Annotated in this window: 100 protein-coding genes, 7 pseudogenes and 1 riboswitch (2 of these 108 cut by a window edge); of the genes and pseudogenes, 36 read left to right on the plus strand and 71 right to left on the minus strand. The window is 69.5% G+C overall.

Translation table 11 applies throughout. The annotated features are described in order from the left end of the window. Positions 1 to 198, minus strand: partial view of an MFS transporter gene (locus ACQPZW_RS31300; RefSeq protein ID WP_433789637.1) — the start only. It extends 1191 nt beyond the left edge of the window; 198 of the gene's 1389 nt are visible here — the first part of the coding sequence; it begins with the start codon at positions 196 to 198; its stop codon lies off the left edge, out of view. Between the two features lie 88 nt (positions 199 to 286). Here ACQPZW_RS31300 and ACQPZW_RS31305 point away from each other — a divergent pair, with 88 nt between their 5' ends. Next, a complete protein-coding gene (locus ACQPZW_RS31305; RefSeq protein ID WP_106330501.1) occupies positions 287 to 883 on the plus strand; it encodes a TetR/AcrR family transcriptional regulator in 597 nt (198 codons plus the stop codon). A gap of 80 nt (positions 884 to 963) precedes the next feature. On the opposite strand, the gene ACQPZW_RS31310 is transcribed toward ACQPZW_RS31305, so the two are convergent. Continuing rightward, a complete protein-coding gene (locus ACQPZW_RS31310; RefSeq protein ID WP_433789638.1) occupies positions 964 to 1656 on the minus strand; it encodes a hypothetical protein in 693 nt (230 codons plus the stop codon). A 105-nt stretch (positions 1657 to 1761) separates the two neighbouring features. After that, positions 1762 to 3189, minus strand: a complete 1428-nt coding sequence (locus ACQPZW_RS31315; protein ID WP_106330499.1) for an MFS transporter — start codon at positions 3187 to 3189, stop codon at positions 1762 to 1764. Between the two features lie 177 nt (positions 3190 to 3366). Here ACQPZW_RS31315 and ACQPZW_RS31320 point away from each other — a divergent pair, with 177 nt between their 5' ends. Both ACQPZW_RS31320 and ACQPZW_RS31325 read left to right on the plus strand, forming a co-directional pair. After that, a complete protein-coding gene (locus ACQPZW_RS31320) occupies positions 3367 to 3651 on the plus strand; it encodes a metal-sensitive transcriptional regulator (RefSeq protein ID WP_106330498.1) in 285 nt (94 codons plus the stop codon). Between the two features lie 48 nt (positions 3652 to 3699). Next, a complete protein-coding gene (locus ACQPZW_RS31325; protein WP_106330497.1) occupies positions 3700 to 3978 on the plus strand; it encodes a heavy-metal-associated domain-containing protein in 279 nt (92 codons plus the stop codon). A 133-nt stretch (positions 3979 to 4111) separates the two neighbouring features. Here ACQPZW_RS31325 and ACQPZW_RS31330 read toward each other — a convergent pair whose 3' ends face one another. After that, the gene (locus ACQPZW_RS31330; protein ID WP_433789639.1) at positions 4112 to 4828 is read right to left on the minus strand and encodes an alpha/beta fold hydrolase; all 717 of its coding nucleotides are present in this window, start codon (positions 4826 to 4828) and stop codon (positions 4112 to 4114) included. A 768-nt stretch (positions 4829 to 5596) separates the two neighbouring features. On the opposite strand from ACQPZW_RS31330, the gene ACQPZW_RS31335 reads away from it, so the two are divergent. After that, positions 5597 to 5896 carry a metal-sensitive transcriptional regulator gene (locus ACQPZW_RS31335; RefSeq protein ID WP_106330541.1) on the plus strand — a complete coding sequence of 100 codons (300 nt, stop codon included), beginning with the start codon at positions 5597 to 5599 and terminating at the stop codon, positions 5894 to 5896. A gap of 15 nt (positions 5897 to 5911) precedes the next feature. Here ACQPZW_RS31335 and ACQPZW_RS31340 read toward each other — a convergent pair whose 3' ends face one another. Then, positions 5912 to 7111, minus strand: coding sequence for a flagellar M-ring protein FliF C-terminal domain-containing protein (locus tag ACQPZW_RS31340; RefSeq protein ID WP_433789640.1), 1200 nt, complete (start codon positions 7109 to 7111; stop codon positions 5912 to 5914). Between the two features lie 454 nt (positions 7112 to 7565). Beyond that, positions 7566 to 7692: riboswitch (cyclic di-AMP (ydaO/yuaA leader) on the plus strand. Positions 7693 to 7698: 6 nt separating this feature from the next. On the opposite strand from ACQPZW_RS31340, the gene ACQPZW_RS31345 reads away from it, so the two are divergent. Then, on the plus strand, positions 7699 to 8271 hold the full coding sequence (locus ACQPZW_RS31345) for a C40 family peptidase (RefSeq protein ID WP_433789641.1): 573 nt from the start codon (positions 7699 to 7701) through the stop codon (positions 8269 to 8271). Between the two features lie 88 nt (positions 8272 to 8359). On the opposite strand, the pseudogene ACQPZW_RS31350 reads toward ACQPZW_RS31345, so the two are convergent. From ACQPZW_RS31350 to ACQPZW_RS31365, 4 genes and pseudogenes are all read right to left on the minus strand, one after another. Continuing rightward, a pseudogene (locus ACQPZW_RS31350) lies at positions 8360 to 10621 on the minus strand (heavy metal translocating P-type ATPase); the annotation flags it as partial. 12 nt (positions 10622 to 10633) lie between these two features. After that, entirely contained in the window at positions 10634 to 11599 is a 966-nt protein-coding gene (locus tag ACQPZW_RS31355; RefSeq protein ID WP_433789642.1) for a hypothetical protein, read from the minus strand. Positions 11600 to 11601: 2 nt separating this feature from the next. Further along, positions 11602 to 11808, minus strand: coding sequence for a heavy-metal-associated domain-containing protein (locus tag ACQPZW_RS31360; protein ID WP_433797667.1), 207 nt, complete (start codon positions 11806 to 11808; stop codon positions 11602 to 11604). A gap of 475 nt (positions 11809 to 12283) precedes the next feature. Continuing rightward, positions 12284 to 12889, minus strand: coding sequence for a TetR/AcrR family transcriptional regulator (locus ACQPZW_RS31365; RefSeq protein ID WP_433789643.1), 606 nt, complete (start codon positions 12887 to 12889; stop codon positions 12284 to 12286). A 71-nt stretch (positions 12890 to 12960) separates the two neighbouring features. On the opposite strand from ACQPZW_RS31365, the gene ACQPZW_RS31370 reads away from it, so the two are divergent. Then, on the plus strand, positions 12961 to 13329 hold the full coding sequence (locus ACQPZW_RS31370) for a nuclear transport factor 2 family protein (RefSeq protein WP_433789644.1): 369 nt from the start codon (positions 12961 to 12963) through the stop codon (positions 13327 to 13329). Beyond that, positions 13326 to 13814: an anthrone oxygenase family protein gene (locus ACQPZW_RS31375; RefSeq protein WP_433789645.1), complete on the plus strand. Its 489-nt coding sequence runs from the start codon at positions 13326 to 13328 to the stop codon at positions 13812 to 13814. The genes ACQPZW_RS31370 and ACQPZW_RS31375 overlap by 4 nt, the downstream gene beginning before the upstream one ends. Positions 13815 to 14351: 537 nt before the next feature. On the opposite strand, the gene ACQPZW_RS31380 is transcribed toward ACQPZW_RS31375, so the two are convergent. The 4 genes from ACQPZW_RS31380 to ACQPZW_RS31395 form a co-directional block, all read right to left on the minus strand. Continuing rightward, a complete protein-coding gene (locus tag ACQPZW_RS31380) occupies positions 14352 to 14972 on the minus strand; it encodes a CueP family metal-binding protein (protein WP_433789646.1) in 621 nt (206 codons plus the stop codon). 156 nt (positions 14973 to 15128) lie between these two features. Continuing rightward, positions 15129 to 15827 (minus strand): DUF1775 domain-containing protein, encoded by a 699-nt coding sequence (locus tag ACQPZW_RS31385; RefSeq protein WP_239166911.1) that lies wholly within the window; start codon positions 15825 to 15827, stop codon positions 15129 to 15131. Positions 15828 to 16008: 181 nt separating this feature from the next. Then, positions 16009 to 17298 carry an MDR family MFS transporter gene (locus ACQPZW_RS31390; RefSeq protein WP_106330487.1) on the minus strand — a complete coding sequence of 430 codons (1290 nt, stop codon included), beginning with the start codon at positions 17296 to 17298 and terminating at the stop codon, positions 16009 to 16011. Beyond that, on the minus strand, positions 17295 to 18407 hold the full coding sequence (locus tag ACQPZW_RS31395; RefSeq protein ID WP_433789647.1) for a PLP-dependent cysteine synthase family protein: 1113 nt from the start codon (positions 18405 to 18407) through the stop codon (positions 17295 to 17297). The genes ACQPZW_RS31390 and ACQPZW_RS31395 overlap by 4 nt, the downstream gene beginning before the upstream one ends. A gap of 194 nt (positions 18408 to 18601) precedes the next feature. Here ACQPZW_RS31395 and ACQPZW_RS31400 point away from each other — a divergent pair, with 194 nt between their 5' ends. Then, positions 18602 to 18865 (plus strand): hypothetical protein, encoded by a 264-nt coding sequence (locus ACQPZW_RS31400; RefSeq protein WP_433789648.1) that lies wholly within the window; start codon positions 18602 to 18604, stop codon positions 18863 to 18865. A 253-nt stretch (positions 18866 to 19118) separates the two neighbouring features. On the opposite strand, the gene ACQPZW_RS31405 is transcribed toward ACQPZW_RS31400, so the two are convergent. The 4 genes from ACQPZW_RS31405 to ACQPZW_RS31420 form a co-directional block, all read right to left on the minus strand. Next, positions 19119 to 19769, minus strand: a complete 651-nt coding sequence (locus ACQPZW_RS31405) for a DUF305 domain-containing protein (protein ID WP_106330484.1) — start codon at positions 19767 to 19769, stop codon at positions 19119 to 19121. A 247-nt stretch (positions 19770 to 20016) separates the two neighbouring features. Continuing rightward, on the minus strand, positions 20017 to 20289 hold the full coding sequence (locus ACQPZW_RS31410) for a hypothetical protein (protein ID WP_433789649.1): 273 nt from the start codon (positions 20287 to 20289) through the stop codon (positions 20017 to 20019). A gap of 58 nt (positions 20290 to 20347) precedes the next feature. Then, positions 20348 to 20863, minus strand: coding sequence for a DUF2269 domain-containing protein (locus tag ACQPZW_RS31415; protein WP_433789650.1), 516 nt, complete (start codon positions 20861 to 20863; stop codon positions 20348 to 20350). Continuing rightward, complete coding sequence (locus tag ACQPZW_RS31420; protein ID WP_433789651.1) at positions 20860 to 21036, minus strand: hypothetical protein; 177 nt, start codon at positions 21034 to 21036, stop codon at positions 20860 to 20862. The genes ACQPZW_RS31415 and ACQPZW_RS31420 overlap by 4 nt, the downstream gene beginning before the upstream one ends. A gap of 83 nt (positions 21037 to 21119) precedes the next feature. Here ACQPZW_RS31420 and ACQPZW_RS31425 point away from each other — a divergent pair, with 83 nt between their 5' ends. Then, on the plus strand, positions 21120 to 21719 hold the full coding sequence (locus ACQPZW_RS31425) for a TetR/AcrR family transcriptional regulator (protein WP_433789652.1): 600 nt from the start codon (positions 21120 to 21122) through the stop codon (positions 21717 to 21719). Between the two features lie 36 nt (positions 21720 to 21755). Here the strand turns inward: ACQPZW_RS31425 and ACQPZW_RS31430 are convergent, their stop codons facing one another. The 13 genes and pseudogenes from ACQPZW_RS31430 to ACQPZW_RS31490 form a co-directional block, all read right to left on the minus strand. Beyond that, positions 21756 to 22379 carry a L,D-transpeptidase family protein gene (locus ACQPZW_RS31430; protein ID WP_433789653.1) on the minus strand — a complete coding sequence of 208 codons (624 nt, stop codon included), beginning with the start codon at positions 22377 to 22379 and terminating at the stop codon, positions 21756 to 21758. 434 nt (positions 22380 to 22813) lie between these two features. Continuing rightward, on the minus strand, positions 22814 to 24997 hold the full coding sequence (locus ACQPZW_RS31435) for a heavy metal translocating P-type ATPase (RefSeq protein ID WP_433789654.1): 2184 nt from the start codon (positions 24995 to 24997) through the stop codon (positions 22814 to 22816). A gap of 535 nt (positions 24998 to 25532) precedes the next feature. Further along, positions 25533 to 25868 carry a YnfA family protein gene (locus ACQPZW_RS31440; RefSeq protein ID WP_106330479.1) on the minus strand — a complete coding sequence of 112 codons (336 nt, stop codon included), beginning with the start codon at positions 25866 to 25868 and terminating at the stop codon, positions 25533 to 25535. Positions 25869 to 25914: 46 nt separating this feature from the next. Beyond that, positions 25915 to 26181, minus strand: coding sequence for a hypothetical protein (locus tag ACQPZW_RS31445; protein ID WP_106330478.1), 267 nt, complete (start codon positions 26179 to 26181; stop codon positions 25915 to 25917). Further along, on the minus strand, positions 26165 to 26605 hold the full coding sequence (locus tag ACQPZW_RS31450) for a MerR family transcriptional regulator (protein WP_106330477.1): 441 nt from the start codon (positions 26603 to 26605) through the stop codon (positions 26165 to 26167). Before ACQPZW_RS31450 ends, ACQPZW_RS31445 begins: the two co-directional genes overlap by 17 nt. Then, positions 26602 to 26937, minus strand: a complete 336-nt coding sequence (locus tag ACQPZW_RS31455; protein WP_106330476.1) for a hypothetical protein — start codon at positions 26935 to 26937, stop codon at positions 26602 to 26604. The genes ACQPZW_RS31450 and ACQPZW_RS31455 overlap by 4 nt, the downstream gene beginning before the upstream one ends. A 252-nt stretch (positions 26938 to 27189) precedes the next feature. Further along, positions 27190 to 27585: a hypothetical protein gene (locus ACQPZW_RS31460; protein WP_203737810.1), complete on the minus strand. Its 396-nt coding sequence runs from the start codon at positions 27583 to 27585 to the stop codon at positions 27190 to 27192. 121 nt (positions 27586 to 27706) lie between these two features. Beyond that, entirely contained in the window at positions 27707 to 28153 is a 447-nt protein-coding gene (locus tag ACQPZW_RS31465) for a hypothetical protein (RefSeq protein WP_433789655.1), read from the minus strand. A 10-nt stretch (positions 28154 to 28163) separates the two neighbouring features. Further along, positions 28164 to 28643 carry a MarR family winged helix-turn-helix transcriptional regulator gene (locus tag ACQPZW_RS31470; protein WP_433789656.1) on the minus strand — a complete coding sequence of 160 codons (480 nt, stop codon included), beginning with the start codon at positions 28641 to 28643 and terminating at the stop codon, positions 28164 to 28166. A gap of 334 nt (positions 28644 to 28977) precedes the next feature. Then, complete coding sequence (locus tag ACQPZW_RS31475) at positions 28978 to 29250, minus strand: hypothetical protein (RefSeq protein WP_433789657.1); 273 nt, start codon at positions 29248 to 29250, stop codon at positions 28978 to 28980. Then, positions 29247 to 29390: a hypothetical protein gene (locus tag ACQPZW_RS31480; protein ID WP_433789658.1), complete on the minus strand. Its 144-nt coding sequence runs from the start codon at positions 29388 to 29390 to the stop codon at positions 29247 to 29249. Before ACQPZW_RS31480 ends, ACQPZW_RS31475 begins: the two co-directional genes overlap by 4 nt. Positions 29391 to 29430: 40 nt before the next feature. Next, complete coding sequence (locus ACQPZW_RS31485) at positions 29431 to 30429, minus strand: IS481 family transposase (RefSeq protein WP_433789659.1); 999 nt, start codon at positions 30427 to 30429, stop codon at positions 29431 to 29433. A 104-nt stretch (positions 30430 to 30533) separates the two neighbouring features. Then, a pseudogene (locus tag ACQPZW_RS31490) lies at positions 30534 to 30653 on the minus strand (IS701 family transposase); the annotation flags it as partial. Positions 30654 to 30815: 162 nt separating this feature from the next. Between ACQPZW_RS31490 and ACQPZW_RS31495 the strand changes: the two are divergent. Beyond that, positions 30816 to 31092: pseudogene (locus tag ACQPZW_RS31495) on the plus strand (winged helix-turn-helix domain-containing protein); the annotation flags it as partial. Positions 31093 to 31095: 3 nt separating this feature from the next. Here ACQPZW_RS31495 and ACQPZW_RS31500 read toward each other — a convergent pair. Then, positions 31096 to 31401: a hypothetical protein gene (locus tag ACQPZW_RS31500; RefSeq protein ID WP_433789660.1), complete on the minus strand. Its 306-nt coding sequence runs from the start codon at positions 31399 to 31401 to the stop codon at positions 31096 to 31098. 314 nt (positions 31402 to 31715) lie between these two features. Continuing rightward, a complete protein-coding gene (locus ACQPZW_RS31505; RefSeq protein ID WP_433789661.1) occupies positions 31716 to 33734 on the minus strand; it encodes an amino acid transporter in 2019 nt (672 codons plus the stop codon). 240 nt (positions 33735 to 33974) lie between these two features. Between ACQPZW_RS31505 and ACQPZW_RS31510 the strand changes: the two genes are divergently transcribed. Continuing rightward, a complete protein-coding gene (locus tag ACQPZW_RS31510; RefSeq protein ID WP_433789662.1) occupies positions 33975 to 34907 on the plus strand; it encodes a DUF389 domain-containing protein in 933 nt (310 codons plus the stop codon). Between the two features lie 76 nt (positions 34908 to 34983). Here the strand turns inward: ACQPZW_RS31510 and ACQPZW_RS31515 are convergent, their stop codons facing one another. Then, positions 34984 to 35652 (minus strand): potassium channel family protein, encoded by a 669-nt coding sequence (locus ACQPZW_RS31515; RefSeq protein WP_433789663.1) that lies wholly within the window; start codon positions 35650 to 35652, stop codon positions 34984 to 34986. After that, the gene (locus ACQPZW_RS31520) at positions 35645 to 37213 is read right to left on the minus strand and encodes a TrkH family potassium uptake protein (RefSeq protein ID WP_433789664.1); all 1569 of its coding nucleotides are present in this window, start codon (positions 37211 to 37213) and stop codon (positions 35645 to 35647) included. The genes ACQPZW_RS31515 and ACQPZW_RS31520 overlap by 8 nt, the downstream gene beginning before the upstream one ends. A gap of 92 nt (positions 37214 to 37305) precedes the next feature. Here ACQPZW_RS31520 and ACQPZW_RS31525 point away from each other — a divergent pair, with 92 nt between their 5' ends. Continuing rightward, entirely contained in the window at positions 37306 to 38364 is a 1059-nt protein-coding gene (locus ACQPZW_RS31525) for a magnesium transporter CorA family protein (RefSeq protein WP_433789665.1), read from the plus strand. Between the two features lie 28 nt (positions 38365 to 38392). Here ACQPZW_RS31525 and ACQPZW_RS31530 read toward each other — a convergent pair whose 3' ends face one another. From ACQPZW_RS31530 to ACQPZW_RS31540, 3 genes are all read right to left on the minus strand, one after another. After that, positions 38393 to 38935, minus strand: coding sequence for an EXLDI protein (locus ACQPZW_RS31530; RefSeq protein WP_433789666.1), 543 nt, complete (start codon positions 38933 to 38935; stop codon positions 38393 to 38395). 394 nt (positions 38936 to 39329) lie between these two features. Then, positions 39330 to 39548, minus strand: coding sequence for a hypothetical protein (locus ACQPZW_RS31535; RefSeq protein WP_433789667.1), 219 nt, complete (start codon positions 39546 to 39548; stop codon positions 39330 to 39332). An 11-nt stretch (positions 39549 to 39559) separates the two neighbouring features. Then, positions 39560 to 39739, minus strand: a complete 180-nt coding sequence (locus ACQPZW_RS31540) for a hypothetical protein (protein WP_433789668.1) — start codon at positions 39737 to 39739, stop codon at positions 39560 to 39562. Here ACQPZW_RS31540 and ACQPZW_RS31545 point away from each other — a divergent pair. The 4 genes from ACQPZW_RS31545 to ACQPZW_RS31560 all read left to right on the plus strand — a co-directional run bounded on the left by ACQPZW_RS31545 (position 39711) and on the right by ACQPZW_RS31560 (position 41113). Then, positions 39711 to 39935, plus strand: a complete 225-nt coding sequence (locus ACQPZW_RS31545) for a hypothetical protein (protein ID WP_433789669.1) — start codon at positions 39711 to 39713, stop codon at positions 39933 to 39935. The genes ACQPZW_RS31540 and ACQPZW_RS31545 overlap by 29 nt on opposite strands. Continuing rightward, complete coding sequence (locus ACQPZW_RS31550; protein WP_433789670.1) at positions 39901 to 40146, plus strand: hypothetical protein; 246 nt, start codon at positions 39901 to 39903, stop codon at positions 40144 to 40146. The genes ACQPZW_RS31545 and ACQPZW_RS31550 overlap by 35 nt, the downstream gene beginning before the upstream one ends. A 128-nt stretch (positions 40147 to 40274) precedes the next feature. Further along, on the plus strand, positions 40275 to 40691 hold the full coding sequence (locus ACQPZW_RS31555) for a molybdopterin-dependent oxidoreductase (RefSeq protein WP_433789671.1): 417 nt from the start codon (positions 40275 to 40277) through the stop codon (positions 40689 to 40691). 53 nt (positions 40692 to 40744) lie between these two features. Further along, on the plus strand, positions 40745 to 41113 hold the full coding sequence (locus ACQPZW_RS31560; protein ID WP_433789672.1) for a cupin domain-containing protein: 369 nt from the start codon (positions 40745 to 40747) through the stop codon (positions 41111 to 41113). Between the two features lie 351 nt (positions 41114 to 41464). Here ACQPZW_RS31560 and ACQPZW_RS31565 read toward each other — a convergent pair. From ACQPZW_RS31565 to ACQPZW_RS31605, 9 genes and pseudogenes are all read right to left on the minus strand, one after another. Further along, positions 41465 to 41761 (minus strand): annotated as a pseudogene (locus ACQPZW_RS31565) (Rieske 2Fe-2S domain-containing protein). Between the two features lie 221 nt (positions 41762 to 41982). Beyond that, complete coding sequence (locus tag ACQPZW_RS31570; RefSeq protein WP_433789673.1) at positions 41983 to 42342, minus strand: VIT1/CCC1 transporter family protein; 360 nt, start codon at positions 42340 to 42342, stop codon at positions 41983 to 41985. 370 nt (positions 42343 to 42712) lie between these two features. After that, a complete protein-coding gene (locus ACQPZW_RS31575) occupies positions 42713 to 42991 on the minus strand; it encodes a hypothetical protein (RefSeq protein ID WP_433789674.1) in 279 nt (92 codons plus the stop codon). Then, complete coding sequence (locus tag ACQPZW_RS31580) at positions 42981 to 43802, minus strand: SPFH domain-containing protein (protein ID WP_433789675.1); 822 nt, start codon at positions 43800 to 43802, stop codon at positions 42981 to 42983. Before ACQPZW_RS31580 ends, ACQPZW_RS31575 begins: the two co-directional genes overlap by 11 nt. Next, positions 43799 to 44461 (minus strand): hypothetical protein, encoded by a 663-nt coding sequence (locus ACQPZW_RS31585; RefSeq protein ID WP_433789676.1) that lies wholly within the window; start codon positions 44459 to 44461, stop codon positions 43799 to 43801. Before ACQPZW_RS31585 ends, ACQPZW_RS31580 begins: the two co-directional genes overlap by 4 nt. Continuing rightward, complete coding sequence (locus ACQPZW_RS31590) at positions 44458 to 46863, minus strand: nitric-oxide reductase large subunit (protein WP_433797668.1); 2406 nt, start codon at positions 46861 to 46863, stop codon at positions 44458 to 44460. Before ACQPZW_RS31590 ends, ACQPZW_RS31585 begins: the two co-directional genes overlap by 4 nt. 180 nt (positions 46864 to 47043) lie before the next feature. Further along, the gene (locus ACQPZW_RS31595) at positions 47044 to 47514 is read right to left on the minus strand and encodes a hemerythrin domain-containing protein (protein ID WP_433789677.1); all 471 of its coding nucleotides are present in this window, start codon (positions 47512 to 47514) and stop codon (positions 47044 to 47046) included. Positions 47515 to 47642: 128 nt separating this feature from the next. Further along, the gene (locus ACQPZW_RS31600) at positions 47643 to 47930 is read right to left on the minus strand and encodes a three-helix bundle dimerization domain-containing protein (RefSeq protein WP_433789678.1); all 288 of its coding nucleotides are present in this window, start codon (positions 47928 to 47930) and stop codon (positions 47643 to 47645) included. Between the two features lie 125 nt (positions 47931 to 48055). Next, positions 48056 to 48943, minus strand: a complete 888-nt coding sequence (locus tag ACQPZW_RS31605; protein WP_433789679.1) for an NmrA family NAD(P)-binding protein — start codon at positions 48941 to 48943, stop codon at positions 48056 to 48058. Between the two features lie 33 nt (positions 48944 to 48976). Here ACQPZW_RS31605 and ACQPZW_RS31610 point away from each other — a divergent pair, with 33 nt between their 5' ends. From ACQPZW_RS31610 to ACQPZW_RS31625, 4 genes are all read left to right on the plus strand, one after another. Continuing rightward, positions 48977 to 49465 (plus strand): MarR family winged helix-turn-helix transcriptional regulator, encoded by a 489-nt coding sequence (locus ACQPZW_RS31610; RefSeq protein WP_433789680.1) that lies wholly within the window; start codon positions 48977 to 48979, stop codon positions 49463 to 49465. A gap of 232 nt (positions 49466 to 49697) precedes the next feature. After that, positions 49698 to 50735 (plus strand): magnesium transporter CorA family protein, encoded by a 1038-nt coding sequence (locus ACQPZW_RS31615; RefSeq protein WP_433789681.1) that lies wholly within the window; start codon positions 49698 to 49700, stop codon positions 50733 to 50735. Between the two features lie 227 nt (positions 50736 to 50962). Continuing rightward, positions 50963 to 51160 (plus strand): hypothetical protein, encoded by a 198-nt coding sequence (locus tag ACQPZW_RS31620; protein WP_433797669.1) that lies wholly within the window; start codon positions 50963 to 50965, stop codon positions 51158 to 51160. After that, on the plus strand, positions 51157 to 52158 hold the full coding sequence (locus tag ACQPZW_RS31625; RefSeq protein WP_433789682.1) for an Acg family FMN-binding oxidoreductase: 1002 nt from the start codon (positions 51157 to 51159) through the stop codon (positions 52156 to 52158). Before ACQPZW_RS31620 ends, ACQPZW_RS31625 begins: the two co-directional genes overlap by 4 nt. Positions 52159 to 52320: 162 nt before the next feature. On the opposite strand, the gene ACQPZW_RS31630 is transcribed toward ACQPZW_RS31625, so the two are convergent. Then, complete coding sequence (locus tag ACQPZW_RS31630; protein WP_433789683.1) at positions 52321 to 52617, minus strand: hypothetical protein; 297 nt, start codon at positions 52615 to 52617, stop codon at positions 52321 to 52323. 818 nt (positions 52618 to 53435) lie between these two features. On the opposite strand from ACQPZW_RS31630, the gene ACQPZW_RS31635 reads away from it, so the two are divergent. The 5 genes from ACQPZW_RS31635 to ACQPZW_RS31655 all read left to right on the plus strand — a co-directional run bounded on the left by ACQPZW_RS31635 (position 53436) and on the right by ACQPZW_RS31655 (position 56804). Beyond that, positions 53436 to 53879 (plus strand): GAF domain-containing protein, encoded by a 444-nt coding sequence (locus tag ACQPZW_RS31635; protein ID WP_433789684.1) that lies wholly within the window; start codon positions 53436 to 53438, stop codon positions 53877 to 53879. Beyond that, positions 53879 to 54148 (plus strand): ANTAR domain-containing protein, encoded by a 270-nt coding sequence (locus ACQPZW_RS31640; RefSeq protein ID WP_433789685.1) that lies wholly within the window; start codon positions 53879 to 53881, stop codon positions 54146 to 54148. The genes ACQPZW_RS31635 and ACQPZW_RS31640 overlap by 1 nt, the downstream gene beginning before the upstream one ends. A 105-nt stretch (positions 54149 to 54253) precedes the next feature. Next, positions 54254 to 55000: a GAF and ANTAR domain-containing protein gene (locus ACQPZW_RS31645; RefSeq protein ID WP_433789686.1), complete on the plus strand. Its 747-nt coding sequence runs from the start codon at positions 54254 to 54256 to the stop codon at positions 54998 to 55000. Between the two features lie 275 nt (positions 55001 to 55275). Continuing rightward, the gene (locus ACQPZW_RS31650; protein WP_433789687.1) at positions 55276 to 55440 is read left to right on the plus strand and encodes a hypothetical protein; all 165 of its coding nucleotides are present in this window, start codon (positions 55276 to 55278) and stop codon (positions 55438 to 55440) included. 2 nt (positions 55441 to 55442) lie between these two features. Further along, the gene (locus ACQPZW_RS31655) at positions 55443 to 56804 is read left to right on the plus strand and encodes an RAD55 family ATPase (RefSeq protein ID WP_433789688.1); all 1362 of its coding nucleotides are present in this window, start codon (positions 55443 to 55445) and stop codon (positions 56802 to 56804) included. 140 nt (positions 56805 to 56944) lie between these two features. Here ACQPZW_RS31655 and ACQPZW_RS31660 read toward each other — a convergent pair whose 3' ends face one another. Then, positions 56945 to 58033 (minus strand): zinc-binding dehydrogenase, encoded by a 1089-nt coding sequence (locus tag ACQPZW_RS31660; protein WP_433789689.1) that lies wholly within the window; start codon positions 58031 to 58033, stop codon positions 56945 to 56947. A 97-nt stretch (positions 58034 to 58130) separates the two neighbouring features. Between ACQPZW_RS31660 and ACQPZW_RS31665 the strand changes: the two genes are divergently transcribed. Both ACQPZW_RS31665 and ACQPZW_RS31670 read left to right on the plus strand, forming a co-directional pair. Beyond that, on the plus strand, positions 58131 to 58400 hold the full coding sequence (locus ACQPZW_RS31665) for a hypothetical protein (protein ID WP_433789690.1): 270 nt from the start codon (positions 58131 to 58133) through the stop codon (positions 58398 to 58400). Continuing rightward, positions 58397 to 58909, plus strand: a complete 513-nt coding sequence (locus ACQPZW_RS31670; RefSeq protein ID WP_433789691.1) for a flavodoxin family protein — start codon at positions 58397 to 58399, stop codon at positions 58907 to 58909. The genes ACQPZW_RS31665 and ACQPZW_RS31670 overlap by 4 nt, the downstream gene beginning before the upstream one ends. Positions 58910 to 59025: 116 nt before the next feature. Here the strand turns inward: ACQPZW_RS31670 and ACQPZW_RS31675 are convergent, their stop codons facing one another. The 4 genes from ACQPZW_RS31675 to ACQPZW_RS31690 form a co-directional block, all read right to left on the minus strand. Continuing rightward, complete coding sequence (locus ACQPZW_RS31675) at positions 59026 to 59976, minus strand: DUF389 domain-containing protein (protein ID WP_433789692.1); 951 nt, start codon at positions 59974 to 59976, stop codon at positions 59026 to 59028. 19 nt (positions 59977 to 59995) lie between these two features. Continuing rightward, entirely contained in the window at positions 59996 to 60571 is a 576-nt protein-coding gene (locus tag ACQPZW_RS31680) for a hypothetical protein (protein WP_433789693.1), read from the minus strand. Positions 60572 to 60651: 80 nt separating this feature from the next. After that, positions 60652 to 61371: a GAF and ANTAR domain-containing protein gene (locus ACQPZW_RS31685; RefSeq protein ID WP_433789694.1), complete on the minus strand. Its 720-nt coding sequence runs from the start codon at positions 61369 to 61371 to the stop codon at positions 60652 to 60654. Between the two features lie 41 nt (positions 61372 to 61412). Then, positions 61413 to 61640 (minus strand): ANTAR domain-containing protein, encoded by a 228-nt coding sequence (locus ACQPZW_RS31690; protein ID WP_433789695.1) that lies wholly within the window; start codon positions 61638 to 61640, stop codon positions 61413 to 61415. A 117-nt stretch (positions 61641 to 61757) separates the two neighbouring features. On the opposite strand from ACQPZW_RS31690, the gene ACQPZW_RS31695 reads away from it, so the two are divergent. After that, positions 61758 to 63980 (plus strand): ATP-binding protein, encoded by a 2223-nt coding sequence (locus ACQPZW_RS31695; RefSeq protein ID WP_433789696.1) that lies wholly within the window; start codon positions 61758 to 61760, stop codon positions 63978 to 63980. 338 nt (positions 63981 to 64318) lie between these two features. Next, complete coding sequence (locus ACQPZW_RS31700) at positions 64319 to 65416, plus strand: YihY/virulence factor BrkB family protein (protein WP_433789697.1); 1098 nt, start codon at positions 64319 to 64321, stop codon at positions 65414 to 65416. A gap of 386 nt (positions 65417 to 65802) precedes the next feature. On the opposite strand, the gene ACQPZW_RS31705 is transcribed toward ACQPZW_RS31700, so the two are convergent. Then, complete coding sequence (locus tag ACQPZW_RS31705; protein ID WP_433789470.1) at positions 65803 to 67029, minus strand: IS701 family transposase; 1227 nt, start codon at positions 67027 to 67029, stop codon at positions 65803 to 65805. 118 nt (positions 67030 to 67147) lie between these two features. Next, positions 67148 to 68233, minus strand: coding sequence for an IS630 family transposase (locus ACQPZW_RS31710; protein WP_433789698.1), 1086 nt, complete (start codon positions 68231 to 68233; stop codon positions 67148 to 67150). A 165-nt stretch (positions 68234 to 68398) separates the two neighbouring features. On the opposite strand from ACQPZW_RS31710, the gene ACQPZW_RS31715 reads away from it, so the two are divergent. Beyond that, positions 68399 to 69796, plus strand: a complete 1398-nt coding sequence (locus ACQPZW_RS31715) for an IS701 family transposase (protein ID WP_433789699.1) — start codon at positions 68399 to 68401, stop codon at positions 69794 to 69796. A gap of 146 nt (positions 69797 to 69942) precedes the next feature. Here ACQPZW_RS31715 and ACQPZW_RS31720 read toward each other — a convergent pair whose 3' ends face one another. Beyond that, entirely contained in the window at positions 69943 to 71199 is a 1257-nt protein-coding gene (locus tag ACQPZW_RS31720) for an IS701 family transposase (RefSeq protein WP_433788504.1), read from the minus strand. 873 nt (positions 71200 to 72072) lie between these two features. On the opposite strand from ACQPZW_RS31720, the pseudogene ACQPZW_RS31725 reads away from it, so the two are divergent. The 6 genes and pseudogenes from ACQPZW_RS31725 to ACQPZW_RS31750 form a co-directional block, all read left to right on the plus strand. Then, positions 72073 to 73703 (plus strand): annotated as a pseudogene (locus tag ACQPZW_RS31725) (ATP-binding protein). A 279-nt stretch (positions 73704 to 73982) separates the two neighbouring features. Then, positions 73983 to 74327: a response regulator gene (locus tag ACQPZW_RS31730; RefSeq protein WP_433789700.1), complete on the plus strand. Its 345-nt coding sequence runs from the start codon at positions 73983 to 73985 to the stop codon at positions 74325 to 74327. After that, entirely contained in the window at positions 74324 to 75787 is a 1464-nt protein-coding gene (locus ACQPZW_RS31735; RefSeq protein ID WP_433789701.1) for an RAD55 family ATPase, read from the plus strand. Before ACQPZW_RS31730 ends, ACQPZW_RS31735 begins: the two co-directional genes overlap by 4 nt. 498 nt (positions 75788 to 76285) lie before the next feature. Beyond that, complete coding sequence (locus ACQPZW_RS31740) at positions 76286 to 76630, plus strand: response regulator (protein ID WP_433797670.1); 345 nt, start codon at positions 76286 to 76288, stop codon at positions 76628 to 76630. Between the two features lie 17 nt (positions 76631 to 76647). Beyond that, complete coding sequence (locus ACQPZW_RS31745; RefSeq protein ID WP_433789702.1) at positions 76648 to 78126, plus strand: RAD55 family ATPase; 1479 nt, start codon at positions 76648 to 76650, stop codon at positions 78124 to 78126. Between the two features lie 177 nt (positions 78127 to 78303). Further along, positions 78304 to 78668, plus strand: a pseudogene (locus ACQPZW_RS31750) (NAD(P)/FAD-dependent oxidoreductase); the annotation flags it as partial. Positions 78669 to 78815: 147 nt separating this feature from the next. Here the strand turns inward: ACQPZW_RS31750 and ACQPZW_RS31755 are convergent. From ACQPZW_RS31755 to ACQPZW_RS31830, 16 genes and pseudogenes are all read right to left on the minus strand, one after another. Continuing rightward, positions 78816 to 78980 (minus strand): hypothetical protein, encoded by a 165-nt coding sequence (locus ACQPZW_RS31755; protein ID WP_433789703.1) that lies wholly within the window; start codon positions 78978 to 78980, stop codon positions 78816 to 78818. A 26-nt stretch (positions 78981 to 79006) separates the two neighbouring features. Further along, entirely contained in the window at positions 79007 to 79600 is a 594-nt protein-coding gene (locus ACQPZW_RS31760; RefSeq protein WP_433789704.1) for an IS630 family transposase, read from the minus strand. Beyond that, entirely contained in the window at positions 79542 to 79907 is a 366-nt protein-coding gene (locus tag ACQPZW_RS31765; protein ID WP_433789705.1) for a helix-turn-helix domain-containing protein, read from the minus strand. The genes ACQPZW_RS31760 and ACQPZW_RS31765 overlap by 59 nt, the downstream gene beginning before the upstream one ends. 125 nt (positions 79908 to 80032) lie before the next feature. Next, complete coding sequence (locus tag ACQPZW_RS31770; protein ID WP_433789706.1) at positions 80033 to 80410, minus strand: transposase; 378 nt, start codon at positions 80408 to 80410, stop codon at positions 80033 to 80035. Between the two features lie 163 nt (positions 80411 to 80573). Next, complete coding sequence (locus ACQPZW_RS31775; RefSeq protein WP_433789707.1) at positions 80574 to 80897, minus strand: STAS domain-containing protein; 324 nt, start codon at positions 80895 to 80897, stop codon at positions 80574 to 80576. Positions 80898 to 80990: 93 nt separating this feature from the next. Further along, positions 80991 to 81167: a hypothetical protein gene (locus ACQPZW_RS31780; protein ID WP_433789708.1), complete on the minus strand. Its 177-nt coding sequence runs from the start codon at positions 81165 to 81167 to the stop codon at positions 80991 to 80993. A gap of 104 nt (positions 81168 to 81271) precedes the next feature. Beyond that, a complete protein-coding gene (locus tag ACQPZW_RS31785; RefSeq protein ID WP_433789709.1) occupies positions 81272 to 82108 on the minus strand; it encodes a 3-hydroxybutyryl-CoA dehydrogenase in 837 nt (278 codons plus the stop codon). Then, a complete protein-coding gene (locus ACQPZW_RS31790) occupies positions 82108 to 83094 on the minus strand; it encodes a 3-oxoacyl-ACP synthase III family protein (RefSeq protein WP_433789710.1) in 987 nt (328 codons plus the stop codon). The genes ACQPZW_RS31785 and ACQPZW_RS31790 overlap by 1 nt, the downstream gene beginning before the upstream one ends. 2 nt (positions 83095 to 83096) lie before the next feature. Then, positions 83097 to 84440, minus strand: coding sequence for a crotonyl-CoA carboxylase/reductase (ccrA, locus tag ACQPZW_RS31795; protein ID WP_433789711.1), 1344 nt, complete (start codon positions 84438 to 84440; stop codon positions 83097 to 83099). A 32-nt stretch (positions 84441 to 84472) separates the two neighbouring features. Further along, positions 84473 to 85129 (minus strand): hypothetical protein, encoded by a 657-nt coding sequence (locus ACQPZW_RS31800; protein ID WP_433789712.1) that lies wholly within the window; start codon positions 85127 to 85129, stop codon positions 84473 to 84475. A 50-nt stretch (positions 85130 to 85179) separates the two neighbouring features. After that, entirely contained in the window at positions 85180 to 85821 is a 642-nt protein-coding gene (locus ACQPZW_RS31805; protein ID WP_433789713.1) for a 4'-phosphopantetheinyl transferase family protein, read from the minus strand. Beyond that, positions 85818 to 86846 carry a sulfotransferase domain-containing protein gene (locus tag ACQPZW_RS31810; protein ID WP_433789714.1) on the minus strand — a complete coding sequence of 343 codons (1029 nt, stop codon included), beginning with the start codon at positions 86844 to 86846 and terminating at the stop codon, positions 85818 to 85820. Before ACQPZW_RS31810 ends, ACQPZW_RS31805 begins: the two co-directional genes overlap by 4 nt. Positions 86847 to 86857: 11 nt before the next feature. After that, positions 86858 to 87604: a thioesterase II family protein gene (locus tag ACQPZW_RS31815; RefSeq protein ID WP_433789715.1), complete on the minus strand. Its 747-nt coding sequence runs from the start codon at positions 87602 to 87604 to the stop codon at positions 86858 to 86860. Beyond that, positions 87601 to 93366, minus strand: a pseudogene (locus ACQPZW_RS31820) (alpha/beta fold hydrolase); the annotation flags it as partial. The pseudogene ACQPZW_RS31820 and the gene ACQPZW_RS31815, both read right to left, overlap by 4 nt. A 31-nt stretch (positions 93367 to 93397) precedes the next feature. After that, positions 93398 to 114373 (minus strand): SDR family NAD(P)-dependent oxidoreductase, encoded by a 20976-nt coding sequence (locus ACQPZW_RS31825; protein ID WP_433789716.1) that lies wholly within the window; start codon positions 114371 to 114373, stop codon positions 93398 to 93400. 149 nt (positions 114374 to 114522) lie between these two features. Further along, on the minus strand, positions 114523 to 115343 hold the 3' end of the coding sequence (locus ACQPZW_RS31830; protein WP_433789717.1) for a type I polyketide synthase. 8692 nt of this gene lie beyond the right edge of the window; only the last 821 of its 9513 coding nucleotides appear in the window; its start codon lies beyond the right edge, outside the window — the gene reads right to left on this strand; it ends in the stop codon at positions 114523 to 114525.

Below are 115343 nucleotides of genomic sequence, written 5' to 3' on the forward strand. Positions count from 1 at the left end.
GAAAGTGAGGGTGTAGGCGCTGACAGTCCAGGTGATCGCGGCGCGGCTGAGCCCGAGGTCGGTCTCCATCTGCGGGAGGGCGATAGCGACCACGGTGACGTCGAGGATCAGCATCAGTTGGGCGACGCCCAGAAGAGCGAGGAGGCGCCATCGCAGCGGATGCCGGGTAGTGGTCTCTTGGATTTCGTGTGTGGTCATGACACCCTCCGCGATAACTCGTATGCCCGTGTACGACTTACAAGCGGAAGGTTAACTCGTACATTCCCGTACGGGATAGAGTGGTGGCATGGTTTCCGCCGACACCCGCCCGCGGCGGCGCGCCGACGCCGAGCGCAGCATTACGCGCATCGTGTCCGCTGCCCGGGAGTGCCTCAGCCGCGATCCGGACGCGACCATGGAGGACATCGCCAAGGCGGCCGGAGTCGGGCGGATGACGGTGTACGGACATTTCCGGACCCGCCCCGGGCTGGTCGAGGCCGCCCTCGCCGAGGCGCTGCGAGCCGGTGAGCTGACGCTCGGCAGCGTGGATCTGACCGGCGACGCGCGGCAGGCGATGAATCGGCTGCTGGCCTCCAGTTGGTCTCTGGTCGCGGAGTCGGCGGCGCTGCTGTCGGCGGCGCAGCGGGTGCTGCCCGAGGGGCGCCTGCGGGAACTGCACACCGGTGCCGCGGACCGGGTGGAGCAGTTGATCGGCCGCGGGCAGGGCGACGGCGTTTTCCGGACCGATATGCCGGTGACGTGGCTGGTCAACGCGGTGCAGTACATCCTGCACGGTGCCGCGGAGGAAATCCGTCTGGGCCGTCTCGATCCGGCAGAGGCGTCCGATGTCGTGACCGCCACCGTGCAGTCAATCCTGGCCGCTCCGGCACACACCGGCTCCTGAGATTTGTCTGCCGACGCAGCGGAAGGGACCGAGCCCGCCTCGCGGTGCGGCGAAGGCGGGCTCATGGCGCCGGGAATGGGCTATCGGTTCAGCCGTGGCAGTCGTACGGCGAGGGCCGTGGTGGCGGCGGCGAGGGCGAAGCCGGTCCACGGCTGGGCGGTCTGCAGGGCGAACCCGGTGACGGCGAAGGCCGGGAGCAGGACGGCGTAGGCGATGCCGTGCCAGCGCAGCCGACGGTCGGAGCGAGCGATCGCGGTGCCGAGGACGATCGCGGACACGATCAGGAAGGACGTGGCGGTCAAGGCGACGATGAAGAAGGCTGGACCGTAGGCGGTGTCGGCGTTGAGGGCGGGCATACCCGGCGTCCCGGCGAGGTGGGCGCGGCCGATGCCGGGCTGGACGAAGGTGGCGCTGCCGAAGGTCGAGGCTAGAAACACGTTGGTGATCGTGGTCAGGACCAGTCCGGTGATGGCGGTGCGGGCGGCGCGCCCGTTCGCCAGGAACACGGTGACCGCGAAGGCGCCGAGGACGGCCAGGGCTGCGCCGAAGATGCTGGCGCCGAGGTGGCTGATCAGGAAGACGTCGGTGGTGATGTAGCGGGCGTAGGCGTCGAAGTCGTCGATGCCGGGCTGGTGGGTCCAGGTGCTCAACCCGAGCAGGAGGCCGTAGGCAGGTAGTGCCCATAGTCCGGCGCGGGCGGCGCGTCGCGCTCTGCTGCTGGAAGCGGTGGCGTAGGCAGGGTGAGCGTTGGTGTCATTCAGGAGCGTGGGCATCTCGATCGTCTCTTTTCGTTGCGGGTGATGGGTGGGCCGGGGTGGGCCCAGCGCTCCGCCGGAGCCGGTCCGGTTCCGGCGGAGCGCTGGGACAGCACCCGGTGGTCATCGGGTGGCCGGCGTGTTCTCGGGTTGCGTGGCGGCGGGCTTGCCGTTGCGGCCGGTGAGGGTGATCGCGGCGAGGATGGCGGCCGCCAGGGCGATGCCGGCGGCGCCGAGCAGGGCGGCCGAGTAGCCGTCGGTGAGGGCGGCCGGGTCGCCGAGGGCGTCTGCGCCGTGGGCTGCGGCGACGGCGGTCATGGCGGCCAGGCCGAGGGCGGAGCCGATCTGGTAGCTGGTGTTGACGATGCCGGAGGCGAGACCGCCTTCCTCCGGGCGGGCGCTGGACAGGGCGGTTCCCAGCGACGGGATGAACGCCAGGGCCATGCCGAGGGCGGCGACCAGGGAGGCGGGCAGCACGTCGGTCAGGTAGCTGCCGGTCGGGCGGATCAGAGCGAGCCAGGCCAGGCCGGCGGCCAGCACCGCGAGACCGGCGACCAGGGTGGTCTTGGTGCCGAATCGTCCGATGACCCGTGGGGCGAGGACGATCATGCCGACCATGATGAGAACGGTCATCGGCAGCAGCGCCGCGCCGCTGGGGAACGCGCTGAAGCCGAGGACCTGCTGCAGGTACAGGTTGAGGAAGAACCACATCGGGATCCACGCCGCGCCGAGCAGTAACTGGGCGAGGTTCGCCGCCGTCAGGTTCCGGCTGGTGAAGATACCCAGCCGCATCAGCGGCTGACGGCGACGCGCTTGGATGATCAGGAACGCGGCAAGCAGGACCGCCGATCCGGCCAGCGTGAGCCAGGTCGAGGCGGAGTTCCAGCCGGCCTGCGGGGCGCGGACGATCGCGTAGACGGCGGCGGCCAGGCCGCCGGTGACGGTGAGAGCGCCGGCCAGGTCGAGGGAGCCGGGGCGGTTGCCGCCGGCGGGCATGAGCGCCGGGGTGGCGATCAAAGCGAGGACGGCGATCGGGATGTTGAGGTAGAACACCCACGGCCAGCTGACGTATTCGGTGATGACGCCGCCGAGGAACACTCCGGCGGTGCCGCCGGCCGGTGCGGCCGCCCCGTACAGGGCGAGGGCCTTGGTGAGTTCGGCGGGCCGGTTACCGAACAGCATCATCAGCAGGGTCAGTGCGGACGGGGCGATCAGTGCGGATCCTGCGCCCTGTACGGCGCGGGCGGCGAGCTCGAGTTCGACGGTGCCGGCCAGGCCGGCGGCGGCGGAGCCGGCGAGCAGGATCGCCCAGCCGGTGGCGAAGATGCGACGGGCGCCGTACAGGTCGGACAGGCGTCCGCCGAGCAGCAGCAGGCCGCCGAAGGCGACGACGTAGGCGTTGAAGACCCAGGACAGATTGCTCGGGGTGAAGCCGAGGTCGTTCTGCATCTTCGGCAGGGCGACGCCGATGATCGAGGTGTCCATGATGACCATGAACTGGGCGAGGGCGATGAGCGCGAGCGCCCACCACCGGTGCGGACTGCGGGACATGACCGAACCTCCTTGGTACCCCCAGGGGGTATCTGCTTTCCGGCGTCATTGTTACCCCGGGGGGTATATGCGGTCAAGGGTGTGCGTCGATTGACTTCCGCGTCACAGCGTTGGACGTGCCGCTTTACCGAGATACCCTAGGGGGGTACGGTAGCAACTGCTGGAGGGAGCCGGGTCATGGCTCACGGCTACATCACGGACAAGGACGACTATCTGAAGCGGCTGCGCCGGATCGAGGGTCAGGTCCGTGGCCTGCAGCGCATGGTCGACGACGAGACGTACTGCATCGACATCCTCACGCAGGTGTCCGCCGCGACCAAGGCTCTGCAGACCGTGGCACTCGGGCTGCTCGACGATCACCTCGCGCACTGCGTCGTCGGCGCGGCCCGCGACGGCGGACCGGACGCCGACGCGAAGCTGAAGGAAGCCTCCGACGCCATCGCCCGCCTGGTGCGGGCGTGACCTGCTCCCCCAGCTCAGTACCAGTCACACGACAGCAAGGAGAAGCCGATGTGCGGCAGCGACACCGCTTGCGCCTGCGCCACCACGACCCCGGCCACCGAGCCGGCGACGGCGCCGGACGACACCCGGACGGTGTACCAGGTCGCCGGGATGACCTGCGGCGGCTGCGCCGGCCGGGTCAGTAAGCAACTCACCGATGTTCCCGGCGTGCGTGACGTCAGCGTCGACGTCGCCACCGGCGCGGTCACGGTGACCAGCGCCGCGGCGCTCGACGATGACAGCGTGGCTGCGGCCGTCGCCGCAGCCGGCTATCAGCTGGTGCACTGACCGAAGGGAAGGCGTCAGTGCAGCTTTGGCGGGAGGGCACGCCGTCCGCTCTCCCGCCAAGGGACGTCCTCATTTCCGCTTGTCAGCGGCGTTGTACGAAGGCGACCAGTTCGGTACGCCACCCAGTGCCGCTTCACAGCAGTGTCCGCAGGTCGGTGATGAACCTGCGGGCGGCGGCGAGGGACGCGAATCTGCCCGGGACGTCGTAGACCTCCTGTCGCCACGTGTCGGCGGCTTGCGGATCCGTCTCGGGCTCGGACGGTGGCCGGCTGTGCACGGCGAGCCGGGTAGGGGTGACGCCGATCGTGGCGGTCGCCGGGCGGCGGTGCCGCAGGCCGGTCGCGTAGGCGGCCAGCAGGCGCGGGTCATGCGAGGTTTGCAGCAGGCCGCGGTATTGCTCGGGGATCTCGGTGAGCTGCAGGCCGCGCAGATAGGTGTCGACGTCGGCGCACAGGCCTGTGGCGGGGATCGGGTCGACGGCTACCACGGCGTGGGTGGCGTAGCGTGCCGCGAACAGGGCCGCCAGCGTCGCTGACGGGCCGTGCCCGACGATCACCGGTGCGCGCCGCAGTTGCAGGCTGTCGACGAGCATGGCCAGATCGTCGACGAGGTCGTCGGGTTCGTAACGGTCCCGGCCAGGCGAACCGCCATGTCCGGGCAGGTCGACGGCGACGACGGTGGCGTACGGGCGCAGGTCGGCTGCGGTCGGCCACCAGCACGTCCGGTCGAACAACACCGCGGGGATGAAGACGACTGGCCGGCCGGTCCCGTCCCACAGGTCGAAGCACCACCGTCCCCCGGCAGCATCGAACGGGTGGGTGGTGCGCAGCGGCGGCAGGGTCTCGGTCACGGCAGCGCCCCCGCGTCCGGCAGGTGGCGGCCGCCGGTCGAGCGATGCGACTGGGACTGGCGCTGGCGCTGATGGGTGAGCAGGGCAGCGGGGAGGGCGTGAAGGTTCACGAAGGTTCGGCTTTCCGCGCAGGGAACAGGTGGACACCACCGCCGGGCGGGGCGTGACGGCCGGCTTTGCCGGGCCCCGGGCAGGCACGAGCGCACATCCGGCGATGCCGGGATGCGTATGCGTGCGCGGTGTCCTATATGCGGCTTACACCGAGTTGGGTCAGGGTGACGGCGGGTGCCCGGGATGCGATCGGTGGCACCGCCGTGTGGGGTGCGCTGGTGTCGGCGCAGGCGGTCATCGCCGGAAGCGCGACGGCGCCGGCTCGCACGGCGGGTTCGGCGACGGGGGCGCTGACCTCGCAGTGCCCGGCTGTGGTGTCTGCCGTCCGGGCTGCCGTAACGTGCTGCCCACTTGCCGCAACGCCGTGATCCGAAACGCCGTGGTGATGCCCTGCGGTAGCCGAATGCCCCGCATGGTGTGCGCCGGTCGGTCCGTCGGCGCAGTGTGCGCTTTGCACGAGCCCGACACCGGCCAGGGTGATCACGACCAGCAGCCAGCGCAGCAGCCACGGGGCTGCCGGCTGGTGGGATCGGGTCACCGGGCCAGGTTACGACATCGCGGGCTCGGTGACCGCAGGCCACTGCAGCGGGCACGGCGACTGCCGGGACGCGTCCGCAGCCGCACCGGCTGATACCGGTGCCGGGTATCTTGCACGGCATGAGTGAGGCAAAACCGGCCGGTCCGCACGGGTATTCGGCAGAGAAACAGGCGCTGATGGCCCGGCTGAAGCGGGTCGAGGGGCAGATCCGCGGATTGCAGCGGATGGTCGACGAGGACACCTACTGCATCGACATCCTGACCCAGATCTCAGCCGCCAAGAGCGCCCTGCACGCGGTAGCCGTCGGCCTGCTCGAGGATCATCTGAAGCACTGCGTGGTCCACGCCGCGGCGGAGGGCGACGTGGACGCAAAGATCAAGGAGGCGAGCGCGGCGATCGCCCGCCTCGTGAAGTCCTGAGCCGGCCGCCTGTTCTTACCGGCCGGGGTCGATCCATTCTCGCAGCTGCTGCGCGGTCTGCGCCGGGTCGACCGACTCGACCGCCCGTTGCTGTCGTCTGTCCTCGTCGAGTGCAGTAGCGATTGCCGCAGCCGGGACCGGAGTGCGCTGGATGTGCAGTTGGGCACGGAGCAGCTCTCGCCGGTCGGCTGCCGCCGAGGCCGCCGCGGCCCGGCGCCGTTGCTTGCGGAGGGCCAGCAGCGCGGCACAGGTCAACAGGATCAGAACCGCGGCGATGAGTGCCGTCCTTAGCGCGGCAGGGGATGCGGTGCCGGGCTGCGCGACGGCGTTGTCGGTGGGAGTGGCTGTAGCGGTGCGCATGGGCATGGCGGCAACCGTCACCCGGTCGCCGCGGCCGGCATCAACACCGGCGGCTACGGCGATGAGTTCACGGACCTGAGCCAGGTCGAGGTTCGCCGCGGCGGCTTCATCGACGAGGACGGCGACGCTCAGTCTGATGATGTCGCCGGGGGCTTCCCGGCGGGTCTCGTGCAGTTCGTCGAGGGCGTTGACGCGCGACGCGCTGCTGCTGTCGTACCGGGTGCCGCCGTTGTCGCCGATGTAGGAGCGCTCGCTGATCCGTTCGGACAGGGCACCGGCGGACGGATCCTGCTGGTAGGTGGTGCGGGAGGTCGCGACCTGGTCGAGGTCGAGTTCGACGTTGGTGGTGACCGTTGAGCGGCCGGGGCCGAGCACAGTGTCCAGCATGTGCTGCAAAGCGCCGCCCAAGCGGTCCTGGAAGGCCGCGGTGGTGGCATCAGCGGCGAGCACCGCCCGGGTGAAGCCGCCGGTGGCCGGCGAAACGGTGTAGCCACCCGCGGTCGCCTGTCGCTGCGCCATGGTGGCCGCGTATGCGGGCGCGGCGCCGAAACTCGCGCCTCCGGCCAGGGTCAGCGCCACGAGCGCGACGATCAGCCTCCCGGCACGCCCGCCGCGGGGCGACGTGCCCGTGCCCAGGGCAGACGGGACGGAGCGATTTCTCACAGCCTGCCTCTCACAGTTTTTGAACGCCGATCGACCGCCGTGATGGGTGAGACTTCGTGGTCGGGCGATGCGGTTGATGGGGTCTGCCTCATCGCTCGACGGCACGGCTGGTTGAAAGGTCCGGTGGTTGCGGCTCGGTTGCATCGGCGCACCGACCGTCTTGGGTGCGGTCGTCGCCGCAACGGACACCATCGGGCATTCACACCGTGACCCCTGCTTCAGGGATGGCCATCGGTTCGGGCGACGAGCGTCGGACGGTCGGCCACAATGAACCGACCGGCAGTCGCGTCGGACGCGACGAACCGGGGAACACTGCCGGTGCCACCCCCAGCTACCACGTACGAGATCGAGTGTTCCCTTTCACAGATCAAAACCACTCTCGGTTCACCATGCATGAGCAGCCCGTGTCGACAAACCTCGCATCGGTCTTCCAATCGGACACGTCTCGGCACGCCAGTCACTGAGTGTGATTACCTCCGGGAGCTGGGATCGGCGCCGACTGGGCTATCAAGGAGGGGCGGCGAGCACAGGCTCGCCGGTCGTGCCGACCTGGACCACGCCGAGCCCTGCCCCGGTCCGGCGGCACAACCCGCATGACGAGTCATGAGGCATTCGGGGGCAGGGACGGGGGAACCACGAGCGGTCTTCGACCGGCACGCCGCACCGCGGCGACCGGGACATGAGGACCTTGGGGTGAAGCCGCCAGCGTGCGGCCGGGCAACCTTCGCGCCCGAATCCGACAGCTAACCTCGCAGGCGTGCCGGAGGGATTCCTTCACCGTGCGCGTAAGCACCCTGAGCCGGCCCGCCCGTACCCTGGAAGTCGGCGCTCTCGCCCTGTCCGTGGGTCTCGGTCTTCTGACCGGCGGGCTCGGCACACCACAGTCCGCCTCCGCCGCGACGGTCGCCACCACACAGGTGTCCTCGCAGACCAGCGTGGCGTTCAGCCAGACCGGCATCACCGTCAAGGCGGCGGCGTCCCAGGCCGCCAAGTCCAAGGCGGCCGCGAACCGGGTCATGACCGAAGCGGCGAAGCACAAGGGCAAGAAGTACAAGTTCGGCGCGTCCGGCCCCAAGCGGTTCGACTGCTCCGGCTACACGATGTACGTCTACAAGAAGGCCGCGGGCAAGAAGCTGCCGCACAAGGCCCACCTGCAGCAGCGGTACGGTAAGGCCGTCGCGAAGTCCAAGGCCCGCGCGGGTGACCTGATCGTCATCCGTACGGGGACGAAGGGCACGCACGCCGGCATCTACGCCGGTGGCGGCAAGATGTGGGCCGCGCCGCGAACCGGCAAGACGGTCACCAAGCAGAAAATCTGGAGCAAAAACTACGTGGTCCGGCGCCTGGTCTGAGTCGGCTCCCCAACCGACCGCGCACTCCTCCGGGCATAACACAGTGCCGCCTGCACCCGTCCTTGGCGGAGGTGCAGGCGGCACTGTCCTTCGTGATGCTGGTGAAGCGGCGCAGCCGCAGGCTGTTGGCGACGACGAACACCGAGCTGAACGCCATCGCCGCGCCGGCGATCATCGGGTTGAGCAGCCCGGCCGCGGCCAGGGGCAGGGCGGCGACGTTGTAGGCGAAGGCCCAGAACAGGTTGCTCTTGATGATGCGCAGGGTGCGCCGGGACAGGCGGATCGCGTCGGCGGCGGCCATCAGGTCGCCGCGGACCAGGGTCAGGTCGGAGGCCTCGATCGCGGCGTCGGTGCCGGTGCCCATGGCCAGCCCGAGGTCGGCCTGGGCCAGGGCGGCGGCGTCGTTGACGCCGTCACCGACCATCGCCACGACCTTGCCCTGTTCCTGCAGCCGCTTGACGACGTCGACCTTGCCGGCCGGCAGGACTTCGGCGATCACCTCGTCGATGCCGACCTGTCCGGCCACGGCCCGGGCGACGGTCTCGTTGTCGCCGGTGAGCAGCACCGGCGACAGACCCAGCGCCCGCAGCTGGGCGACAGCGGCCCGGCTGGTCGCCTTGACGGTGTCGGCGACGGCCAGCACACCACGGGCCTGACCGTCCCAGCCCGCGACCACGGCGGTCTGCCCCGCCGCGTGAGCGGCATCGACGGCCTGCTCGACGTCGGCGGGCACCATCAGACCGGCCTGGCGCAGCAGTACCGGGCGGCCGACGTGCACGGTGTGGCCGTCGACGGTGCCGGTGACACCGAGGCCTTCGGTGTTGGCGAATCCGGTCACCTGCGGCAGCGGCGCGCTGTCAGCTGCTGCGGCGGCGATTGCCTGGGCGATCGGGTGCTCGGAGGCGGCCTCGACCGCCCCGGCCAGGCGCAGCAGCCGCTCGCGGTCGACGCCGTCGGCGGGAACGACGTCGACCAGGCTCATCCGGCCGGTGGTGACGGTGCCGGTCTTGTCCAGCACGACGGTGTCCACGGTCCGGGTCGACTCGAGGACTTCGGGGCCTTTGATCAGGATGCCGAGCTGCGCGCCGCGCCCGGTGCCGACCAGCAGTGCCGTTGGGGTGGCCAGGCCGAGCGCGCAGGGGCAGGCGATGATCAGTACGGCGACGGCGGCGGTGAACGCGGCTGTCCAGCCGGAGCCGGTGCCCACCCACCAGCCGAGCGTGGCGACGGCGAGGCCGATCACGATCGGCACGAACACGCCGGAGATCCGGTCGGCGAGCCGCTGGACGGCGGCCTTGCCGGTCTGGGCCTGCTCGACCAGTTTCGCCATCTGCGCGAGCTGCGTGTCGGCACCGATCCGGGTAGCACGCACGACCAGCCGGCCGCCGGCGTTGACGGTCGCGCCGACCACCGGATCGCCGGGGCCGACCTCGACCGGTACGGACTCGCCGGTCAGCATGCTCGCGTCCACGGCCGAGGTGCCGTCCTCGATGACACCGTCGGTGGCGATCTTCTCGCCCGGCCGCACCACGAACCGGTCCCCCACCGCCAGGTCGGTGACCGGAATGCGCCGTTCGATGCCGTCGCGTAGCACCGCGACGTCCTTGGCGCCGAGTTCCAGCAGGGCTCGCATGGCGGCGCCGGCACGGCGCTTGGAGCGGGCCTCGAAGTAGCGGCCGGCGAGGATGAAGGTGGTGACGCCGGCGGCGGCTTCCAGGTAGATGGCGCCCGCGCCGTCGGTGGTGCCGATGTCGAGGCTGAACGGGTGCGTCATGCCGGGGACTCCGGCGGTGCCGAAGAACAGCGCCCACAGCGACCAGCCGAACGCCGCGATCGTGCCCATGGAGATGAGCGTGTCCATGGTGGCGGCGCCGTGGCGCAGGTTGGTCCAGGCCGCCTTGTGGAACGGCCACCCGCCCCAGACGACGACCGGCGCGGCCAGGGTCAGCGACAGCCACTGCCAGTAGGTGAACTGCCAGGCCGGCACCATCGCCAGCAGTACCACCGGCACGCTGAACGCGATCGCCGTGAACAGCCGGGTCCGCAACGCGCGCAGTTCGTCGACCGGCTGTGCGTGTTCGGCCGGGTCGTCACCGGGCTGTTGCGGTGGCGGCGGAAGCTTCGCGGTGTAGCCGGTCTTCTCGACGGTGGCGATCAGATCCTCGGCGCTGATACCGTCGGGGTAGGCGACGCTGGCCTTCTCGGTGGCGTAGTTGACGGTCGCGACCACGCCGTCCATGCGGTTGAGTTTCTTCTCGATCCGCGCGGCACAGGAGGCGCAGGTCATGCCGCCGATCGCCAGCTCGATCTGGTTCGGGGCCACGGGCAGCGGCCCGGCGACGGTTGCCATGACGCTCTCCTCCTAGTCGTGGGTGTGGCCGTCGGCGCCGTGCCCGGACGGGCTCGGCGCGGCAGAGGCGGTCGGCGGCGCAGGGCTCGGTACACCGGTGACGGATCCGGCAACGGCGGTGAACTCAGCGGTGCGGACCTTTCCGTCGTGTTGGAAGTCCAGGTACAGCCGGTAGGCGCCGGTGGAGGGCACTTCGGCGTGGAAGCCGACGTCGGGGCCGGCCGTGGTGCGGCCGTCGCCGGGTTCACCGTCGGGGTGCACGTGCAGGTAGGCAAGGTCACCGTCGCGCAGCGCGACCAGGTGGCCGTACGCGCCGAGGTACGGCTGCAGGTCGGTGACCGGCTTGCCGTCCTTGCTGACCGACAGGGTCACCTTGGATGAGGCGCCGGGCGTGAGGTCGCCGGTCAGGATGACCGTGTAGCCGTCGACCGTCGTGGTCCGAGCGGCCGCGGGAAGCGGGGTGGGCCGGTAGTCGCCAGCGGCGGGCACGTCGGCGCCGAGGGTGAGGCCGTCGTGGCCGGAGGGCTTGAAGTCAGCGAAGACCCGGTACTGCCCGGCCGCGGGCACCGCCAGCGGGATGGACCAAATGCCGTCGCTGCCGAGCTCGGGGTGCACGTGCTGGAACCCGGATAGGTCACGGCGGACCACGATCAGGTGCAGGTCCTTGTCGTGGGTGGTCGTGTAGGCGGTGACCGGCCGGTTGTCCGGTCCGGTGATCTGGAACCGGAACGGCTGCGGCGTACCGACCGGCAGGCTGCCGCTGAGTGGGGTGAGCCGGTAGCCGTCCTGGCTGATCTGCAGGCCGGCCGGCAGCACTGCTGTCGGGGTGTTCTGCTCGGGTGGTGTGCTGGCGTGGCCGCCGTGCGCGGCCGGGGTGGCGGGTGTGGCTGCCGGGAAGAGGCTGCCGAGGCCCAGGGCGGCCGTGAACACGGCCGCCAGCCCGATCCCGAAGCCGCCCAGCTTGATGGCGGTGTTCATGACTACCTCGCGAGTTCGTAGCCGGCCTCGTCAACGGCCGCGGCGACCGCGGTCTCGTCGACGGGCTGGTCACTGGTAATGGTGACCGTGCCGGAGGCGAGGTCGACCTGGACGTCGGTGACTCCGGAAACCTTGCCGACTTCGGCGCTGACGGAGTTGACGCAGTGCGAGCAGGTCATGCCGGTCACGGTGTAGGTCTGGGTAGCCATCACGATCTCCTTGCCGTTGGACGTGAGCGGCGGGACGTCGCCGCCCACAAACCAACCATACCCATACCCCCCTAGGGTATCAAGGGGCCTGCCTGGTGATGCGCTGCACGCCTTCCGCGCGATTGCCGTCACGTTCACCGGTTATGGCGATTCCCGCCTGCAGGGTGGCTGACCGGTGCGGTGCGCCGATCCGCTCCATCACTGTTGGCGCGGTGTACGGCCGTGCCCGCGTTGTCAGCCTTCACGGCCGTTGAGCGACAGGTTGTTGTCGCTGAAGCCGGCGGGGTTTCTGTCATTGGTCGGACGCGCTGAGGCACTTGGCGCCGACGGCGGGCGCTAGTGGTAGCGGCTGTCCCAACCGGACGAAGTTGGCACCGTGCGGCTGTAGTTGGCACCGGGCTGGCACCGCCTGGGTGAAGCTGTCGCTTTCTGCGGGACCAGCGCTTGGGTACGTGACCCGACCCTAGGCGCAGATTTACTGAATAGTCACCACTGGAGCCGCCGCGAGTCGCTGGACACTGTCGCGATAGGCCGCTGCGGCCGCGGCCGTGGTCATCCGGCCGGCGGCGACCTCCTGGCCGGCGGCGTGGCCCAGACTGATCGTGGCCGCGGGCAGCCAGCCCTCCGGCTGCCCGGTGGTGAACTCGCCGGTCCGGCGGCCATGCGCCAGGATCTCCGCCAGCCTTTGCATGATCGGCAGGTGCCGGTCGTGCTCGTCGGCCGGATCGCCGGCCGGCAGCGCAACGGTGAGCAGCAGCGGGTATCGCTCGATCACCTCCCAGCTCACGGTCAGCCACCGGGTCAGGGCCGAGGCAGCGGTCCCGGTCGCCGGGTCGATCGCGTCCAGCGCGGCGACCGTCTCCCTCGTGATCCGGTCGACGACCCCGACGAGCAGTGCGTCCCGGGACGGGTAGTGGGCGTACACCGTCTGGCGTGCGACGCCCGCGGCGGCCGCGATCTCCTCCATGCTCGCGTCGGCGCGGCGGCCCAGCAGGATGATCGCCGCGTCGATGATGGCGGTCCGGCTGCGCTCGGCGTCGGCCCGGAGCCGACGGCGCGGAGGTCTCGGTAGTTCTGACACGTTGTCAAGGTTAACCTGCCCACGTATGTTGGACAGGATGTCAGAGTTATACCGGTCTACTGGAGGAGCCGATGCTCAGTTTCACCGACTACCTCGCCCGATACCCCCGGGAGGCGGCCTTCGGAGACGAGGAACCGGCCGTGGTCTTCGACCGATACCACACCCCGGGGTTCACCCTGCACAACGACGGTCTGACGCTCGACCGGGACCGGATCGTCGCGCACATCCGGCCGGTGCGCCGCAACGCCGTGGCCGTCGACGTCGACATCCATCAGGCGCTCACGCGGGGCGACCAGGTGGCCGCCCGCTACACGCTCACCGCACAGTTGCGTAGCGGCGCGGTGGTGGCCACCGACATCCACGTGATCGGCCGGGTCGCCGACGACGGCCGGATGCTGCGGCTCGACCAGCTCACCCGGACCGTCGAGGGTGACCGGTGAGGCGGGCCCGGCTCGCCGGCGGCGTCGCACTGCTCTGCGCAGGGCTGCTGGCCGGGGCGTTCGGCTACGCCCGGGTCTGCGTGGTGCCGACCTTCAACGCCGTACCGATCGACGTGCACCTGACCTACCGGATCGCGCTGATGGACATGAACGGCATCTTCATGCAGGCAGTCATGGGCCTGACCATCGTGTCCTCGGCCGTCTGGGCGGTGGTGCTGCGCGGCCGGGCCCGCTGGGGCGCCGCCGGGGCCGGACTGCTCGCGCTGACCGCACTGCTGGTCACCCGGTTCGGCAATGTGCCCATCAACGGCGAGATCCGCACCTGGGCGGCGACCGGCCTGCCTGCCGATTACGCGGACCGGCTCGCCCGCTGGGAGGCCTGGCACGACGTCCGGACCGTCGCGGCGCTCGCCGCCTTCGTCGTGCTGCTGGTGGTTACCCAAGGGCTGACCACGGGGGCACGGCAGCGGGCCGCGATCGGGTGAGGCCGCATGTGGATCCCCGTCCTGCCGGCCGTCACGATCACGACCACCTCCGGCGGCGTCAGCACGCCCGGCCGGGAATCGACACCCGCGGCCCAGTCCACCGGACCGCGGCTACCTCGTCGGGCCCGGCTCGGTCGCCGCGATCGGGCAGTACGAATTCGTGAGCCCGCACCGATCGCGGACCTCCCGGCCTGGCTATTCGAGCTGCGCGAGCGCCGTTAGGTTAGGTGTTTGGGTCGGCGGCGCAGTTCCGCTCCAGAAGCACGCCAGAGCACCAAGATCATAATTGTCGTAACTCTTCCGAACATTGGTCCCGAGCGCCCAACCCGAGCCCGCACACCAGCCGCACATGCTCGGGCGTCAACGTCCCCGCGACCCGCAACGCCGTCAGCCGGGCGACAGCGGCACGCCGAGCGGACCGACCCGGATGGCGCTGTCGTCCGGACGGTCGGCCATCCTCGCCGGCGACGAGCGCACCGGCGAGGGAGGATCAGCGGGGCGGACGCAACCCAAGGCAGACCGCGGGCCGCGTGGTGATCAGACCAGTCGTAGCGTGGTCAGGAAGGTCGGGGCGTCTGCGCCGGTGCTGATCTTCGACTCGGCGGTCTTGCCGTCGGAGGTGATCCGCAGGGTGCCGGTGATGTTGCGCGGCAGCCAGAATCCGACGAAGCCGTTGGCGAAGGTGGTGCGCGACTCGTCGACCAGGACCGTGCCGTTGGCATCGTTAAGGATCTTGACCTGCACCTGTTTGCCGGCCAGTTCGCCTTTGCAGCCGGTGGGCGCGTGGAAGAAGCAGTCGTGGGTCTGCTGCAGGTACGGGCCGGCCGACAGGTAGAACCGGTCGGCGGGGATAGGCAGGCTGAACTCCTGCCCGCCGTCGGAAATCAGCAGCTCACCGGCCCGCACGGACGCCTTCAGCCCGGCTGGGCGCTGCTGAAGGTCCAACCGGTCGAGCTGGTCGAGGACCTCCACCGTGCTTTTGCCCGCCAAGCCATAGCGAGCCAGCAGCGGCTGCGCCTCAGCCGACGACGACGCCGCCACAGTCGCGCTGGTCGGCCCGGCGATGGGGCAGAACCGTCGGTGCCGGTGCACCCGGCCATCGTCAGCAACGACACCGCACCCACGAGAAAGAGCCGTTTCATGCTCACGATTCTCCATCGGTAGTCAGTCACACGGTTGACCAGGCGCGCAGGTTAGGACTGGGACAGGCCAACATGCCGCCCCATGACGGCTATCCGGCAGCAGCCCAATGGGCAACTGGCCCTTGCCGTACCGGCGGTGCGCCGACCGCTGACGCAGGGTCCCCGGGGAGGGTCACGGAGCCGGGTTGCTGCTGCGCTTGCGCCAGAGCAGCAGGCCACCGGCACCGGCGATCACCGCTACGGCCAGGGCGATCCACCAGGCGACGCGCGAGCCGCCGGAGCCGGTGCTGCTGGCGGTCTGCTCGGCCGCCGTATTGCTGGCCCGGGTGGCCGCCGGGGCGGTGGCTGAGACGGCGGTGCTCGGGTTGCTGCTGGGCGTGGTGCCCGCAGTGACCTCGGCTTGGTTGGCGGCGGGCTTGAGCGTGATGGTGGGTGCCGGGCTCTCGGGTTCGGGCTGGCCCTCTTCGGGCAGGTCGATCCAGCGGGACACCTTGCCGTCGCTGTAGGTCTCCACGGTCTTGAACGACAGCGTGGTCGCATCGGTGGGCAGCTGCGTCACCGTGACGGCGAACTCGGCGTCCTGGCCGACCTTCAGCGCCGGGCCAGCGATGGTGAACCCGTCGGCGCTGCTGGTGAACGTCCAGCCCCTGGGCGCCTTCACCAAGGTCACGTCCGCTGGTTTGATGCCTTGCGGCAGCACCACCCGCTCCGACACGATGCCGGCGCTCTGCGACTCAGCCTCACCGTGGAAGGTCAGTGTGACGTTGGCGGCGCCGGCCTGCGCCTTGTCGGCCTCCACCTCTACGTGGGCGAAGGCCGGAGCTGCGAGTAGCGCGGCGGCCGCCACCCCTGCCGCCAGGGCTCCGACCATACGCGTACGTAACGCCATCGCGCCCGGACCTCCATCTCAACCATCAAGGACAAGCAGACCGTACGGGCTCACCCGTCGGCATCGGTAAGTCGTCACCCGGCTCGGGAAAGTTCCACACCCATTTCCGAAAAGCCGGCCCGCACTGCTGTCATCGTCGCCCGAGACCGCGGCGATCGAAGGGTTATGTCTTCGCGGTACTGCGCCGGTCGCCGGCCGCCGCACCGGGCGTGGTCGTCAAGTGACCGGCACGTGACAGGTAGCCGACCGCCGCGGTGCCCAGTACCCCGGTGACGGTCAGCAGCAGCCACGGAAGCGCAGGCCACCCGAGCGTGACGGCGGTGTCGAGGGCGGCGCCGGTCAGCAGGTTCCCGGCGGCGATGCCGACACCGGCGAGGGTGTTGTAGAGGCCGTAGTAGGTGCCGACCAGGCGTTGGCCGGCGAACTCGACGATGGTGGCCATCTCGAACGGGTACACGATCATCGTCGCGACCGTCAGCAGCACCGTGCTCATCAACACCGGAGTCAGCGCCAGCGCGGTGCGCCACGGGCCCGCGCCGGTCGCGGGGCTGATGGCGGCGGTGGCGGCGAGCGGCAGGAACGCGACAGCCATCAACGCCAGACCGCGGACGATGGCCTGCGGTGGGCTCCACCGATGTTTGGCCCAGGCGGTGACCCGGACCTGCCCGGCCACGGTGAGCAGCCCGGAGACGGCGAACAGGATCGCCACCGGAGTCTCCGATCCGGTCACCCGGCGGACCTCGATGGGCAGGCCGAGGTAGACCTGGAAATTCAGTACGTAGGAACCGATCATCGCGGCCGAGAACAGCAGGAAGCCGCGATGGCGCAGCACCTGCCGCCAATCCGCCGTAGGACTGCGATCGTCGGGGCCGGCCGGGGCGTGCCGGGCGGGCAGGGCGCGGGCCTGAGCGATCAGCAGCAGCAGGAACAGCAGCGCGGCGACCGTGCACACCCATCGGAAGGATGCGGTCAGCAGGGCGAGGCCGATCAGCGGCCCGGCGAGGATGCCGGCCTGGTAGAAGACGTTGAACACGGCGAACGCCTCGGTCTTGCGCTCGCCTGATTCGGCGGCCAGATATGCGCGGACCGCCGGGTTGAACAACGCTCCGGCAAGCCCGGTCAGCACCGACGCGACGATCAGGGCGGGCAGGTTCGTAGCGATACCGAGCAGCCCGAACCCGGCCACGCGCAGGCCGAGCCCGGTCAGGATCAGCGGTTTGTAGCCGTACCGGTCGGCGAGGGTGCCGCCGAGCAGGAACATGCCCTGCTGGCTCAGGTTGCGCACACCCAGGATCAGGCCGACCGCCCAGGCCGCCATCGCCAGGTCGCCGGTGAGGTAGCCGGCCAGATACGGCATGAGCATGTAGAAGCCGATATTGATGGTCAGCTGGTTGACCAGCAGCAACTGCACCGGCCGGTTGAACGACCGGATCTGGGCCAGGGTTCCGGTCACGGGGCGTCCCCGGTGGTGGGGTCGATGACGTGGGTGCAGCGCGTCCAGCGCCGCACTTCCCGCTCGCGGGGGTGACGGATCTCGTCCGGGTCGGTGGCCGGCGCGGATCCGAGCAGGTCGTGGGTGCGGCAGTAGTCGTCGCTGTAGACGGTGTCGGCGTAGCGGTGCGGCCCGTCGGGGAAGATCGCAGCGATGCGGGTGTCGTCGGGCAGGGTCCGGGACAGCCAGGAGGCGACCAGGGCTACCGCGCCGACGCTCCAGCCGCCGCTGATGTAGTGGCCGGCGGCCAGGCTGCGGCAGGCCCACACCGATTCCGGGGCGGCGACCCAGTGCACCTCGTCGAAGGCCGGGTAGTCCACGTTGCGGGGGTGGATGCTGCTGCCGAGCCCGCGCATGAGCCGGGTCTGGGCCGGCTGGCCGAAGATGGTGGAGCCGCACGCGTCGACGCCGACCAGCCGCAGGTCGGGGAAGAACTCGCGCAGCACCCGGGCGGTGCCGGCGCTGTGCCCGCCGGTGCCGACGCTGCACACCAGCACGTCGACTCGGCCGAGCTGCGCGGCCAGCTCCAGGGCGAGGCTCTGGTAGGCGTCGACGTTGTCGGGGTTGTTGTACTGGTCTGGGCAGAACCCGCCCCGGTCGGCGAGGAGCTGGTTGACGCGGTCGCGGCGGGCCTGCTGCCAGCCGCCGGTCGGGTGCGGCGTGTCGACCAGGTCGATGCGGGCGCCGTAGGCGGTCAGCAGGTTCCGCAGCGGCGGTTCCATGCCGGGGTCGGTAACGAGGGTGACCGGGTGGCCGTGGATCAGTCCGGCGAGGGCCAGGCCGAGGCCGAGGGTGCCGGAGGTGGACTCCACGATCGGGGCGCCGTCGGCGAGGTCACCACGTTCACGGGCGCGCTGGATCAGGTGCAGGCCGGGGCGGTCCTTGATGCCGCCGGGGTTGTGGCCTTCGAGTTTGGCCCAGAACCCGCTGTCGCTGGTGGCGGTGATGTCGCGGGTCCACAGGACGGGGGTGTTGCCGACGAGCTGGTCGAGGTGGTGGCAGGTGGAGCTGGAGACGAGCTGGGCGGGAAGTGGCCGGCGTTGGAGCCGGGGAAACGTCACGTCGATCATGTGCGTAGTCGCTTTCGCAGACGTAGCCCCGCCGCCCGGCGTCCACGGCGAGCAGACGTCAGGTGCGGAGGTGAGCAGAGGTCACGGAGGCACGTCGCCGCTACCGGCCCGATCAGCCAACAGGCGCGTTTCGAGGCGGCGGCGTGCGGGACCTGTCAGCTTCGATACACGCTCGTCAGTGCCAGCACGGTGTGATGGTGTCTACCGGGCGGGTGGGCCGCGTCAGCCGCAGCGGCGGCAGCGGTGAGGGCGTCGTCGGTAGGGGGCGGGGCCGGGACCAGCGGCAGATCGACATCGTCGATCTGCGGCTGCGGCAGCAGCGCTACCGGAGTGCAGGGATGCGCGAGATGTGCTTGGTCGGCTGCTGCTGCCGTGCAGGCATCACCGGATGGCGGGGTCGCCGTCTGCGGGCCCGCTGCGACGGTGGGATGGCCATGGTGCGCGTGCTGGGGACGTGATGGGCCAGGGCGCCGCAGATCAGTAGCAGCGCCATGGCGGTCATCCGCACGATCAGCTGGAGCATGGCCCTTCCCGCTCGGCGTTCCAACGAAGCCAAGCGGCAAAAGTACCAAAGACCCGATTAGTTCCGCCGGGTTTCGCGGAGTTGCCACACCGCCTCCCGCACACCCTGTGCGACACCTGAACGCATACGGGCAGGGCGGGCCGGGGCGGCCAGGCGCGTCACGCCTGGCCGCCCGCGGATCGACGGGATCAGAGGCGTTCGAGGATGGTCTTCATCGTGGTGATCTCGGCCTGCTGATCGGTGATGATCTTCTGCGCGAGAGTCTTGGCCTCGGGGTTGGAGCCCTGCGCCACCTCGGTCTGGGCCATCTCGATGGCGCCCTCGTGGTGAGCGATCATCATGGTCAGGAACTGCTTGTCGAACGCGGCGCCCTTGGCGTCCATGAGCTTGGCCATGTCGGCGTCGGTCATCATGCCGGGCATCGAGCCGTGGCCCGTGCCGGAGCCCATGCTCATGTGCGGCTCCGGGGCGGGCTTGCCCCAGGCGGTCAGCCAGCCGGTCATCGTGTCGATCTCCGGCTGCTGCGCGGCCTGGATCTTGCCGGCAAGTTGCTTGACCTCGGCGTCGGCGGCCCGGCCGTCGGCCATGTCGGCCATCTGCACCGCCTGCTGGTGGTGCGGAATCATCGCCTGGGCGAAGGTCACATCGGCGTCGTTGAACGTGCCGACCGCCGACGCGGCCGGCGACGCGGCCGTGGTCGCGCCGTGGTTCATGCCGGTGCCGGACGACGAGTGGTCGCTGCCACCGCAGGCCGACAGCACGAGGGTGGCGGTGACGGCGGCACCGGCGAGCAGGCCGCGGCGCAGCACGGTGGTGGGCAGCTGGGAAGTACGCATCATTGCGGGTCGTAACCTTTCGGCAGATTTTCGGGTACGCGCGAACGCCTCGACACGACCGCAGACGGGTCGACGTCGAGGTGGCGTTGCTATATGCGCAGTACCGCTGCCGATGCGAGCGTGAGTCCGGTGGCGCGATCCGGCGGCGCTCGCGGGGACAGCGCCCGCAGGACCGCGGGCACCGGAAGCAGACGGCGACCCTGGACCAGGGTCAGCAGCCAGTACAGCATCACCACGACGGCAAGGCCGGTCAGGATCGCCAGGCAGGCGCTCCAGGCGCCGGAACCGTGCCCCCGTGGCCGTCGCAATGCCCGTCCGGGCACGGCTGCGCCGCGGTGACCACCGCCGTCAGCATCCCTGCAGGGCCCACCGCGGTCGTGTCCATGCCGGTCGCCGCCGGGTGGAGGTCGGCGCGGACGCCGGTGTGGCCGAGGGTGTGCATGAGCGCCAGCCCGAGAGCGGTCGCCAGCAGCAGCGCGAGGCGGGCCGCACGGCCCACCGCCATCGCTGCTGTCCTCGTCACGGCGTCCACGGTAGCGCGTGCCCGTGACCGCCTTCGACGACGACCGCACCAAGCCCCTTCAGCCGGTCGCGGCAGGACGACGACGGCGGTGTCCGATCGGGGTGAGCCCGCGGGGCTTGTACACCGACAGCGCCAACGCGACCAGTAGCAGGATCGCCGCCCCGGCGGCGTGCACCAGCGGCGACGCGGTGGCGGTAACCGGGGGCCCACCGTGCGCCGCAGCGGTCGCCGCAGCGGCGAGGGCGTCGAGCGTGCTGGTGTACAACAGCAACACCGCGACGGCGAGCGCGGTGAGCACGAGTTTGATGACCACCCAGTAGTGCCGGACGAGACCCCAGACGGTGATCAGCGACTGCGTCACCCCGGTGACCAGGCTCGCAATCCCGAACGGGACCAGCACGTACCAGCCGAGCGGATCCAGGAGCAGGTAGACGGCGTTGGCCATACGCGGGTCGTCGGCGGTGACGGCCAGGCCGGCCATCGCGAGCGAGGCGGCGACGGCACCGAGCCATCCGACGGACGCGGCGATGTGCAGGACCAGGCCTGCCCGGCGCAGCCCTGCGGGCAGCGTCACCCGTGGCCGCCGCAGACAGCGGCCGGGACCGCCCCGTGGCCCAGGTGACGTCCGGGCCCGTGACCGGTCAGCACCGCGACCACGATCAGCGCCAGCAGCAGTGCTCCGCCGGCGAGGAAGATCTTCACCCAGCGCGGCATGCCTTCCTCAGGTACCGGCTCTCGACGTGTCATCGCCACACCTTCCAATTTTGCGATACAGAGTGTATTGAGCATAGGCAGAGTGACGTACCGCAGGCAATGCGTACGATGCAGGGGTGCCGAGGTTGTGGAACGCGACCGTCGAACAGCACCGCCACACCGTGCACGCGGCCATCCTGGACGCCACCGCCGCGCTCATCGCCGACCACGGCCTGGCGGTCACCATGTCGCAGATCGCCGCGCACGTCGGTATCGGCCGAGCCACGCTGTACAAATACTTCCCCGACGTGCAGACCATCGTGTCCGCCTGGCACGAGCGTCAGGTCACCGACCACCTCGACCAGCTCACCGCCGTCGCCGCGGAGTGCGGCGATCCCGGCGAACGCCTGCGCATGGTGCTGGACAGCTATCTGCGGCTGTCCAGCACCGCAGCGGCTGCCGGGCACGGTGGCCACGGCGGCGCGGCGGCCGCGCAGGTCGCGATGACGCTGCACCGCGCCTCGCACATGCCGGCAGCCCATCAACGGCTGCACGAACTCGTCACCGCCGTCATCGCCGGTGCCGCCGACGCGGGTGCCGTCCGTACCGATGTGCCGCCGGCCGAACTGGCCGCCTTCTGCCTGCACGCGCTGGCCGCCGCAGCGGCGCTGCCGCAAGCTGACAGCCGCGAGCGCCTGCTCGATGTCACCTGGGCCGGGCTACTGCCGCTCCGGTGAGCATGGCCGGGCAGGCCGGTCCCAGGGTGGGCACCCTCAGGTGCCGGGCCGGCGTCCGAAGGCGTGCACGCGAGCACCCATCTGCAGTTGGTCCCACATGGTCACGGCGTCGCGGTGCAGCAGGTTGACGCAACCGTGCGAGCCGCGGGCGGCGTCGTGCAGGTACGTGGTCGTCTCGTGGAAGCCGATTCCGCCGACGAACCGCTGCCAGTACGGCAGCCACACCTCGTACGAGTCCGACCACTCCTTCTCGGCACGCTTGTTGATCCGGAAGACCCCGGCCGGGGTGGCGTGACCGGCGAAACCGGTCCGCACGACCGTCGGCCCGGCCACGACGGCGCCGTCACGCATCACCCACGCCGTCTGCAAGGTGAGATCGACACAGGCGGTCACCCCTGGCCCGGCGTCACAACGCCGCACCTTCTCCGGCGCGGAGCTCGCGGTGATCCGGCGAGCGACATCCGCGGTCGTCGCATCGGCCCGCCCAGCGGCGGGCTCGATACCGAACCGCTGCTGGAAGCCGCGGATGGCCGCGCAGTCGGCCGGCGACTGCCGGCCGTCGACGCTCACCGCGCCGAACGTTCCGAGCCGGGCGAGGTTCTCCTCGATGGCGTGCTGCCACCGCCCGCTCGTACACGGTGCCGCGGCGGTTGTGCGCAACCTGTCAGAGTTCGCGGGTGCGGCGCCGTCCTGTTCGCCGGTTGAGGCGGGCCTGGCATCGTGGCGGATCACGGTGACGAACGACTTCCCGGCCGGTGGCGTCGGCCGCGCGGCCGTCGTCGCCGAGGCGGGCGGTACCACTGACTCGAGCATGCTGGCGACATCGGCTGGGCCGGCTGCGACCGCCAGGCCGAGCACCGCAGCCGCGCTCAGCAGGTACACCGCCGCTGGAGAACCCGACACCCTGACAACCCACCTTCCGACCAAGCCGACGGTCGCCAGATCGGCATCCATGCCCGCCGGGCTTCGCGGTCGCTGGGAGCAGTCGCGGTGCGAAGTCCTCCAGGTTGCCGCGCGGGAGGGTAGGCAAAGGGTGCCCCGGCAGTATCGCTGCCGGGGCCACCCACGCCGGCACGGTGCGGCCGGGCCGGTGGTCACTGCTGTTGCGGGGCCAGGTTCACCCGGCGCAGCAGTTGGGCGTTCACCGCGACGACGATCGTCGAGGCGCTCATCAGCACCGCGCCGATCGCCGGGCTCAACGTGATCCCGGCCCAGGCCAGCACCCCGGCGGCCAGCGGGATGGCGACGATGTTGTAGCCAGCCGCCCACGCCAGGTTCTGGACCATCTTGCGGTACGAGGCCTTCGACAGCCGGATCACGCCGGTCACCGCCCGCGGGTCGGAGGAGGCCAGCACGACGCCCGCGGACTCGATCGCCACGTCCGTACCCGCTCCGATCGCCAGGCCGACGTCGGCACGTGCCAGCGCCGGGGCGTCGTTGACGCCGTCACCGACCATCGCCACCCGCAGGCCGCGGGCCTGCAGTTCGGCGACCGTGCGGTCCTTGTCGGCCGGCAGCACCTCGGCGAACACCTCGTCGACGCCGGCCCGGAAGCCGAGGTCAGCGGCGACGGCTTCGGCCACCGGCCGGGCGTCCCCGGTGATCATCACGATCTTGCCGATGCCGGCGCGGCGCAGCTGCTCGATGGCCTGCCGGGCCTCCGGGCGTACCTCGTCCTCCAACGCGAACGCGCCGATCACCTCCGGTGTGCCGCTGTCGCTCAGGCGCAGCAGGTGCAGCACCGCCGCGCCGCGCGCCGACCACTGCCCGGCCGTCTCGTGCAGGCCGGCGGGCACGGTGGCGCCGAGTTCGCGCAGCAGGGCCGGTCCGCCGACGGCGTAGGTGTGCGCGTCGACGACCGCCTGGACGCCGCGGCCGGTCAGCGACCGAAACCCGGTCGCGTCGGTGTGCAGGCCTCGTTCGTGGGCGACCGCGGTCAGTGCCCGGGCGAGCGGGTGTTCGCTGTCGGCCTCGACCGCGCCGGCGATACGCAGCACCTCGTCGTCGGTGAACCCGTCGGTGGCGGCGATGCCGGTGACGGTGTGCACGCCCTTGGTCAGGGTGCCGGTCTTGTCGAACAGCACCGTGTCGACGGTGCGCATCCGCTCCAGGGCCAGCCGGTCCTTGACCAGGATGCCGGCCTTGGCCGACAACGCCGTCGACAGTGCGATGACCAGCGGGATCGCCAGGCCGAGCGCGTGCGGGCACGCGATCACCAGCACCGTCACCGTCCGGACCACTGCCTGGTCCAGATCGCCGAGCAGCCACCACGCCAGGAACGTCACCACCGCGGCCGCGGAGGCGATGTAGAACAGCATCGCCGCGAACCGGTCGGCCAGCACCTGCGCCCGGCCACCGGCGGCCTGGGCCTGCGCGACCAGCCGGCCGATACCCGCCAGAGCGGTGTTCTCCCCCACTGCCTCGACCTCGACGCGGATCGCCGAGTCGGTCGCGACCGTCCCGGCGACCACCCGGTCGCCTGCGCCGCGCGGCACCGGCCTCGACTCTCCGGTGATCATCGACTCGTCGAGTTCGGCCGCGCCGTCGACGATCCGGCCGTCCGCCGGCACCCGGGCGCCGGAACGCACCAGCACGGTGTCCCCGACGGTCAGGTCGGCGACCGGTACCCGCTCGACACCGCCGGTGCTTATGAGGCGTTCGGCGTCGTCGGGCAGCAACGCGGCCAGCGCCGCCAGCGCGCCTTGGGCTTGGCCGATCGCTTTCATCTCCTGCCAGTGCCCGAGCAGCATGATGGTCACCAGCGCCGCCAGTTCCCACCAGAAGTCCAGGTCGAACAGGCCGAGGCTGGTGGCCAGCGACGCCGTGTACGCGACCGTGATCGCCATCGAGATCAGCAGCATCATGCCGGGCGCCCGGTCCCGGATCTCGCTGACCGCGCCGGCCAGGAACGGCCAGCCGCCGTAGAGGAACACCGCGGTGCCGAGGACGGGGCCGATCCAGGACATGCCGGGGAAGTCGAGGGTGTAGCCGAACCAGTCCATGATCATGTGGCTGGTCACGACGATCGGGACCGTCAGTGCGAGGCTGAGCCAGAACTTGCGGCGGAAGACCTCCGGGTCGTGGCCGGCGTGCTTGTCGTGGCCTTCGTGCCCATGGCCGTCATGAGGTCCGGCGCTGGGTCCGCGGGCGTGGTGGTCGTGGCCGGCGGTGGCCTGATGGACGTTGTCGTGTGAGCCGGCGTGGTCGGGGGCGACGGCGACCGGGTGGCGCTCGTGGCCGTGAGGATGGGTGTTGTCGTACTCGTCGTGGGTCGGCATGTCGACCACCTCCAATACCCGAAAGGTATACCCCTAGGGGGTATATGGCAAGGGTGGTGATGGCCGCCGATGTCACACCGCCGGAACGTCTTCACCGACGCCCTGGCCTGTCCCCGGCCGGCCGGATCCGGTCATCGTCGCCGGCTGCCGGGGATGTCACTGGCCGGGTATGTTCGGCGGCCACCGCGCGGGGCCGTTCGCATGCGGCATCACAAGGGGCGACGGATTGGAACGTCGGAGAATCGTCACGGCCAGCCGAGGCGTTCGTTGACGGGGAGCTGCGACGGTGGGCAGGTCTGCCGTCGCCCGCGTTGAGTGTTGTCTGGCTGACGCCGTACCGAAACGCGAGCCTCCGGCCTCATTCACCCACCCGAGAGTCCCGGCGGATCACCGCGACTCCCCCGACCTTCGGCATCCGCAGCATCGCCGCGGCTCCCTCCAGACCAGCCGATACTCCCACCGCCCGGCCAAGGAATGCCGAGCCGTCGACAGGCCTGATTGAGGATGGATCTCACCATGGCGGATCAAGACCTGCTCAGGAAACTTCCCGGGGCGCATACATGATCACGGCGACGCCGATGAGGCAGATCGCGGCGCCGATGAGGTCCCACCGGTCGGGGCGGAACTTGTCGACCACCATGCCCCAAGCCAGAGATCCGGCGACGAAGATCCCACCGTAGGCGGCGAGGATCCGGCCGAAGTTCGCGTCGGGTTGCAGGGTGGCGACGAACCCGTAGGCGCCCAGGGCGATGACACCGGCGGCAATCCACCACAGGCCACGATTCTCGCGCCAGCCCTGCCAGATCAGCCACGCGCCGCCGATCTCCGCGAACGCGGCGAGCAGGAACAGCAGCAGCGAACGGACGATCATGCCCGGCAACCTACCGGCCGGTGCTCTACAGGTGTGGTTACCGAGGTCACCGGGTGCCGCAGGCGCAGTCGGCGCCGGCGCATCCGGTGCGATGCCGGCGTCGCGACATCCACCACCAGGTGCCGGCTGCGGTCGCCGCCAGCACGACGGTGATTCCGGGCATCCAGGAACCGGCGGCGACCCAGCCGACACCGGACAACACCCCGGCGCCGAGCAGCAGCGGGATGATGCAGCACGCAGCGCAGGCGATGCCGGCCAGGCTGGTCAGCCCCGACGGCAGCAGGCGGCGAACACGGTCAGCGAGGATCGGCATCGGGTGCTCCTACCGCGATGGTGGCGAACGGGATGGGACAGCATTGCTGACCGGCGCAGGTGACCAGGTCATCGCAGCCGGCGGCCACGGCGGCGCGCAACGTCGAGGCGATCACCTGCAGGTCGGCGATCTTCGCCTCCACCTCGATGAGCTTGGTCTTCGCCCGCTCCTGCAGGCCGGCGTCGGGACGTCCGTGCCGGTGTCCGCCGGTGGCGAGCAGGTCGGCGACCTCGTCGAGGGTGAACCCGAGCCGCTGCGCCGCTTTGATCACTTTCAGCACGGTGACCGCCTCGGCCGGGTAGAGCCGGTGACCGCCGAGGCTGCGATCGGGTTCAGCCAGCAGGCCCCGGCGTTCGTAGTAGCGCAGGGTCTGCAGATTGACGCCGGCCGCGGCGGCGACCTGGCTGCTGCGCAGCCCGGTCACGACGGCATCCGTTCGGCTGCCCGCCGCTGCAACGCGTCCAGGACCTCGACATGCGCGTGCGGCACCTCGACGTCGAGGTGCAACGCGGTGTCTGTCGGCTCGAAGACGAAGGTGAAGAACGAACAGCAGGTGCTCTCCCGCGCGGTCAGGTCTCGCACTGTCGCCTCACATACCGGATCGAGATTCCAGCGCAGCTTGGTGGCCGACAGTCGCTGCTGGCGGCGCAACGCAGTGGCGAACAGTCGGTCGAACTCGGCCAGCCGCAGCGGCCGTTCGACGGTGGGCAGGGTGCACGCCTCGGGCACCCACGCTTGCTCGTGCGCGGTGGTCATGACACGACGGTAAGCCTGTACCCACGTACCGGATGCAACCCCGAGACGCTGCGCCGATCCACGAACGCCGGCGGGCCCGCAGGCCAGTCGCGGCGGGCGGTGCCTCTTCCTCTGACGGGCACCACGGGCGGCCCGAGCAGGCGCTGTCGAAGCCGCCGGTGTGGCCCGACTCCGGCCCTCGCACATATTTCCAGGGATGATCTCCGCAGGCTGAGCATGCGCCGAACGGCGCGCTGGGCGCTGGGCGAGCTGTCAGCTGTGGTGCCCGGTGTGTTCCCCGGCGGGGGTCGAGTGGGAGGGGCCGGGCTGCGGCGTGTCGTTCACGGCGCCGCGCAGTGCGGGACCGATCACCAGGGCCGACCCGGCGAACATGGCGGCGAACAGCAGCACCGCGATACCGGGCGCCCACCAGGTGCCGAACCGGCGGCGCAGTCGCAGCAGCATCGGTGTCATCATGGCCAGCCCGAGGACGGCGAACAGCACGGTGCCACCGAGCCCCGCCAGCAGTGCCGTGCCGGCGAACAGTCCGATGTGGTGCAGCAGGTGCGGGGCGAGGCCCATCGCCGCACCGAGGACCGCACCGACGCTCCACCGGCCGGTGCGACGGCGCGGCGTGTTCTGCGTGGCGCCGGGCGACGAGGCGGTCACCGCGACCCCGCCTCAGGGCGGGGCCGGTAGTGCCACACCAGACGGGGCTCCGGCACACCGCGAGGGTTGCGGTACGTGTCGTAGCGCACCGGTCCGTCGCGGTACAGCCCGGCGACAGCGTCTATCCGGTCCAGGTTCGCCTGCGACCAGGCGAACCTGGACCGGTGGGCAGGCCCGGGTTGGCGCGCATGACGAGGCGCCCCTGCGGTGTGAGCCAGGAGGCGACGTGCCGCAACTGCTGCTCGATGACCTGCTGACCGCCGAAGTTGATGCAGCCCAAGGCGAGGACCACGTCGACCGATCCGGGACGGATGGGTGCGTCGAGCAGGTCGCAGACCAGGTCGGCGGCCGGGTTGACCAGGTCGATCCCGATCAGGTTGCCGATCTTGCCCTTGAACGGGTTGGTGCCGCATCCGACGTCGACCACGAACCGCGGCTGCCAGGATCGGACCTGTTCGACCAGGGCGTATCCGCTGTGCTCGAAGCCGGACATGGGGCTGCGCCACCGCGCCGGATCGAAGAATGCAGCCACCTCGCGACGCAGCCGCGCCGCACCGTCGGCAGACACGGCGTGAGCCTCAGTCACGTGCCGCTGCGCGCACCTCGGCCGGGGGCGGCTGCCCATCGGCGGCGTCGACCAGGGTTGTCAACGCCTCGATGACCGCCGGGCGTTGCTCGGCGGGAATGTTGCGCAGCAGGTCGGCGAACCTCGCCGCACGAGCAACCGCCAGCTCACCGGCAGCGCGGCGGCCGTCCGGGGTCAGCTCCAGCCACACCAGCCGCCCGTCACCATCACGGTTGGCCCGGCAGACCCAGCCCCGGCTGGTCAGCTGGGAGACGATGCGGCTGACGGTGCTCTTCTCCAACCGCAACCGCTCACCCAGCGCGGTCTGCGTCAATGGGCCGTCCCGATCCAGTTCGCCCACCGCGTGCGCTTCGGAGCTCGGCACCGGCGTCCCGCACGGGGTGCGGTCCGGCTGATGCAACCCGAAGGCCCGCACGAACGCGGTGATCCGCCCCTGCAGGGCAACAGCCTGATCGAGCTCATCATCCAACATGGTTCGACGATACAACTAACAAGTTCGACGATACAACCATCTGTGGTGGTGCGAAGCGAGCCGGGCAGCGGTTACCCACCCGCGCTGGGATCCGCGGGCCCTGCGCTGCTCCCCCGGCGCGGCGGTGACGGCCAGGAGCGTGCAGCATCGGCCAGACCCGTGGCGTCAGCCCGAAGGCGTACGCGGCCGGGTGGCCGGTGAGCGCGATGCCGCACGTCTCGGTGGACAGCGTCACCCGGCAACGCGGTGTACGGGCTGATCGCCGTGCCGGCCGCAGCCGGCACGCGAGTGGAAGAAGCCGGTGGCAAGCGGCAGGAACACGGCGGTGTTCGTGTCAGTCGCCGTGGCCGTATGGCGGTGCCGTCGCGCTGAGCACCTGCAGGTCGCGGTTGTACTGCTCGTCGTCGATGTCGCCGCGGGCGAACCGCGCGGCGAGCGTCTGCTGCGGTGTCGGTCCGTGCATGACGGGCTGATTGCGCTGCGCGTCGCGTCCGGTGTAGCGGACCACGGCGACGACGCCGGCGATCACCGCCGCCCAGAACAGCACACTGCTCACGGTCATGAGGATCATGCCCCAGCCGCCCATGCCGTAGCCGTTGTACATCATCGCGATCTCCTCTGGTCCTGCACGGGCGGGCTGCCGCCGGTGACGCTGTCGGGGGCGTGAGCGTCTGCCTGGTCAAGGGCATGGGCGTTCTGGCCGGTACCGTGCCCGCCGCGCATGCCGCCCATCATGAAGATCATCATCAGCGGGCAGGTCAGCAGGAACGCCGCGAACAGCAGCGTGTTAGCTGTGATGTCCAGCCAGGTTGTTCAACCGGGTGATGGGTGCCAGTTTGCCGATGGCGGTGTGCGGTTGGTGGTGGTTGTAGTCGTGCAGGAAGGCGGGCAGGGCCGCGCGGCGGGCCTTCTCCGAGGTGTAGAGCTTGGCGAAGGCCCAGCCGTCGGCGAGGGTGCGGTGAAAGCGTTCGATCTTGCCGTTGGTCTGTGGCCGGTAGGGGCGGGTCTTCTTCACCGTGATGCCGAGGTCGGCGCAGGTGTCTCGCCAGAGGTGGGATTTGCAGGCCGAGCCGTTGTCGGACAGCACGCGTTGGGTCGTGACGCCGCGTTCGGCGTACCAGGCGACGGCGCGGCGGAGCACTGCGGTGGCGGTGATGGCGGTTTCGTCGTCGTGGATTTCGGCGTAGGCGACGCGGGAGTGGTCGTCGATGACGGTGTGGACGTAGGCGGTGCCGATGGCCGGTTCGTGGTCGCCGCGGCGGCGGCCGGTGCGCCGGGCGGTGGCCCGGCGGTTGCGGTCACCGGCCGGGCGGCCCACGTAGCGCCAGCCGCCGCCGTCGGGCACGTTGCCGAGCTTCTTGACGTCGACGTGCAGCATGTCGCCGGGTGCGAGGTGTTCGTAGCGGCGGATCGGTTCCCCGGTGGTGCGGTCGAGGTGCGAGAGCCGGTTCGCTCGTTGCCGGGTGAGCACGGCATGCACGGTGGACGCGGCCAGACCGAGCTGGTCGGCGATCGGCACCGGTCCCCAGCGTCGTTTCCGGCGCAGGTGCACGATTTTGCGGACGAGCGGGGCCGGCGTCAGGTTCGGTTGCCGGTGCGGGCGTGACGAACGGTCAGTCATACCCGCTTCGCCCTCGGCGCGGTAGCGGTCGGCCCATTTGTTCGCGGTGCGCCAGGACACGTCGTAGCGTTCGGCCGCTCGTGCGGGTGACCAGCCGCCATCCACGATCAGACGCGCCAGTCGCAATCGCGCCCGCGGGGTCAACGCAGCGTTAGCGTGGGACATGAAGGCCTCCGGTGCTGGTCAGTGGTTTCTCGACAACTCCACTGCATCGCTGGAGGCCTTCATCGTTCACAAAACGAGGCCATGATCGTCAGATCGAGTGGTCACACTCCCTCGACCAACGTCCCCGCCCGCCGCCGGGGCTCCGACCTGGTAAAACGATCCGCGAACCGGGCATGCAACCGGTCCAGCTCACCCGACCACTGATCAACCTCGATCGCCGTCACGAACGGCTCAACGAGCCGATCATCGATACGTATCGCCCGCTGAGTGCCGTTGCAGTACTAAGAACGGTGCAGTCCCGTTGCCTTGCGTGCTCACAGCGGAGGAGTTGAGCCCCACCGCTGTGAACCGGTAGACGCCGCCGATCAACGAACGCGGCGCTGTACACCGTCGACCTCGCCGAAAGCGCCATCACCGACGGCGACACCGACGTCCGGCTCAGCCCGACCGAATGGCGACTGTTGGAACACCTGCTGCGCCATCCCGGGAAGCTCCTCACCCAGCAGGCGCTGCTCGCCCACGTGTGGGGGGCCGCAGTACGCCACCGAGACCAACTACCTACGCCAGTACATGGCACGGCTGCGCCGCAAACTCGAAGCCGACCCGGCACACCCGCGGCACCTGATCACCGAACCCGGCATGGGATACCGATTCCGGCCATGATCATTACGGTGCCGTCGATACGGACGTCGACTCGACACCGAGCGTCTGCATCAGCGTCGACGACCTTCGCGGCATCACCGCCGAACTGGCACACCGGCTCTGTCCGAAATCGGCGCCGGCCAGCGGCAGATCGCCGTCGGCCGCACCCACCCCGGGCTGCAAGATCTGGCCGCCTTCCTCGACGAAGCCCGCAACACCCTCGAACACGCCGAACGGCTCCGGTTCACCACACCCGTACTCAACGCCGCCGACCTGCTCGTCTTCCTCGTGCTGCTGCGTGCCCGCGACGCCATCAATCGACCTGGTCACCACCGTGCTCGGCCCACTTGCCACGGCCCGCGGCGGCGCCAAACCCTACCTGGACACCCTCGCCGTGCTCTTCGACAACCACGGCAACTACACCGCCACCGCCCGGCAGACGGAGTCCTGACCACCTCACCGGTGGGCGGTACGCGAGCTCGGCGGAGGGCTGGACTACTGCACGCTGACCGCACCAGCACAGCGTGGGCCGGACGACACCGACCAAGCCCGGCCGGGCAACCCTGCCGCGGCTGAGCAGACGCAGACGAAACCCCGACCGGCTGGGCCCGATCCTCCGCCCTCGGGCCTCACCCCGCCGGGAACTACGCGCCGACGTGGATGCCGGGACGGCGGTCCGGGTCGGCCTCGTGCTCGCGGATGATCTCGCGGGCGACGGGGGCGGTGTCGCCGCGCCCGAGCAGGAAGTAGCGGACCATGTGGACCAGCGGGCTGCCTTCAGCCCAGGCGAAGTAGCAGTGCGGCCGTACGCCGGTGCTGTCCCGCAGCGCGAGCAGGATCGCGGCGATGGCGTTCGGCGCGGCCGGCGCCGCGGCACGCAGCACCCGGTGGCCGTCGACCTCTACGCCGCGAACAGTGAGAACGTCGCTGAACGCGGACGGGTCGACGACGTCGATCTCTAGGAAAAGGACGTCGGCGCTGCCGGGGACCGGGTTGTCGCCGCGTTGCTCGCGTTCCTTGCCGGCGTACTCGGCGGCGTCCCCGGCCTGCCGGCGGTTGGCGATGAGGTTGATCCGGCCATCGTGGGCGAGGGTGTCGGTGATGAACCGGCGGGCGTTGTCGTCGAACTCGATGTGCTCGGCGCGTAGCTCGGTGGTGCGTGACACCCGGGAGATCAGCGAGAGGATGACGATACCGGCGATGAACATCGCCGAGATGGTGATGCCGTCGGGCTTGTCGATGACGTTCTCGACCAGCGCATAGACGAGGATCGCGGTGAGCAGCCCGAACCCGGCACCGGCGAGACGCTGTTTGGCCCGGAACACCGCGACGGTGACAGCGAACGCGCCGGAGACCATCATCGCGAGGATGCCGGTGGCGTAGGCACCGGCCTGGGCATCGACGTCGGCGTCGAACGCGATGGTGATGGCGACGCTGATGATCGTGTAGACGATCACGACCGGGCGGACCGCCCGGCCCCATTCCGGCGCCATGCCGTAGCCGGGAAGGTAACGGGGCACGATGTTGACCAGGCCCGCCATCGCGGACGCCCCGGCGAACCACAGGATCAGTACGGTGCTGATGTCGTAGACGGTGCCGAACACCTCACCCAGCTGCTCGTGGGCCAGCCATGCCAGGGCCCGGCCGTTGGCGGCGCCACCTTCGGCGAACTCGTCGGCGGGGATCAGCACGGTGGTGACGAGACTGCTGGCCAGCAGGTAGACGCTCATGATGAGCGCGGCGCCGGTGAGCAACTTGCGGGTGTTGTGAATCCGCGAACGCAACCGCTGAGCCTCGTCGGCGCCGGTGGCGGCGACCAGGGGCATCATGCTGACACCGGTCTCGAAGCCGGACAGGCCCAGCACCAGCATGGGGAACGCCAGTAGGGCGGGCACGATCAGGTCGCCGAAGCCACCGCCACCGGCGGTGAGCGCCGTGGTCCACGCCGACCATGCGGCGGGCGTGGTGATGATCTCGGCGATGCCGACGGCGATGATGACGGCGTTCAGGCCGAGGAACACCGCCACCAGGGGGATGGCGACATTGACGGCCTCGCTGAAGCCGAGCAGGAACACCCCGCCCAGCAGCAGGAGCAGGACGACGGTGAGCGTGACGGCGTGGCCGTGCAGGAAGTGCGGGGCGTGCGGGTTCTCCAGCACGTGCAGGCTCGCGTCGGCGGCCGACAGGGTGATCGTGATGATCCAGCTGGTGGCGACGAAGCCGAGCAGGACGAGCACGAAGACCTTGCCGCGCCAGAACGGGAGCAGCCGTTCGAGCATGGCCACCGACCCGGCTCCGTGCGGGCTCTCCTTGGCGACGCGCCGGTACATCGGCAGCATCCCGAGCAGGGTCAGCGCCACAATCAGCAGCGTGGCCAACGGTGACACCGCGCCGGCCGCGGCGGCGGCGATCGCGGGCACGTAGGCGAGGCTGGAGAAGTAGTCGACGCCGGTCAGGCACATGACCTTCCACCATGCGTGCTGTTCGGCGTGTCCTTCACCGGCGGCCGGGCCGACCGGCTGGACCTGGTGCTTGAGCAGCCACGTCGGCAGAGTTCCGCTGCGGTGCTCCCGCTTGGCGGGTGCATCCACGACCGCGGGTAACACGTACGCGGGTTCTGCGGGCTCCTTGTCGGGCGCCTCTGCCTGATCGCTGGTCTCCATAGCTCACTTCCCGTACTGGTTGCACGATGCCGTACCGCCTCGGTCACGCTACGACTGCCGGTCCACCGAGCCTTCTGCGGGGATCATGCTTCCCCCCGAGAGCGCTGCGGCAAGCACACGCCTGTGTTCGGCTCCGGAATGGTTCATCGTGGTCCAGTGGGTTGAGGGTGGGGCGAAGACGGTGGCTGGGCCGGTGCGGCCATAGACTTCCCCGGTCGTGAGGATCGTGAAGGGGCGTCCATGCTGCATGTCCGGGTCATTGCGCCGCAGCCGGTGAGCGCACAGGTGCAGCAGCTGTTGGCCGATGACGCAGCGATCGCCCATCTGATGGTGTTGCCCGGAGCGGCGAAGTCTCCCGCGGGTGACGTGGTGGAGTTCGACGTTGTCCGCGAGGGCGCCAGTCATGTGCTCGATGGCCTGCGTGGGCTGGGGGTGGACCGCGACGGGGCCATCATCGTGGAGAACGTGGACGCCGCGTGGTCCGCTTCCGCCGATCGGGCCGCCCGCCGCATGCCCGGACTGGGTGTGGATGCGGTGGTGTGGCACGAGATCGAGCAGCAGACCGGCGACGAGAGCGCCCTGTCGGCGTCGTTTCTGACGTTCATGAGCGTGGCGACGGTTATCGCCGCGGTCGGGGTGCTGCTGGATCAACCGATCCTCATCGTGGGGTCGATGGTGGTCGGCCCGGAGTTCGGTCCGCTCGCGGCGCTGTGCGTCGGGCTTGTGAAGCGCAGGTTCGCTCTGGTCCGTCGCTCCGTGGTGGCGCTGGCGGTCGGCTTCCCGGTCGGCATGATCGTCACCGTGGCCGCGGTGTGGCTGCTTACCGCCGCCGGCCTGGTCGATAAGGCGATGTTGCTGGAGCCGCGCCCTCTGACCGACTTCATCTGGCGGCCCGATGCGCTGTCCTGGGTGATCGGGTTCCTGGGTGGCATTGCCGGCATGCTGTCGCTGACCTCCGCCAAGGCGGGCACCCTCGTCGGTGTCCTGATCTCGGTGACCACGGTGCCCGCCGCCGCCAACGCCGCTGTGGCCCTGGCCTACGGGGTGGGTTATGAGGCGTCCGGGTCGGCTGTGCAACTGGCGATCAACCTCGCCTCCATCGTGATCGGCGGTGTCCTCACCCTCCTGGTACAGCAGGTCGCTTGGCGACGGCCGCCCCGAATCGCGAAGTGATCACTCGGGGCAGCGGAGCCGTTCCGGCCGACCTGACGTCTCGGATGCTGCCTCACCCGCAGCGACGAAGATGCGGTCAGGTGAGGCTCGCAAACGCCTGAACGCTGCGCGGGTCGCCGGCCACGATGAGCACGTCACCGGCATAGACCCTGGTATCGGCCGTCGTGTAGGTGAACGGCTCACCCGGCCGTTTGATCGACACGACGGTAACGCCGTAGTTACTGCGCAGCTCAGCCTCGGCCAGCGTCCGATCGGTGCTCACGGCTGGTGCGAGAGTCTTGACGAGCACGTAGTCGTCGTCGAACTGTATGAAGTTCAGGATCTCGCCGGTTACCAGGTGCGCGACGCGTTCACCCATCTCGTGCTCGGGCAAAACCACATGGTGAGCGCCGACGCGCCGCAGGATGGTCGCGTGTTGTCGGCTGATGGCCTTGGCCAGGATGTGCGGCACACCCAGGTCGGTCAGCAGCGACGTGGTCATGATGCTGGCCTGGATGTCCGTGCCGATCCCGACCACGACATTGGTCAGCTCGTGCACGCCGAGTTGCCGTAGGGCCTCCTCATCGGTGGTGTCGGCGACCGCGGCGTGGGTGAGCTCGTCGGAGAACGTCTGCACATTGCGGGGGTCGGCGTCGATGCCGATGACCTCCCAGCCCTGGCGTATGAGTTCGAGGGCGAGGGAACCACCGAAACGGCCCAGGCCGAGCACGGCGATGCGGTCGTGGGTAGCCGGTTTCTTAGCCAACGATGGTTCGCTCCTCGGGTAGTTCGTACCGCCGGGTCCGTTCCCGCAGAGCGAGGGCCGCCCCGGCGGTGATCGGGCCGAGCCGGCCGATGAACATCAACGCGATGAGGATGACATGCCCGGCGGTGCCGACCTGTGCGGTGATGCCGGTGGTCATACCCACGGTGGCGAACGCCGAGGTCACCTCGAACAACGCCTGATTCAACGTGAACGGCGTCAACGCCAGCATCGCCAGCGTGGACGCCATCACCAGGCCGACGCTGAGCAGCGCGATGGTCAACGCCTGCCGCTGAACAGCAGCCGGCAGGCGCCGGCCGAGCGCGTGCACGCTCGGCTCACCGCGCATCTCCGCGAGGATCACGAACCCGAGCAACGCGAACGTCGTGACCTTGATCCCGCCGGCGGTGCCGCCGCTGCCACCGCCGATGAACATCAACACGTCATTGATCAACAAAGTGACGTCGTGCATTTGCGCCAGATCAACACTGTTGAACCCGGCAGTCCGGGGCATCACCGCGGTAGTGAACCCGGCCAGCAACTTCTCGCCGAATCCAAGCCGACCCAGCGTGGCGGTATTCGCCCATTCCGCCCACGTGATCAGCAGCCAGCCACCACCGAGCAGAAACCCGGTCACCCCTAAGGTGATCTTGGTATGCAGCGACCACTTCCGAGGGGTACGCAGAGCGCGGCGCAGTTCGAACAGCACCGGAAAGCCGATCCCGCCGATGATGATCGCCGCGCAGATCGGCAGGCAGATCAACGGGTCACCGACGAACCTCATCAGGCTGTCGGCGTACAGGCCGAAGCCGGCGTTGTTGAACGCCGACACCGCATGGAACAGCCCGAGGTAGGCGGCCCGGCCCCACGACTCGCCGTAGCCCTCGGCGAACCGCCACGTCAGCACCACCGCCACGACGGCTTCGACCACCAGGCTGATCCGCAGCACACCGAGCACCACCTGCCGGACATCGCCGACACCCATGGTCTTCGTCTCAGTCTGCGTACCCAACTGCAGCCGCATCCGCAGCCGGCCGGCCACCAACAGCCCCAGCAGCGACGCCAAAGTCATGATGCCGAAGCCGCCGATTTGAATCAGCCCCAGGATGATCACCTCGCCGAAGCCCGACCAGTAGCTGCCGGTGTCCTCGATGACCAGCCCGGTCACGCACACCGCCGATGTCGCGGTGAACAGGGCCGTGACCGCTCCGGCGCCGCGCCCGGCCTCGGTGGCCACCGGGAGCATCAACAGCCCCCAGCCCACCACGACAGCCACCGCGAACCCCAACACCACCAGCCGAGCCGGATGCCGCCCGACCTGCCCCGCCCACCGGGCCACCGGCGCGGGAAGCTGTACACCCTGCAGGCGTTCACCTGCCTGCACAGCCAGCCGCCACACCCAACGCCGCAGCGCGGCACCACCTTGCTGGGTCACCCATCGCGGAGCCTTCGGTGGGCCGACCAGAGGGGCCCAGATCAACAGGGCCACGCCGGCAGCCACAGCGGCGAAGAACCCCACGATCGTCGCCAGCCCCAGCAACAGCTGACCCCACGTCGAATCCACCCGGCCCATGATCCTTCAGGCGGGCACCCGCGTGTCCGCTGACGCCGTCAATAAAGTGTCAACAAAAGGGATGCGGGCGGCCGGGATGGCACATGCTGGCAGACGTGCACATCCTCAAGATCACCGAAGGCGGAGCCGAACGGCACACCGTCACCGACCTCGACCGTCTCCTCGCCGACGAGACCGGTTTCGTATGGGTGGACATCCCGCACTGCGACGACGATGCCGTTCGGTTGCTGTCCGAGACGTTCAAGTTCCACCGGCTGGCCGTCAAGGACTGCCAGGAACGCAACCGGGTGCCGAAGATGCACGTCTACGCCGATCACGTCTTCGTGGTCCTGCACGCCCCGGAACGCGGCGAACGCGGACATGTCCACTACCTGGAACTCGACCAATTCATCGGCGCGAACTACCTGGTCACCGTGCATGGCCCCAACAACCCGGCGGTTTCCGACGCGGCAGCCGAACGCGAGACCCGCGCGGCGCGCGGACGCATCGACAACGGGCGGCTGCGGCCGGCGACCCCTGCCGCGTTGTCGCACGCCATCGTGGCCGCGCTGATCCGCAACCAGGAGGAGTACGTCGAACTCGTCACCGCCGACGTCTGGGCCCTGGAACAACAGGTCACCGGCGGGCAGGTCACCGAGCCGGAGGCGTTCCTGACCGACCTGTTCCGGGCCCGGCACGGCCTGCTGTCGGTGCGGACCATGGCCACGCTCAGCGGCGCCCTCTACTCCCACATGGCTCAGCTGTCCGCACTGCCCGACGGACACCGGGCGTCGGTCGACGACATCGCCGACCGGTTCACCCGGCTCCGGAGCATCACCGACGGGCAACGCGAATACCTGCAGGGCGTGATCGACTTCTACCAGAGCCTGCTCACCCTGCGGTCCACGGTGGTGGGCCAGACCCAGAACGACCGGGTGCAGGAGCTCACCGTGGCCAGTTACGCCCAGAACGAGGAGGTCAAGAAGATCTCCGCCTGGGCCGCCATCTTCTTCGCGCCGTCGCTGGTCGCCGCCGTCTACGGGATGAACTTCACCCACATGCCGGAACTCGAGTGGGCGTTCGGCTACCCGTTCGCCGTGGTGCTGATGATCCTGGCGGGTATGGCGCTGCACTGGGCCTTCAAACGACGTGGCTGGCTGTGAACATCCGCCCGCGGTCGACGGAACCGGCTCAGATACCTACGTCTTCCACCGAAAGCTCGTCCTGGATGGTCCGCAGCGCCAGAGCGTAGAGCTCCGCCGGCAGCAGCGGTTCAAGCTCTTCGGCGGTGTCGACGACGGTGAAGACGGCCTGTACCGGGGTGCGCATCCACGCCTGATCGGGGGACCAGTCCCCGGCCCAAACGCGCCATCCGGTCGACCACTTCCGGCCGCGCTCGGCGTTGGGTCCCACCGGCGTGTGCAGCTCGGCGCGGGAGTAGTGCACGGCGAAGCGCCCCTTGCGGGTTCGAAACAGCGAGTTGGTCTCGTCACCCTCGTTGCCCGATGCGGTCCACTCGCCGAGGACGACGCCGAGGAACCGCTTGATCGAGGAGTTGCCGAGCCCGAGCTTGACGGTTATCTCGTCGAAGCCGGATCGCTTGGCCTGCTCGACCTCGACGAGGGGGCGTAGTGCCGTGACGATGTCGCCGGACAGATTTCCCCCGGTCATTTCCTGAGCCTGCTGCAGCAGCGGCAGGTCGTTGTCGGCGATGTAGATGGTCTGGTTCGGCATTCATCTCACTTCTGGACCGATGGGGTCTCGAGCACACTGTCGGTTCGCCGCAGGCGTGGGTTCGAGACCTCTTCGTGTGGCGTGCCGACCCCCGCATACCGGGCGATCATCGCATCGGCGCGTGGCGTGGCGTGCCCTCATGGCACCCCTCTGATCGAGTTGATGCCGTCAATGGCGTAGCCCTGCTCTGCAGTCGATGGGGCGTTGCGTAGTCACCGTGCGTGGTGCTCCGGCATTACCGGCGCGGACGAGCGTTGAGCGGCTCTGCCAGCTTTGGGTTGCCCTCGCCTGTGGGTGCGGCCGGACCTGGGCGTGGCCTCCGCTTGCACCGGGGCGCTGATATTGGCTGGCAGCCTCAGGCTGCGAACCGTGTTGCGGGATACGACGGTGTCTCTTAGCCGGGTGTCTGATCAGCGCCGGTGGTGTGGCGGGCGTGGTCGATGGCGGCGTGGGCCTGGTCCATCCTGGCGATCGCGGTCAGTTGGGTGGTGTCGGTGAGCAGGCCGAGGGTATGCAGGTTGCTGGCGAGGCGGTACTGCAGGTCGACGAGCCGCTCGCAGGCGTCGAGCAGGCCGGTCTGGTGATTACGGCCGGTGTTGTCGGTGGTGGGCATCGGGAGTCCTGTCAGTAGCGGAATCGGCCGACGGTGGTCTTCAGCTCGGTGACGACGCCGGCGACGGTGTAGGTGGTCCGCGCGGCGTGCTCGGCGGCTTCGGAGATGTTGGTGGCGCTCTGGGCGACGCCGGTGATGTTGGCGGCGATGTGGTTGGCGCTGGTGGCGGCGTCGCTGACGCTGCGGGCCATCTCGCTGGTGGTGGCGGTCTGTTCCTCGACGGCGGAGGCGATGGTGGTGGAGAAGTCGCTGATCCGGCCGACGATGTCGCCGATGGTGGCGATCGCGTCGACGGCGGCGATCGTGCCGGTCTGGATCGCGGCGACCCGGCCGGTGATGTCCTCGGTGGCCTTTGCGCAACCTCAACCACATCTATGCCAGACGTGACGACGCCGGCTGGGCGGGGTTCTGGATCTTCGCCGCCTCGATGGTGGTTGTGGTCGTGGGCTGGGTCACGGCAACACCGTTGACCTTGCGGCACCCGCGCGTCGTGCAGCGCGTCGGCGCCGCACTGATCGGTCCGGTCGAGCGGTTGTTCGAACACGTCGACGCCCAACCGGGCCAGCACACCGAGAACGACATATCTGAATACTTTTGACATAACGGCAAGTACCCCGATTCTGCCGAGTACGCAGCACTCCGTGCGGACGACTTCACCGACTACCGCCTGCGAGTCGATGGTCTGGTCAAGCACCCGTCGAGCTGAGCCTGGCACAGCTGCGAGCGATGGAGCACCACGAGCAGATCACCCAGCACTTCTGTATTCAGGGATGGTCAGGCATCGCCAAATGGGGCGGCGTGTCGCTGCAGACCCTCATGGACGCGGTCGAACCCCTGCCGGAAGCTAAGTGGGTGGTCTTCTATTCGCTCGGCGACGGTCCGGACGGTGGTGTCTACTACGACGCTCACCCGATCGAACAGATGCGCTATCACCTCACGATGTTGGCCTATGACATGAACGGCGAGCCGTTACCGTTTGGTCATGGCGCACCGTTACGGCTGCGCAACGAGGTTCAGCTCGGCTTCAAACAGGTAAAATGGATCAAAGGTTTGGAGTTCGTCGCTGACTTCACCGAGATCGGTGGCGGTCACGGCGGCTACAACCAGGATCACGAATTCTTCGGCTACCGCCAATCCATCTAGCTGGGCACAATACCGACGCCAGTGAATAAATTCGGATACCTGTCGGCGACAGGATGTCCGATCCGTGCGCCATCAATGAGAAAGATCCCGGCATGCAGAAAATGTCACTCACCGCGTTGGTACGTCAGCAGCTTGAGCTCGCACACACCGCCTCCAGCGGTCGCAGCAGCTCCACCGTCTACGGCGGACACGAACACCAACTGCGTCAGACCATCATTGCGCTGGCCGCCGGGCAGACACTCCAGGAACACGAGAATCCCGGCGAGGCCACCATCCACGTCCTACACGGACGAGTCCGCCTCATCGCAGGCGAGACATCCTGGGACGGCACCCCCGGCGACCTGCTGATCGTCCCGGACTCGCGGCACAGCCTGGAAGCACTTGACGAAGCCGCGGTGCTCCTGACCGTAGCCAAACACTGATAACCGATCTGCTTCTACACACTGCCGCCTCGGAGTCCTGAATATGTGGCGGCATCGCCAGAATCCGGCGCATCGGCAGATTCCAGCGGCGCCTGACACGGTCCGCAGCGGTGCTTCAGCCGAAGCGGTGGCGATACGCCCAGGGCCACTGATTCCCCCGGCGCAGAGTCTGAACCAATTCAAACTGCTGTGACTGCTGCCGACCGGCCCTCCGAGCCCGTTCCTCACCGCGGGTTAACGCGGTGAGGAACCGCCCAACCCCAACGGTCGCAATGCCGCGGGTGCGACTACCCGGGGGACCTGGGACATAGCAACAGGCAAGCGAAAGAACGGGCCGGTCGGTGGCGACGATCACTGCAGACCTCTGCTGATCGGTTCGGCCGTGGGAGAAGCAGGTAAGGCGACCTCGATGATGCCGGCGGTGATGCGCACCGGGTAGACCGGAACGGCCCCGGTTGCCGGCGGCCCGGCAGGCCGGCCGGTGGTCAGGTCGAACCGTGAGCCATGCAGATATCACTCCACGAAACCGCCCTCGACCTCACCTTCGGACAACGCGACGTGCCCGTGGCTACATTCATCGAGCAGCGCGTACACCGTCCCACCGCAGCGCGCCAGGCAAACCGGCAACCCGTCCACGTCGGCATGCATGGCGGTGTCATCGGCCAGTTCCGCCAGCGGCCCGGCTGCCAGCCACGGTGTTGTTCTGTCATTGTCCTCGGGGCTGAGGTGGCCACCTTCGGACTCCCATACCTGCAGGCGTCCGGTATCTCGCCTCGTGGCATCTTGCCGAAGAGGCTGCGGCACGCTCGGCCGGCCTACGCCTTGCTGACCGACGTCTGTCGTTGCGGTATTTCGTACCTGCGGTCGCGTCATAGTGTCGTCGCCCTCAGAGGACGTCCACCGGCGTAGGTGAAGGCCATGCCGCCGAGAACGGTCTGCAGGACTGCCGGGGTGCGTCGGCCGTCACCGATCGTCGCGGCGAGTGCACCGGTGAGCGCCAACGCGAGCAGCACGACCAGGAACGTGACGGGAACTCTGGCCGTGACCGACAGCACGAGGATGGTCAGGAGCGGGAGCGCAGCACCCAGCGCAAACGAGACCGCCGAGACGCCAGCGGCGTGCCAGGGGCTAACCGGAGCAACGGGGACGATGCCGGGCACGGCGTCGGCGTGCGGGTCGTCCTGGTCGTTGACGGCCCTCGACGCGCTGTTGAGGTCGATGGCGCCCATCAACGATCACCGAACCAGAGAGTGGCCCCACGGTCGTGCCGGCTGCGGACCAGCGTGTGACGCTCGTTCATCGTTTCTCCGTTGCCGTTGACAGACGCGAAGTAGGCCCAAGATGATCCAGAACACCGAAGGACGCACCGATGCCGCAGATCTGCCGATCGAGACACCGGCCACCGACGACACGCAGCACGTGAGGACCTGGAGCAGGCGTCCAAGTACGAATTGCCGAATCGGGGCCGCAAGGTCCGGGCAGCCATTCGCCGACCGATGTAACCGCACACCGGCGCGACGGGCAGAACGACGTGAGAGATCACGCTCTGGAGGGGATGCCCGGCACCGGGATCGGCAAACCGCCTGCGCGGCGTCCGGCTCAGTGCGCGGCGGTCTTGCGGCTGCGCAGGTTGCGGCGAATGCCGAGGATCGCGGTGCCGAGTCCGGCGCCGGCCACGAGGAACCCGAGGAAGAGGAACAGGAAGATCGGGCTCATCCCGAGAGTTTGTCGTTCGGTGCCGAGGACCGTGCCGATGAGAAATCCGAAGAGTGGTCCCAGGACTGTCACGCCGCCGCCGAGGATGACCAGCCAGACACCGGGGGCGACCGGGGTCAGCTGGATCGGGCGGCCCTTCTGCTCGTCGAGGTCAGAGTTCATCACGCGTCCTCTGGGCGGGGTTGGTCAGCGGGGAGGTGCCGTTGACGCCTGGCGCGGCTTTGCCGCGGACGGCGTCGAGGAACGGGCCGATGATGTCGATCGGCAGGGGAAAGACGACGGTGGAGTTGTGGTCGGCGCCGAGCTCAAGCAGCGTCTGCAGGTAGCGCAGTTGCAGGCTGGCGGGGCTTTCGCTGAGGATTTTCGCGGCGTCCCGCAGTTCCGTCGCCGCCTGGAGTTCACCGCGGGCGTTGATCACCTTCGCACGGCGCTCTCGTTCGGCCTCCGCCTCGCGGGCCATCGCCCGTTGCATCACTTCGGGGATCTCCACGTCCTTGATCTCGACGACTTCGACCTTGACCCCCCACGGCTCGGTCATCGATGCGATTGATGTCGCGAGGTCCTCGTTGAGATCTGCCCGGTGGGCGAGCAGTGTGTCGAGGTCCGCCCGGCCGACGACCGAACGCAGGGCGGTCTGGGCGATCAGTGAGGTGGCGACCGCGTGATTCTCCACCGACATCACGGATCTGACCGGGTCGACCACCCGGAACAGTACGACAGCGTTGACCCTGGCCGACACGTTGTCGCGGGTGATCACCTCTTGAGGCGGAATGGTCAGCGTGACCACCCGCAGGTCCACCCGGACCAGCTTGTCGAAGCCAGGAAGCAGCACCCGAACCCCAGGCTCCACGGGTTCTCGCAACCGTCCCAGCCGAAACGCCACGCCGCGTTCGTACTCCTTCAGCACCCGCAGCGAGGTCATGGCCAGAAGGAGCAGCACGAGCGCGAAGGTGATGGCGGTAGCGATGATCATCCGGTTGCCTCCGGTCCGGGCTTACGTCGGTCTGATCCATAGCTCGAACGTTTGCGGATCACCGCGGCGGCGGCCGCTTCCCGCTCAGCGATCTCGTCGTCGAGCGAGCGGCGGACCATCCCCTCGGGGATGAACACCGTGCTGCGGCGTAGGTGGGACCAGAGCGGCGTGCTCAGCAGCAGCGCCACAAGCATGGCCACGGCGAGGACCAGCAGCGAGTCAGAACCCGGGCCCGTGAGCGCGGTGCCGAGCGGCCACACGAGGCCGAGCGCCACCACGAGGCAGGCGATCCCGCGGTGGAAGCGGGCGGCTTCGGACGCCGGCCACGAATCGACCGTGCGCTGGATCTCGCGTCCGGAGGAGGATGTCGTGCATGTGTCCTTGACCGGGCAGGCGTTGCACACCGATGGGGTGCCGCGGTAGCGCATCACACGGTTCTGCGCGTCGAACGACTGCGGCCACAACCATTGGTTCTGCGGGCACTGCCATGCGTCGTGGTCTGCGTGGTAGGCGAAGCCGCCGGACAGTCCGCCTTCGGCGACCGATGCGGCACGGCGGGCGAGCGCGTCGATGACGTGGGCGAGCCCGACAAGGGCCACGCAGTAGCCGGCTGCCAGCCAGGCCTCTACCCCTACCGCGGAGGCCGAGAACCAGGTCATGGCTGTTCCGGCTCGTCGCGGTGGTCGGAGGAATAGCGGCTCCGCGACCGGGGCACCTCCCCGGCCTCACCCACAGGGGCGGCCATGATCGGAAGCCCGGTGCGGTCCTGCGCGGCCTCGGCGGTTTCCTCGACGTAGAGCGTCTCGGGCGGCAGCTCGGTTGCCGTCGCCTTGATACCGAACCGGATACCGAGATAGGTGATCCACAGGAACGGCAGCACACCGCCGATGATCAGGATGAGGTCACCGGGCATCCGCATCCACTCGAGTAGCGCGTTTCCCGGTTCGGTGATGTAGCCGAGGGTGCGTGCCTCGAAGTATCCGTCGTTCACCGAGTGCCACAGCTGCAGGATCCCCAGCGGGAGCAGGGTCACGAACACCATCCAGGCCAGGCCGATGTTGAGCGACCAGAACGAGGTCTTCGCCAGTTTGTCGGGCCATTTCGACGCGGGGATGATGTAGCGCAGCGCGAACAGTGTCAGGCCGACTGCGAGCATGCCGTAGACGCCCATCATGGCGCCGTGTGCGTGGTTGGCGGTCAGTGCGGTGCCGATCTGGTAGTAGGACACGATCGGCAGGTTGACCAGGAAGCCGAAGACTCCGGCGCCGACGAAGTTCCAGAAGCCGACCGAGACCAGGAACATCACCGCCCAGCGGTGCGGGAACGGCGCGCTGCTGCGGGTCTGTTGCCGGGCACCCAGTTGCAGGAAGGTCCACGCCTCGACGGTCAGGAACGTCAGTGGGATCACCTCAAGCGCGGAGAAGAACGCGCCGAGTGCCATGTGCTCCACCGGTGTGCCGGAGAAGTACAGGTGGTGCATCGTCCCGATGACGCCGCCCGCGGAGTAGAGGATGACGTCGAGGAAGATGATCTGGATGGCGATCTTGCGTCGGACCACACCGAGCATCACGAAGGTGTAGGCCACCATCACCGTGGTGAACAGCTCCAGGAAGTCCTCCACCCACAGGTGTACGACCCAGAACCGCCAGAACTCCGCGACGGTCAAGTGGCTCTCGGTCGAGGCGAGCATGCCGACCGCGTAGAACGCCGGGATCGCCAGACCGGCGTAGAGGAAGAGCCATGGCATGTTGAGTTTGTGTTCGGTCTTCAACCGTGACCGGATGCCGCGGTAGATGATCGCGATCCACAGGAACAGCCCGATCGACAGCAGGGCCTGCCAGAACCTCGGCAGGTCCAGGTACTCCCATTGCTGGTCGAAGAACATCGAGCCCTTCGCCCAGTCGGCGCCGAAGATGCTGATGGCCTCGCCGGCCATCGAGCCGACCACCACGATCACCAGCGCTCCGAGCAGACCCCAGGCCAGCCAGTGCTGCCGCCGGGGCTCCCGGCCGGCGATGATCGGCGTCAAGAAGATGCCGGCGGCGAGGAACGCCGCCGCCGTCCACAGCAGAGATAGCTGTACGTGCCAGGTGCGGGCCAGGTTGAACGGCAACATTTGTGCGAGGTCGATGCCGAAGAAGGTGCTCAGGTCGGCCCGGTAATGCTCGATCGCACCGCCCAGCAGGGCCTGCACCAGGAAGAGAGCAGCCACCACGAAGAAGAACCACGCGGTCACCCGCTGCGCCTTGGTGATCTGTACCTGGCCGGGTTGGAGGAAGGCCAGGGCCGGCTGTTCGGAGGCGTGCCAGCCGATGTTGCGGCTCCACCGCCCGTACAGGGCGAACAGCGCGCCCAGCCCGACCAGCAGGGCGGTCAGCGACAGGCCCGACCAGACCACGACATCGGCGGTCGGGGTGTTGTCGACGCGCGGCTCGGGCGGCCAGTTGTTGGTGTAGGAGTAGTTGTGGCCGGGTCGTTGCGCGGCGCTCGCCCACGCCGTCCACGAGAAGAACGCGGTCAATTCGTGGATCTCCCGAGGATCGGTGATCATCTCCGGGATGAGGCCGTATTTCGTGCTGTCGGTACCGAAGACGTTCGCGTAGTGGCTGGTGGCGATCCCGAAGGCCGAGACCTGATCTGCGGTGAACCGCAACTCGCCGCTCGCCTCGTCGTACTGGTTCGCGCGAAGCATCTGCTTGACCGCCTCGGTTGGCTCCTGCTGCCCTGAGCCCGCGAGTTCGGCCTTGATGTGCTCGGCGGAGATGCGAAGGTACTCTGCGGTGTAGTCGGGGCCGAGGTACCCGCCGTGACCCATCACCGAGCCGTACTGCTGCAGCCCGCGGCGCAGGAAAGTCTGCTGCCCAGCTGTCACGTCAGCTCCGGTGTAGACCACTTGGCCGTCCGGGCCGGTCACTCGCTGCGGCAACGGCATCGAGTCGGTATACGTCCTCAGGGCCAGCATGCCCATCACGAAGAACCCGAAAACCAGGACCAAGGCAACGCCCTGCACCCATCCCCTGGAAAGGCTCAACTCCGCCCGACCGGAACCCTTCACCTGCACATCAGACAAGTCCTCGGCCCCCGTTGCACCAGAGATGCACCTGACCGTAGCGATTCGCCAGACGCTGCGCAGCTCAAAGGGGACCTCTAGCCAGAACCTGCGAAGAAGCACCTGTTCGAGTTCTTTCGGGACGCACGCATTGACGCGTCGTTCTCCCCTCCAGGACGCCGGCGCCGCGCCTCACTCGCCGATCATGGTGCCGCCGGGATGCGCGGCGCGCCAAGCTTGCATGGAGGCTTCCCACTCGTCGCCGCTCAGTGTGGTCAGTGATGCAGGGAAAAGGCCGTCTTCCTCCTTGGCGATGTGCTCGTGCAGTTCGAAGACCGCATCGCGGACGCGGCCCTGGTCGGTCGGGTCGGAGAGGTCAACCGCGCCGAGCAGCGCTTCGAGGTCACGGTGCTCGCGCACCAGCGGGTCAATATGCTCGGCGAAAAGTTCATCACGACCCATCACTGCGAACAGGCCCTTCTCCTCTCCCTGCCAGTGAGATCGCAACTCCACGGCCATTGCACCGAGCAGCTCGGCGGCCTTGGCCAGCTCGCCGTCATCGATCGCGCGGACCGCGTCGCCCCCCAAGTTGATCGCCCGCTCGTGCTCCGCGATGTAGTCCCGGATCAGCGGCGTTTCGCGGCATCCGCAGTAGTGGCACATCAGTAACTTTTTTCGCCCACGGCTGCATCATTCCCACGCGACTCTAGGGCTACCCTCGGCCATCGCCGCGCGCTGAAGCCGGCGCCGACCCAGTCGGTTGCTCACAGCCACCGCGAATGGAAAACATCTTATTTATAGGCGGCGGCCGTCGTAACGGCCAATTCGTCGTCGACCGAGCGACGCACCAGTCGTTCCACGAACACATTGACGAACGCGCGGATGGGGGCTCCGTCGAATTGATGGTATGAACCGCGGACTTTGACTTCGAGGTCTGTCCGGGAGATCTGCTGGGTGTTGTACCGACGCTGGAGGCGTTCGACGATGTCGTCGACCTGGTCATCGGTTACCAACGCGGTCGCCGCCGGGGTGGCGGTCCCTGACGCGGTTGACGGGTGATTCGGCTGCCTTGTGGACATGTCTGTCACGGCCTTAGCTGGAGAAACTCAAGCGTGACACACGGGCCGAGCGGTTTCCGGGAGTCGACCATGAACAGTTCACGTCGTTGACCGCCGACGACAGCGGTGTCAGTCCAATCGCCTGATCAGGCAGGTGACGCCGTCCAGGCTGCTCGTTCCCGCTGGGCAGTTTCCTCGACACCGAGTGGTGCTCGGCCGGTGACCCGCCGCACGTCGTCGGTGAGTCCGGCCGCGAAGCCCATGCGAGCTGTGGTGTAGATGGTGCCGGTGACCACGGCCATGGTGCGGGGCATGCCCAGCGCTCGCCGAGCATGACGCAGGTAGCGCAGTAGTCCGGGGCGGGTGTACGTGATCGAGCGGCCGAGCACTCTCGTGAGGATGTCGGCGACCTCGGCGTAGGTCAGCGCCTCCGGTCCGGTGACCGTCCAGGCCCACCCGCGGTGGTTCTCGGGATTCAGTAGGGCCGCTGTGGCGACGGACGCGACGTCCATCGCATCGACGAACGCTGTCCGGCCGCCGCCGGCCGGGATGATGATCTGATCACGGTCGCGGATGTCCGCGACGTGGGTGGTGCTCAGGTTTTGAGTGAAGAACGATGGCCGTACGAACGTCCAGCCCAGACCGCTGGAACGCAACCAGGACTCCACCTTGGCATGTGGCACGACCCGGTTATGTTGCGCGCCCTGCAGGGACAGGAAGACCACATGCCGCAGCCCGGCTCGCCGGGCCGCGGCAACGGCCGGCAGCAGATCCCGCTTCACGTTGCTGATCGCCGGCGGTCGTAGCAGGAACATGGTCTGCACTCCGGCGAACGCCGCTTCCCAGGTGGCCGGTTCGGAGAAGCCGAACGGTACCCAGTCAGCGCTTCCGCTGGCCTCGCCCAGCGGCCGCACGCCGTCTGACTGAGCCGGCGAATGGCCGGCGGCCCGGACTTCGACACCGGTCGAAGCCAGTTGGTCAACGATGTGTCGGCCCACATTGCCGGACGCCCCAGTGACCAGAACACTACTCATATATGTACCGTACATGTGTTTTCTGGAGGGACGATGGGTCGAAACAGTAGGAACAGCGATCTCGCACGGTTCGACCAGGCTTTGTTACGGCTGCGCAGGATGTGGGACGCGCCCACCGGTATCGCCCACGAAGGGCGCGTCGTGGAGGGCTCAACCCTGCTGGTCTGCCTGGCCATCGCCGAGGCACCGGGCGAGATCGGCGTCAGCGAGGTGACCCGCGCACTCGCCGTGGCTCCTTCGACCGCAAGCCGCCTGGTCGCCCGCGCCACCCAGGCTGGGATGGTCAGTCGCGCGGTATCCGCCCGTGACCCGCGCCGGGTGTCACTGACATTGACATCCGCGGGAACGCGTCTGGTGCAGGCGTCGCGGGTCTTCCGTCAGGCCCGGCTCCAGCAGATGCTCGCCTCCTGGCCCGATGACGACGTCGCCATGTTGGCCGATCTGCTGACCCGATTCGCCGAGAGCGCAGCCGAGCCGATGGTTGGAAATTCCCACCACCCTCGCCCACCGGCCGGTCGCTAGAACTCCCTGGGACGGCGACCACCCGTGCGCTGAACGGCCCCGCGGCCTGGGCGCCGCTAATTGCGGGACAGCTCCCCGGCGAGGGATAGAGCCGGCATGGACTGCGAACGCGCGGCGTACGGTGAAAGAGTCGCCCCGGCCCCCGGTGACGGAAAGTCGGCCGCCGCCGGACGTCTACCCAGTTGGTCGAGGTTTCGATGACTATCCCTGAACCGCCAACCGTGCTTCTTCGATGAGTCTCATTCCGGGAACCGTCGGCCACGGCCCTTCAACGGACGGGCGTGGCGTCAACCCGCGCGCCAGCACCCGGCTCTATCGAAACGGCGTCTGCGTGTCGTCGGATCTCACGCTCGCTGACATCTCCGCTCACCTGACCGATCCGGCGTCGGTGGTGTGGCTCGACCTGTGCCGGCCCACCGCGGACGACTTCGCCATGGTCAACGAACAGTTCGGTCTGCACGAACTGGCGATCGAGGACGCGGGACACGAATCCCAGCGACCCAAACTCGACCGCTACGCCTCCCATCTGTTCCTCAGCGCGTACGCCGTCACCCTCGACGATGACAGCGTGACGCTGACCGCCAACGAGATCGCGGTGTTCATCACCGACAAGGCGATCATCACCGTGCGCAACGACGACCGGTTCGACCTCGCACCCGTCCTCGCCCGCTGGGACACTTCCGCCGACCTCGCCAAGCACGGCGTCTCGTTCCTGCTGTACGGCCTGCTCGACCACATCGTCGACGGCCACTTCGCCGCCGTACAGCGCCTGGATGAAGCGATCGAACAACTCGAGGAACTCCTCTTCGACGAACACCGATCCCAGATCCACGCGGTCCAGCGGCGCTCCTTCCAGCTCCGCAAGAACCTCGTCATCCTGCGGCGGATGGTGCTGCCCATGCGTGAGGTCCTCAACACTCTGCTGCGCCGCGACCTGCACACCGTCAACGAAGCGATGACGCCGTATTACCAGGACGTCTACGACCACGTCCTTCGCGCCACCGAATGGACCGAATCACTACGCGACCTGGTCGCCACCACCGCCGAGACCAACCTGACCATCCAGGCCAACCGCATGAACCTGATCATGAAAAAGGTGACCAGCTGGGCGGCGATCATCGCCGTGCCCACCGCGATCACCGGATTCTACGGCCAGAACCTGCCCTACCCAGGCAACGGAACCCACTGGGGCGTCCTGGTCTCCACCGCCCTCATCGCCGTGATGTCCACCCTGCTCTATGCCGTCTTCAAACACCGAGATTGGCTGTAAGCATTTGAATCAGCGACAGAAGTTCGGCTGAGCGTCACCTGGAAATGGCGCTCGCAATTCAGTGCCAACGCCGTAGCCTTGGACATCTCGCCCCACCCGAACTGCCCCGTGGACTCCCACGCAACCACCCCCGGCCTGAATCTGAAGTCCTCGCCGTGACCGGCCGGCTGCGCCGGCGCCTGCCCGACATGCTCGTCGTCAACGACATGGACCGGTTCCACCTCGTTATGGACGTCATCAACCGGGTACCCGGCCTTGGCCGCAAAGCCGCCGTACTACGCCAACAGACGGTCGACAACGCGCCGAGCACCGCACCTACGTGCGGCGAACCGGCGAGGACCTGCCCGAGATCCGCGACTAGACCTGGCCGCACACGCCGTGACCGGCCCCAAACATCGGACGTTTCAGAAAGGAACTCAGCATGAGCTCCGAGGCTTCCACCCGTGCCGCCGACACCCGCGCCGAGGCCAGGGCGCTATCCGCTGCCGCTACCACGGCGGGGTACGCCCCGTCGATCCACAACACTCAGCCGTGGCGCTGGAGCGTCAGCGGCGACGAACTCGACCTCTACCTCGATCACAGCCGGGCACTCGACGTCACTGACCCCGACTCCCGGCTCGCCATCGTCAGCTGCGGGGCCGCGCTGAATCACGCTCTCGTGAGCCTCACCGCCGACGGCTGGGACGCCGTCATCGCAAGGATGCCGAACCCGGACCACCCCGACCATCTCGCGCGGCTGCGTGTCGACCGGCGGATTCCGGTCAGTCTCGAAGCGCGACGGCGCCGGCAGACCGTCGAGCTGCGGCACACCGACCGGCGGCCCATCGTCGGCACTCCCATCGACGCCGACAAGTTGGACGCCATCGTGGCTGCCGTGGAATCCGCCGGCGCGGGCCTGCATCTGCTGCACCCCGACCAGGTGTACGACCTGGCGAGCGCCGCCGACCAGGCCCAGCGCGCCGAGGCCGAGGACCTCGCCTGGCAGAAAGAGGTCACCTACTGGACCGGCGGCACCCGGCCGCTGAGCAGCGGCATCCCGGACGCCGCCATCCCGGACGAAGTCACGCGGACGACCGTGCCGGGCCGCGACTTCGGCTACCTCGGCCAACTGCCCGTCTCCGGGGAGCACGAAGATGCTGCCGCCTTCGCGATCCTCTACGGGCCGGAAGACGGCGAGGCGGACTGGCTCCGCGCCGGTGAAGCACTGTCGGCCGCCTGGCTCACCGCCATCGAACTCGGCCTGTCGGTCCTGCCGCTGAGCGCGACCATCGAGGTGGCCGTGACCCGTGAACGCATGCGCGGTCTGCTCTCCGGCCTCGGCCGGCCGCATCTGGTGCTGCGTTTCACCACCGGCGACCCGGCATCCACCGCCGCCCCGCACACACCGCGGCTCCCTGAGGCCCAAGTCATCGAACGGTTCTGAGTCAGGGGCGCGAAGCTTTCACCACGCGGTCACCGGGTGTGACTACGCGGTCAGGTGGTCGGCCGATGACATCAGGAGCCACCTGCGTTGCTCTTCCCGCTGTGCGCGGCGTAGCGGTCTGCCTCAGCGGCCGCTTCCAGGTAGTCCACTGATCGTGCAGGATCATGCTCGGCCAACCCTCCGGTAGGCCAGCGCCAATTGGTTCTCGGCAACGGCGATGTTGCCAGCCAGAACGGAGATGTCCTGCTGCCACCGCAACACCTGCGTGACAAGCTCTGCGATGCCGGATCCGCCACCGCCGTCGATGCCAGGGGCTGTACAGGAATCCTGCCGTACGTAAGGCGCACTGGATTTCGGGCGGCCAGCGCCGATGGCGCTGTCCGCCACCCGATTCACGGTCATCTGCGGCACCTTTTCGGACCAGCCCTCGCATGTCCTGTTCAGGGCGCCATCGAGCATGGTTCTACCTCTCCAGCCTTAATCCGGTGGTCACGCTCCGATGCTCGCCACGGCAGATGATCAGGACGACGAGGTCAGCGCTCATACGGGCGTGGACATCGATCCAGGACGGGCACTCACCGAGCAGCGAAGAGTCAGCTACCCGGGGTCCCGAGCAACCTTATTGCCACTAAGCCACGCATGCCGGGCCAGCCGTTTGTGGTCAGCGATGTCAGCACATCGCCGGACGAAGGGTCCATCGTCGCGGCGAACGCCCCATCCGATCGGGCGCGGGCGGCCCACCTCCGACTCGCGTGGGAGGAGATCTACTGCGGCGGCGACGGGGGTAGAGTAGGAGTAGCTGCTCGAGACCCTGGTGGCGTGTAGTAGCTGGCCCGGGCGCGTCGACGTTCCTCGCAGCCGCGAAGATCGCTGCGCCCTTATCGCAAGTGGTCCCCGGAACCTGACATGTAGCTTCGGCCGCGGCGGGCCTTCTTACGCATCTGTCCTGTCGCTTGACGCCATTGCTACGGTCCGGCCGCTGCGCTTCTCCTCTTACCAGGACGAATCCACTATCGCGTCCGCGCAGGTGGCGCTTCGAGGCCAGCACCACTACGCCACGGCAGGATGAGGTGTCGTTCGACAATGACCGCAACCCATGATCACCACATACCGCCGTGCCCACAGCTACGGCAGCAGGAGGATCCCCGGCCCAGTCCGGCCGGTGGCGACCGTGCTGTCAGAGCCCCCGACTGGCACCTGGCCTCTGCTGAACCGATCACGGCGGTTCGGCCCGACTGGCACATCCACCCGGCCTTCACCGCGTATCCGGTGTCGCGATGATCATGGACCGGAAAATGCGTCTCTGGAGCGTGGTTGTCGAACTCGCCCACGGTCGCACCGCCACCATCGACAATGTCGTAGCAGCAATGCTCACCCTCGCCGGGATCGACGCCGCCGCCATCGTGGTGACCCTCACCACCACCCCTCGCGAAACGCTGTACACCAGCGACGGGCTGGCCGATGCGCTGGAAGACCTCGCCTTGACCATCGGCGAGGGACCCAGCACCGAGGCCATCGCCAACGGGCCGTCGTTGATCGCCGACCTGGACGACGCGCAATTTCTCACCCGCTGGCCTGCCTTCGCCCCAGCGGCGATTCGCTGCGGCATCCACGCGGTCTTCGCCCTACCGCTGCGCGTCGGCGGGGTCCGGCTCGGAGTCATGGACCTGTACCGACGAGCCCCGGGGCTCTGGAGGGCGAGCCGCTGGCAGACGCATTGATGTTGACGGAGCTGGCATGCGCCCTGCTGCTGGACATCGACCCCGACGCACCGCCGGGCATGGACGGCCTTCCGGAGCGGACCGCACTGCAACATCCCGCGGTCCACCAGGCAACCGGAATGATGAGCGTGCAGCTCGGGGTGAGTGCCGCCGTGGCCCTGGTCAGGCTCCGCGCCTACGCCTTCACCACCGACCGGGCTTTGCACGACGTTGCCGGCGACGTCGTCACCCGAATGCTGCGATTCGACCGCGACGAGAGCATCGATTGATTTCACCGATCGGGGGTAACCGCGCTCTGCCCACGGCCGGCCGACCGCCTGCGACCCTGCTCACCGCGGCCAACCGATTGGACTACTGCGTGACGAGGTGACGACGTGATCGAAACCCACTTGGCGGATGTCTTCGTAGAATTGTCCGACACGCTTGTCGACGACTTTTATGTGGTCGACTTCCTGCACAGCCTCACCGAACGCTGCGTGAAGTTCCTGGACGTCTCCGCCGCGGGGCTGCTCCTCGCCGAGGGTCAAGGCGCTCTGCAGCTGGTTGCCGCCTCGTCGGAGCGGACCCGGCTGCTGGGGCTGTTCCAGCTGCAGGCCGACCAAGGCCCGTGCCTTGACTGCTACCACACCGGAACACCGGTATCGGTCCCCGACCTACCCCACGACGGCCGATGGCCCCGATTCACCGCGGCCGCCGCGGGAGTGGGGTTCGCGGCCGTTCACGCGCTCCCGATGCGGCACGGGACCAACATCATCGGCGCCCTCAGCCTTTTCGACACCACACCCGGCGTACTCGCTCCGGACAAGGTACGCATCGGGCAAGCGATGGCCGATGTCGCCACGATAGGGCTTTTGCAGCAACGCGCCATCCATGACAGCAGTGTCCTCACCCAGCAACTACAGAACGCACTCAACAGCCGCATCTTGATCGAACAGGCCAAAGGCGTACTCGCCGAACGACTCCAGATCAGCATGGAAGACGCCTTCACCACCATGCGCAACGCAGCGCGCAACCATAACCAGCGTCTGGCCACACTCGCCGAAACGATCATCAGCGGATCGGACGTGGCCACCTCTCCCTTCCTGGCCCCTCCGCATGAAACGCCCGCTCCACCACTGTGACCGGGACCGAAGGCTGCCGCACACCCGCAAGTCACTGTCGGCCGGGGTGCCGCCGTCGAGACGACAACAGCAGCGCTGCACCGGCCATACCCGACGACGACGCGCTCCGAGACGGCATCCGCCCACCCACATGCCCTTGATCAACCGGAAATTGGCGGCCACGTAGGAAGACAGCGAAATCGCCGATGATGGGGACAATCTGCGCACTACCAGCCGTTGACGGTGAACGCAGCCCGTCGGCACTCAGCGGGTAGCCGGGCGAGCACGGGTCACTGGTGCGGGTTTACCCGGTTCCGGCGCTGAGTTCAGCGACGTCGTGCAGCGTCACGTCACGGTCGACGTGCGCGGGCGGCGGCGCCGACGCGGTGCTGCCCAAACCCTGGACACCGCAACAGCTGCTGGCCGCGGCGGCCGCGCTCATGGCACAGAAGGTGGGCTGAAGGTGACTCGACTGGCAACGGGCGTGCCCGGACTCGACGTGGTGCTCGGCGGCGGGTTGGAGCCCGGTTCGGTCACGGTGCTGGCCGGCGCGCCGGGGACCGGCAAGACGATCCTGGCCCAGCAGATGTGCTTCGCCGACGCCACACCCCAGCGCCGGTCGGTGAATTACACGACCCTGTCCGAACCGCACACCAAGTTGGTCCGGCATCTGGCCCCGTTCGGCTTCTTCGCTCCCCAGGTGCTGGGCTCGCGGGTGGAGTATCTGCACCTAGGTGATCTGATCCGTCAGGATCAGGCCGGCCGGATGAGGTCGCTGGTCGACGAGGTGGCGAGTAAGGCGCTGGACGAGAATCCCGTCCTGGTGGTCATCGACAGTGCGAAGGCGTTGCGGGACTTCACCGAGGACCGCGAGCTGCGGATGGTGTTCTACGACCTGATCAGCAGGGTCGCCCACACCGAATCGGCGCTGCTGCTGCTCGGCGAGTACACCCAGGAGGAAATGGCGTCCGGGGTCGAGTTCGCCTTGGCCGACGCCATCATCCACCTCGCCTACGAGCCCCGCGAACCGATCGACCGGCGCTGGCTGCGGGTAGTGAAGATGCGCGGTACCCACCACCTGGAAGGCAAACACACCTTCCGCATCGGCCCCGGCGGGTTGGAGGTCTTCCCCCGCATCGAAACTCTCTCCACCGGTCCGGCGACCGAGGTCACGGGCCGGATCCGCAGCGGCATCACCGGGCTCGACGAGCTCATGGGCGGCGGGATCGGCACCGCCGAGGCCACCGTCATGCTGGGGCCGTCCGGAGCCGGCAAGACCATCTGCGGCCTGCGGTTCGTCGCCGAAGGCATCGCTCAGGACGAACGCTGCCTCTACGTCACCTTCCAGGACACGGCCGAACAGCTCGTCAAGATGGCAGCAGGTTTCAGTTGGGATCTCAGCACCGCCACCGAGAGCGGGAAGCTGGTGGTTCACCATGTGCCGCTCGGCGAACTGGACCTGGACCTGCTCGCCGCCCGCATCCGTCAGGACCTGGCCGGCGGGTCGATCCGCCGGGTGGTGATCGACAGCCTCGCGGAGATGGTTTTCGCCGCCCGCGAATCCGACCGGTTCCCCGCCTACGCCCGCAGCCTGACCGGGATCATCCGTGCCGCCGGCGCCACCCTGCTCGTCACCAGCGAAACCACCATCCTGGGCCCCAGTCCCGAGCCCGTCGGTGGAGTGTCGTTCCTGTTCCACAACGTGATCCTGCTGCGCTACATCGAGATGACCTACATCACCGGCCGCACGTTGAGCGTCGTCAAAATGCGCAACAGCACCACAGTAAGAACGTCTTCGCCTTCACGATCGACGCGGACGGCGTGACCGTCGGGCATTCCTTGGAAGGAGTCTCCGGAGTGCTGGGCTGGAGCGTGCTGCGGACTCCCCCCGTCACTTCATAACTTGAGCGGGCGGGTGGCGAGTGTGCCGCGGTCACGACGCCGTCGGCGACGGTCCATAGATCCTTATCGCGACAGGACCACCTTGAGCGCCCCGCTGCTGATGGGATCGGCGAACACGTCGTACGCCTCGGTGCACTGGTCCAGACCGAACCGATGGGTGATCATCCGCTCGATATCAATTTGCCCGGCGACGAGCATGCCGAGCAGTTTCGGTGTGGAGTACGTATCGACCAGGCCGGTGGTGATGGTGATGTTGCGGATCCACAGGTCTTCCAGGTGCAGGGTGGCTGGCTTTCCGTGTACGCCGACGTTGGCGATGTGCCCGCCCGCGCGTACGAGCGTGGTGCAGAGTTCGAAGGTTTGCGGGGACCCGACCGCTTCCATCACCACGTCGGCGCCGAGCCCTCCGGTCAGGGCCCGCACCGCGGTGAGCGGGTCCTCCGCACCGGCCCGCACGATGGTGTCGGCACCGAACGTCTTCGCCGCCTGCAGCCGGCTGTCGGCCTTGTCGATCACGACGATGTGCGCGGGTGAAAAGAGCCGTGCGGTGATGACGGCGGCGAGCCCGATCGGGCCGGCCCCCACCACCACGACGGTGTCGCCGGGCTGGACCCGGCCGTTGAGCACGCCGACCTCGTAAGAGGTGGGCAGGATGTCGGCGAGCAGCACCGCCGCCTCGTCGCTCACCTGCTCCGGCAGCTTGTAGGTGGACTGGTCGGCGAACGGGATCCGGCCGTACTCGGCCTGCACGCCGTCGACCGTGTGGCCGAGAATCCAGCCACCGCCGCCGAGGCATTGCCCGTAGCTTCCCTCGCGGCAGAACCGGCAGATGCCGCACGCCGAGATGCACGAGGCCAGCACCCGGTCGCCCGCGGTGATCCCGCTTACGCCGCTGCCGGTCTCGACAACGGTGCCTACCGCCTCGTGGCCGAGGACCCGGCCGACCGCCACCTCGGGCACATCACCGCCGAGGATGTGCAGGTCGGTGCCGCAGATCGTGACGGCATCAACCTGGATCACCACGTCCCGTGGCTCCTGAATGACCGGAGCGGGGATTTCCGTCCACGATCTGACTCCCGGTCCGCCGTACACCAGTCCTTTCACGGCGACCCTCCTGACGTAGATGGCTCCAGGTAAACAATTGTCCTCCACCGACTGGGGTCGGCAGGGACGTTCAGCCCGACGGGGTGAGCCGGGCGCGGGTCTACCAACGTGGGAAAGGGCCCCAAGAACGAAGGTCCGGCTCGTCGTGGCCGGCGAGGTGGCGGTACGGCTGGGCGCCGGTCCGGTCGGACGCATCGAAGTGGTGTTCTGCGCCGTTAACGGCACCATGGTGCCGTTCTCTGCCGGTGCCCGAGCCAGCGATGAGCGTATGCTACAGAAGGCACAGGAATCCATGTCGGTCGGCGCGACCGGGCTGATCTTCGGCCGTAACGTGCGCAACGAGTCGCTGCGGTTCGTCGCCCCACCTGCGGCAGGTCCTCGAGAGGTGTCCGATGCCGTAAGGAGGCTGCCATGAATGCACTCGTCGTCTACGAATCGATGTTCGGCAACACGGAGGCGATCGCCCGCGCCGTCGCCGAAGGCTTGGGAATCGGCTTCGAGGTCACCGTCGCCGACGTACGCGCCATGCCGGTGGTCGGCGACACGGATCTGCTCGTGGTCGGCGCTCCGGCGCACGCATTCGGCGTGGGCCCCTACCGGACCCGCGTGGTCGCGACTTGGCACGGCATGGCCAAGGTCCGTGTTCGCGAGGTCGGGCTCCGCGAGTATCTCGGCTGTTCGCCCTGGCTGCCGCAGGTGCGGGCGGCGGCGTTTGACACCAACTTGTACAAGCCTTCCTTGCCCGGGTCCGCCGCCCGGATGGCGGACCGGCGGTTACGGGTGCTGGGTTGCACCATGGTGGCTGCCGCGGAGTCCTTTCATCTGGCGGGCATCAAGGGACCCCTTGTCGACGGCGAGTTGGATCGGGCCCGCCGGTGGGCCGGCACGCTGGCCGGCACCATGCGCCCTGTGCTGCCTCTGTGATGAGGGTGGGGTAGACCGGCCCTGCGATGTCGTCCCGACATGCTGGTACGGCATGCCCGCACCTCTGTGCCGTCATCACCCGGCCCGATCCCCCACGCTGACATCGGTGCGCTATATCAGCCTTGAACTCCGGCGTGATTCGCGGTGCGGCGCGGCCGTTTCCAGGCCAGATGCTGGACCAGCAGGGTCAGCACTCCCCCGAGGACGATCGAGGCGAGGTTGACGGCCAGTTGCACCGCTGATCCGTACGCCTCGTTACTCACCCCGTAGGCGACGGCGACGGCGGCGTTGGCCGCGGCGGGCACCGTGGTGACCGAGATCAGCACACCGACCAGGGTGCCGGCCTTGGCAGAGGTCAGCGACAGGATGCCGGCGATGCCGCCGAGGAACCCGATCACCCAGGACAGGGCGTCGGGTCGCCAGATGAATTCGGTCAGCGGCCGGTCGGCCAGCAGCATCGACTTGTCCACCAGCCCGGCGGCGGTGAGCAGCCACACCGCGATGACGGTGACGAGCATGCCGATCGGAAAGCCGACCACCAGCGCCACCGTGGACCGGCGGACCAGCGCGAACTTGCGTTGCACCAGACCGACGCAGAGTGCGGCGAGGGGCCCGAACTCGGGGCCGACCACCATCGACCCGACGATGAGGATGGGCTGGTCCAGCAGGACCCCGACAGCGGCGATCACCGTGGCCACGCTCATGAAGGTCAGGAACGAGGCCGACAGGGCCGTCTCCTCGCCGGTCTGCTGCTCGATCTCGTTCCACACCACCGCATCGACGCCGAGCCCTGGAGTGTGGCGGGCGGCCCGGTCCGCGGAGGCGGACATCGTGGCGTCGACGTTCTCGACGATGATGGCACCGTCGCGGTCGACGCCCAGACCACGCAGGCAGTCGAGCACGTGACTGGCACCCTCCCGGACGACATCGCACTCCACCACGTCACCTGCCGGGGACTTCGCCGCGCCGGGGTGCACGACGAGGTGGGTGACGGCGCCGTCGTCCGCCAGTAGTTGCTGCACGCGTGCGCTCACCAATGGCGGCGCGATGACCCGAAGATGCAGCATGGACGGCCCCTCACGATCTTCACAGCTCGGGAGAGTCTACGGCCGCCTCCCGCGATACGGGCTGACCGCGGCGCCGGGCGGCCATGGTCAAGCCGGCGTGCCATCCAGGTGCGCGGCCGCGGGCGGGTGGGCCGATGGTTTCCATCCGGTGGCCGCTGCCGGACAGGAGCCAGGCGGTCAGTGAGTTGGAATTCCACATCTCGCCGGTACGGGCTTCGTCACGGCCCCAGACAAGTGCGGGGACGAGCGGCGTCAGGCGTAACACCTCACGTGCCCGGGCGGCGTCCGCGCTGACGATATGCGGGCCGGCAACGGCTTCGGCCACGTCGGGGATGGTGCCGTCGCGCCAGCGCCTGATCTCGTACCGGAACGCCGGCGAGTGTCGGAGCAGCCGCGAACCTACGGGGCCCTCGACTACGACGCCGCGGTCGGCTGTGCCGCCACCGAGTACCGGGGTCATCTCGATGACGAAGCGTTGCGCGCCCAGGCGTACCTGAAGTGCGGAGTGGTAGAGGTCGCGGACCGGTCGGCGCTGGTGACGTGCTTGGAGGTGTTCGAAGATGCGCCCGCCGGTCGCATCAATCCACCCCTCCACCGGCCCCGCTCGCGACCCGGATCCGGCCCCTTCGTGCGACTTCGTCCTCCCGGGCGGTCCGCATGCGGGTCGGTGCTCGGTCAGGAGATCAGCTTGTTCGGATCAGCGAGCATGTCCTGGGCGGCATCGGTCAGCTTTCGGTTGGTGCGTCGGGCGTACCCGCGCAGCGCCGTGAACGCCTCGTCGACGGACAGGCCGTGTGCCTGCGCGACAGCGCCCTTGGCCTGCTCGATGACGATCCGGCTGTTCAGGGCGCCCTGCAACTGTTCGGTGAGCACCTCGCCACGCCGGATCGCGCGTTCCTGCAACAGCCCGATCACGGCCACATCGGTGAGCGCCTGCACGACCTGCACGTCCGCTTCGTCGAAGGTGCCGCCGAGCGTGTTGCCGAAGACGTTCAGCGCGCCGATGGCCTCGCGGCGCACGCGCATCGGAAACGCGTGCACCGAGCCGAAACCGGCGGCGAGGGCGTGCCGGGTGAAGGCTGGCCAGCGCTCCCCCGAACCCTGGAGATCTTCGTTGAGTACCGGCTTCCCGGTGCGGAACGCGTCGAAGCAGGGGCCTTCTCTGTCCTGCACCTGGAAGATCTCCAGGATCCGGGCCCGCTCGTCGGACGCGGCCATGAACTGCAACCGGCCGTCCCGGTCGGCCAGCAGCAGACCAACCGCGGACGCGCCGACCAGGTCTGCGGTGCGCACCGCGAGCATGTGCAGGAAGTCCAGCAGATCGAAGTCGTCCACCAACGTGTCGGCGACCTCGACGAAGATCTTCGAAAGCCGTTCGGCGGATACCGTGCTCATTGATACCTCCCAGGCATCCGATAACTTGTCACGCTATTCGCTCAGTCCTGGTCGAACCGCACGTTACCCGCGATGACGTCGCGAGCGACATCGATCAAACGACGATTCTCCGCGTATTTGTGCGCCCGGATCCGGGCCATCGCCTCGGCAAGCGTCCCGCCGATCTGGATCATCGCCATGCCCTGGGCCTGAAACAGTACGACCGGCCCGGCCATCGACTCGCCGCTCGACAGCTCGTCACCGCCCTGCCCCTGACCGTCGGACAGCATCGTGACCGCCCATGGCAGCTGACGCGGCCATGCGGCACCGCCGCTTGAGCCTCACACCACCTCCGCTTCTGTGGCCCCGGGGGTGGGCCATTGCCGTGCGTCCAGGTCGTGGTCGGCATGCAATCTGCAATCAGTGTCGGTAATATTCTTTTCGTGGCTTTTGCCGATACGCGACCGAACGAGCCGGGCCGACAATGTACGGGCGGCGGCGGCCGCCCAGAGCCGGTCGGGATGACTCTGGGGTCGGGGCCTACGTTGCCGCAGGCCGCAGCCGATCATCTGGTGACGCTGGTGGCGCAGGCCGCGCAAGCACCCACCGCGACGGTTCACCTGCTGGACGGTGAACAGTTACGGCTCGTCGGCGCGTACGGTCTGCCATCACACCGGATGAATTCTGCCTCGGTCCCCGTGTCGTCGACCCTGGACGGCCTGGTGATCTCGCGGGGAGTCCCCGTGGTCATCAGCGACGTCCTCGCTGATGACCGGGTACCGGCGACGACGCCGGCATGTGCGGCGGGTGAACGCGCTTACCTGGGCTATCCGATCCGCGACGGTGCGGTCGCGGGAGTGTGCGCGGCGCTGGACTACCAGCCGCGGCGGTGGCAGCCGGAGCACCTCACCGTGGTGGGCCAAGGGGCACAGGCGTGCACCGCGCTCGTGGGCGAACAACACTCCGCCGCACGGGCCGATGATGTGCAAAGGCTGCTGGCCGCCCTGCTCGACAACTTGCGGACCGGTGTAGCCGCGTGCGACGCCGCCGGGTGGCTGATCTTCTCGAACAAGGCGAATCAGGACCTCAACGGCGAGTTGCCCGACCACATCGACCTGCGGGCATGGACCCGGCAGCAGCTGGCCCAGACCCCTGCCGCGACGCTGCCTCCCGCCGTAGGGCCGCTCCAACGGGCGCTCGCCGGCGAGCGCCTGCATGAAGCGGAGATCACGGTCGAACGGCGGCAGCAGCGACCTTCGATGCTGCTCGCCGACGCACAGCCCATCACCAACGCCGACAGTGAATCGCTGGGCGCCGTGGTCACATTGCAGGACGTGACCCAACGGCACACCGCAACCGTGTTGAAGGACTGCGAGCTGACGATCCGGCGCCTGCTGTCCGGCTCCGACACCAGCCCCGGCGACGAACTCCTGCGCGAAGTCATCGCCACCATCGGGCGGATACTCGACTGGGCGGCCACCGAATTCTGGACCATCGACGAGGTCGGCAACGTCCTGCACCGGCATCTGTGGTGGACCGATAAGCGCAAACTGCTGCCGCCCGGCCTACCGGACCGGCTCGACCACGGCCAAGGCATGCCCGGCAGAGCCTGGCAGACCTCCGAAGCGGTCTGGGCCACGGACCTGCACACCGACGCCGACGCCCGTGCACAGTCTCTCGACTGGGGTCTGCTGCGCTCGGCGGTGACCGTGCCGGTGCCCATCGGATCGGTCACCCGGGGCGTGCTGGCCTGCTACAGCGCTTACACCGAACACCGCGACGATGTTCGCACCGCCGTCATGACCGGCATCGCCGCCCACATCGGGCAGTTCGTCGAACGCCGCCGCGGCTGGGACCTGACCACCGAACTCGGCCACAGCCGCGACGAATACATCGCCCTGGTCGGCCACGAGATCCGCACACCGCTGACCAGCATCCTGTCGTACACCGCCCTGATGATCGACGACCCCGACCTGCCGGCCGCCGACCGGGTCGAGATGCTGCAGGTGATGAACCGCAACACCGGCCGCCTCCAGATCATCATCGACAAACTCCTCGACATCGCCGGCCTGCAGTCCGGCCACGTAACCGTCGAATCCCGACGCACGGACCTGAGCGCCATCGTGCAGACCGCCGCCGCCACCATCCGCACCCGTTTCGCCGACAACGACGTCACCTTCGACATCGACGTACCCGACGAAGCCATCCTGTGGGGCGACGAGCGCCGGCTCATCCAGGTCGTGGGCGAGCTACTCACCAACGCCGCCGACTCGGCCGACGACGGCAGCCACATCACCGCGACCGTCACCACCGACGGACCCGCCACCCAGCTCACCGTGTCCAACACCGGGCAGGTCATTCCCAGCGCCGAACGCGAACGACTCTTCCAACGCTTCTTCCGCACCCAGGGCGCCATCACCAACGCCGTCCCCGGAACGGGGCTGGGACTGTCACTGGCCCGCACCATCATCGAACAACACGGCGGAACGATCACCGCCACCACCGACCACGACCCACCCGGCACCACGATCACCGTCCGGCTCCCCAACGACCGGCCCGCAGCAAGACCACCGGAGCAGTCGCGGGTAACGACAACCGACGTCACACACGACGCGACTCGGCATCGATAACGCCCGGTAGTCGATGCGAGTGCCGAAGACCAGGCCGTCCGCCGCTTGCTGCGAAACCTGATCGACGGCCCAGGCGCCGACGGGCAAACGCACCGCACCGGGTTCTGAGACGTCGTGCAGCGTCACGTCCCGGTCGAGTGCACAGGCGCCGACGCTGGGACGCCGTCACCCCACCAGCGTGACGGAGGACCCCGACGCGGCTTCGCCGATGCGGTCTCCGGTCGGCGCGCCACCCGCTGCCCGGCAGCGGCCAGCGACGTCGGCGCCGGGCGAAGCCACTCTGGCTTTCGACGCCTCACCTCGTCTGCTCGCCCCGACTGCTGTAGTAAGAGGTACCTATGATGAGCGACCCCGGGCGTATCGACAGGTTTCAGCGTGAACATGCCTGGGCGAGCTTCCCACTGGCGGTGCTGTACAAATTCTTCGACGACGAGGGCAACTACCTCGCCGCCCTGATCGCCTACTACGCGTTCGTCTCGATGTTCCCCTTGCTGCTGCTCTCCACGACGATCCTGGGGTACGTCCTGTCAGGCAACCCGGACCTGCAGCACCGCATCCTCACCTCCGCGTTGAGTGAATTCCCGATCGTCGGCAGTCAGTTGCAGGAGCCGTCCCGGATCGGCGGCGGTACGATCGGTCTGGTCATCGGCGTTCTCGGAGCGCTCTATGGCGGCCTCGGGGTGGCTCAGGCCGTGCAATACGCGATGAACACGACCTGGCGGATCCCACGCAACAATCGACCCAACCCGATCAAAGCCCGCGGTCGCAGCGTGCTCCTGCTAGGCACAGCCGGGCTGGCCGCCATCGGGACCACCACGCTTTCCGCCTTCGGCAGCGGCAGCGCTGGATCGCTCAGCGGCGTACTGAAGATCCTCCTGCTCGTAGCGGCGGTCCTCATCAACGCGATGATTTTCGTCTTCGCGTTCCGGCTCGCGACCGCCCGGCACCTAGCAGTGATGGACGTCGCACCCGGCGCGATCGGCGCCGCGGTGGTCTGGCAGTTGCTGCAGACCTTCGGAGTGGCCTACGTCGAGCATGTGGTCAAGGGCGCCAGCGCCACCAACGGCGTTTTCGCATTGGTACTCGGCCTACTCGCCTTCTTCTACATCAGCGCGGTCGCGGTAGTCCTATGCGCCGAGATCAACGTCGTCCGCGTCGAGCGGCTCTATCCCCGCGCACTGCTCACCCCGTTCACCAACAACGTCGAACTCACCAGCGGCGACACCCGCGCCTACACCGACCAAGCCGTCTCCCAACGCAGCAAAGGCTTCGAAAACATCGACGTCACCTTCACCAAGCCCACACCCACTGGCGAGAACCACAACCACCCGGTCGCCGAAGCGGAGGAACTTCAACCTGTTGATGCGCCGCCACCCACGAGCCGCCCAGCCCGGCCCACCGAGCACAAACGACCAGATCCACCGTGGCAGAAGTAGACCGGCCAACACAACAACGCCCGATCGAGAGCCGTGCGAGGAATCGGGTCCCCGAAGAACCGACGGATATGGCGAAGCTGTGCTGTTGCAGACATGACGTCCGAACGTAAGCAGCTCGACTAAACAGGTAACACCGTGGCGCCCACCTGGACCGGGTGGATGGAATGGCCCTCATGGCCTTGGACTGTCCAGGACTAGCGGTATTTTGTCGTCTTTATGGCGGTAGGTAGAGGTTGAGGGCGTGGCCTCTTCCGACGGCGTTGAGTAGCTGCTGGAGTTCGCGGGGTGGCGGTCTGTCGGTCCAGGCTGTCCAGCAGCGGTGCAGTAGCAGCCAGGGGGTGAGCCAGGCGCGGACGGCGCGTAGCGCTTTCGGCCAGCTGGGTTGCTCAGTGGTGGGGCCGGGGTCGGTGCCCCCTCTCTCCGGAGCCGTCGGGGACAGGTTCCGGGGGAGTCGCGATGTTGTCGCTGGTGGATGGCGGGTCGAACCAGGTGTCCCAGCAGAACGAGAAGGCGCAGTTGACGAGGGTTTGATGCCGACGGATCGCGGTCGCGGAGCGGACTTGGAAGTCGGCCCAGCCCAGTTCGTCTTTGACCTGCTTGTAGCTTTGCTCGATCCAGTGCCGGATCCCGTAGAGCCGCGCGACCTCGGTCAGGTCTGCCGGCTCGTGGACGGCATTGGGAGTGTCGTGGGGGCCGCTGGGTCGGGGCAGGTTCGTGGCCAGGTACCAGGTGGCCTTGTCCGGCAGGGATTCCGGGTCGGTGGTGGCGATCACGAGGCGGGTATGCCCGTCGGGTCCCCACCAGCCGAGGCTGGCGTCGGTGGCCCACCAGGTCTCGGTGTGCCCGTCGCGGAAGGTTCGCGTGACCGGGTGCCAGCCGCCGGGATCGTCCGGGCCGGCCCAGGGCACCGCGCGGGCGGCGTCGCGCGGTGTGTATGCCTCGGCGCCGTATTGCCAGGTGCCTCTCGACGGCTTGAGTGCCATGACGAACCCCAGCCCGCTCTGCCGCAGCACACCACGCAGGTCGTCGTGCTCGCCGTAGAAGCTGTCTGCCACCACCGCTCGGCACATCACGCCCGCTGCTTGCGCTGCGGCGATCAGATCGGCGGCGATCTGCAACTTGGTCCGGAACCCGGGATCGGCCTGCTTCCGAGGGAAATGCGACGCTGGGGTGTACGCCTCGGCGTGCAACGGGTAGTAGACGCGTTCGTCGGCCCAGACGGTAGTCACGGTGACGATGCCGTTGTCGGTCTTGCCGTACCGGCCCAGCCACTGCCGCCCGACGTGCGCCGTCGCGGAGCCGTCCTTACGGTCGCCGGAGTCGTCGATCGCGATCACCCCGCGGGTGTGCGGCGCGGTCGCCGGATCGTTCACCAGCAGCTCGAGACGCCGCTGGTTGATCTCGTCCGCGTCCCATGTGGACTGCGACAGGAAGTACTGCAACCGCTGCACCGCAGCATGCTGTGCCCCCACGACCGGCTCGGACCCGGCCAGACCCGTCAAGGTCTTGTTCCGGTCGCGGGGAGCGAGCAGTCCGGTCAGATATTCACGGAACCCGCGCCGCTGGGCCAGCCGGGAGAACAACTCGTCGAAACACGCCGCGTAGTCTTCCAACGGACCCGCAGCCGGCGGACACACCACACGAGCCACCCAGCACTCCAACGCTCGACAAACCAGTTGCCGAACGCAACGCCAGACACCGCGGAAAGGTTACGAAGCCGACAAACCACCGCTAGTGTCCTGAGTCGTTAATTCGTTGGCAGTAGCGCGCGATGGATTCGAGGATCTGGTCGGCGGTTTTGGTCCAGACGTAGGGGCGTGGGTCGTCGTTCCAGGTCTCGATCCAGGCGCGGATGTCGGTGTTCAGGGCGCGGACGCTGCGGTGGGTGCTGCGCTGGAGTTTCTTGGTGGTCAGTTCGCTGAACCAGCGTTCGACGAGTTTGAGCCAGGAGCTGCTGGTGGGGGTGAAATGCAGGACGAAGCGGGGATGGGCCAGCAGCCATCGGCGGATCGTCGGTGTCTTGTGGGTGGAGGCATTGTCGAGCACGACGTGCACGGTGAGGTCGGCGGGGACTTCGCGGTCGAGTGTGACGAGGAACTTCTTGAACTCGATGGCCCGGTGCCGGGCGTGCAGTGAGCTGATCACCTTGCCGGTGGCCAGGTTCAGTGCGGCGTACAGGCTCGACGTGCCGGCCCGTACGTAGTCGTGGGTGGCGCGGGCCGGGGTGCCGGGCAGCATCGGCAGCACGGGGGCGGTGCGGTCGAGGGCCTGGATCTGGGACTTCTCGTCCACGCACAGCACCACGGCGCGTTCCGGTGGGTTCAGGTATAGGCCGACGACGTCGCGGACCTTGTCGATGAAGAAGGGGTCTTTCGACAGTTTCCAGGTGTCCTGGCGGTGTGGTTGCAGTCCGAACGCCCGCCAGATCCGTGACACCGCGGTCTGGCTCAGCCCGACCTCGGCGGCCAGTGATCGTGTCGACCAGTGCGTGGCGTCCTTCGGCGTCGTTTCCAGGGTCGTGGTGATCACCCGTTCCACGTCGGTATCCGCGATCGTGCGGGGCCGGCCCGGCCGTGGCTCGTCGGTCAATCCGTCGAGACGGTCGGCCGCGAACCGGTTGCGCCATTTACGAACGGTGTCGTCGGTGATCCCCAATTCGTTCGCGATCGCCGCGTTGGTCAGACCCTCCGCTGCGGACAGCACGATCCGACACCGCATCGCCAGTCCACTGGCGGTCTTCCTCCGCCGCGCCCACGCCAGCAACTGCGACCGTTCGGCCTCGGACAACACGACGACAGCAGCAACCCGACCCGGCATGACCGAAGCCTACCCACTACCGACGAATTAACGACTCAGGACACTAGCGGTGGTTTGTCGGCTTCGTAACCTTTCCGCGGTGTCTGGCGTTGCGTTCGGCAACTGGTTTGTCGAGCGTTGGAGTGCTGGGTGGCTCGTGTGGTGTGTCCGCCGGCTGCGGGTCCGTTGGAAGACTACGCGGCGTGTTTCGACGAGTTGTTCTCCCGGCTGGCCCAGCGGCGCGGGTTCCGTGAATATCTGACCGGACTGCTCGCTCCCCGCGACCGGAACAAGACCTTGACGGGTCTGGCCGGGTCCGAGCCGGTCGTGGGGGCACAGCATGCTGCGGTGCAGCGGTTGCAGTACTTCCTGTCGCAGTCCACATGGGACGCGGACGAGATCAACCAGCGGCGTCTCGAGCTGCTGGTGAACGATCCGGCGACCGCGCCGCACACCCGCGGGGTGATCGCGATCGACGACTCCGGCGACCGTAAGGACGGCTCCGCGACGGCGCACGTCGGGCGGCAGTGGCTGGGCCGGTACGGCAAGACCGACAACGGCATCGTCACCGTGACTACCGTCTGGGCCGACGAACGCGTCTACTACCCGTTGCACGCCGAGGCGTACACCCCAGCGTCGCATTTCCCTCGGAAGCAGGCCGATCCCGGGTTCCGGACCAAGTTGCAGATCGCCGCCGATCTGATCGCCGCAGCGCAAGCAGCGGGCGTGATGTGCCGAGCGGTGGTGGCAGACAGCTTCTACGGCGAGCACGACGACCTGCGTGGTGTGCTGCGGCAGAGCGGGCTGGGGTTCGTCATGGCACTCAAGCCGTCGAGAGGCACCTGGCAATACGGCGCCGAGGCATACACACCGCGCGACGCCGCCCGCGCGGTGCCCTGGGCCGGCCCGGACGATCCCGGCGGCTGGCACCCGGTCACGCGAACCTTCCGCGACGGGCACACCGAGACCTGGTGGGCCACCGACGCCAGCCTCGGCTGGTGGGGACCCGACGGGCATACCCGCCTCGTGATCGCCACCACCGACCCGGAATCCCTGCCGGACAAGGCCACCTGGTACCTGGCCACGAACCTGCCCCGACCCAGCGGCCCCCACGACACTCCCAATGCCGTCCACGAGCCGGCAGACCTGACCGAGGTCGCGCGGCTCTACGGGATCCGGCACTGGATCGAGCAAAGCTACAAGCAGGTCAAAGACGAACTGGGCTGGGCCGACTTCCAAGTCCGCTCCGCGACCGCGATCCGTCGGCATCAAACCCTCGTCAACTGCGCCTTCTCGTTCTGCTGGGACACCTGGTTCGACCCGCCATCCACCAGCGACAACATCGCGACTCCCCGGAACCTGTCCCCGACGGCTCCGGAGAGAGGGGGCACCGACCCCGGCCCCACCACTGAGCAACCCAGCTGGCCGAAAGCGCTACGCGCCGTCCGCGCCTGGCTCACCCCCTGGCTGCTACTGCACCGCTGCTGGACAGCCTGGACCGACAGACCGCCACCCCGCGAACTCCAGCAGCTACTCAACGCCGTCGGAAGAGGCCACGCCCTCAACCTCTACCTACCGCCATAAAGACGACAAAATACCGCTAGTAGTACTTTGTCATGATCTTCGCCGTCGGCTCTGTTTCCGTTGCGGGAAGCGAGTTTGGCAGGTCGGACAGGTACCGAGCAGGAAGACGAGCAGGTGTTGCAGGCGTCGGAGTACGCCGTAAAGGGTCATTCCGGCGCACGGGTTTTTGGGTCCCGGCGTTGCAGGGTGCAGAAGGCGTGGGCGGCGGAGATGAGGGTGACGTGGTGGTGCCAGCCCTGCCAGGTGCGGCCTTCGTAGTGATCGAGGCCGAGACCGGTCTTGACTTCCCGGTAGTCGTGCTCGATGCGCCAGCGCAGCTTCGCCAGCCGCACCAGCGTCCGTCTCGCGATGCGTTCGGGCAGATTGGACAGCCAGTACTTGACCGGCTCGGCTGCGCCGCGCGGCCATTCCGCGATCAGCCACGCCGCCGGTAGATCGTGGCCGCGATGCAAGCGGCGCAGCACCCGTCCGGCCGGGCGGATGCGCAGGATCGCGAACCGCGACGACATCATCTGCGGCTGTCCGCCCCGTCGGCGTGAGCCCTGCCGCCAGGTGACGCGGCGGGCCGCCTGTTGCCCGCCGGCGGCGGTGACGAGTGCGAGCAGGGTGGATTCCGGATCACGGTAGCGCGGGACCGGTGGGCGGCCGATGCGGCCGTGCGTGACAGTGGTACGCCGCGTGGGGAGCGGGTAGGCGTTGAGGTCACCGCTGACCTGCACCACATAGCCCAGCCCGCGCCGCTCCAGCTCGTAACGGAACTCGGCGTTGTCGCCGTAACCGGAGTCGGCGACGATCAGCGGCGGCTGCCGGCCCCAGCCGATCAACTCGTCGACCATGTCCAGGGCCAGCCGCCATTTCTCCCGATGGCCGATCTCGTCGGCGATACCGGCCTTGCGGCGCCGCTGGTGCACGTCCGGGTGCGCCTTGGGCGAGGCCGGATCCCAGGACTCGGGCACGAACAGCCGCCAGTCGACCGGGCACGACGCGATGTCGGTGACCATGCTGACGCTCACCGCGATCTGGCAGTTGGTGACCTTACCCGCGGTTCCGGTGTACTGGCGGGCCACGCACGGCGACGCGGTACCGCACTTGAGCAGCCCGGTGTCGTCGATCGCCCACGCCTGCGGCTCTACCGCCTCGTCGATGAGTTCGGCGATCCGGGCGCGGACCGGCTCGACCGGCCACGGGCTGTTGGTCACGAAGTGATTCAGCGCCTGCTCGTGCACAGCCCCGCCGAGGCGGACGGCCATCGGCTGGATCGACTTACGCCGACCGTCGAGCATCAACCCGTACAGGTACCAACCCGCCCGGTCCTGCCAACCGGAGCGTGACAACGACGCGAACACATCCGCGGTGTACTCGGTGAGATCCTCACGCAACCGCTCGACGCCAACTACGCGCATACCTCAACGAAACCAAGCCACTGATCGGAAATCATCACCAGTCACCCGGAAGTGACAAAGTACTACTAGGCCTCAGCCCGGACAGGAACCCCGAAGGGTAGGCGCGGGCAGGGGTAGAGGTCGCGGGCTCGAGTTTCGGATCTCATCCATCGCCGTAGCCTCCCGTGGATGAACGGCGTGACCGTCGGCCACTGCCTGGAAGGAGTCTCCGGAGTGCTGGGCTGGAACGTGCTGCGGACTCCCCCGTCTCTCCCTAACGTGCGCTGGCGGGCTATCGGCTGCCGGGACAGCGCCGACCAGCTGGGTTCCGTTGAGTGAAGGGCAGACCAGCCGTGGATTCCGAGGCGAACCCGGCCGGCGAGAAACCTTCACCCGATCGGCGCGGTCGTGGGGTCCATCGCAGACGTTCGTTTCCGATGCACCTGGCCGACGGTGATCGCCGCCCCACGGCGCCGCAGGGCCGTACCCGCGCCGAGATCACCGCCAGCCTGCTCGCCCCGCTGACCGCCAACCGGCGGGCCGCCGCCGTCCCGGCGGTCGCCGACCTGGCCCCGCTGATCGGCGCGACCGGATTCCAGCGCCACCACCGCATCAGGCCTGTCGGAGCAGGGCGGAGCCGATCAAGGACGCGGTCATGTCGGCGAGGTGCGACCGCTGCCCCATTCGTATCGGACATGTTCGTATCGGACATGGCAGCGGAGACCTCGCTTGCGGACAGCGTTTGTGCTGGTCAGAAGGATATGGGATGTCTTTGTCAATGTGTCCGTGAAGGGAAGGCGTATCGGATCGTGCCGGTACGTTGGGTGTGACGGCGTCGATCGACGGCCTGCCGGGCATGACGCGGTCACCGAGCCGAGACCACCTGGGGGCGTGATGACGCAAGCAGTGTCCGAAAGAGTCAACGCCGTCGACGGCGTGGTACGCCAAGCGGAGACCGTGCTTGCGGTGTCGGTGCAGGCGTACATCGCCACCAGCGCCGACGGCCGGGTCAAGGGATGGAATTCAGCCGCCGAGCGGGTCTTCGGCTACAACGCCGCCCAGGTCTCCGAAGGCGACATCACCGACCTGATCATCCCGGCCCGGTCCCGCGACGCCTACCGCGCCGACCTCGCCCACCTCTCCCACCTCGCCGCCGGTGATCCCAGCCGAGTCCTCGGACAACAGCTCCAGCTGACCGCACTGCACCGCGACGGCCACGAGTTCCCCATCGAGATGACCATGACCGTCACCGAGGAACCCGATGGGCACATGTTCCACGCCTTCGCCCATGACATCACCAACGCGCGCCGGGCCGCCCAGTTCGCCGACGTCCAAGCCGCCATCGCCCTGGGCCTGGCCGAGGCGGCTTCCAGTACCGTCGCCGGCCACCGGGTGGTCGAAGCCCTCGGAGCGAAAATGGGCTGGCCGGTCGTTGAGCTGTGGCTGGTCGACGATCACCAGCAGGTGCTGACCTGTGCCGCCCGCCACGTCGAACCAGGCCGGTATTTGGGTGACTTCGCCCTGGACGTACTGGAGCTCGGCGCGGCGCTGCCCGGCCAGGTCTGCGCCGACGGCACCGGCCGATGGATCACGGACCTGAGCGCTGACCGGATGTCGTTGCGCAGCAGCGCCGCCGCACGTATCGGACTGCACGTCGCCATCGGAGTGCCGGTCTCCTCCGGCCGGCGCACCCTCGGCGCGCTGTGCGTATACGGCGACCGGGTAGAAGACCCCGAAAACCTCCTGCTCGGGCTGCTCAGCGGGCTCGCCACCCACGTCGGGCAGTATCTTGAGCGGCGCCGAGCCGAGGAACTCACCCTAGAACTGGCGCGCACCAAAGACGAATTCGTTGCCATGGTCACCCACGAACTACGCAACCCCCTCGCCGTGATCAACGGCGCCGTCGCGATATTCAGTGACGAACTCGACGAACTCACCACCGAGCAGCAACGCGAGCACCTACGCATCATCGCGCGCAGCTCCCAGCGCCTGTCGGTGATGGCCGAAGACCTGCTCGACCTGGCCCGGCTCGAATCCGGACACCTCGCCGTCAACCCGGTCGACACCGACCTGTGCGCCATCATCGGCGAAGCCGTACAGGCGAACACCGCCTCAGCCGTCGGCAAGCAGCTCGCCGTGACCGTGCGACTGCCCGACCGGCTCGATCTGCACGCCGACCCCAGCCGACTGCGTCAGGTCGCCGACAACCTGCTCACCAACGCCATCAAGTACACCCCCGCCGGCGGCACGATCACCATCACCGCATGCCTCGACGACACCGGCCAGATGATCACCTGGACTGTCGCCGACACCGGTATCGGCATCCCCCGGACGAACAACACCGGCTGTTCCGCCGCTTCTACCGCGCCTCCACCGCCCTCAACCAACGCATCCCCGGCACCGGCCTCGGCCTGGTCATCACCCGCACCATCGTCGAACGCCACCACGGCACCATCACCCTGGCCCACCACACCGGGCCCGGCACCACCTTCGTAGTGCAGCTACCCACCACCCCGCCCCGATAGCGAGACTCATGTTCCCTCGCATTGAGTTCGTTCACGGCTCCCCGGTGGTAGGTCATTGATATGGGACCGGTCCGTTTGCGAGAACGCTCCTGCCCTGCGCCGTCGGAGCTTCGAGCGCCGGGCTCTTGGCGAAACGGGACTCCGACCGGGTCTGCCGACGTGCCACGGCTCTGCGGGCAGTAGGTCCGTTAGCGGGGCTTTGTGACGGTATATCCTTGCTGGAGTCGGGGGCCGCAGAGGCTGCTGCGGCGAACGGATAGTTCGGTGGGCAGGATTCTGGTGGTCGAGGATGAGCCGGATCTGCGGTTCATGTTGCGACGGGTCTTCACGCGTGCCGGTCATGAGGTCACCGAGTGCGGTGACGGTGCCGCCGCTCTGGCATCGGTGCACGAGTTGCCACCGGATCTGGTGGTCACCGACATCATGATGCCGGAGATGGACGGCGTCGAACTCATCCGGGCGCTGCGCGCCGATCCGGTAACCGCGGCGATTCCGATCCTGTCGGTCAGCGGTGATTGGCAGTTGGCGGTCGGCGCCGACGCCGCGCTGGCCAAGCCGTATCAGTACAAAGAAATACTCGCGGTGGCCGAAGGTCTGCTCCGGGAAGGACGTGGCACGAGGTGAAGCGGCTGTCGACCGGGCTGGCGGACCTGGATCTGATCCTCGGTGGTGGACTGGAACCGGGCTCGGTGGTGGTGCTGTCCGGGCCTCCGGGTGCGGGTAAGACGATCCTGGCGCAGCAGATCTGTTTCGCCAACGCCACCGCGGAGCACAAGGCCGTGTTGTACACGACCCTGTCGGAGCCGCATTCCAAGCTGGTCGCGCACCTGCGGGGATTCGCGTTCTTCCACCCCGAATTCCTGGGGCCGAAGATCGAGTACGTGCACCTCGGCGACAAGCTACGCGACGTGGGCGCGGAAGCCCTCGAACCGCTGATCGGCGAGGTGGTCCGCAAGGCCCTCGACGACGAGCCGGTGCTGGTGGTGATCGACAGCACCAAGATGCTGCAGGACTTCGTCAACGACCACGCCCTGCGGATGGCGCTCTACGACCTGACCAGCCGCGTCGCGCACAGCGGGGCGGTCCTGCTGCTGGGTGAGTACACCCCCAAGGAGATGCGCAGCGGGGTGGAGTTCTCCCTCGCCGACGGCATCATCCACCTGTCGCACAAGCGCCGCGAGCCGATCGACCGGCGCGGCCTGCGGGTGATGAAGATGCGTGGCACCAGCCACCTCGGCGGCACCCACACGGTGCACATCACCGACGACGGTCTCCAGGTGTATCCCCGCATCGAGTCGTTCCTCCCCGAAGAGGCGCCCCCGAAGACCGGGCGGATCCCTTCCGGGATCCCCGGCCTGGACGCCCTGATGGGCGGTGGGATACCGCAGGACGACGCCACCCTGGTCCTCGGGCCGTCCGGCGCCGGAAAGACCATCGGCTGTCTCGGCTTCGTTGCCGAAGGCCTGACCCAAGGGGAACGGTGTCTCTACATCACCTTCCAGGACACTGCGGACCAACTGGTCGGCATGGCGGGCAAGTTCGGATGGGACTTCGCCACCGCCCGCACCGACGGGCAGCTGGTGATCTCTCACGTACCGATGGGCAACCTCGACCTCGACGTACTGTCGTCGGTGATCCGCCACGGCCTCGCCGACGGCACGACCAGCCGAATCGTGATCGACAGTCTCGCCGAAATGGTCCAGGCCGCCCGGGAGGCCCACCGGTTCCCCGCTTACCTGCGCAGCCTCGTCGGAATCGTCCGCGCCGCCGACGCGTCCCTCTGGGTCACCAGCGAGACCAGAACCTTCGGACCCATGGAAGATCCCCTGGAAGGGCTCATGTTCCTGTTCCACAACGTGCTCCAACTGCGCTACATCGAGCACCGCGCCGAGATCGGCCGGGTCCTTAACGTGCTCAAGATGCGCAACAGCCGCCACGACAACGCCATGCACGCCTGCCACCTCACCGACGACGGCATCACCGTCGGCGACCGGCTCGAAGGACTCACCGGAATGCTCGGCTGGAGCGTCCTGCGCGACGGCCCGGCCACCCCAGGACACGACGAAACCAGAGCACTGGACTGATCACCGCCTCCGGCCGGTCCACGACGCGGCTCAAGTGGTCCCCGCAGACCCGACCCACCCTGACTGACCGGCCGCCACCCGCCACACCATCACCACCGCGGCCGGCAAGGGCTCCCAGTAGATACGGGCCGAAGAACCCATGGATATGGCTACCTGTGCTGTAGCAGGACATGAAGTCCGAACACAAACGGCTTGGCTACGACAGGTAACCGGTAGCGCCGAACCGGACCGGTGGCTTGAATGGCCCTCCTGGTCTGGGACTGTCCGGGATCAGGCCCTCAGCCCGGACAGGAGCACGCAGGGTAGACGCGGGCAGGTGCAGCGGTGACGGCCTCGGTGTCCGGGTGTGACTCATCGCCGAAGCCTCCCGCGGCTGGCCCGGGTATATGACTATTAAGGGCGCACTGATCGTATTGAAATCATGTGTCCGGTTAGCCGGGCGCCGGTGGTGTGCCGTGGCGTTCACGGCAGGTGAGGATCGTATCGTTGAGGATCTTGGTGGTCGATGACGAGCCGGACTTGCGGTACCTGCTGCGGCGCTTCCTCGAACGCGCCGGCCATGAGGTGACGGACGCCGGTGATGGCGCGGCCGCGCTGCAGGCTCTCCATCGCTTGCCGCCGGACCTGGTGGTGACCGACATGATGATGCCGGTGATGGGCGGGGCGGAACTCGTCCGCCGGCTGCGCGCCGACCCCGGCACCGCGCAGATCCCGATCCTCGCCGTGACCGGAGACCCCCAACTGGCCGGCGGCGCCGACACGGTGCTGACCAAACCATGGACATCGCAACAGCTGCTGGCCGCAGTGGCCGAACTCAAGGCACAGAAGGTGGACCGAAGGTGAAACGACTGGCAACCGGCGTGCCCGGACTCGACGTAGTACTCGGCGGCGGGTTCGAGCCCGGTTCCGTCACGGTGCTAGCCGGCGCGCCGGGGACCGGCAAGACGATCCTGGCCCAGCAGATGTGCTTCACCGACGCCACCCCCCAGCGCCGGTCGGTGTACTACACGACCCTGTCCGAGCCGCACACGAAGCTGGTCCGGCATCTGGGTTCCTTCGACTTCTTCGTTCCCGAGGCACTGGGCTCTCAAGTGGAGTACCTGCACCTGGGAGACCTCGTGCGTGACGACCAGTCCGGGCTGATGAGATCCTTGGTCGACGAGGTGGCGAGCAAGGCACTGGACGAGAACCCCGTCCTGGTGGTGATCGACAGCGCGAAGGCGTTGCGGGACTTCACTGCCGACCGCGAGCTGCGGATGGTGTTCTACGACCTGATCAGCCGGATCGCCCACACCGACTCGGCGCTGCTGCTGATCGGGGAGTACACCCCGGAAGAAATGGCATCCGGAGTCGAGTTCGCCCTGGCCGACGCCATCATCCACCTCGCCTACGAGCCCCGCGAACCGATCGACCGGCGCTGGCTGCGAGTGGTGAAGATGCGCGGAACCAACCACCTGGAAGGTAAACACACCTTCCGCATCGGCCCGGGCGGCCTGGAAGTGTTCCCCCGCATCGAGACCCTCAACACCGGCCCGGCAACGGAGGTCAACGGCCGGATCTCGAGCGGCATCACCGGTCTCGACGAACTCATGGGTGGGGGAATCGGCGCCGCCGAGGCCACCGTCATGCTGGGACCGTCCGGAGTCGGCAAAACCATCTCCGGCCTGCGGTTCGTCGCCGAAGGCATCACTCACAACGAACGCTGCCTCTACGTCACCTTCCAGGACACCGCCGAACAGCTCGTCAAAATGGCAGCTGGTTTCGGTTGGGACCTCGCCAGCGCCAGCGAGAACGGACAGCTCCTGGTTCACCACGTGCCGCTCGGCGAACTAGACCTGGACCTGCTCGCCGCCCGCATCCGTCAGGAACTCGCTGGCGGGACGATCCGCCGGGTGGTGATCGACAGCCTCGCGGAAATGGTTTTCGCCGCCCGCGAATCCGACCGGTTCCCCGCCTACGCCCGCAGCCTGACCGGGATCATCCGCGCCGCCGGCGCCACCCTGCTCGTCACCAGCGAAACCACCATCCTAGGCCCCAGCCCCGAACCCATCGGCGGAGTCTCGTTCCTGTTCCACAACGTCATCCTGCTGCGCTACATCGAGATGACCTCCACCACCGGCCGCGCACTGAGCATCGTCAAAATGCGCAACAGCGACCACAGCAAAAACGTCTACGCCCTCGCCATCGACGCCGACGGCGTCACCGTCGGCCACCCCCTGGAAGGAGTCTCCGGAGTACTCGGCTGGAGCGCTCTGCGGACTCCCCCGTTACTCCCTAACCCGAGCTGGCGGGCTGTCGGCTGCCGGGACGGCGACAACCGGCTGGGCACCGTTGAGTGATGGGCAGACAGCCACCCCCGCCAACACCTGAACCCAGTCGCACTTCGCCGCCGCACAGCCCCGCCAGGGCAAGGCGATGTCCCTCAGCGCCGACTCCGCTGTAGGCCAGCTATCCATAGCTCTCAGGCCCTCAGCCCAAGATCACCCTTAGCGCCAGTTCCGATGTTCCTCAAGCGCCGTGACCTCGACAACCCGAAGATCAAGGTCGAGTGGGACACCGTCGTCGAGGAGGTCCTCGGCACCGACGGCAAGGTCGCCGGCGTCCGTTTGAAACGTGCAGTCCGGCGAAACCAAAGATTCTCGACGTCACCGGCGTCTTCGTGGCGATCGGCTACGACCCGCGCAGCGAGTTCTTCAAGGGCCGGGTCGAGCTCGACGACGAGGGCTACGTGAAGGTGCAGTCGCCCAGCACCCGGACCAACATCGCCGGCGTCTTCGCCGCCGGTGACCTGGTCGACCACACATACTGTCAGGCCATCACCGCCTCCGGCACCGGCTGTTCCGCAGCACTGGACGCCGAGCGCTTCATCGCGTCATTCTAGAGCGTAGCAACACCACGAGAGTCGTCGACCTAAGCAGGCTGACGACCCTCGTGACTTACGTACCCGCCGTTGCCGATAAAGCATGGGCTCGCTCGCAATATCGACGGAAGACTAGATCACCCAACGCTCTGGCCAACTAGTGCCTCGTCAGGCGGCCTTGAAGGGGTAATCCGGGTGGCGGATCTTGGACTTGATCGCGTATCCGGTTTTCGGTCGGGCGCGCTGGTTGTGCCAGCGGATGTAGTCGCCGATCGCGGCGTCCTGTTCGGCGTGTGACTGGTGGTCGGTGCCGTTGAGCGCGAAGTAGCGCAAGGCGGCGAACTCGGCCTCGATCCAGTTCAGCCAGGAACTGTAGGTCGGCAGGAAGACGAGCTCGACGGCGTTCGCGGCGCACCATGCCCGGCGCGAGGGTGTTTGCGCGGGGAGAAGTTGTCCAGGATCAGATGCAGCGTTTCGACTGGCCAGCGGCGTCGGAGGCTCTTGAGGAAGTCGAGGAACTCGCCCGAGCGTTTCCGGTCCCGAATCCGGTAGTGGATACGGCCGGTGGCCAGATCCAGGCTGGCGATCATGTGCCGGACCCCGTGATCACGGTGGTAGGTGGCCCGCAGCCGGACCGGCTTGCCCTGCGGTTTCCAGGCTTTGCCGGGCCGTGGCTGCAGGTTCAAGGGTCCGAACTCGTCGACGCAGACGACTCTGCCGCCGGCCGGTGGATGGTCGTAGAGGTCGAGGATCCGGCGCATCTTGGTGACGAAGTCCGGATCGTTGCTGGCCTTCCACGTCTTCGCGGACTGCCAGGTCACGCCGCGTTCGTGCAGGATCCGCCGGACGGTCTCGATGCTGATCGTGCTCACCCGGCCGGTCTCGATCAGGTAGTCACGCAGTTTCGACAGGCTCCCAGCAGGAGAACGGCTGGGCGAGGAATCGGGGGTCACACCGGGCGATCACGCAGATCCAGTCGCGGGTCTGCTCACTGATCTTGTTCGGTGTGCCCCCTCTCCATTTTGGGTTCAGCGCGTCGAACCCCCTGTCGTTGAACGCGTGGATCACGTCGCGGACGTAGTCGTCGGTGGCCTTGAGCAGGTATGCGATGTCCGCTGCCGGCTGGCCCTGGGCGGACATCAGCACGACGATCGCCCGGCGCAGCTTGACGGGGTCCTTCGCGGTACGGGTGATCCGCTGCAGCCGCTGACCTTCGGGCATCGACAGCACCCGCACGAACACTTCCGGGCGTCGGCCCACCCGGCATCACCTCCCACGAACAGCGAGAGGAACAGCTTGCCCGACACCCATTCAAAACCGACGGATTACACGGCCAACGTTCAAAGACGAGGCACTACCGACCTTGAATGGTCAGGGTGAGTTGATCAAGGCGGTTGGGGTAGGACTGCCAGACCGGTCTCGGCGAGGAATGCGTCCAGTAGGGCGGGTCGGTACTGCAGGCTCTTGAGTCGGCTGCGCACGGTCGCGGCGAGCTGGTCGATCGTGCACGGGGCGAGGTTGCCGATCCCGCGTTTGATGTGCGACCAGACGCCCTCGGCCGGGTTCAGTTCCGGGGCGTAGCCGGGCAGTTGCACGACGGTCAGCCAGTCGTGAGCGTCGACGAACGCCCGCATCACCGCGCTGACGTGGTGGTTGAGGTTGTCCCAGACAAGGATGATCGGCGCGCGGAGCTGGGCATGTACCGCGCACAGCAGCCGCATGTAGTCGGCCTCGCCGAACCCTTTCGCCTCGGTCAGGGGCATCAAACCGTGTTGCCCGGCTGTAGAGGCGTTGGGCCTGATCAACGCGATCGCGGTCACCGTCACAGGCGTCACCGGCAGCGGCGCGGTTACTTTCGAGCCATTGCACCGCCCGAGTCGGCCATGGTGGGCGACGTGCTCTCATGGCCGGCAACTAGCCCAGGGCTCACCTCGTGTCGCGGAGGCGGTGTCTCGGCACACCGGCGGCGGTGAGGAGGGCTGCCAGATGCGCCGAGGTGTGGTCGAGGAAAACGGCGACCTGGTGGTCGTCGCCGATGTGGCAGGCAGCGGCGAGCGTACCCAGGTTGATCGGATCCAGTTCGGTGACGTCGGCGAGGTCGAGGACCAGCCGCAGGGGCCGTTGGTGGCGGATGGCCTGCACCAGTGTGCGGCGCAGGCCGACAGCGTCAGAGGCATCGAGGATGCCCCGCGGATGGATGACGATGGTGCCGTCAGGGGTCTTGTTGACGTCGACCGTGGTGGTCGTCATCGCGGTGACCTTCCGTTACCCGGTGTTTTCCGAGACGTCAGGTTAGAAGGTCTTCACCCGCGAATCGAGTACCAGCGGCAAGAGTTCACCTGGTCACGGTGCGGTCACGACCGCAGCGGCGATCGCCACCACCGCGGTGACCAGGCACAACATCAGACCGGCCGCGGTGAGCCGCCGATTCCGGGCCGGATCATGGGCGATCGGCTGCTGCAACGCGAGCCACGTCGTGCCGCCGAGTACGCCCAGAGCGGCCACCACCAGTGCAATCATGCGCGAACCCCACCCTCGACCACCGTATCGAAGCTCATGGTTTCCCCGGTGACCGTCGGCCACCGGCGACCGCGGCCGAACACCGGGTGAACGATGGAAGGCGACTACCGCGGGTGGTCGAAGAAGCCAGCACCCGTCTTGACGCCAAGGCGACCCGCGTTGATCAGGTCACGCAGCAGTGCGGGCTCCTCGAGGTCGAGGGACTCGGCGACCGACGCGATGACGTCCAGGCCGATCATGTCGATCAACTCGATCGGGCCGAGCGGGTGGGAGCAGCCGAGTCGCATGCCCCGGTCGACGTCCTCGGCGGTGGCGCGGCCCTGCTCCACCATGCGCACCGCGGCGACCAGGTAGGGAACGAGCAGCGCGTTGACCACGAATCCGGCCCGGTCGCCGGATCGGATCACCTGTTTGCCCAGCGGGCCGGTCAGCAGTTCCTGCACCGCGGTGATCACGTCCTCGCGAGCCTGGTCGGCCGGGACCAGCTCGACCAGCGGCATCACGGTGGCCGGGTTGAAGAAGTGGGTGCCGACCACCCGGTCGGGACGGCCGGTGCACTCGGCGAGCGGGGTGACCCGCAACGACGACGTGTTGGTGGCGATGATCGTGCCGGGATCGGTCAGCGCCAGGTCGAGGTCGGCGAACAGCTGCCGTTTGAGTTTCTCGTCCTCGCGGACCGACTCGATGACCAGCTGGCGGTCGGCGAGGTCGGCGAGGGTGTCGGTGAACGCGACAGTACCGAGGATCCGGGCCGCCTCGCCGGCGTCGAGCTTGCCCCGGTCGGCGGCGCGTTGCAGGGACCTGGCGATGCGCCCGCGGCCGGCGGCGGCGGACATCGGCGACGACACCGCGACCCGTACGTCCAGGCCGGCCTTGGCGCAGATCTCGGCGACACCCGCGCCCATGGTGCCGCAGCCGACGATGCCCACCTTCTCGATCATCACGCCTCCGTCCAGCGCAGCAGGGCGGCGCCCACGGACATGCCGCCGCCGAACCCGGCGATCAGCACCAGGTCGTCGTCGTGCAGCCGGCCGTTCTGGCGGGCGTCGTCGAGGGCCAGCGCCACCGATGCGCTGCCGGTGTTGCCGTATCGCTCCAGGGTCCGGTGGGTCTCGGCGTGATCGAGTCCGCAGCGGGTGACGAGTTCGCTGAGCAGCACACCGTTGGCCTGGTGCGGCACGAAATGGTCGACGTCGGCGAGCCGGTGGCCGGTCCGTTCGACGAGGGTGCGCACCGCGCCGGGCACGTTGTCCATGACGAAGTCGCGCACGCCACGGCCGTCCATCCGGAACAGGTGGTCGCCGTTGTCGACGGTGTCGTGGCTGGCCGGCATCCGGCTGCCGCCGCCGTCGACCCGGATGAGCCGGTGGGCGTGTCCGTGGCTGGCCAGTTCGACGTCGAGAAAGCCGCCGGACGGCACCTGGCCGACCAGGGCCGCGCCGGCGCCGTCGCCGAGCAGCACCACGGTCTTGCGGTCGGTGACGTCGAGGATGCGTGAGTACACGTCGGCGGCGATCACCAGCGCCAGCGCATCGGGTTCCTGGGTGACCAGTGCGCGGGCCAGGGCCAGCGCGTAGACGTAGCCGCTGCACACCACGTTGACGTCGAAGCAGGCGGCCCGGTCCGCGCCGATCAGGTTCTGCACCAGGTAGGAGGTGGGTGGCTGCGGTGAGTCGGGGGTGGAGGTGGAGACGATCAGGTACCGCACCGCGCTGGCCGGCACGGCGGCCTGCTCCAGGGTGCGAGTGGCGGCCTCGGCGGCCAGGTCGGAGGTGGCCTGATCGGGGGCGGCGTAGCGCCGGGTGACGATCTGTGTCTTCCGCTCGATCCACTCGGGGGTGACACCGGCCGGCCCGGCGATGTCGGCGCCGGTCACGATCTGCTTGGGCACGTACGACCCGGTGGCGAGGATGCCGATGGACGTCATGGTCACACCCGCGCCGTCGTCGCGTAGCGGCGCCACGAGGTGAGCCGGTGCTCGCCGATGCGCTGCCGGGCCTGCGGGTCGGTGACACCGAGGCCTTCGGACGGGGCGAGCGCCAGCACACCTACCTTGCCGATGTGCCGGTTGTCCTGCACCAGGCGCAGCGCGTCACCGGTCTCGGCGAGCGGGAACACGTCGGTGAGGATCGGCACGAGCCCGCCGTGGCGGAACAGGCGGGCGGTCTCCCACTGCTCCTGCAGGTTGGCGATGTGGCTGCCGACGATGCGTTTGAGGTTCATCCACAGGTAGCGGTTGTCGTATTCGTGCTGGTATCCGGTGCTGGAGCCGCAGGTCACCACCACACCGCCGCGGCGCACGACGTGGACCGAGGTGCCGAAGGTGGCGCGGCCGACGTAGTCGAACGCGATGTGTGGGTCCTCGCCCAGCTCGGCCCGGATCTTGCGGCCGAGGCGTTTGCCGTACTCGATCGGGTCGCCGTCGCCGTCGCCGTCGCCCATGCCGATCTCGCGGCGGTCGATGACCACGTCGCAGCCCTGTTCGCGCAGGATGGCGGCCTTTTGGTGGGAGCTGACCACGCCGACGGCGACACCGCCGCCGTTCTTGACCATCTGTACGGCGTAGCCGCCGAGGCCGCCGGTGGCGCCCCAGATCAGGACGATGTCGCCCTGTTTGATGCGCGCCCCGGTGTCACTGACGAGCATCCGGTACGCCGTACCCGCGCACAGCGTGATCGACGCGGCCTCCTCCCAGGTCAGGTGGGCCGGTTTCGGGACCAGCTGGGTGGCCCGCACCACGGTGTAGTGCGCCAGGCCGCCGAAGTTCGTCTCGTAGCCCCAGGCCCGGCCGTGCGGGCCCATCATGGCGTCGGCGTGGGCGCGCGGGTCCTGGTCGTCGACGTAGGCGGGGCTGACCATGACGTGGTCGCCGACGTTCCAGTGCCGTACCCCGTCGCCGACGCGGACCACGACTCCGGCCGCGTCCGAGCCGACGACCTGGTATGGCAGGTCGTGCCGGGTCGCGTAGCCGCCCTCCCGGGCGTACCGGTGCAGCGAGGTGAACGTGGAGATCGGCTCGAACATCGCCGACCACACGGTGTTGTAGTTGATCGAGCTGGCCATCACCGCGACGACCACCTCGTCCGGGGCCAGCACGGGCATCGCGACCTCGCCGACGTGCAGCGAACGGCGTACGTCCTTGTCGGTCTCGCCGTGGAACATCGCGGCGTCCTCGGCCCGCAGATGGGCCGCGAGGAAACGCCCGGGCAGCGGGATGCGGCCGATCTCCTCCGGGGGCGCCCCGGAGACGACCGCTTCGGCCAACGTGTCCATGTTCTCCTCGCGTTCGCTGAGAGTGTGTGCGGTCAGCCGATGACGTCGACGTCGGCGACGCCGGTGGCCACCGGCACCGGGGGAAGGAAGGTGGCCGCCGGGTCCTGCGGCCAGAAGATGCCACTGTGCGGGTAGACGGTGAGCAGGCCGCCGCCGAGCGCGAGCAGCCCCGCGAGGCCTTCGCTGGACAGGGTCACCGCGACCACCGTCGTGTCGCCGAACGAGGAGCCGAGGTCGTGCCAGTGGCCACCGCCCGGGGTGCCGGGCGGCTCCCACGCGCTGACTCCGCCGTCGGGGCGGCGGACCAGCAGGTCGGGACGGCCGGTGGCGGTCACGTCGCCCATGCCGAGCAGCGTGTCGCCGGGTTTGATCCTGGTCAGGACGGTGCCGTCGAGGCGGACCCGCCCGTCGGCGCCGGCCCGCAGCAGGCCGCCGCCGGTCGCCACGATCTGGCCGGGAAGGGTGTCCCCGGTGGCCGGTGGCAGCCGGTCGGCGTCGAACGGCGCGGTCAGTGTGACCTCGGCGCCGTCGGCGAGCAGGCATCGCAGCCGGTCGCCGGTGAGGGCGAGCGCCGGGACGCGGCCGGGCAGGAAGCCCGTGCCGATCCGGGTGGCGCCGGGACCGGGACGGTCGAAGAGGTCGCCGGTGCGCCGGTCACGGATGGGAACCGTCGCGGTCAGCGTGTGCATGTGTCGCATGGTGGTGCCGGCCGGGGCCGGCCCCTACCCCTGAATGACCCCTAAGCCGGGACGGTGATCGCGGTGATGACCAGGCCTTCGGAGTGCAGCCAGCGGCCGTGGAAGACGGGCAGCGGCAGGGGTGGCGCGGCCAGCAGGGTCGCGGTGAACGTGCCGTCCGGGACGAGGTGGATGCGGGCCTCGTGGAACTCAAGGAATCGCCGGGTGAGCGGGAACCACGCCTTGTAGACCGTCTCCTTGGCACTGAACAGCAGCCGGTCGGCGGGCACGTCGCCGGCGAACCGGCCGACCGTGTCGTGCTCCTCGGGCAGGGCGATGGCGTCCAGGACGCCGTCGGGCAGCGGCTCGGCCGGTTCGGCGTCCAGGCCGATGCTGCGCAGGTCGGTGGCGTGCGCGACGGCGGCGCCCCGGAACCGGGCGCAATGCGTCATGCTGCCGACCACGCCGGACGGCCAGCCGGGGGCGCCGCGTTCCCCCGGCAGGATCGGCGCGGCCGGGATCCCGAGACGGCCCAGGGCGGTACGGGCGCAGTGCCGAACCGTGGTGAACTCGCGGCGGCGCTTCTCCACCGACCGGGCGATCACCTCTACCTCCGCCGGGAACAGGGTCAGCGCAGGCGGGTCGGTGTAGGTCTCGGCGGTGACAGCGGTGGCCGGCAGGATCTGCGTGAGCAGCCCGGTCATGCCGCCGCCCGGGCGAGCGCGACGTCGGCGGCCGTGCCGGGTGCGCAGGCGCGCCGCAGCGCGGCCAGCAGCCGCGGATCCGGGTGGTCGTCGTGGCGTGGCTGTTCGACCAGTCCGGCCGCATTGCCGAGCCACTGTGGTGCGGCGTCCACGCCGAGGAACGCGGCCAGCCGGGTGAGCTCGGCCTCCGGGGTGGCGGTCAGGTCTTCGTACGTCGTCATCATCCACCTCTCCGAGGGGAGCCGCAGCAGCTCGCCGGCGCCCTCGGTGGCCATCGTCGACCACAGGGCGCCGAACGCGGTCACCGGAACATCCTGGCGCATCACCTCGGGCAGCGCGTCCGGGGTGGTGAGCAACCGGTTCAGGGTGGCCGGCAGCAGCCGGAAGTGGTCCGGGCCGAGCTGGTCCGGCGATGCCACCCCGGCGATCCGGGCGGCCTCGCGGGCCAGCAGCATCAGCCAGAACCCGGCGTGCCTGCTCATCGACCGGGCCGAGTCGGGGCCGTTGCGGGCCAGGTAGACGAACCGCGCCTCCGGGAACAGCCGTCGCAGGGCGGGCACCATGCTCAGCGAGCCGCCGGAACGTTCCACCATGACCGGCCGGTCGAAGCGGGCGGCCAGGTGGGCGAAGAACGCCCGGTACTGGTCGGCGATCGGCCGGGCCGGCCAGGTGGGCAGTTCGGCGGCCAGCTCGTCGTGGAGCGCGTCGGGGTCGTCGGTGAGCATGGGCAGGGTCATGTGGCAGATCGCCGGGATCCCGTCGGCCGTGCCGAACCGGCCCGTCGCGTACGGGTAGACCAGCTCGGACACGCCGAGGCCGGCCTCGACCATGACGTCGACGGCCCGGTCCGGGGCGCTGAGCATCCGCCAGAACTCGGCGCCGTCGAGGATGCCGTCGAAGCAGTCCCGGCCGCGGACGGTGCTGAACAATTCGCTGACGCTGAGCACCGACGGGTGTTCGCGCAGCATCCGGGAGACCAGGGTCGATCCGCACCGGCCGGTGCTGATCACGAAAGTGGGGGCCATCGCGATCCGATCTAGAGGGCGAGTAGGAGAAGCTGGTCGCTGATCAGGTTGATCACCGCGCGCTGGTGCTGGGCCAGGAAGAAGTGGCCGCCGCCGAAGACCCGCAGCTCGAAACCGCCGGTGGTGTGGTCGGCCCAGGCCTGCGCCTCGTCCAGCGACACCTTCGGGTCGGCGTCGCCGGTCAGCGCCACGATCGGGCAGTCCAGGGCCGGCCCGGGCTCGTAGCGGTATGTCTCGGCGGCGATGTAGTCGCCACGGATCGCCGGCATGATCATCCGCAGCAGCTCCAGGTCGCCTAGGATGCGGGTGTCGGTGCCGCTGAGCGTCTTCAGCTCGGCCACGATGCCGTCGTCGTCGAGCTGGTGCACGGTCTCCGTCCGGTGTCGTGACGGCGCCCGGCGGCCCGACGCGAACAGCGTGACCGGGCCGGAGCCCAGCTCGCGCTTCATTCGCACGGCGACCTCGAACGCCAGGGTGGCGCCCATGCTGTGGCCGAAGAACGCCAGCGGCCGGTCCATCAGCGGGCGCAGGGCGGTGTACGACTGGTCGGCGAGCTCGGCGATGCTGGTCAGCGGGCGTTCCAGCCGCCGGTCCTGGCGCCCCGGATACTGCAGCGCCACCACCTGCAGGGTGGACTGCATGGCGTCGGAGACCGGGTAGAAGAAGCTGGCCGAACCACCGGCGTGCGGGAAGCAGACCAGGGTGACGCGGCTGTCCGGCTCCCGGTGGAAGCGCCGGATCCAGGCGTTGTCGTTCATCGCGGTGTCGCTTTCGGTTGGAGGTGCGGAACCGCCACGGAGGAGATCCACTCGTCGACGACCCGGGCCGTCGTGGTGGCGTGTTCCTCCATGACCGAGAAGTGGGTGCCGGGGGTGTCCACGGCGGTGTGCGGCAGCGTCCAGGACGACCGCCAGTCGCCGTCACGGGACCAGCCGAACATCGGTTCGCTCGCCCGTACCAGCAGGGTCGGGGTGGTGATCGGGGTCGGCTGCCAGCCGTGGAACAGGCGCACGTAGCCGCCCATCGCCGTCAGCCGGGTGTCGTCCATCGGGACGTAGCCGTCCTCGCGTTCGATCATGCCGCTGGACAGGACCGGCTGGATGCCGGCGAGCGCCTCGACGTCGTGGGAGTAGATGTCGATCAGCACCAGCGCGGTCACGTTGACGCCGTCGCGTTGCAGCTCGGCGGCGACGGCCTGCGCCAGCATGCCCCCGGACGAGTGGCCGACCAGCGCGAACGGCGCCCCGGCGGTGTGTGCGCGGATCGCCTCGGCCTGGGCGGTGACGACCGCTTCCACGCTGGCCGGGAGGGGTTCGCCGGGGCCGAAGCCGGGGGCGGCGACGGCCGCCACGGTGCGGCGGCCGCGCAGGGCGCCGGCGAAACGGACGTACTGGTGCGGGCCCGAGATGGCCAGGATCGACGGCAGGCAGACCAGCGCGGGCGCTTCCGGGCCGGTGGCCAGCCGTACCACGTCGAGGGGCCGGGGCAGGTCGGCGGTGGTCCGGAAGGCGGGCCGGAATCCGGAGGCGTCCACCAAGACCTGAAAGAACTCTCCGGTACGGCCGGAGCGTTCCGCCTCGCGAAAGAGGCTGCCGAGGGTTCCGGCGGTGGCCGGGGCGGCCTGCGGTCCGGCGTCGAAGCAGGCGTCCAGATGACCGACCAGCGCGCCCGGCGTCGGGTGGTCGAACAGCAGCGTGGTCGGCAGGGTCAGCCCGGTCGCGGCGGCCAGCCGGTTACGCAGCTCGACCGAGGTCAGCGAGTCGAACCCGGCTTCCAGGAACGGCCGGTGCGGGTCCAGGCGCTCGTCGTCGCCGTGGCCGAGCACCAAGGCCGTCTGCCGGTCGACCAGGTCGGTCAGCGCGGCACGCCGGTCGGTGGCCGGCATCCGGGCCAGGTTGCGCTGGAAGGCGGCCAGCGCCTGCTCGTCGGGGCCGCTGCGGACCGCCGGGACGAGGCCCTCCAGCACCGGCGGCAGCACCGGGGCGTGCCGCAGCGCGGCCAGGTCGAAGCCGATCGGCACGACCAGCGGGCGGCCGGTGGCCAGTGCGGCGTCGAAGGCGGCCAGGCCCTGTTCGGCGGTGAACGGGACGACACCGCCCTGGCGCAGCCTCCGCTGCTCGGCGTCGGTGAGGGTGCCGGCCATACCGGACTCCCACAGGCCCCAGGCCAGCGAGACCGCGGGGACGCCGTCGGCGCGCAGCCGCTCCGCGTAGGCGTCGAGCCAGGCGTTCGCGGCGGCGTAGTTGGCCTGGCCCGGGTTGCCGAGGATGCCCGCGGCCGAGGAGAACAGGATCAGCGACGTCAGGCCGTCGACGACGGCGAGCAGGTTGCGCACGGCGTCGGCCTTGGGTCGGAACACGGTTGCCAGGCGGTCCGGGGTCAGGTCGGTGAGCAGGGCGTCGTCGAGGACACCGGCGGCGTGCACGATCGCGGTGACGTGCTCGCCGCGCAGCGCGTCGGCGACGGCTCGAGGGTCGGACAGGTCGCACGCCACGGCGGTGACGTCGGCGCCGTCGATGTCGAGGCTCTTGCCGGAGCGTGACAGCAGGATCAGCTTGCGTACGCCGTACGCCCGCACCAGATGCCGGGCCACCAGCCCGCCGAGAGTGCCGCTGGCCCCGGTGACCACCGTCGCCCCGTCGCCGAAGTCCGGGGTGTGCTCGCCGTGCGCCCGCACCAGGCGGGGCGCCTCCACCCGGCCGTCCCGGACGCGGGCCTGCGGCAGCGGGTAGAACGCGTCGTCCGGCCCGTCGAGCAGGAAGATCCGGCCCGGGTGTTCGGCCTGCGCGCTGCGGGACAGGCCGTGCAGGGCGGCACTGTCCGGGTCGTCGCCGAAGGTCCGCACCACGAGCCGCGTCCGTGCCCACGCCGGGTCGGCCAGCCACTGCTGCAGCAGCGCCAGCAGTTGCGTGGCGCGCGGCAGGGCGTCGCCGGGCGCGCTCGCGTCCACGACGAGCACGCCGGTGGGATCCGGGGCGGGGTTCGGGAGGGGGTCGCCCAGGCGGATCGCCGGTGCGGGGGTGCCGGCGACCTGCTGCGGCGCCCAGTCGACGCCGTAGACCACCCGGTCCGCGAGTTGCTGTGCGGCCACCGGGCGCAGGGTGAGCCGGTCGACGCGGGCGATCGGCAGCCCCGCCGGGTCGGCCAGGTCGAGGCGGATCGTGTCGGTGCCGGTGGTGGCGCTCAACCGGGCTCGTAGCGTGCCGCCGGCCGTCGTGAACCGGTGCACCCCCGCGAACGCGAACGGCAGCCGCAGGCCGTCGCCGGGCAGCAGCGCGGCCGGGCCGATCGCGTGCAGCACGGCGTCGAACAGGGCCGGGTGCAGGCCGAAACCGTCGGCGGGCGCGTCGGTGTGCACCTCGGCGAACACGTCACCGCCACGCCGCCACAGCCGCCGCAGACCCCGGAACGCGGTGCCGTAGTCGAGGCCGGCGTCGGCGAACGTGTCGTACAGGCCGGTCAGCGGCAGTTCCTCGGCGCCGGCGGGCGGCCAGGTGAGCAGGTCCGCGTCGACGTCGGGTGCGGGGCCGGAGGTGAGGGCGCCGGTGGCGTGCAGTGTCCATGTGTCGCCGTCGGCGCGGCTGTGGACGGTGACCCGTGCGCCGGTGACGGTGACGCGGACCGCGACCGGGCCGGAGGCGGGCAGGATCAGCGGTGTCTGGAGCAGGAGCTCCTCGATCGCCGTGCTCCCGGCCCGTGCCGCGGCGGTCAGCGCCAGCTCGACCAGCACGGTGCCGGGGACGAGCGCACGGCCGAGGACGGTGTGCTCGCGCAGCCACGGCTGGGCGGCCGGGTCGAGGGTGCCGGTGAGCACCAGCGTGTCCGCGTCAGGGATCTCGACAGCCGCGCCGAGCACCGGATGGCCGGTGGTGTCCAGGCCCAGGGCGTGCGCGTCGCCGGGGCCGCCGGGTGCCGGGCGCGGCCACAGGCGGCGGTGGGTGAAGGGGTAGGTGGGCAGGTCGGCGTGGCCGCGGCCACCGACGACGGCGGGCCAGTCGACGTCGACACCGTCGGCATACAGGGCGGCGACGGCGGCGATCAGCGTGGACGGCTCCGGGCGGTCCCGGCGCAGGGTCGCCACCGCATCGGGTACGAGCGTGGCCAGCACCGTGTCCGGGCCGATCTCCAGGGCGCGTTCGGCGTCGAGCAGGGTCACCGCGTCGGCGAACCGGACCGGCTCGCGGACCTGCCGGATCCAGTAGTCGGGGTCGGTCCAGCGCAGCCGGCGGCCGGGTTCGGCGGTGGAGACGGCCCGCACCCGCGGCTCGTGGAACGTCAGCGTCCGCACGACCGTCCCGAAGTCGTCGAGCATCGGGTCCATCAGGTGGGAGTGGAAGGCGTGGCTGGTCCGGAGGCGAGTGGTCTTCCAGGGGCCGTTCTCCACCGGCGTGAGGCCGGTTTCCGGGCCGGCGACGACGACCGATGCCGGGCCGTTGACCGCCGCGATGTCCACGTCGGGGAACGACTTGCGGACGTCGGTCTCGGAGGCTTGGACCGCCAGCATCATGCCGCCGGGCGGCAGCGCCTGCATCAGCCGGGCGCGGGCGTTCACCAGTTTCGCCGCGTCGGCCAGGTCCAGCACGCCGGCCGCGTAGGCGGCGGTGACCTCGCCGATAGAGTGCCCGGCGACCACGTCGGGATGGATGCCCCACGAGCGCAGCAGCGCCAGCAGGGCCACCTCGACGGCGAAGATCGACGGCTGCGCCCAGCCGGTCTGGTCCGGCCCGAGGTCGGGGATCTCCAGCAGGGCGGTGACCTCGTCGTGGGCGGCCGCGTATACCGGGTAGGCCGCACGGAGCTCGTCGCCCATGCCGGGGCGCTGGCTGCCCTGCCCGGTGAACAGGAACGCCAGCCGGCCGGCGCGGGCTGTGCCCCGGATCGGTTCGCCGTCACGCCCGACGCGAACCGCCCGATGCGGCAGCGTTGCCCGTCCAGCGAGCGTGCGCGCGACGTTGGTGTCCGCAAGAGCCAGGGCGCCGACGCCGGACCCGGCAGGCGCGCCGAGCGCGGACTCGCCCAGCCCAAACCCGGCCGGCACGGGCTCGCCGAGCGCAGCGAAGGCGTGGAGCTGGGCGTCGAGTGCGTCCGGATCGGCGGCGCTGAACACGAATGGCACTACCGGCAACGGCTCGGCCGGTGTTGTCTCGACGGGCGGAGCGGCCTCCAGGATGACGTGTGCATTGGTGCCGCTGATCCCGAACGACGACACCGCTGCACGTCGCGGTCGATGTGTTGACGGCCAATCTCGTGTTGACGTCAACAACTCAACATTGCCGGCTGTCCAGTCAACCTGTGCAGACGGGGAATCAACATGAAGCGTTGACGGCATGACGCCGTACCGCATCGACTGGACCATCTTGATGATCCCGGCAACGCCGGCCGCCGCCTGGGTGTGACCCAGATTCGACTTGAGCGATCCGAGCCACAGCGGCTCGGACCGGCCCTGTCCATAAGTGGCGAGCAAGGCTTGCGCCTCGATCGGGTCACCCAGCGGCGTCCCGGTGCCATGCGCCTCGACCACGTCCACATCCGACGGTTCCAGACGTGCACTGGCCAGCGCCTGCCGGATCACCCGCTGTTGAGAGGGCCCGTTCGGCGCCGTCAACCCGTTCGACGCGCCGTCGGAGTTGACCGCCGAGCCACGCACCACAGCGAGGATCGGATGACCGTTCCGTTGAGCGTCGGACAGCCGCTCGACCAGCAGCATCCCGACACCTTCGCCCCAGCCGGTGCCGTCGGCCCCGTCGGCGAACGACTTGCACCGCCCGTCCGGAGCCAGACCACGCTGCCGCGAGAACCCGATGAACGTGCCGGGCGTGGCCATCACCGTGACACCGCCGGCCAGCGCCAGCTCACATTCCCGATTACGCAGCGCCTGCACGGCGAGATGCAGCGCCACCAGTGACGACGAGCAGGCGGTGTCGACGGTGACGGTCGGCCCCTCCAGCCCGAACGTGTATGCCACCCGGCCCGACGCGATGCTGCCGCCGGTGCCCATGAACCCTTCCGCGGCGTCCGCCGACCCCTGCACCACCAGCGCGTAGTCGTTGTACATGACACCGACGAACACCCCGGTCCGGGAACCACGCAACCCCGTCGGGTCCAGCCCGGCCCGCTCGATCGCCTCCCACGAGCTCTCCAGCAACAGCCGGTGCTGGGGATCCATGGCGAGCGCCTCACGCGGCGAGATCCCGAACAGCCCGGGATCGAAGTCGGCGGCCCCGTCGAGGAACCCACCTTCGCGGGCGTAGGTCGTACCCGGATGATCGGGGTCGGGGTGGTAGAGGCCCGCCACGTCCCAGCCGCGGTCCTCCGGGAACGGACCGACCACGTCGCGCCCGGCGGCGACCAGCTCCCACAGGTCCTGCGGGTTGCGCACCCCGCCGGGGAACCGGCAGGCCATGCCGACGATCGCGATCGGCTCGGCGGCGGCCTGCTCGGCGCCGCGCAACCGTTCCCGGGTGTCGTGCAGCTCCGCGGTGACCCGTTTGAGGAAATATCGCAGCCGGTCCTCGGGAACCTGCCCTGGCTCACTCATTCGCATACGCCTTTCAGGAGATCCCGAATTCCTTGCCGAGCAGGTCGAACATCTCGTCGTCGGTGGCCGTCGCCAGCTCCTGGACCAGGTCTGTCGCGCCGGCGCCGCCGCCCTGCCAGGCCGCCAGAAGCCCGGCGAGCCGAGCGGTGACCTGCGAACGTTCCCCGTCGTCGGGCGTGGTCGCCCGCAGGCCCTGCTCCAGCTGATCGAGTTCGGCCAGCAGAGCCACCACTGGCGACACCACCTCGGGGCGCAGCTCACCGGCGAGATGCTCGGCGAGCACCGCCGCGTTCGGGTAGTCGAAAACGAGAGTCGATGGCAACCGCAGCCCGGTCACAGTCATCAGGCGGTTGCGCAGGTCGACCGCGGTGAGCGAGTCGAAGCCCAGTTCGCTGAACGCCCGCCCCGCCGGGACCGCCGCACCGGAGTCGTGTCCAAGCACCGCGGCCACCTGCGCCTGCACCGTCTCCAGGACGATCCGGTCCTGATCAGTCGCGGACAGGCCGGCCAGACGTGCGCCGAGCAGCGGGCCGGCCGGCACGTCCCGGCGTTCCCGCGGGGCGCGGACGAGCCCGGACAGCAGCGGCGGCAGCATGCCGGCCGCGGCGGCCTGAGCGAGCGCCGCCGTGTCCAGGCCGAGCGCCGCGACCACCGGCCGGTCGGCGGCGACAGCGGCGTCGAACGCGGCGAGTCCCTGTTCGGTGGTGAGTGGCACGATGCCGCCGGCACGCAGGCGCCGGCGTTCGGCGTCACCGAGAGTGCCGCCCATCCCGGCGTCCCACAGGCCCCACGCGATCGAGGTCGCTGGGACACCTTCGCGACGCAGCTCCTCGGCGTAGGCGTCGAGGAACGCGTTGGCCGCGGCGTAGTTGCCCTGGCCCGCGTTGCCGAACAGGCCGGCCGCCGACGAGAACAACACGAACGCCGACAGTTCCCCGGTCGCGGCCAGCAGGTTCCGGGCCGCGTCGACCTTGGCGCGGAACACCGTCGCCAGCCGTTCCGGTGTCAGGTCGGTCAGCATCGCGTCGTCGAGGACACCCGCCGAGTGCACGACCGAGGTGATCCGCTCGCCTCGCAGCGCCTCCGCAACGGCCGCCGCGTCCCCGAGATCACAGGGCACCGCCCGCATTTCGACCCCGTCGATCACCATCGGCTTCGCCGACCGGGAGATCAAAATCAGCCGGGGTACGCCGTGGGCCCGCACCAGATGCTCAGCGATCAACCCACCCAGCGTGCCGGACGCACCGGTCACCACCACCGCCCCGTCACCGAAGTCCGGGGCAGCGGAAACGGCCACCCGGGCCAGCCGGGGAACCAGCACCTGTCCGTCGCGCACCCGCGCCTGGGGCACCGGATAGAAGACGTTCTCCGGCCCATCCAGCAGGAAGATCCGGTCGGGATGTTCAGACTGAGCACTCCGGGCCAGACCCCACAGCGCACCCGCATCAGCGCCACCGTCGGTCCGGATCACCAGCCGCGACCGTGACCACGCCGCGTCGGCCAGCCACTGCTGCAGCAGGACGAGCAGAGCAGCGGTTCGGTCAAGGGCGTCGCCGTGCGCAGTCGCGTCGACGACGAGCACCCCGGCCGGGAACGTGTCCCCGCCGGCGGGAGCGTCGCCGGGCGCGGTCGCGTCAACTACGAGCACGTCGGTCGGGAGCGTGTCCCGGCGGTCGGCATCGGTCGCGGGCTGCGAAGTCAGCACCTCGGCAGGTGATGGGAGGGGTTCGCCCAGAGTGATGGCCGGGGCAGGTTCGCCCTGGATGTCTTGGGAGATCCAGTCGACGCCGAACAGGAGCCGGTCCGCGAGGCCGCCGAGCTGGGCCGGGGCGACCGGGCGCAGGGCCAGGCCGCCGACCACGGCGGCCGAGGTGCCGTCGGTGTCGGCGAGGGTGATCCGCACGGTGTCGGTGCCGTCGGTGGGTGTGATCGTGACGCGCAGCGCTGTCCGGGCGGCGGCCGACGTCACGCGGACGCCGGTGAAGCCGAACGGCAACCGGACACCACCTTCGGCCGGCAGTGCTCCACCGGCACCGATGGCGTGCAAGGCAGCGTCGAACAGGGCCGGGTGAAGGGCGTACCCCGTGGGGTTGTCCTCGATCTCGACCTCGGCGTACACCGTGCCGTCACCCCGCCAGACCCGCCGCAGACCTTGGAAGGCCGGGCCGTAGCCGAGGCCGCCGTCCGCGGCTGCCGGGTAGAACCCGGTGATGTCGACCTCGTCGGCACCCGCCGGCGGCCACACGGTGTCCGCCCCGCGGGACGTGCTCGTGGCCATTCCGTCGCGGCCGCCGGTGACCGTCTCGCCAGTGTCGGCGGTGAGGCGACCGGTTGCGTTGAGGGTCCATTCGTTGTCGCCGGAACGGGAGTGAACGGTCAACTCGCCGTCGCCGGTCACGGTGACCCGGATCTGCGCGCCGCCGGCCTCGATTTCCAGCGGCGCCTGCAGCAGCAGTTCGTCCACGGTGGGCAGGCCGATCTGGTCACCGGCCGCGAGGGCCATCTCGACCAGCACGGTTCCCGGCACCACGACGCGGCCGCCGAGGGCGTGGTCCGGCAGCCAGGGATGGCTTCGGGTGGTCAGCCGGCCGGTGAAGACGTGATCGCCGGACGGCAGGGCGACGGCGGCGCCGATCAGCGGGTGACCGGTGCCGTCGAGACCGAGACCGGTCGCGTCACCGGCCGGTCCGGTCCGCGGGCGTGGCCAGAACCGGCGGTGGGTGAACGCATAGGTGGGCCAGTCGGCACGGGGTCCGCTGCCGAACACCGCGGGCCAGTCGACGTGCTGACCATCGAGCCAGAGGTCGGCGATGGCGGTGAGCAGGGTTTCTACCTCGGGCCGGTCGCGGCGCATCGCCGGAACCCCATGGACGAGGGTGCTCAGAACGGCGTCGGGTCCGAGTTCAAGAATCCGATCGGTGCCGATGCTGGCGACGGTGTCGGTGAACCGCACGGTGTCGCGCACATGCGACACCCAATACTCCGAGTCCGCCCACGGCCCGTCACCGTGGAACGACAGCTCCTGAACGACCGCGCGGAAGTCATCGAGCATCGGCTCCATCAGCCGCGAATGGAACGCGTGACTGGTCTTGAGCCGCGTGGTCTTCCACGGCCCCCGCTCCAGAGCGGCGATATCGGAGGCCGACTCCCCCACCGCCACATCCGGATCGAGCCCCGCCACCACCACCGACGACGGGCCATTGACCGCCGCGATGTCCAGACCCGGGAACGCCGCGCGAACCTCAGCCTCCGGCGCCTGCACCGCCACCATCACGCCGCCAGCCGGCAACGCCTGCATCAACCGCGCCCGCGCCGACACCATCGCCGCCGCATCCTCCAGCGACAACACACCCGTGGCATAGGCCGCGGCGATCTCACCGATGGAATGACCTGCATAAACGTCGGCCTCGACACCCCACGACCGCACCAGCGCCAGCAGAGCCACCTCGACAGCGAAAATTGACGGCTGCGCCCAACCCGTCTGATCCACATCCAGATCCGGAATGTCCAACAGCGCCGAGGCCTCGTCGAACGCCGCCCGATACACCGGGAACGTCTCGTACAACTCACGGCCCATGTTCAGACGCTGCGAACCTTGACCGGTGAACAAGACCGCCAACGGCACCGAGCGCGCCTCACCACGACGGAACTCGCCACTGCCGAGAGCGACCGCACGATGCCTCAGCACCGCACGACTAGCCAGTGCACGACCGACGTCCTCACTGCGGTCGACACGGTCCTGCATCACGTCCAGCGCATCAGGATGAGCGGCGCTCAGCACTATCGGGACGATCGGCATTGTTGACACCGAGGTCGTCTCGACAGCCGGGCCGGCTTCCAGGATGACGTGTGCGTTGGTGCCGCTGATCCCGAACGACGACACCGCTGCACGTCGCGGTCGATGTGTTGACGGCCATTCACGTGTTGACGTCAACAACTCAACATTGCCGGCCGTCCAGTCAACCTGTGCAGACGGGGAATCAACATGAAGCGTCGACGGCATAACGCCGTACCGCATCGACTGGACCATCTTGATGATCCCGGCAACGCCGGCCGCCGCCTGCGTGTGACCCAGATTCGACTTGACCGAACCCAACCACAACGGCTCCGACCGATCCTGACCATAAGTAGCGAGCAACGCTTGCGCCTCGATCGGATCACCCAGCGGCGTCCCCGTGCCATGCGCCTCGACCACATCCACATCAGCCGTCGACAACCGCGCGTTCGCCAGCGCCTGCCGGATCACCCGCTGCTGCGACGGCCCGTTCGGCGCCGTCAACCCGTTCGACGCACCGTCCTGATTGACCGCCGAACCACGCACCACCGCCAGCACCTGATGACCCAGCCGCTGCGCATCCGACAACCGCTCCACCAGCAGCATGCCGACACCCTCCGACCAACCAGTCCCGTCAGCGCCGTCAGCGAACGACTTGCACCGCCCATCCGGGGCCAGACCACGCTGCCGCGAGAACCCGATGAACGTGTTCGGGGTGCCCATCACGGTCACCCCACCGGCCAGCGCCGAATCGCACTCACCATTACGCAACGCCTGAACAGCGAGATGCAGCGCCACCAGCGACGACGAACACGCCGTATCGACGGTGACCGCCGGACCCTCCAGCCCGAACGAGTAAGACACACGACCGGAGGCGATACTGCCGCCGGTGCCCATGAACCCTTCGGCGCTGTCCTCCGACGCGCCGAGAACCATCGAGTAGTCGTTGTACATGACACCGACGAACACCCCGGTCCGCGAACCACGCAGACCCAGCGGGTTCACCCCGGCCCGCTCGAACGCCTCCCATGACGTCTCCAGCAGCAGCCGGTGCTGCGGATCCATGGCGAGCGCCTCACGCGGCGAGATCCCGAACAGCCCCGGATCGAAGTCCGCCGCACCGGCCAGGAACCCGCCGAAACGGCTGTACGAGGTTCCCGGGTGGTCCGGGTCGGGGTGGTAGAGGTTCTCCAGGTCCCAGCCACGGTCGTCGGGGAACGGCACGATCCCGTCGCGGCCGGAGAGCACCAGGTCCCACAGTTCGTCGGGGCTGCCCACCCCGCCGGGGAACCGGCAGGCCATGCCGACGATCGCGATCGGCTCGTCGTTGGCGGACGCCGCGGTGACGGCCACCGGCGCCAGGTCGTCACCGGCGAGTTCGGCGGTCAGGTATGCGGCGAGCGCCGCCGCGTTCGGGTAGTCGAAGACGAGAGTCGACGGCAGCCGCAGGCCGGTGACGGCAGCGAGCCGGTTACGCAGTTCGACGGCGGTCAGCGAGTCGAAGCCCAGTTCCTGGAAGGCCCGTCCGCCCTCGACCGCCTCCGGCCCGGCGTGGCCGAGGACCGCGGCGACGTGGGTACGGACCAGGTCGAGCACCGCCCGTTCCCGCTGGGCGGCCGGCATCGCGGCCAGACGCCGACCCCAACCGGTGTCCGCGGCCCGCCGCACCGGCACCCGGACCAGCCCCGCCAGCAGCGGCGGCAGCATCCCGGCCGCGGCCGCCTCCCGCATCGGGGCCATGTCGAGGGCGAGCGGCACGACAGTGGCACGTCCGGCGGCGACGCCGGCGTCGAACGCGGCCAGCCCCTGTTCAGCGGTGAGCGGCACGATGCCGCCCTGCCGGGCGCGGGCCTTCTCCGCCTCGCTGAGGGTGCCGCCCATCCCGGCCTCCCACAGACCCCAGGCCAGCGAGGTCGCCGGGACACCATCGACGCGCAAACTCTCCGCGTACCCGTCGAGGAAGGCGTTCGCCGCCGCATAGTTGCCCTGCCCGGCATTGCCGAACAGCCCGGCCGCCGACGAGAAGAACACCAGCGCCGACAACTTCCCGGTGGCGGCGACCAGATTGCGAACCGCGTCGACCTTGGCGCGGAACACCGTGGCCAGCCGCTGCGGCGTCAGGTCGGCGAGCATCGCGTCGTCGAGCACCCCGGCGGCGTGCACCACCGCGGTGATCCGTTCGCCGGCCAGCGCCGCCGACAGCGCCTCACCGTCGGCGAGGTCGCAGGCGACCGAGCGGACCTCAGCGCCGTCGATCGTCATCGGCTTTCCGGAGCGAGAGATCAAAATCAGCCGGGGTACGCCGTGAGCCCGCACCAGATGCTCAGCGACCAGACTGCCGAGCATGCCGGACGCACCGGTCACCACCACGGCACCGTCACCGAAGTCCGGCGTGGCCGTGGCCGTCACCCGCGCCAGCCGCGGCACCAGCACCACACCGTCCCGGACCCGCGCTTGCGGCACCGGGTAGAACATGTCGTCCGGACCGTCGAGCAGGTGGATCCGGTCGGGGTGCTCGGCCTGCGCGCTGCGCACCAGACCCCACAGGGCGCCCGCCTCCGGATCGTCGCCGGTGCGCACCACCAGCCGCGACGAAGCCCACGCCGGGTCGGCCAGCCACGTCTGCAGCAGTTCGAGCAGCGCGCCGGTGCGCTGCAGGGCGTCTCCGGGGGCGGACGCGTCCACGACCAGCGCCTCGACAGGTTCCGGCAGACGGTCACCCAGCACCATCGCGGGAGCGGGCCGGCCGTCGACGTCCTGGCGTACCCACTCGACCTCGAACAGCAGGCGTTCCGCGCCGGACGCCCGGGTCACCGGCCGCAGCACCAGACCGGACACCTCGGCCACCGCGGCGCCGGTCTCGTCGTACAACTCGATCCGGATCGTCTCCCCGGCGGGCCGCAGGACCGCCCGCAGCCTGGTCCCGGCCGTGCCGGACACCCGGAGGCCGGTGAACGCGAACGGCAGCCGGATCGTCGCGTCGGTGAACATGCCACCGGCGCCGATCGCGTGCAGCACCGCGTCGAACAGTGCCGGGTGCAGCCCGTATCCCCCGGCCGGGTGATCGAGTTCGACCTCGGCGAAGACGTCGTCCCCGCGCTTCCAGACCGCCTGCAGTCCCTGGAAGGACGGCCCGTACGCGAGACCGGCCGTGGCCGTGTCGGCGTAGAAACCGTCCAGTTCGACCGGGTCGGCGCCGGCCGGCGGCCACTCGTCGATCAAGCCCGGCGTCCGGTCGTCGGCGGTCGCCAGCACACCGGTGGCGTGGGTGGTCCACGGCTCGTCGTCGTCAACCCGGGCGTGGATCGTCACCGGGCGGCGGCCGCTGTGGTCGGGTCCGGCCACGGTGACCCGCAGCTGGACGCCGCCCTGCGCGGGCAGCGGCAGCGGCGCCTGCAGCAGCAGCTCCTCGACCAGCGGGACACCCGTCTGGTCGCCGGCGGCGCGGGCCATCTCGGCGAACGCGGTCCCGGGAACGATCACGCCGCCCTGGACGACGTGGCCGGCCAGCCACGGGTGGGTACGCAGCGACAGCGCTCCAGTGAACAGGGTGGCGGCGGTGTCCGGGGCCTCGATCGCGGCGCCGAGCAATGGATGACCGGTTTCGGTCAGGCCCAGTCCGGCCGGGTCGCGGAAGCCGCCGGTGCGGGGGCGGGGCCAGAAACGGCGGTGCTGGAAGGGGTAGGTGGGGACCTCGGCGAGCGGCCCGTCACCGAGGACGGTGGCCCAGTCGACGTGCTGGCCGCGCGCCCACAGTTCACCGACCGCGGTGAGCAGGGTTGGCACCTCGGGCCGGTCCCGGCGCATCGCCGCAACGGCGGTGCGGTCCGGGTCGATGTCGTGGATCAGGTTCGCCAGGACGGTGTCGGGGCCGAGCTCCAGCACCCGGTCGGCGGCCAGCCCGGCCACGGTGTCGGTGAACCGGACGGTGTCGCGTAGGTGCGACACCCAGTGGTCCGGGTCCGCCCAGCGGCTGCCGCCGTGGAAGGTCAGCGTCTGAACAACGACCCGGAAGTCGTCGAGCATCGGCTCCATCAGCCGCGAATGGAACGCGTGACTGGTCTTGAGCCGCGTGGTCTTCCACGGCCCCCGCTCCAGAGCGGCGATGTCGGCGAGCCCAGCGGCCGCGGTCTGTGCGCTCGGCGAGTCCGGGTCGAGGCCGGCTACCACCACCGACTTCGGGCCGTTGATGGCCGCGATGTCCAGCTCGGGATACACCGCCCGGACCTCGTCCGCCGAGGCCTGCACCGCGACCATCACTCCACCGGACGGCAGTGCCTGCATCAGCCGGGCCCGCGCCGACACCAGCCTGGCCGCGTCCGCCAGCGACAGGACGCCGCTGGCGTAGGCGGCGGCGATCTCACCGATGGAGTGACCTGCGAACTCGTCGGCCTCGACACCCCACGAACGCACCAGGGCCAGGAGGGCGACCTCGACCGCGAAGATCGACGGCTGCGCCCAGCCGGTCTGGTCGACATCCAGGTCGGGGATGTCCAGCAGCGCCGTGACCTCGTCGAAGGCTGTCTTGTAGACCGGGAACGTCTCGTACAGCTCCCGGCCCATGTGCAGACGCTGCGAACCCTGGCCGGTGAACACGATCGCCAGGCGACCCGGCACGGCCGGCCCGGAAGGCACGACAGTGGCGAGCCCCCGCAGGGTGGAGGCCATGACGACGGCACGGTGCCGCATTACCGGGCGGCGGGCGAGCGTCCGAGCCACGTCCGCAATCGGCGCGTCAAGGTCACGCAACTGCTCCGCGTAGGCCTGAAGGCCGGTCTCGTCAGCGGCACTGAGCATGATCGGGACGACCGGCACCGTGGACGACTGCGGCCGCCCGTTCGCGAGGTCGCCGTCCAGAATGACGTGCGCGTCGGTGCCTGTTTCCGAGAGGACCGCCTCGAGATTGACCTGTGCGTTGGTGCCGGCCTCGAGGATGACGTGTGCGTTGGTGCCGCTGATCCCGAACGACGACACCGCTGCACGTCGCGGTCGATGTGTTGACGGCCATTCACGTGTTGACGTCAACAACTCAACATTGCCGGCCGTCCAGTCAACCTGTGCAGACGGGGAATCAACATGAAGCGTCGACGGCATAACGCCGTACCGCATCGACTGGACCATCTTGATGATCCCGGCAACGCCGGCCGCCGCCTGCGTGTGACCCAGATTCGACTTGACCGAACCCAACCACAACGGCTCCGACCGATCCTGACCATAAGTAGCGAGCAACGCTTGCGCCTCGATCGGATCACCCAGCGGCGTCCCCGTGCCATGCGCCTCGACCACATCCACATCAGCCGTCGACAACCGCGCGTTCGCCAGCGCCTGCCGGATCACCCGCTGCTGCGACGGCCCGTTCGGCGCCGTCAACCCGTTCGACGCACCGTCCTGATTGACCGCCGAACCACGCACCACCGCCAGCACCTGATGACCCAGCCGCTGCGCATCCGACAACCGCTCCACCAGCAGCATGCCGACACCCTCCGACCAACCAGTCCCGTCAGCGCCGTCAGCGAACGACTTGCACCGCCCATCCGGGGCCAGACCACGCTGCCGCGAGAACCCGATGAACGTGTTCGGGGTGCCCATCACGGTCACCCCACCGGCCAGCGCCGAATCGCACTCACCATTACGCAACGCCTGAACAGCGAGATGCAGCGCCACCAGCGACGACGAACACGCCGTATCGACGGTGACCGCCGGACCCTCCAGCCCGAACGAGTAAGACACACGACCGGAGGCGATACTGCCGCCGGTGCCCATGAACCCTTCGGCGCTGTCCTCCGACGCGCCGAGAACCATCGAGTAGTCGTTGTACATGACACCGACGAACACCCCGGTCCGCGAACCACGCAGACCCAGCGGGTTCACCCCGGCCCGCTCGAACGCCTCCCATGACGTCTCCAGCAGCAGCCGGTGCTGCGGATCCATGGCGAGCGCCTCACGCGGCGAGATCCCGAACACCGCCGGATCGAAGTCTCCGGCGCCGTAGAGGAACCCGCCCTCACGCGTGTAGGACGTGCCGGGGTGGTCGGGGTCCGGGTGGTAGAGGTTCTCGACATCCCAGCCACGGTCGTCGGGGAACAGACCGACCCCGTCGCGGCCGGAGACGACCAGGTCCCACAGTTCGTCGGGGCTGCTCACCCCGCCGGGGAACCGGCAGGCCATGCCGACGATCGCGATCGGCTCATCGGAGGCCGCGGTGGCGGTGACGACCGGTACGGCGTCGGCGGCCGCGCCGGACAGTTCCGCGGCCAGGTATGCGGCGAGCGCGGCGACGTTGGGGTAGTCGAAGACAAGCGTGGACGGCAGCCGGAGGTCGGTGACGGCGGCGAGCCGGTTGCGCAGTTCGACGGCGGTCAGGGAGTCGAAACCGAGTTCACGGAACGGCAGGTCCGCGGCGATCACCGCGGCGTCGGCGTGGCCGAGGACCGCGGCGACGTGGGTACGGACCAGGTCGAGCACGATACGGGCGCGATCGGTTTCGGACAGGCCGGCGAGTTGGGCGGCGAAGGCACCGTCCGTGGCGGCACGCCGGGCCGGTGCCGGGACGAGTCCGCGCAGCAGTGGCGACACATCGGGGCGGCCGCGCAGCGCGGCGAGATCCAGGCCGATCGGGGCGACGATGGGACGGTCGGCGGCCACGGCGGCGTCGAACGCGGCCAGCCCCTGCTCGGCGGTGAGCGGCACGATGCCACCCTGCCGGGCCCGGGCCCGTTCGGCGTCGCTCAGCTCGCCGCCCATGCCGGATTCCCACAGGCCCCAGGCGATCGACGTCGCCGGGACCCCCTGCTCACGCAGCGTCTGGGCATAGGCGTCGAGGAACGCGTTCGCCGCCGCGTAATTGCCCTGCCCGGCGTTGCCGAACAGCCCGGCCGCCGAGGAGAAGAACACCAGCGCGGACAGGTCGCCGGTCGCCGCCACGAGGTTGCGGGCAGCGTCGACCTTGGCGCGGAACACCGTGGCCAGCCGCTGCGGCGTCAGGTCGGCGAGCATTGCGTCGTCGAGCACACCGGCCGCATGCACGACCGCGGTGACACGTTCCCCGGCCAGCGCCTCGGCGAGCGCCGCCGCATCGGCGACGTCACACGCGACCGAACGGACCTCAGCGCCGTCGATCGTCATCGGCTTTCCGGAGCGAGAGATCAAAATCAGCCGGGGTACGCCGTGAGCCCGCACCAGATGCTCAGCGACCAGACTGCCGAGCATGCCGGACGCACCGGTCACCACCACGGCACCGTCACCGAGATCGACACTTCCGGCCGGGCTCATCCGCGCCAGCCGTGGCACCAGGACCACGCCGTCTCGGACGACCGCCTCGGGCCGGTCGACGGCGACGTTCTCCGCCGCGTCGACCAGGTGCAGCAGACCCGGGTGCTCGGCCTGCGCGCTGCGGACCAGGCCCCATAGCGCCGCGCCGTCCGGGTCGGTGACGCGCGGTCCGGCCGCCCCGTGCGTGCGTACCACCAGACGGGACACGCCGTCCCACGCCTGAAGGGTCGCGAGCAGGGCAGCGCTGCGCGGACCGGCCGCGCCAGGGGCCGGCCCGGACGCCGAATCCGAACCCGGCTCCACACCGGAATCCGGCACCTTCGAAGCGTCGACGATCACCAGCGGGACGTCGGGCAACTCGTCGCCGAGGGTGACGACCGGGGCCGCCTGGGTCGCGGCGTCCTCCGGGACCCACTCGACGGTGTGGAGCAGCCGGTCGGCGGCGGCCAGCTGGGCGCCGTCGATGGCACGGAGGGACAGGCGGCGCACCTCGGCCACGGGACGGCCGGAGTTGTCGGCGAGCTCCACCCGTACGCTCTCGGGGGTCGTCCCGGCGGTGAGCCGGGCCCGCAGGACCGGACTACCCTCGCCGAAGGTCCGCACCCCGGCGAACGCGAACGGCAGCCGCACGCCCTGTTCCGGGAGCAGACCGCCCAGGCCGACGGCGTGCAGCGCGGCGTCGAACAGGGCCGGGTGCAGGCCGTAGCCGGTGATCGCCTGGTCCGTGGCGACCTCGGCGAACACCTCGTCACCGCGCCGCCACACCTGCCGCAGCGCCCGGAACGCGGGCCCGTAGGTCATGCCGGTGGCGGCCAGCGCCTCGTAGAAGTCACCGACCGGGATCTCGTCGGCGCCGGCGGGCGGCCACTCCAGCAGGGCCACCGGCTCATCCCCGGAGGCGGCGGTGAGGGTTCCGGTGGCGTGCAGGGTCCACGGCTCGGCCTCGTCAGCGCGAGCGTGCACGGTCACCGGACGGGGATCGCCCGAGCCGACGGTCACCCGTACCTGGACTCCCCCGGATGCGGTGATGGTCAGCGGTGTCTGCAACAGCAGCTCGTCGACCACACCGGCGCCGGCCCGGTCGGCGGCGGTCAGCGCCATCTCGACCAGGGCCGTGCCGGGTACGACGATCCGGTCCAGGACGACGTGGTCGGCCAGCCACGGGTGGGTGGCGACGGACAGCCAGCCGGTGAGGACGGTGGCCGGTGAGTCGGGAAGTTCGACGGCGGCGCCGAGCAGGGCGTGCCCGGTGCCCACGAGCCCGAGTCCGGCGGGGTCGGTGACGTGCAGGCCGGGACGCGGGCGAGGCCAGTACAGGGTCGGCCGGAACGCGTACGTCGGCAGGCCGATGCGGGTGGCGGCGGTGCCGGCGAGCACGGCCGTCCAGTCGACGTGCTGTCCGCGGGCGAACAGTTCGGCGGCCGCGCTGAGCAGGGTGGCGACCTCGGGCCGGTCGCGGCGCAGAGCCGGGATTCCGTCGGTAAGGGTGCTGAGGACGGCGTCGGGGCCGAGTTCGAGGATGCGGTCGGTGCCGAGCCCGGCGATGGTGTCGGTGAACCGGACGGTGTCACGGACGTGGGAGACCCAGTAGGAGGGGTCGGCCCAGACGCCGTCGCCGTGGAAGGTGAGCGTCTCGACCACGGCACGGAAGTCGTCGAGCATCGGCTCCATCAGCCGCGAGTGGAACGCGTGACTGGTCTTGAGACGGGTGGTCTTCCACGGCATATCCGGGATGTCGGCTCCGGCCACGACGACCGCGTTCGGCCCGTTGACCGCGGCGATGTCCAGATCCGGGAACGCAGCCCGAACCTCGCCCTCGGACGCCTGCACCGCGACCATCACGCCACCAGCCGGCAACGCCTGCATCAACCGCGCCCGCGCGGAGACCATCGTCGCCGCATCCTCCAGCGACAGCACACCGGTGGCGTAGGCGGCGGCGATCTCACCGATCGAATGGCCCGCGTAAACATCGGCCTCGACACCCCACGAACGCACCAGCGCGAGCAGGGCGACCTCCAGAGCGAAGATCGACGGCTGCGCCCAGCCGGTCTGGTCGACATCCAGGTCGGGGATGTTCAGCAGCGCCGTGACCTCGTCGAACGCCGCCTTGTAGACCGGGAACGTCTCATACAGCTCACGGCCCATACCCGCACGCTGCGAGCCCTGGCCGGTGAACAGGATCGCGAGACGGCCGTCGGCCGCGGCATGCGCGGGCGGGTTCTCGGCGACGTCCAGCAGGTCGACGACGGTCTGATCGGCGGACCCGGCGAGAACGACCGCCCGGTACGGCAGGGCTGTGCGCCCGGCCAGCGACAGGGCCACATCGACGTACGACGCGGTCGGCCGGGAGTCGAGGAAGTCGAGCAGGGTTGTGGCCTGGGCGGCGAGACCGGTCTGATCGTGCCCGGACAGCACGAGCGGCACGACCGGCAGCGGGATGCCGGTGCGCGGCTCGGCTACCGGGACGGCCGGCGGCTCCTCCAGGATGATGTGGGCGTTGGTGCCGCTGATGCCGAACGACGACACCCCGGCGCGGCGCGGGGTGGCGCCGGCCGGCCACGGCTGCGGCCGGCTGAGCAGTTCGACGGCGCCGGCGGTCCAGTCGACCTGCCGGGTGGGTTCGTCGGCGTGCAGGGTTCGGGGCAGAACCCCGTACCGCATGGCCAGGATCATCTTGATGACACCGGCGACACCGGCGGCGGCCTGGGTGTGGCCGATGTTCGACTTGACCGAGCCGAGCCACAGCGGACCGCCGGCACGGCCCTGCCCGTACGTCGCCAGGAGGGCCTGCGCCTCGATCGGATCACCGAGAGAGGTTCCGGTACCGTGCGCCTCGACCGCGTCGACGGCGGTGGCGGCGAGCCCGGCCGAGGTCAGCGCCTGCCGGATGACCCGCTGCTGGGAGGGCCCGTTGGGTGCGGTGATGCCGTTGCTGGCCCCGTCCTGGTTGACCGCGCTGCCCCGTACCACGGCCAGCACCGGGTGCCCGGCACGGCGGGCGTCGGAGAGCCGTTCGAGCAGTACGACACCGGCGCCCTCGCCCCAGCCGGTGCCGTCGCCGTCGGCGGAGAACGCCTTGCACCGGCCGTCTCGCGCGAGCCCGCGCTGGCGGCTGAACTCGACGAAAGCTCCCGCGGTCGCCATCACGGTGACACCGCCGGCCAGTGCCAGGTCGCATTCGCCGGAGCGCAGGGCCTGGGCGGCCAGGTGGATCGCGACCAGCGACGACGAGCAGGCGGTGTCGACGGTGACCGCCGGGCCCTCGAAGCCGAACGTGTACGACACGCGGCCGGAGACGAGGCTGCCCGCGCTGGCCGCGCCGGCGTAGCCCTCGGCGCCGGTGTCGCTCTGCCGCAGCAGGGTCGCGTAGTCGCCGTAGAGCACACCCGCGTACACGCCGGTACGGCTGCCGCGCAGCTGGGACGGGTCGATCCCGGCCCGCTCCATGGCCTCCCACGAGGTCTCCAGCAGCAGCCGCTGCTGCGGGTCCATGGTAATCGCCTCGCGCGGGCTGATCCCGAAGAACCCGGCGTCGAACCGGCCGGCCCCGGTGAGGAAGCCGCCCTGTTTGACGTACGAGGTGCCGGGGTGGTCGGGGTCGGGGTGGTAGAGCCGGTCGAGGTCCCAGCCGCGGTCGTCGGGGAATCCGGAGATGCCGTCGCGGCCGTCGGCGAGCAGCCGCCAGAACTCCTCCGGCGTGCTCACCCCGCCCGGGAACCGCAGGCCCAGCCCGACGACCACGATCGGGTCGTCGGCGCCGGTCGTGGTCGTCCGCGCGGTCGTGGGCACGGCCCGCTCGCTGAGGGCGCCGACGAGTTCGCCGCGCAGGAAGACGGCCAGCACCTGCGGGGTCGGGTAGTCGAAGGTGAGGGTGGCCGGCAGTCGCAGATCGGTGGCGGCGTTGAGCCGGTTGCGCAGCTCGACGGCGGTCAGCGAGTCGAAACCGAGCTCGCTGAACGCGCGGCCGGCCGGCACGGTGTCCGGGGAGGCGTGGCCGAGGACCGCGGCGACCTGGACGCGGACGACGTCGAGCAGCATCCGGTCCTGATCGGCGGTGGCCAGGCCGGTGAGCTGCTGCAGCAGCCCGGTGGCGGTGGCGCCGGCGGCCGCCGAGCGGCGTGCCGGGTCACCGGCCAGGCCACGCAGCAGCGGCGGCAGGCCGGCGTCACCCTGGCGGGCGCGCAGCACGGTCCGGTCGATGCGGATCGGGACGAGCAGCGGCCGGTCGCTGTCGAGGGCGGTGTCGAACAGGGCGAGCGCCTCGGGCAGCGGCAGCGGAGCGACCCCGCCGCGGCTGAGGCGGCGTTTGTCGACGTCGGTGAGGTTGCCGGCCATGCCGGCGGCGGTGTCCCAGGCGCCCCAGGCCAGCGAAGTGCCGGGCAGGCCACGGCGGCGGCGGGCGGCGGCGAACGCGTCGAGGAACGCGTTGGCGGCGGCGTAGTTGCCCTGGCCGGGGGTGCCGAGCAGGCCGGCCACCGACGAGTAGAGCACGAACGCGTCCAGGTCGGCGCCGGCCGTGGCCTCGTGCAGGTTGACCGCCGCGTCGACCTTGACGCGCAGCACCGCGCCGAGCCGGTCCGGGGTGAGGCCGGTGAGGACGGTGTCGTCAAGGACGCCGGCGACGTGCACGACGGCGCGTACGTCCAGGCCATCCAGGGCCCGGTCGAGGTCCTCACGGTCGGCGACGTCGCAGCGGACCAGCCGGACCCGGGCGCCGGCCTCGGTCAGCTCCGACCACAGCCGGCCCGCTCCGGGCGCGTCGGCTCCGCTACGGCTGAGCAGCAGCAGGTCACGTACGCCGTGGGTGTGCACGAGGTGGCGTACGAGCAGGGTGCCGAGCGTGCCGGTGGCGCCGGTGACGACGGTGGTGCCGGTGTCGCGCGCCGGGCGGGGCATGACGAGCACGTTCTTGCCGATGTGCCGGCCCTGGCTGACGAACCGGAACGCGTCGCGGGCGTTGCGGATGTCCCAGGCACGGATCGGCGGCAGGTGCAGTGCGCCGGTCTCGAAGAGGGCGACGATCTCGGTGAGCATCTGCCGGATGCGTTCCGGGCCGGCCTCGAACAGGTCGAACGGCCGGTAGACCAGGTGTGGGTGGTCGGCCGGGTCACGCAGGTCGGTCTTGCCCATCTCCAGGAACCGGCCGCCGTCGCCCAGCAGGCCGAGCGAGGCGTCGACCAGTTCGTGGGCGAGCGAGTTGAGAACCACGTCGGCGCGGCCGAACTTGGTGGCGAACTCGGCCGTACGGGAGGAGGCGATCCGGTCGTCGGTGAGGCCTAGCGCGCGCAGCGCGTCCCACTTGGCCGGGTTGGCGGTGGCCAGCACCCGCGCGCCGAGGTGGGTGGCGATCTGGACGGCGGCGGTGCCGACGCCACCGGCGCCCGCGTGCACCAGCACGGTCTCGCCCGCCTTGACGCCGCCGAGGTCGACGAGCGCGTAGTAGGCGGTGAGGAACGCCATCGGCACGGCCGCGGCCTCGGTGAACGTCCACTCGGCGGGCATCGGCACGAGCAGCCGCCCGTCGGTCACCGCGACCGGCCCGAACCCGCCGGCGAACGCGCCCATCACCCGGTCGCCGGGGCCGAGATGGTCGACGCCGGGCCCGACTTCGAGGACCACGCCGGCGCCCTCGCTGCCCATGTCGAGAGGGTTGTCGCTGGGGTACACACCCAGGGCGATCAGCACGTCGCGGAAGTTGAGGCCGGCCGCGCGGACGGCGACGCGGACCATCCCTTCGTCGAGGGGGCCGCCGGGCCCCGGGTAGGCGGTCAGCCGCAACTGGTCGAGGGTGTTGCCGCCGCCGCTCTCCAGCCGCCAGACCGGCGCGTCGGGCGGGGTCATCGTCGGGTCACCGGCGACACGGGCGAGGCGGGGCGTGAGCACGGCCCCGCCGCGAATCAGGGCCTGCGGCACGTCACCGGCGGCGACCTGGGCGGGCAGCGCGGCCCAGGAGGCGGGGCTGCCGTCGACGTCGGCGAGGACGATGCGGGCCGGGTACTCGGACTGGGCGGACCGGATCAGGCCCCAGACGGCGGCGTGCGCCAGGTCGGTGGGCTCCTCGCCGGGGCCGCCGCCGACCGCGCCGGTGGTGGTGACGACCAGGGTGGTGTCGGTCAGCCGCTCGTCGCCGAGCCACCGCTGCAGCGCGGCGAGAACCCGCTGGGTGGCGGTGTGGGTACGGGCGGCCAGATCGTAGGTGTCGTCGGCGGGCTCGGGCGCGCAGTCCAGCAGGAGCACCGTGGGCGTCGTGTCGAGGGCGCCAAGCCCGGCGAGCGGGAAGCCGGGGTCGCGGGCCGGGCCGAGGGCGGCCCAGTCGTGCGGGGACGCGACGGGTTCGACGAGGTGCTCGGCCCAGTCCAGGCCGAACAGGGAGTGCGCGGCCTGCGCGGCGGGAGTGGCCGAGACCGGCCGCATGACCAGCGAGCCGACGGTGATCACTGGGGCGCCGGTGGCGTCGGCGGCGAGCAGGGCGACCCGGTCCGTACCGGAGGGGGCGAGTTTGACCCGCAGGGTGGTGGCGCCGACCGCGTGCAGGGTGACGCCGGTGAACGCGAACGCCATCCGCGCGCCCGGTTCGGCGGCGGTGTCGGCGAGCGCGACCCCGTGCAGGGCGGCGTCGAGCAGCGCCGGGTGGATCCGGAACCGGCCGGCCTGCCCGGCGGCCGACGCGGGCAGGGTGATCTCGGCGTAGACGTCGTCGCCGAGCCGCCACGCGGCGGTCAGCCCCTGGAAGGCGGGCCCGTAGCCGAACCCGGCGGCGGACAGCCGCTCGTAGAAGCCGTCGACCGGCACCGCGGTCGCTCCGGCGGGCGGCCAGACACTCAGATCAACGGCGTCGACCCGGGCGGGGGTACGGGCCAGGTGCCCACTGGCGTGCAGGGTCCACGGCTCGTCCGGCAGAGCGTCGGCGGCCCGTGAGTGGATGCCGACCGGCCGCCGCCCGCCGTCGTCGGCGCCGCCGATGACGACCTGCAGGGCGACCGCTCCGGAGCCGGTGACGGTCAGCGGCGCCTGGACGGTGAGCTCGTCCAGCACCGGGGTGCCGGTCTGCTCGCCCGCGCGCAGGGCCAGCTCCACCATGGCGGTGCCGGGCAGCACGGCCGTGCCCTGGATGGCGTGGTCGGCGAGCCACGGGTGGGTGGTGACGGCGAGCCGCCCGGTGAAGACGCTGCCGTCGCCGTCGGCGAGGGTGAGCGCCGCGCCGAGCATCGGATGGTCGGTGGCGGTCAGGCCGAGCCCGGCCGCGTCCACGGTGACCAGGTCGGCCGCCGACGGCCAGTACAGCTCCTGCTGGAACGGGTAGGTCGGCAGTTCGACGCGCCGGGCCGGGCGGGCCGGGTGCAGGAGGCGCCAGCCGACGGTGGCGCCGGCGGCGTGGAGGCGGCCGAGCGCGGTCAGGAACGTGGTGACCTCGTCGCGGTCGCGGCGCATCACGGCAACGGTGACCGGGGCGTCGGGCAGGGTGTCGGCGGTCATCCCGGCGAGCACGGTGTCCGGGCCGAGTTCCAGGTAGCGTCCGGCGCCCAGCTCGTCGAGGGCGCGGACGGCGTCGGCGAACCGGACCGGGCGCCGGACCTGGTCGACCCAGTAGGCGGGGTCGCTCCACTGGCCGACCGCGACCGGCCGTCCGGTCACCGTGGACACCGCGGCCAGGGCCGGCTCGTTCAGGGTGAGCCCGGCGACGATCGTGGCGAACTCGTCGAGCATCGGCTCCATCAGCCGGGAGTGGAAGGCGTGGCTGGTGCGCAGGCGGGTGGTCTTCCAGCCGCGGGCGGCGACCCGCTCGATGTCGGCCTCGGTGCCGGAGACCACGACGGCGGTGGGGCCGTTGACGGCGGCGATGTCGACGTCGGGGAACGCCGCGCGGACGTCGGTCTCGCTCGCTTGGACGGCCAGCATCGCCCCGTCGGCCGGCAGCGCCTGCATCAGCCGGCCGCGGGCGGCGACCAGGGTCGCCGCGTCGTCGAGGGAGAACACCCCGGCGGCGTAGGCGGCGGTGATCTCACCGATCGAGTGGCCGGCGACGATCTCCGGTTCCAGGCCGAGGCTGCGGACGGTGTCGAGCAGGGCCACCTCGACCGCGAACAGCGCCGGCTGGGCGTACCCCGTCTGGTGAAGGTCTTCGGCGTCGAGGATGTCGTGCAGCGGCCGGTCCAGGTGCCGGTCGATCGCCGCGGCCACGGTGGCGAACGATTCGGCGTAACGCGGGAACCGCTGGGCCAGAGCGCGGCCCATCGCGAGCCGCTGTGCGCCCTGGCCGGTGAACAGCATCGCGAGTTTGCCGGCGGCGGGTTCGCCGGTGACCAGGCCGAGGCCGGGTTCACCGACGGCCAGGGAGGCCAGCGCGAGTTGCAGGCCGGCGCGGTCGTCGGCCAGCACCAGGGCGCGGTGTTCGAGGGCGGCCCGGCCGGTGGCCAGCGCCCAGCCCAGGTCGGCGACCTCCAGGTGCGGCTGGTCCTCGAGCAACGTGTACAGCTGCTGGGCCTGCGCGCGCAGCGCCTCCGGGTCGCGGGCGGACAGCGGCACCGGAACCGGGAGCGGGACCGGGGCGGTGATCGGCTCGCCGGCCGGGGCCGGCGGCTCTTCGATGATCATGTGGGCGTTGGTGCCGCTGACCCCGAACGAGGAGACGGCGGCGCGGCGCGGCCGGTCGCCGGCCGACCAGGCGTGGTCCTCGGTCAGCAGTTCGACGTCACCGGCCGTCCAGTCGACGTGCGGGCTGGGCTGCTCCAGGTGCAGCGACTTCGGCATGGTGCCGTGCCGCATCGCCAGGACGGCCTTCATCACCCCGGCGACACCGGCGGCGGCCTGGGTGTGGCCGATGTTCGACTTGACCGAGCCGAGCCGGGCCGGGCGGCCCGTGGTGCGGTCCTGGCCGTAGGTGGCGAGCACGGCCTGCGCCTCGATCGGGTCGCCGAGCCGGGTTCCGGTGCCGTGTGCCTCGATCATCTCGACGTCGTCGACGGACAGGCCGGCGTCGGCCAGCGCCTGCCGGATGACGCGCTGCTGGGAGGGCCCGTTGGGGGCGGCGATGCCGTTGCTGGCGCCGTCCTGGTTGACCGCGCTGCCCCGGATCACGCCGAGGATCGGGTGGCCGAGCCGCTGCGCCCGGGACAGGCGTTCCAGCAGCACCAGGCCGACGCCCTCGGACAGGCCGATGCCGTCGGCGCTCTCCGAGAAGGCCTTGCAGCGGCCGTCGGCGGCGATACCGCCCTGGCGGGAGAACTCGGTGAACGCGCTCGGCGTGGCCATCACGGTGACCCCGCCGGCCAGCGCCATCGTGCACTCGTCGGTGCGCAGCGCCTGCGCGGCCAGATGCATGGCGACAAGCGACGACGAGCAGGCGGTGTCGATGGTGACGGCCGGGCCCTCCAGGCCGAGGGTGTAGGAGACCCGGCCGGAGATGACCGCCGCGGTGGTGCCGGTGATCAGCAGCCCCTCGGCGGCCTGCACGGTGCCGCCGATCAGGCGTACGTAGTCCTGGGTGTTCGATCCGACGAAGACGCCGGTCCGGCTGCCCCGCAGCTCGGCCGGGTCGATGCCGGCCCGTTCCAGCAGCTCCCACGACGCTTCCAGGACCTGCCGCTGCTGCGGGTCCATGGCCAGCGCCTCACGCGGGCTGACATCGAAGAACCCGGCGTCGAACCGGCCGGCACCGTGCAGGAAGCCGCCCTCGGCCGCGTACTCCTCGTCGGAGTCGTAGGCGTCCTCGAGGTTCCAGCCGCGGTCGCCGGGGGCCCGGCCGATCGCGTCGGTGCCGGTGGCGACCAGCCGCCACAGGTCGTCGGGGCTGTGCACGCCGCCCGGGTAGCGGCAGCTCATCGCGACGATGGCGATCGGTTCCCGGTCGGCGCTCTCGGCCTGGCGCAGTCGTTCGCGGGTCTGGTGCAGATCCGCGGTGACGCGCTTGAGATAGTCGAGGAGCTTGTCCTGATCTGCCAACTGGGGCCTCACCAACATCGGTATGCGCGGGGCACGGAAGATCGACGTGACGTGCCAGCCGGAGTGCTGTCCGCACTCCCGCCAGCCTTCGCGAAAGTAGGCCGCCCCCAGCGGGACGGCCTACCCCTAGCGCTCCCCTAGCTGGGGTTTCACCCCACGCCGAGCTCGTCGATGAAGCGGAACACCTCGTCGGCGCTGGCCGATTCCAGGTCCACCCCGGACACTGCGGTCTCGGTCTGGCCGAGACCGTCGAGCAGGCCCCGCAGCCGCATCTCCACACGCAGCCGCAACGCCGTGTCACCGGCGGTCGCGGCCAGCTCCTGCGCCAGCTGGTCGATCGTGGCGAGCACCGTCTCCGGGCCGGCGCCGCCGACGAGCCGGTCCCGCAGCAGCGTCGCCACGGCGGCCGGGGTCGGGTGGTCGAAGACCAGGGTGGCCGGCAGGGTCAGCCCGGTGGCGGCGGTGAGCCGGTTGCGCAGGTCCACCGCGGTCAGCGAGTCGAAGCCGAACTCCTTGAACGGGCGACGCGCGTCGACCGCGTCGGCCGAGGCGTGCCCGAGCACGGTGGCGGCGTGCCCGCGCACCAGGTCGAGGACGATCTGCTCGTGCTCGTGCGGCGCCGACTCGGCGAGCTGCCGGCGCAGGCCGTCACCGGCATCGGCGGGCGGCGCGGCCTCGGCGCTCTCCCGCAGTGCCCGCACGTCGGGTAGGTCGGCGATCAGCGGCCGGGTCCGGGCGAACCCGAACGCGCCCGCGAACACCGGCCAGTCGACGTCGGCCACGGCCAGGAACGTCTCCCCCGCTCCGGCGGCCTGCCGCATCGCGGTGATCGCGGCCTCCGGCGGCATCGCCCGGAACCCGCGCCTGCGCATGTAGTCCTCGCCGCCGCTGTCCTCGGCCATGCCACCGCCATCCCACAATCCCCAGGCCACCGACGTGACCGGCAGACCGCGGTCGCGGGCCTGCTCGG

It is taken from the genome of Actinoplanes sp. CA-252034, assembly GCF_050956125.1.
Classification (GTDB): Bacteria; Actinomycetota; Actinomycetes; order Mycobacteriales; family Micromonosporaceae; genus Actinoplanes.

Coding starts and splice junctions, on each gene's coding strand:
- ACQPZW_RS31305 (WP_106330501.1), top strand. CDS start 287: ATGGTTTCCGCCGACACCCGCCCGCGGCGGCGCGCCGACGCCGAGCGC.
- ACQPZW_RS31310 (WP_433789638.1), bottom strand. CDS start 1,656: ATGCCCACGCTCCTGAATGACACCAACGCTCACCCTGCCTACGCCACC.
- ACQPZW_RS31315 (WP_106330499.1), bottom strand. CDS start 3,189: ATGTCCCGCAGTCCGCACCGGTGGTGGGCGCTCGCGCTCATCGCCCTC.
- ACQPZW_RS31320 (WP_106330498.1), top strand. CDS start 3,367: ATGGCTCACGGCTACATCACGGACAAGGACGACTATCTGAAGCGGCTG.
- ACQPZW_RS31325 (WP_106330497.1), top strand. CDS start 3,700: ATGTGCGGCAGCGACACCGCTTGCGCCTGCGCCACCACGACCCCGGCC.
- ACQPZW_RS31335 (WP_106330541.1), top strand. CDS start 5,597: ATGAGTGAGGCAAAACCGGCCGGTCCGCACGGGTATTCGGCAGAGAAA.
- ACQPZW_RS31340 (WP_433789640.1), bottom strand. CDS start 7,111: ATGGTGTCCGTTGCGGCGACGACCGCACCCAAGACGGTCGGTGCGCCG.
- ACQPZW_RS31355 (WP_433789642.1), bottom strand. CDS start 11,599: ATGAACACCGCCATCAAGCTGGGCGGCTTCGGGATCGGGCTGGCGGCC.
- ACQPZW_RS31360 (WP_433797667.1), bottom strand. CDS start 11,808: ATGGCTACCCAGACCTACACCGTGACCGGCATGACCTGCTCGCACTGC.
- ACQPZW_RS31370 (WP_433789644.1), top strand. CDS start 12,961: ATGCTCAGTTTCACCGACTACCTCGCCCGATACCCCCGGGAGGCGGCC.
- ACQPZW_RS31380 (WP_433789646.1), bottom strand. CDS start 14,972: ATGGAGAATCGTGAGCATGAAACGGCTCTTTCTCGTGGGTGCGGTGTC.
- ACQPZW_RS31385 (WP_239166911.1), bottom strand. CDS start 15,827: ATGGTCGGAGCCCTGGCGGCAGGGGTGGCGGCCGCCGCGCTACTCGCA.
- ACQPZW_RS31395 (WP_433789647.1), bottom strand. CDS start 18,407: ATGATCGACGTGACGTTTCCCCGGCTCCAACGCCGGCCACTTCCCGCC.
- ACQPZW_RS31400 (WP_433789648.1), top strand. CDS start 18,602: ATGGTGTCTACCGGGCGGGTGGGCCGCGTCAGCCGCAGCGGCGGCAGC.
- ACQPZW_RS31405 (WP_106330484.1), bottom strand. CDS start 19,769: ATGATGCGTACTTCCCAGCTGCCCACCACCGTGCTGCGCCGCGGCCTG.
- ACQPZW_RS31420 (WP_433789651.1), bottom strand. CDS start 21,036: ATGACACGTCGAGAGCCGGTACCTGAGGAAGGCATGCCGCGCTGGGTG.
- ACQPZW_RS31435 (WP_433789654.1), bottom strand. CDS start 24,997: ATGCCGACCCACGACGAGTACGACAACACCCATCCTCACGGCCACGAG.
- ACQPZW_RS31440 (WP_106330479.1), bottom strand. CDS start 25,868: ATGATCGTCCGTTCGCTGCTGCTGTTCCTGCTCGCCGCGTTCGCGGAG.
- ACQPZW_RS31445 (WP_106330478.1), bottom strand. CDS start 26,181: ATGCCGATCCTCGCTGACCGTGTTCGCCGCCTGCTGCCGTCGGGGCTG.
- ACQPZW_RS31455 (WP_106330476.1), bottom strand. CDS start 26,937: ATGACCACCGCGCACGAGCAAGCGTGGGTGCCCGAGGCGTGCACCCTG.
- ACQPZW_RS31470 (WP_433789656.1), bottom strand. CDS start 28,643: ATGTTGGATGATGAGCTCGATCAGGCTGTTGCCCTGCAGGGGCGGATC.
- ACQPZW_RS31475 (WP_433789657.1), bottom strand. CDS start 29,250: ATGATGTACAACGGCTACGGCATGGGCGGCTGGGGCATGATCCTCATG.
- ACQPZW_RS31480 (WP_433789658.1), bottom strand. CDS start 29,390: ATGATGATCTTCATGATGGGCGGCATGCGCGGCGGGCACGGTACCGGC.
- ACQPZW_RS31485 (WP_433789659.1), bottom strand. CDS start 30,429: ATGTCCCACGCTAACGCTGCGTTGACCCCGCGGGCGCGATTGCGACTG.
- ACQPZW_RS31505 (WP_433789661.1), bottom strand. CDS start 33,734: ATGGAGACCAGCGATCAGGCAGAGGCGCCCGACAAGGAGCCCGCAGAA.
- ACQPZW_RS31510 (WP_433789662.1), top strand. CDS start 33,975: ATGCTGCATGTCCGGGTCATTGCGCCGCAGCCGGTGAGCGCACAGGTG.
- ACQPZW_RS31525 (WP_433789665.1), top strand. CDS start 37,306: ATGCTGGCAGACGTGCACATCCTCAAGATCACCGAAGGCGGAGCCGAA.
- ACQPZW_RS31530 (WP_433789666.1), bottom strand. CDS start 38,935: ATGCCGAACCAGACCATCTACATCGCCGACAACGACCTGCCGCTGCTG.
- ACQPZW_RS31535 (WP_433789667.1), bottom strand. CDS start 39,548: ATGCCCACCACCGACAACACCGGCCGTAATCACCAGACCGGCCTGCTC.
- ACQPZW_RS31540 (WP_433789668.1), bottom strand. CDS start 39,739: ATGGCCCGCAGCGTCAGCGACGCCGCCACCAGCGCCAACCACATCGCC.
- ACQPZW_RS31555 (WP_433789671.1), top strand. CDS start 40,275: ATGGAGCACCACGAGCAGATCACCCAGCACTTCTGTATTCAGGGATGG.
- ACQPZW_RS31560 (WP_433789672.1), top strand. CDS start 40,745: ATGTCCGATCCGTGCGCCATCAATGAGAAAGATCCCGGCATGCAGAAA.
- ACQPZW_RS31570 (WP_433789673.1), bottom strand. CDS start 42,342: ATGGGCGCCATCGACCTCAACAGCGCGTCGAGGGCCGTCAACGACCAG.
- ACQPZW_RS31575 (WP_433789674.1), bottom strand. CDS start 42,991: ATGAACTCTGACCTCGACGAGCAGAAGGGCCGCCCGATCCAGCTGACC.
- ACQPZW_RS31580 (WP_433789675.1), bottom strand. CDS start 43,802: ATGATCATCGCTACCGCCATCACCTTCGCGCTCGTGCTGCTCCTTCTG.
- ACQPZW_RS31585 (WP_433789676.1), bottom strand. CDS start 44,461: ATGACCTGGTTCTCGGCCTCCGCGGTAGGGGTAGAGGCCTGGCTGGCA.
- ACQPZW_RS31595 (WP_433789677.1), bottom strand. CDS start 47,514: ATGTGCCACTACTGCGGATGCCGCGAAACGCCGCTGATCCGGGACTAC.
- ACQPZW_RS31600 (WP_433789678.1), bottom strand. CDS start 47,930: ATGTCCACAAGGCAGCCGAATCACCCGTCAACCGCGTCAGGGACCGCC.
- ACQPZW_RS31605 (WP_433789679.1), bottom strand. CDS start 48,943: ATGAGTAGTGTTCTGGTCACTGGGGCGTCCGGCAATGTGGGCCGACAC.
- ACQPZW_RS31610 (WP_433789680.1), top strand. CDS start 48,977: ATGGGTCGAAACAGTAGGAACAGCGATCTCGCACGGTTCGACCAGGCT.
- ACQPZW_RS31615 (WP_433789681.1), top strand. CDS start 49,698: ATGAGTCTCATTCCGGGAACCGTCGGCCACGGCCCTTCAACGGACGGG.
- ACQPZW_RS31620 (WP_433797669.1), top strand. CDS start 50,963: ATGGACGTCATCAACCGGGTACCCGGCCTTGGCCGCAAAGCCGCCGTA.
- ACQPZW_RS31625 (WP_433789682.1), top strand. CDS start 51,157: ATGAGCTCCGAGGCTTCCACCCGTGCCGCCGACACCCGCGCCGAGGCC.
- ACQPZW_RS31630 (WP_433789683.1), bottom strand. CDS start 52,617: ATGCTCGATGGCGCCCTGAACAGGACATGCGAGGGCTGGTCCGAAAAG.
- ACQPZW_RS31635 (WP_433789684.1), top strand. CDS start 53,436: ATGATCATGGACCGGAAAATGCGTCTCTGGAGCGTGGTTGTCGAACTC.
- ACQPZW_RS31640 (WP_433789685.1), top strand. CDS start 53,879: ATGTTGACGGAGCTGGCATGCGCCCTGCTGCTGGACATCGACCCCGAC.
- ACQPZW_RS31670 (WP_433789691.1), top strand. CDS start 58,397: ATGAATGCACTCGTCGTCTACGAATCGATGTTCGGCAACACGGAGGCG.
- ACQPZW_RS31675 (WP_433789692.1), bottom strand. CDS start 59,976: ATGCTGCATCTTCGGGTCATCGCGCCGCCATTGGTGAGCGCACGCGTG.
- ACQPZW_RS31685 (WP_433789694.1), bottom strand. CDS start 61,371: ATGAGCACGGTATCCGCCGAACGGCTTTCGAAGATCTTCGTCGAGGTC.
- ACQPZW_RS31690 (WP_433789695.1), bottom strand. CDS start 61,640: ATGCTGTCCGACGGTCAGGGGCAGGGCGGTGACGAGCTGTCGAGCGGC.
- ACQPZW_RS31695 (WP_433789696.1), top strand. CDS start 61,758: ATGCAATCTGCAATCAGTGTCGGTAATATTCTTTTCGTGGCTTTTGCC.
- ACQPZW_RS31700 (WP_433789697.1), top strand. CDS start 64,319: ATGATGAGCGACCCCGGGCGTATCGACAGGTTTCAGCGTGAACATGCC.
- ACQPZW_RS31710 (WP_433789698.1), bottom strand. CDS start 68,233: ATGCCGGGTCGGGTTGCTGCTGTCGTCGTGTTGTCCGAGGCCGAACGG.
- ACQPZW_RS31720 (WP_433788504.1), bottom strand. CDS start 71,199: ATGCGCGTAGTTGGCGTCGAGCGGTTGCGTGAGGATCTCACCGAGTAC.
- ACQPZW_RS31770 (WP_433789706.1), bottom strand. CDS start 80,410: ATGCCCCTGACCGAGGCGAAAGGGTTCGGCGAGGCCGACTACATGCGG.
- ACQPZW_RS31775 (WP_433789707.1), bottom strand. CDS start 80,897: ATGACGACCACCACGGTCGACGTCAACAAGACCCCTGACGGCACCATC.
- ACQPZW_RS31780 (WP_433789708.1), bottom strand. CDS start 81,167: ATGATTGCACTGGTGGTGGCCGCTCTGGGCGTACTCGGCGGCACGACG.
- ACQPZW_RS31785 (WP_433789709.1), bottom strand. CDS start 82,108: ATGATCGAGAAGGTGGGCATCGTCGGCTGCGGCACCATGGGCGCGGGT.
- ACQPZW_RS31790 (WP_433789710.1), bottom strand. CDS start 83,094: ATGACGTCCATCGGCATCCTCGCCACCGGGTCGTACGTGCCCAAGCAG.
- ccrA (WP_433789711.1), bottom strand. CDS start 84,440: ATGGACACGTTGGCCGAAGCGGTCGTCTCCGGGGCGCCCCCGGAGGAG.
- ACQPZW_RS31800 (WP_433789712.1), bottom strand. CDS start 85,129: ATGCACACGCTGACCGCGACGGTTCCCATCCGTGACCGGCGCACCGGC.
- ACQPZW_RS31805 (WP_433789713.1), bottom strand. CDS start 85,821: ATGACCGGGCTGCTCACGCAGATCCTGCCGGCCACCGCTGTCACCGCC.
- ACQPZW_RS31810 (WP_433789714.1), bottom strand. CDS start 86,846: ATGGCCCCCACTTTCGTGATCAGCACCGGCCGGTGCGGATCGACCCTG.
- ACQPZW_RS31815 (WP_433789715.1), bottom strand. CDS start 87,604: ATGAACGACAACGCCTGGATCCGGCGCTTCCACCGGGAGCCGGACAGC.